This window comes from Catellatospora aurea (genome assembly GCF_042663325.1).
Classification (GTDB): Bacteria; Actinomycetota; Actinomycetes; order Mycobacteriales; family Micromonosporaceae; genus Catellatospora; species Catellatospora aurea.
Window position 1 is genome coordinate 1 of record NZ_JBHTAC010000023.1, and the last position, 109,727, is coordinate 109,727.

A 109,727-nucleotide genomic window follows, 5' to 3' on the forward strand; every position below is an offset into this window, starting at 1 on the left:
GGGGCGGGTGGTGGTGAAGGTGCGCTACGTCCCGTTCGGGACGGGGGCCGCTTCGCGCGCGCCGACCTTACTTGGTCAGCTCGCGGTAGTTCTTCTCGAGGTCGTCGAGGCCGCCGCACATGAAGAAGGCCTGCTCCGGGACGTGGTCGTAGTCGCCCTGGGAGATCTTCTTGAACGCCTCCACGGTCTCCTTCACCGGCACGGTCGAACCCTCGACACCGGTGAACTGCTTGGCCGCGTAGGTGTTCTGCGACAGGAACCGCTCGATCCGGCGGGCCCGGGCCACGGTGACCTTGTCCTCCTCGGACAGCTCGTCCATACCGAGGATCGCGATGATGTCCTGCAGGTCGTTGTACTTCTGCAGGATCCGCTTCACCTCGGAGGCGACGGCGTAGTGCTCCGCGCCGACGTACTCCGGGGCCAGGATTCGCGAGGACGAGGCCAGCGGGTCCACGGCGGGGTAGATGCCCTTGTCGGACACCTTGCGCTCGAGGTTCGTGGTCGCGTCCAGGTGGGCGAAGGTGGTCGCCGGCGCCGGGTCGGTGTAGTCGTCCGCGGGCACGTAGATGGCCTGCAGCGAGGTGATGGCCTGGCCACGCACCGAGGTGATGCGCTCCTGGAGCTCACCCATCTCGTCGGCGAGGGTCGGCTGGTAACCCACGGCGCTCGGCATACGGCCGAGCAGGGTGGACACCTCGGAACCGGCCTGCGTGAAGCGGAAGATGTTGTCGATGAAGAGCAGCACCTCCTGCTTCTGCACGTCGCGGAAGTACTCGGCCATGGTCAGCGCGGACAGCGCGACCCGCAGACGGGTGCCCGGGGGCTCGTCCATCTGGCCGAAGACCAGCGCGGTGTCGCCGAGCACGTTGGCGTCGGCCATCTCGTGGATGAGGTCGTTGCCCTCACGGGTGCGCTCACCCACGCCCGCGAACACCGACGTGCCACCGAAGTTACGGGCAACGCGGATGATCATCTCCTGGATGAGCACCGTCTTGCCCACGCCCGCGCCGCCGAACAGACCGATCTTGCCGCCCTTGACGTACGGGGCCAGCAGGTCGATCACCTTGACGCCGGTCTCCAGCATCTCGGTCTTCGGCTCCAGCTCGGAGAACGCCGGAGGCTTGCGGTGGATCGGCCAGCGCTCGGTGACCTCGAGCTTCTGCCCCTTCTCGAGGTTGAGGCAGTCACCGAGGACGTTGAACACCTTGCCCTTGGTCTCGTTGCCGACCGGCACGCTGATCGGCGAACCGGTGTCGCGCACCTCCGCACCGCGGACCATGCCGTCGGTGGGCTGCATCGAGATGGCCCGGACCACGTTGTCGCCGAGGTGGTTGGCCACCTCGAGGGTCAGCGTGCGGTCGCCCTCGCTCAGGGTCACCTCGACCTGGAGCGCGTTGAACAGAGCGGGCATCGCGTCGCGCGGGAACTCGACGTCGACGACCGGGCCGATGACCCGGACGACTCGACCGACGCCCGCCTTGGTGTCAGTAGCAGTGGTCATCATTCACTCCCCGCCGCCGCCAGCGCGTCCACGCCGCCGACGATCTCACTGATTTCCTGGGTGATCGCGGCCTGACGCGCGGAGTTCATCTCCCGCGTCAGCGACTTGATCATGGTTTCCGCATTGTCCGTCGCGCTCTTCATCGCCCGACGGCGGGAGGCCGACTCGCTGGCCGCCGAGTCCAGCAACGCCGCGTAGATCCGCGTGTTGATGTACTTCGGCAGCAGCGCGTCGAGCAGCTCCTCGGCGTTCGGCTCGAAGTCGTACGCCGGCAGCAGCTCGCCCTTGTTGCCCGCACGCTCTTCGACCTGCATCGGCGCGAAGATCTTCGTGCTGGCGTTCTGGGTCATGAGCGACTTGAACTCGGTGTAGACGATGTGCAGTTCGTCCACGCCCAGCACACCGTCGTCGCCCGCGCCGTCGAGGCTGTCGTCCGCGCCGTGCACGAACGCCTGGATCAGCGTCTCGCCGACCCGGCGCGCGTCCTCGAAGCGCGGCTGCTCGGAGAAGCCGCTCCAGCTCCCGGCGAGCTCGCGCCCGCGGAAGGTGTAGTAGCTGATCCCCTTGCGGCCGACGACGTACAGCGCGACCTGCTTGCCCTCGCTCTTCAGGCGAGCGATGAGCTGCTCGGCGAGCCGGATCGCGTTGGCGTTGTAACCGCCGCACAGGCCGCGGTCGCTCGTGACGAGCAGCACGCCGGCCCGGTGCTCCGGGTCCCGCGGCACCAGCAGCGGGTGCTGGGCGTTGGTGTTGGACGCCAGCGCGGTCAGCACACCGGTGATCGCGTTCGCGTACGGCAAGGACGCGTCGACCCGAGCCTGCGCCTTGGCGATGCGGCTGGTCGCGACCAGCTCCATCGCCTTGGTGATCTTCTTCGTCGAGCGGGTCGCCTTGATCCGCCGACGAAGCACTCGTACCGAACCGGCCATGACTACTTCTTCTCGTCCACGATGCGGGTGACCGTCTCGGTGACCTCGGGACCCTCGAGCGCGGTGGCCTCAGCCTCGTTGATCACGATGTTGTCCTCGGCGGGCAGGAAGCCGGCCTTGAACGAAGTGATCGCCTTGTCGAGGTTCGCCACGACATCGTCGTCCCAGGTGCCCGAGGCGATGGTCTTCAGCACGTCGCTGTGCGAGGCACGCAGGTGCTGCAGGAACTCGCCCTCGAAGCGGCGCACGTCCTTGACCGGGATGTCGTCGAGCTTGCCCTCGGTGCCGGTCCAGACCGAGACGACCTGCTCCTCGATCGGGTACGGCGAGTAGTTCTGCTGCTTGAGCAGCTCGACCAGGCGAGAGCCCTTCTCCAGCTGGGCGCGCGAGGCACGGTCCAGGTCGGAGGCGAAGGCGGCGAACGCCTCCAGCTCACGGAACTGGGCCAGGTCCAGGCGCAGACGGCCGGAGACCTTGCGCATCGGCTTGCCCTGCGCCGAGCCGCCGACCCGGGAGACCGAGGTGCCGACGTTGATGGCCGGACGCACACCCGAGTTGAACAGGTTCTCCTCGAGGAAGATCTGCCCGTCGGTGATGGAGATGACGTTGGTCGGGATGAACGCCGAGATGTCGCCGGCCTTCGTCTCGATGATCGGCAGACCGGTCATCGAGCCCGCGCCCAGCTCGTCGGACAGCTTCGCGCAGCGCTCCAGCAGGCGGGAGTGCAGGTAGAAGACGTCACCCGGGTAGGCCTCACGGCCCGGCGGACGGCGCAGCAGCAGCGACACGGCACGGTAGGCCTCGGCCTGCTTGCTCAGGTCGTCGAAGACGATCAGAACGTGCTTGCCGGCGTACATCCAGTGCTGGCCGATGGCCGAACCGGCGTACGGCGCCAGGTACTTGAAGCCGGCCGGGTCCGACGCCGGGGAGGCGACGATGGTGGTGTACTCCATCGCGCCCGCGGCCTCCAGCGTGCCCTTGACGGACGCGATGGTGGACGCCTTCTGACCGATGGCGACGTAGATGCAGCGGACCTGCTTCTTCGGGTCGCCGGTCTTCCAGTTGGCGCGCTGGTTGATGATCGCGTCCAGCGCGACCGAGGTCTTGCCGGTCTTGCGGTCACCGATGATCAGCTGGCGCTGGCCGCGGCCGATCGGGGTCATCGCGTCGATGGCCTTGATGCCGGTCTCGAGCGACTCGTGCACGCTCTTGCGGACCATCACGTTCGGAGCCTGCAGCTCCAGCTCGCGGAAGCCCTCGTTGTCGATCTCGCCCAGCCCGTCGATGGCGGCACCCAGCGGGTTCACCACGCGGCCCAGGAACTTGTCGCCGACCGGCACGGAGAGCACGCGGCCGGTGCGCTTGACCGGCTGCCCCTCCTCGATGCCCTCGAAGGCACCCAGGACGACGACACCGATCTCGCGGACGTCCAGGTTCAGCGCGACACCCAGGGTGCCGTCTTCGAACTCCAGCAGCTCGTTGGCCATGGTGGAGGGGAGACCCTCGACCTTGGCGATGCCGTCACCGGCCTCGGTGACGACGCCGACCTCCTCGCGGGAGATCTCGGGCGCGTACGAGGAGACGAAACGCTCAAGCGCTCCACGGATCTCCTCGGACGAGATGGTCAGCTCGGCCATCCTCAGCTTCCTATCGGTGTCGTGACTGTCAAGTCAGGTTCGGTATCGGTTCAGGGGAACCCGGCACCGGCGTGCCGCAGCAGCGGCGCACCGGGTCGGACCGGGTTCCGGGCGCTCGCTAGGCGAACGCGTTGCGGACTGCGGCCAGCCGCCGTGCGATGGTGCCGTCGTAGAGGTCGCTGCCGACCTGCACGCTCAGCCCACCCAGCACCGCGGGGTCGACGGTTACCTTCACCGAGACCTGACGGCCGTAGATGGCGGACAGCGCCGAGGCCAGGCGGGACTCCTCGGCCTCGGTCAGCGGCTGCGCGACCGTGACGTACGCGACCTGCGCCTCCCGGCGCTCGGCGGCCAGTTCGACCAGCCGGGTGATCGCGCCGCTGAACGTGCGGCCGCCGAAGCCCTGCACGGCCAGCTCGGCCAGGCTCACCGTCACCGGCTTCGCCTTACCCCGCAGCAGTCCTCCGACCAGCTCGGCCCGTCGCGCCACCGGCACGATGGTCTCCCCGATCGTGGCGGCCAGCTGCTGGTCGCCGTCGACGATCTGCCCGAAGCGGAACAGCTCGTCCTCGACCTCGCTGAGGTCGCCGGCCAGCTCGGCCGAGGCCAGCAGCGCGTCCGCGCCCAGGCGCTCGGTGCCGTCCAGCAGCTCCGACGCGGCCGACCAGCGGCCCGACGCCAGCACCTTGATCAGGTCAACGGTACCCTGGCCGACCTTGCCCGCCAGCAGGGTCGCGGCCAGCTCGGCCCGCTCCTGCCCGGAACGGGACGGGTCCGACAGCGCGCGGCGCAGCCGCGGCTCCCGGCGCAGCAGGTCCGCGAAGCCGAGCAGCTCCTCGGCGATCACCGCGGTGGCGGCGGCACCCGCCGCCCGGGCGCTGGTCTCCAGCGCTGCCCGGGCCGCGGTGTACGACTCACGGCTTGCCGCCTGCATCAACGGGCTCCGGCGGTCTCGAGCTCGGCGAGCGCGCGCTCGACCGTGCCACGGCGACGGGCCTCGTCCTCCAGCGACTCGCCAACGATCTTGCCGGCCAGGCTGACCGCCAGCGTGCCCATCTCGGCACGCAGCTCGCGGACGATGCTCGCCCGCTCGCCGGCCAGCTGCTCGCGACCGGCCGCGATGATGCGGTCGGACTCCTCGCGAGCCTTCGCCAGCACGTCGGTGCGGATGCCCTCGGCGTCGGCACGGGCCTCGTCACGGATGCGCGCGGCCTCCGTGCGAGCCTCGGCCAGCTGCGCCTTGTACTGCGACAGCAGGGCCGCGGCCTCGGCCTGAGCCTTCTCCGCCTTGACGAGCCCGCCCTCGATGGCCTCGACGCGCTGCTGGAACATGCTCTCCATACGCGGGAACACGAACTTGGTCAGCACGAACAGCAGGACGCCGAAAGCGATGAGGCCGACGATCACCTCAGCCAGCGGCACACCGAGCACGTTGTACGAACCGTGCTCCGCGGGCGCGTCTGGCGCAGTTTGTGCGATGTACATAGGTCACTCCCCTTCGGCGGTGACCGGCCGGCTAGGGCCGGTCACCGGATCGTCTCGGCGCTCGGGACCCGGCTTAGCTGAGGGCGAACGCGAGAACCAGGCCCAGCAGGGCCAGCGCCTCGACGACCGCGAAGCCCATGAACATGTAGGTGCGGGTCAGGCCGGCGCTCTCGGGCTGACGGGCGGTCGCCTGGATGTAGGCGGCGAAGACCAGACCCACGCCGATACCCGGGCCGAGGGCGGCGATGCCGTAGCCGATGACGTTAAGGCTGCCGGTCATGTTGGTTTCCTCCTGAGTTCGACGCGTGTCGGTCACGCGCACGTTTTTGTTTACAGGTATGAGCGATCTTCAGTTGTGGATCGAGAAGCCAGGGGTGTCGCGCCTGGCCGGCGCGAATACTCGGTTGCCGGGAACTCAGTGCTCTTCGGAGATCGAGCTCTGGAAGTAGGTCGCCGACAGCAGGGTGAAGACGTACGCCTGCAGGCTGAGGATGAACAGCTCGAACAGGGTCATGATGATCGCGAAGGCCCAGCTGCCCAGCGCGGCCGGCTTCAGCAGCAGCGGACCCGCGTTCCACAGCGCCACACCGCCGAGGGTGAACACCAGCAGGATCATGTGACCCGCGAACATGTTCGCGAAGAGACGGACGGCGAGCGTGATCGGCCGCAGCACCAGGTTCGAGATGAACTCGATCGGGATCAGGATCGGCTGGACCAGCCACGGCACACCCGGCTGCACACAGGCGTGCTTCAGGTAGCCGAAGAAGCCGTGCTTCTTGATGCCCAGGCCGATGTAGATGAACCAGGTCAGCACGGCGAGCACGGCCGGGAAGGCCAGGTGCGAGTTGGGGGAGATCTGCGCCAGCGGCACGATGCTCCACAGGTTCGTCACGAAGACGAAGCAGAAGATGGTCGCCAGGTACGGCGCGAAGCGCACGCCCTGCGGGCCGATGATGTCGGTGGCGATGTTGTTGCGCACGACGCCGTACACCGACTCGGCGAGCCACTGCTTCTTGCTCGGCACCAGCGTGGGGTTGCGGTACGTCACGAGGAAGAAGACGATGACGATGGCGACGGCGATCCAGACCAGCAGCGTCAGCTTCGTGAAGGCGTGCCCCCAGGGGCTGCCCTCGAGCGACGGGATGAGGGTCTTGTAGTCGAATACCTCCGGCCCGGGAGGGAACTCCGAGGCAAGGAAACCCGGCTGCGTAATCAACCTGTCATCCTCCGTCGATCGGGCACGGTCACCCGTCCAGTCTTTTCACGGTCAGATAGACCCCGGCGGCCGCGCCGCCGATCAAACCGATCAACAGCCCGACGTTGGGGAGTCCCAGCCACTTATCGATGAGCCACCCGACCCCTCCCCAGACCAGCATTCCGCCGAGGAGATACCCGATGGCCGCCCAACCCGCATCGGCGCCCTCTGCATGAGGGCGCTTCGGAGGCTGGTCATCGGCCATGACGGGGCGAACAATATCAGCCACCCCCTGCAGTGGCCGACGCACCCCCCGTACGCGAGCGATGTTCATCACCAGGTCGGCGCTGCGTCAACTTCCATCAGGATGAGATCGATGTTGATTTAACCGCGTCGAACCGCTGAGATGGAGACAACCCTTCCGTTCTCCCCCACGGCGGTGCGGCGATGCGCAAGCTCACGATACCTGTAGTTTTCGTGCTGCTCACAGCATTGAGCAGCGGTTGTGAGCCGCGCGGCAACGACGACACGGAATCGACCAAGCCGGTGCACTGCACGGTCATCGTCGATGGCCCGAAGGCCGACGAGGCGCGCGACAACTTCGCGGGCCGCGTCCGCTATCGATGCGCCACCCCCGGCGCCGAGAAGCTCACCCTGAAGATCAAAATCGAGCGCCGCGACGGTGACGCATGGCGCAGTGTGGCCTCCCGCACACACACCCTCAAGGGCAAGCAGACCTACGCCGCCGAGCTCAAATACCAGTCCAAGGACCTGAGCCTCAGCTGCCGCACCGGCACCTTCCGCACCGTGGTCGACTGGTCCCGCACCTCCCGCAAAGACACCGAAGGCGACAACCTCATCTCCGGCGCGGTAAAGGACCCCTGCCGCCCACCCATCTTCGGCTAGCGCGCGCCCCGGCGCGCACGCGCGTTGATCATGAACTTATGGCACGGCTGGACGGCGCGTCATGGCCACAAGCTCATGATCGATTACTTCTCGGGCTCGTCGATGTACGGGATCTTGGCGTGCCAGAGCCACCAGCCGTGGCCGATGGTCCACGCGATCGCGGCGATGCCGATGCCGATCGCCATGGGCTTGAGGCCGGACCAGCCCGACTTGGCGATCACGGCGAGCACCAGGAACAGCACGGTGAACTTGACGCCGTACATGAGCAGGCCGACCGACAGCACCATCTTCGGGTTGATCGAGTCCGCCCAGGCGATCACGAAACTGGACAGCAGGTAGCTGAGGCCGACCAGGACAACGCCCGCCAGCACTCCCACCGCGGCCGCCCCGCCGACCGCGAGGTACGCCACCAGCGGTGCCACCACGGCCACCGCCGCGGTCACACCGAGCATGAACGGCAGGAACTTCAGCCGCTTACCGAGCATCACGCCTCAAGGTCATCAGGTTGTTGTGCCAACGACACGCCGACCAACCGTGCCATAGGTTCATGATCAACCAGGTGGGGGCGTGGGGTGGGTCACGCGGGGGGTGGGAGGAGGACGGCGGTGAGGGGGTGGACGGTGGACTGGATCTCGTCGGCCACGCGGGCGAAGACCTGGTCGCCGCGGCCCCAGGGGTCGTCGAGGTCGTCCTTGGCCTGGGCGGGTTCGCCGTTGCGGGCGGTGGCGACGGCGACGACCAGGGCGACGCCGCGGGCGTACACCGCGTCGGGGGTGCGGTCGGCGGCGGGCAGTTGCGCGAGGTCGACCGATGGCAGGAGGCGGCCGAACTCGCCGAGCACGAAGGTGCGGTCGGCGGCGTCGGGGCGCAGCGCGACGACGTAGTCGTACTGGTCGGCGGTGGCGGTGAGGATCAGGTCGGCCGACTCGATGTGCTCGGCGCGCAGCTTGCGGGCGCTGAAATCGTCCGGCGAGCCGCCGCGCGAGCGCACCTGGCGGGCCGCGGGCGGGTTCATCTCCTCGCCCTCGTGCCAGCCGCCGGTGCCCGCCGAGTGGGAGAGCACCAGGTCGGCGCCGACCGGGCCGGCCTGCTCGGTGACCGCCAGCGCCAGCAGGCGCTCGGCCATCGGCGAGCGGCAGATGTTGCCCATGCACACGTGCAGGACGGTGAACGGCGGCATCACGACTCCTCCGGACCCTGGATGTCGGTGGCGACCTCGCGCAGCTGATCGAGGCTGATCGCCCCGGCGCGCAGCACCCGCGGGCGCTCGCCGGTGACGTCCACGATGGTCGACGGCACCGGGTTGGGGCACTCCCCCGCTTCCAGGTACACGCTGACCTTGTAGCTGAGCTGGTCGCGGGCCTGCTCGGCGGTGAGCGCCGCGGGCTGGCTGCTGAGGTTCGCCGAGGAGACGGCCATCGGGCCGGTCTTGCGCAGCACCTCCAGGGCCACCGGGTGCAGCGGCATGCGTACGGCGACCGTGCCGCCGGTCTCGCCGAGGTCCCACTGCAGGCTCGGGGCCTGCTCGACGACGATCGTCAGCGCGCCCGGCCAGAAGGCCTCGACCAGGTCCCGGGCCACCGACGGCAGCCGCATGACGAGCCCGTCCAGCGTGTGCCGGGAGCCGACCAGCACCGGCGGCGGCATGTGCCGGCCCCGCCCCTTGGCACTGAGCAGGTTGGTCACCGCCCACGGCTTGAAGGCGTCGGCACCGATGCCGTACACCGTGTCGGTCGGCAGGACCACAAGGTCGCCACTGGATACGGCGTCGATCGCGGCCTGGATCCCGCGGTCCCGTTCGACGACGTTGCGGCAGTCGTAGAGCCTCACGAGGAGCCAGTCTGTCATGTGCTGTTCGCATCCGGCACACACGGCTCCCACCCACCGGACAGCCGATCCGCAGGCGACCCCAAGATCGGCGGACTTGCCCGGCACATGGGCGAATACGGCCTCAAGATACGCACAGGTGCCGGGCAAATCGGGCGATCTTGCGGGCCGTCGCGCCGGACGGGACGTGTTACCTGCGGGCGGTGGTGAAGCGGGGGCGGCCGGCGAGGTCGGGGTGGGTGGTGACGTCGTGCCAGGTCGTCAGGAGCGAGGCCATGGCCGGGGTATGGGTGTCGTCGTGCTCGATGCCGAGGCGGCCGCCGACGCGGAGCACGTCCCAGGCCCGCTCGATGATCACCGGGATGAGGTCGAGGCCGTGCTCGCCGGAGAAGACCGCCTCGGCGGGGTCGTGGCCGACCTCCGGGGGCACCTCGACCGTGAGCGGCACGTAGGGCGGGTTGCACAGGATCAGGTCGGCGGGCGCCGGCAGCGGCACGTCGCGGACGTCGCCGGGCAGCACGCGCACCGACGTGTCCGCGGTGTTGCGGCGCAGCCACGGGAGGGCGTCGTCGCTGCGCTCGACCGCGTACACGGTCGCGTCGGGGCGGGCGTCGGCGACCGCGATCGCCAGCGCGCCGGAGCCGCTGCACAGGTCCAGGACCACCGGCTCGGTCACGCCGTGCAGGGCCTCGATCCCCCAGCGGGCCAGCAGCTCGGTCTCGGGACGCGGGATGAAGACGCCGGGACCGACCAGCAGCTCGCGGTCGAGGAACGGGGCGGTGCCGGTCAGGTGCTGCAGCGGGACCCGCTCGGCGCGGCGGCGCACCAGCTCGTCCAGCGCCGCCGCCTGCGGCTCGGTGACGGTGTCGATCAGCAGCAGCCGGCCGCGGGCCACCCCGAGCACGTACGCGGCGAGCAGTTCCGCCTCGACCCGGGGCGAGTCGATCCCGGCCGCGGCAAGCCGGGCCGCGGCGGCGCGGAGGTGGGCGGAGAGCACGGGCACCTGATCAACCTAGCGGCTGGGCCGGGTGAACCGGCCGAGCCCCCGCGTCCCCGGCCGCGCTGGTTCACGAGAAACCGGTTGACCCCTCGGGAGTGCGTTGAGATGGTCGGCGCATGTCGTTGGTGGAGGCCCGTGGCCTGACGAAGATCTTCCGTCGGCCGGAGAAGGATCCGGGTCTGCGCGGCTCGCTGAAACATCTGGTGCAACGCAGGTTCAAGGAGTTCCGGGCGGTGGACGGCATCGACCTGTCCATCGAGGCGGGCGAGTCCGTGGCGTACGTCGGGCCCAACGGGGCGGGCAAGTCCACGACGATCAAGCTGCTCACCGGCATCCTGGTGCCGACGGCGGGCACCGTGCGGGTGGCCGGGGCCGAGCCGCACACCGACCGGATGGTCAACGCCCGCAACATCGGCGTGCTGTTCGGCCAGCGCACCCAGCTGTGGTGGGACCTGCCGGTCCGCGAGTCGCTGGCCCTGCTGCGCGACATGTACGACCTCAGCCCCGCCTTCTACCGACAGCGCCTGGAGCGCCTCGACGACGTGCTCGGCCTGGCCGACCTGCTGCCCGTGGTGGCCCGCAAGCTCTCGCTCGGCCAGCGCATGCGCGCCGACCTGGCCGCGGCGCTGCTGCACCAGCCGAAGATCGTCTACCTGGACGAGCCGACCATCGGGCTGGACATCTCGGTCAAGGACCGGGTCCGGCAGTTCCTGCGGGAGCTTCGCCAGGACGGCACGACGCTCATGCTGACCACGCACGACCTGGGCGACATCGAGGACGTGTGCGAGCGGATCGTCATCATCGACGAAGGCCGCAAGATCTTCGACGGTCCCCTGGCGGAGATGAAGGACCGCTTCGCCCGGGTACGCCGCATGCACCTGCAGCTGGCCGAGCCGACCCCGGTCGAGAAGCTCGCCGAGCGGCTGCCCGACGTCGAGGTCGTCGCGGGTGACAGTCCGACCGAGGTCACGCTGACCTTCGACCGGTTCACCCATACCGCCGGGCAGCTCATCGCCGCTGTGCTGGAGATCGTCGAGGTCGGCGAGCTGCACCTGGACGAGCCCGCCATCGAGGACGTGGTGCGCAAGGTGTACGCCGGGGAGCTGCTGCGATGAGCGAGCACATCCTGGAACTCGGCGCCCGGCGGGCGCGACGCGGAGCGGGCGTCAAGCCCTATCTGGGCCTGCTGCGCATGTCGACGCGGCGCATCCTCACCTACCGGCTGAACTCGCTGATCCTGTGGATCGGCGGCGCGACGTTCCTGGCCGGCTCACTCGCGGTGTGGCACGCGCTGCTGTCCGAGGGCGCGATCGGCGGCTACGACTGGCACCAGATGAAGGCCTACCTGCTGGTGGGCTGGGCGACCGCGTCCATCGGCTCGGCGTACGGCGACTGGTGGATGGCCTCGCGGATCTTCGAGGGCCACGTGGCCACCGACCTGACCAAGCCGCTGGACTACCAGTGGGCCCGGTTCAGCGAGCACATGGGCGGCCTGGCCACGGAGTTCATCGCGATCGCCGTCGCGGCGACGGCCATCGTGGCCTTCACCGGCGACCTGATCGTGCCCGGCCCGGGGCAGGCGCTGCTGTTCGCGGTGAGCTTCCTGCTGGTCGCGCCGCTGAAGTTCACCATCGCGTACATCACGACGATGGCCTGCTTCTGGACGCAGAACTTCATGGGCGTCTCCTGGGCCAAGGACGCGATCGTCACCCTGTTCTCCGGCGCGCTGATCCCGCTGGCCTTGCTGCCGGCATGGCTGGCCGGCCCGGCCTCGGTGCTGCCGTTCGCCAGCATCACCGCCACCCCCGCCGCGCTCTACCTGGGCCAGGCCACCGGCTGGGAGGCCCTGCGGCTGCTGGCCGTGCAGGCCGCCTGGGTGCTGGCGCTGTGGTGGGGAGCCCGGCTCATCTGGCGGCGCGCGCTGCGCGCCCTCACCGTCCACGGAGGATGACGTGCGTCGCACGCTGCGGATCTACCGGCGCAGCCTCGGCGCGCACCTGCGCGCGGTGCTGGAGTACGAGGCCGACTTCTGGGTGCTCATCGTCGCCGGGCTGCTGTTCCAGGTGCTCAACCTGATCTTCCTGAGCGCCGTCTTCGCCCACGTGCCGGCCCTCAACGGCTGGTCGTACCCGGAGGCGGTGCTGCTCGCCGGGACGTACGGCCTCATCAACGGCCTCGGCCCGCTCTTCTTCGAGGGCACCTGGCGGCTCGCCGGGAAGATCAACCACGGCGAACTGGACTACCCGCTGGTCCGGCCGGCCCCGGTGCTCACGCAGGTGGTCAGCGCGGGCATCGGCCTGCACGGCATCGGCGACTTCATCGGCGGCGGCGCGATGATCGCCTGGGGCCTGGCCAACTCCGACATCGACTGGAGCGCCGGCCGCGTCGCCGGCGGGCTGCTGCTCTTCGCCTCCAGCGCCGCCATCCTGCTGTCACTGATCGTCGTGGGCAACGCGGCGTCGTTCTGGGTCGGCGGCAACCACCCCGTCTTCGCGATGACCCTGATCCGCACCGGCGACATGGCCAAGTACCCGCTCAGCATCTACGGCCTGGCAGTCCGGGCGACCTTCACCGTGCTGGTCCCGTACGCCTTCATCAGCTACTTCCCGGCGTCCTGGCTGCTGGGCAAGGAATCGGCCTGGATCGGCCTGCTCACCCCGCTGGTCGCCCTGTACTGCATCTTCCTGGCCCGCCTCATCTTCCGCCTGGGCCTGCGCCGCTACGACTCCGCCGGCCACTGACCGGCCATCCCCACCCGGCCCTCCGCTCGCCGCAAGCCAGGCGCGGGCAAGCCGGGCGCGGGCAAGCCGGGCGCGGAACGCACCAAGGTCGTTCGACTTGCCAGGCACCTGGGCGAAAGCGAGTTCAAGATACGCACAGGTGCCCGGCAAATCGAATGATCTTGCGGCGCGGCGCGGCGCTGCGCAGCACGGCGGTGGCGGTGCGGCGGTGGGCGGCGGAACGTCAGGCGCGGGAGAGTTCGGTTTCGCCGGCCAGGCGGGCGGCGCGGTCGGCGGTGGTGAGGGCTTCGAGGACGCCGTCCATGTCGCCGCCGATGGCGAGGTCCAGGTTGTAGGCGGTGTAGCCGATGCGGTGGTCGGTGATGCGGTTCTGCGGGTAGTTGTAGGTGCGGATGCGTTCCGAGCGGTCGACGGTGCGGATCTGGGCCTTGCGGGCGTCGGCTGCGGCGGCGAGGGCCTGTTCCTCGGCGAGCTGGGCGAGTCTGGCGCGCAGCATGCGCATCGCCCGGTCCTTGTTCTGCAGCTGGGAGCGCTCGTTCTGGCAGGTCACGACGGTGCCGGTCGGCAGGTGGGTGATGCGGACGGCCGAGTCGGTGGTGTTGACGGACTGGCCGCCGGCGCCCTGGGAACGGTAGACGTCGATCTTCAGGTCGCTGGCGTCGATCTCGACCTCGGTCTCCTCGGCCTCGGGCATGACCAGGACGCCCGCGGCGGAGGTGTGGATGCGGCCCTGGGACTCGGTGGCGGGGACGCGCTGCACGCGGTGCACGCCGCCCTCCCACTTGAGCCGGGACCAGACGCCGTAGCCGCCGTCGGGCACGCCGCGGGTCTTGATGGCGACCGAGACGTCCTTGACGCCGCCCAGGTCGGAGTCCTGGGAGTCGAGGACCTCGGTGATCCAGCCGCGGCGCTCGGCATAGCGCAGGTACATGCGCAGCAGGTCGCCCGCGAACAGCGCGGACTCCTCGCCGCCCTCACCGGACTTGATCTCCAGGATCACGTCCTTGGCGTCGTTGGGGTCCCGCGGGGCGAGCAGCTCGGCGAGCTTCTCCTCCAGGTCCGGCAGGCGCTGCTCCAGCGAGACCGCCTCGGCCGCGAAGTCGGGGTCGATCGAGGCCAGCTCGCGGGCGGCCTCCAGATCGGCGCGGGCCGACTCCAGCTCGTGCGCGGTCTTGTGGATCGGGGTCAGTTCGGCGAAGCGCCGCCCCACCTTGCGCGCCGCGGCCTGGTCGGCGTGGATCGACGGGTCCGCCAGCCGCGCCTCCAGCTCCGCGTACTCGGCCAGCAGCGCGGTGAGCCGTTCGTTACTCATGTCCGAATCCTCACTCCACAGCGGTATGACCTGCAACAGCACAACGCCCGCTCCGCGTGCACGGAGCGGGCGTCGTCACGACAGCTACTTGGCGTCCTTCTTCTGAACCTTGGCGTACTTGGCCTGGAACTTGGCCACCCGGCCCGCGGTGTCCAGCACGCGCTGCTTGCCCGTGTAGAACGGGTGGCAGGCGCTGCAGGTCTCAGCGTGGATCGAACCGCCCTTGGCGGTGCTGCGGGTGGTGAAGGTGTTGCCGCAGGAGCACGTGACGGTGGTCTCGTTGTACTGCGGGTGGATACCGGACTTCATAGCCTCGGTCCTTTCGTTTTCATGGGCGCTGGGTCGCTGTCATCACTGCCGGACGCCCGCCCGGACAGCTCGGGCGTGAACCAGTCCCGGTGGCCGACTGACCAGTATGCCATCCGTCCCGATCACGATCTTCAGCGGCTAACTCGGCTGCGTTTCGCGAGCGATTCTCGTAGCGTCTCCGGCCATGTCCCCCACCACAACAACGACCCTCGCCGCTGTCTTCCCGCCCGACGCCCTGGACCGCGCCATGGCCGAGGGGCTCGTCCGCGCGCAGACCCATCCGGAGCTGCCGCTGACGATCTACAACTACACGGAGAAGTGCACGTACGCGAACGCGTGGGACGAGGTGACACTGGCGTGCCGCGGGTTGATCTGTGATGCCGCCGGGACGGTGGTGGCGCGGCCCCTGGTCAAGTTCTTCAACCACGGGCAGCCGGGCGCGGCCGTGATCGGCCTGGACGAGCCGGTGGTGGTGACCGACAAGGCCGACGGCTCGCTGGGCATCGTCTACGTCACACCGGACGGCCCGGCCGTGGCCACCCGCGGCTCGTTCGCCTCCGATCAGGCACGGCACGCCACGGCGCTACTGCGCGAGCGCTACCCGCACTGGTCGCCGCCGACCGGGCTGACGGTGCTCGTGGAGATCATCTACCCGGGCAACCGGATCGTGGTCGACTACGGCGGCCTCAACGACCTGGTGCTGCTCGGCGCGGTGGAGATCGCCACCGGGCGCTCGCTGCCGCCCGGCGCGGTGGCGGGCTGGCCCGGCCCGGTGGTGGAGACGTTCGCGTACCCGACGTTCGAGCAGGCGCTGGCCGCCCCGGCGCGGCCCGGCCGCGAGGGCCTGGTCGTGCACGCGCTCGCCACGGACGCCCGCGTGAAGATCAAGTACACGGAGTACGTGCACCTGCACCGCATCGTCACCGGCCTCAGCGCCCGCGGCGTGTGGGCGGCGCTGGGCGAGGGGGCGACGGTCGCCGAGATCGCCGAGCCGCTGCCCGACGAGTTCCACGGCTGGGTCACCGAGCTGGCCACCCGCCTCACCGCCGGCCTCGCCGAGCTGGAGAAGCAGGTCGAGCAGGCGCACGACGAGATCATGGAAGGGCTGCCCGAGGGCTGGGCCCGCAAGGACTACGCCATGGTCGCCGGGCGGCACCCGCTGCGCGGGTACCTGTTCGCGCACCTGGACGGCAAGCCGTACCGCCGCCAGCTGTGGGAGGAACTCAAGCCCGACGGCGACGAGCGACCGCACGGCCGTACCTTCGACGACGAGTGACCACGACAGGAGCCGACGCGATGCCCACCCTTACCATCACCCGCGGCCTGCCCGGCTCGGGCAAGACCACCTGGGCCAAGGAGCAGCCCGGCGTCCGGGTCAACCGCGACGACCTTCGCCGCATGCTGCACGGCGGCAACCTCGGCGCGGGCTGGGCGGAGCGGCAGGTGACCGTGGCGCAGCGGGCCCAGGTCGAGGCGCTGCTGAAGGCGGGCGCGGACGTGATCTGCGACGACACCAACCTGCGCGCCCGGGTCGTCCGCGAGCTGGCCGAGCTGGCGATCGACTGCGGCGCGCAGGTGACCGTGCGCGACTTCACCGACGTGCCGCTGGCCGTCTGCCTGGAGCGCGACGCGGCCCGGCCCGCGGCCGAGCGGGTCGGGCCCGAGGTCATCGAGGGTATGCACGAGCGTTACCTCGCCGGCCGCCGCGAGCCGCTGGTGCTGCCGCAGCGCGGCCCGCGCCTGGTGTACGAGCCGAAGCCCGGCCTGCCCCGGGCGGTGCTGGTGGACCTGGACGGCACGGTCGCGCTGATGGGCGACCGCAGCCCGTACGACCACACCCGTGTCCACCTCGACCTCCCGCACCAGCCGGTGATCGACGCCGTCCGTGCCCTACACGCCGCTGGCCACACGATCGTCTACTGCTCCGGCCGCGTCGACGCCTGCCGCGACTCCACCGCCGCCTGGCTCGACAAGCACGTCGGTGTTCCGTACGCCGCCCTGCACATGCGCGAGACCGGGGACCCGCGCAAGGACTCCGTGGTCAAGCGCGAGATCTTCGACGAGCACATCCGCGACACCTGGTACGTCGTCGCCGTCCTCGACGACCGCAACCAGGTCGTCCGCATGTGGCGCGAACTGGGCCTCACCGTCTTCCAGGTCGCCGAGGGCGACTTCTGACCCGAAGGAAGGGCACCTTGCCATCGCTATTGGTTGTGGAAGGTGCCCTTCCTAACATGGATGGACAGACATAGGTCGAGAGGACGAGATGAGCAGGCCGTCGCCGAAGGTCGCCCAGGACGGGGCGCACATCACGCTGCCGGGCGCGGTGACGGTAACCCCTGACGAGTACGACGCCCTGCCCCCGGATCCCCGGATCGAGCTCGTGGACGGAGTGCTGCACGTCATGACGCCTCCCACAGCCCGGCACCAGATCGTCATGATGAGGCTCGTCACCAGCCTGCTCCGCCGGTGCCCGGAGCACCTGACCGCGCTGCACGAGCAGGAGATCCGCATCGCCGACGACCACCGGCGCAATCCCGACGTGCTGGTGGTGCGCCAGGACGCGGTGAACCTCGACTGGTTCAGCTTCCCGCCCAAGGCCGTGCTGCTCGCCGTCGAGATCGTCAGCCCCGGCACGCAGACCGCCGACCGCAAACACAAGCCCGCCGAGTACGCCGACGCCGGCATCCCCTGCTACTGGCGCATCGAGCCGCTGCCCGAGCTGGTCGTGCACACCTACCAGCTCGACGAGACCGACGTGTACGAGTCCACCGGCGTCTTCCACCCCGGCGACGTCATCACGGTCCCCCGCCTCGACTGGGCCACCATCCCCGTCACCGACCTCATCCCCTGACCGAGCCCCACCCCCGCCCGCCCCGCGCCCCCCGCCTGCCGGCGCGGCCCTCCCGCCTGGCGCAACTCTTAAAGACTCGCGGCCTCAGAGAGTCTCTGAGGCCGCGAGTCTTTAAGAGTTGCTGATCAGGGCCAGGCCCCGCCCGGCTGGGCGGGGTCCGGGCCGGCGGGTCAGGGGACGGTGATGGTGGTGGTGGTGGCGGTGACGGCGTTGACCGTCACGGTGAGGGTGGCGGCGCCCCGGCGCAGGGCGGTGAGCTGCCCGGTCGCCGGGTCGTACGCGGCGACCGCGTCACGCGGAGCCGTCCGCATCGGGCCGATGTGGACCGTGCCCGCCCAGTCCGCCGAGACCGGGTAGGCCACCGGGACAGCCCGGCCGGCCTGGGTGACCACGGCGGACACCGGCCCGGTGGCACCGACAGCCAGGGTCGCGGGCGCGGTCAGGTCCAGCGCGTCCACGTGCGGGCGGATCTCGGCGTGGAACCAGTCCGCCACTCCGGCCTGCGGGAACAGCCGGGGCACCAGCCACTCCAGCGGGCTGACCGGGTCGACGCCGACCATGGTCCAGCCGGTGAAGCCGCCCTCCGCGGGCGAGGTGGACGGGGCCTTGCCCGAGTTCCCGTTGATCAGGTACGCCACCCCGTCGACCTCGCTGGCCGCGAACGTGCCGACGTGGCTGTTCACCATGGCCGCGCCCTTGCCCGAGGACCACTGGAAGTCGGCCAGCCAGCGCTCCACGGTGGCCACCTCCTTCGCCTCGGCCAGCTCGCTCGCCTGGACCGGCGTGGGATCCCGGGGTGGGTGGTGGAAGAACACCGCGACCGAGCCGATCGCCGGGTCGTCGGCCGCCTCGTCCAGCGCCTGGCGCAGCATCAGCACCTGGTCGAACCCGCCGCCGCGCAGCGTGCCCCTGGCCGAGTCGAGCATGACCAGCCGGGTGCCCCGGTGGTCGACGACGCGGTGGGTCTCGCCGAACACGGCCCGCCAGTTGTCCAGGTTGCCCGGTCCCATGATCTCGTGGTTGCCGGGCACGTAGTAGTACGGCAGCGTGCCGCCGAGTTCCTCGTCGAGGATCTGCTTGGCCAGCGCGATGTCGGCGGGCGCGGCCTCGTCCACGAAGTCGCCGTTGATGACGAGGAAGTCCGGCGCGGCGGCCTTGATCTCGCGCAGCGTGCGGCGGGCGTTGCGGACCAGGTCGCTGTCCGGGTTGCGGGCCACGAACTGGGCGTCGGACATGACCGCGAAGCGCCACGGCTCGTCGGCCGCCGCGCCGTCGCGGATCACGAAATCGCGCTCGTACGCCGGGTCGGCCGGGACGTCGATGGTGGCCGGGAGCTTGACGGCGAGATCGTCGATGACGATCGCATTGGTGTAGGAGGCCTCCGGTTTGATCTCCGCGGGGTAGAACCAGCGGAACTTGAGCGGGTGCTGCAGCCCGGCCGGAACCGGGAACTCGATCTTCTGCCAGCCGGTGCCGGTCAGGTACGGCCCGCTGAACGCGGGGACGAGCGCGCCGGTGGCGTCGTACACCTGCAGCCGCGCCCACTCACCGCGCCCGGCCTCCGGGTTGACCCACATGCTGACCGCGAGCGGCTGCCCCGGCAGCTCGATGAGCGCCGGCGGGGTCGCGTACGAGGTGCGCGTGCCGGTGGACTGGGTGAAGTCGTACGACATGCGCAGGCCCAGCCCGTCACGGCCCGGCACGGCGGCCACCGCGCAGGTCGCCCGCGCGGTGGTGCACTTCCACGCGGCGGCGTCGTCGAAGTTCGCGACGACCACCTCGCGCGAACCGACGGTGACGCCGACCCGGGTCGTCCTGCCGTCGACGGTCAGCTCGACCACGGTGCCGCCGTCGGCCTTGCCGGTGACCCGGAAGCCGCCCGCCCCGTCCGGGGTGATGTCCACGATCGACGTGTCGTAGCTGAGCCGGACCTCGTCGGCCTCGATCGGTGCGCTCAGCGCGTCCCGGTCGAAGCCCAGCACGCCGAAGCTCCCGGTGCTGCCCGTCCCGGCCAGCGACAGCCGCCCGGTGGTCGGGCTGATCCGCTCCAGCCGGTTCAGCACGGTCATGGTGAGCTGCCCGGACGCCGATCCGCGGTACGCGGTGACGGTCGCCTCGCCCGGCAGCAGCCCGCGGAAGGAGCCGTCGACGACGCGGCCGGACAGCGCGGGGAACACCTTCCAGGACGGGGTGCCCGCCGCGGGGCCGTAGGTCTCGTCGTACCCGGCCGCGGTCAGCCGCCGGGAGTGCCCTGGGAAGACCCGGTCCGGCCGTCCCCCGCGTACGTCGTTGAGCGTCGGCGCGGTCATCGGGGCGGTCGCGGTCTCGACCCGGTAGCCGGTCAGCCGCCCGGTGCCGACCGGCGAGAGCACCGCCAGGCCGTTGGGCGTGGGCCGCTCGCTGCCGTCCGACGGCGCGTTCTCGATCTGCGGCGCGGCGGCGCCGGGCTCGCGGGCCAGCAGCGTCGACGAGCCGCCGCCGTCCAGGTTCAGGGCGTCGTGCGCGCCCAGGCGCTGCATCATCACCGCGAGGTCGCGCAGGGTGAGCCCGTGGCTGTCGGCCTGCCGGCCGTCCACGGTGAGCAGGTACATCTTGGTGCCGGTGGCGTCGAAGCCGACCGCGCTGCGCGGGTTGTCGCTGTCCACGACCGCCCCGTCGGCGAGCTGCCCGCCGCGCAGCAGCCAGGCGTTGCCGCCGATGGCGGTGGTCAGCTCACCGCCGTCGGAGGTGCGCGGGGAGTAGGCGACCGCGACCCGGGTGCCCGGGGTCAGCGCCGCCAGCGCGTCCGCGCCCGCCTCGCGGCCGAGCAGCACCTGGGTGCCCTCGGCGAGCGCTCCGCTGCCTGGCGTCGCCGAGACGGACTCGACCGAGCCGTCGCGCAGCACGACCTCGGTGACCCGGCTCGCCCCGGTCACCGGCCGGGCGCGGCTGAAGTCGCCCCACAGGCCGGTGTACACCCCGATCGCGTTCGCACCCAGGACGTGCGTGTTGAAGCCGCTCAGCGCGAGCGGCGCGCCGCCGTCGGGCGTGGCCGTGCCCTCGAAGTACACCTCGACCAGGCGGCCCACGTCACCGGCGGTGAAGCCGACGGCCTTGTGGTGGCCGGCGATCGGGGCCTGGATCAGCTCACCGCCCTGGATGCCGACGCCCTGCGCCGCACCGGAGTTGTTGATGTCGAAGAAGTCGCCGTTGACCGCGCCGACGACCCGCTTGTCGTCGCGGGCGGCCAGTTGCTGCGACAGCGGCTGGGTGGCGGCGACCGCGCCCGGGAACACGTAGTCGACGGTGGCGCTGCCGGACAGGTCCACGGTGAGCGCGTCGGCGCGCAGGAAACCGCGGGCGTCGTACCGGTCGAACGAGGTCAGGGTGACGCCGGGCGCGACGGGCCGGGTGCTGGTCGGGGTGTCCACGTAGTCGGGTCCGACCACGACGCCGCCATCCTGCCCCGATCCCGCCGGGGTGGGCAGCGCGGCCGCCGCGGGCTGCGACAGGGCCGTTCCGGCGGTCACGGTGAGCGCGGTCAGGGCTACGAGCAGGGGATGTATCCGCCTTCGCGAAGGCACGGTTCCTCCCGGGGGTGTGGGGTGCTGCCGCCAGTGCAGTCCCCTCCGGAGAGGCGCGCGCGGCAGTGCGGATGCCTGAAGGAAAACTTCAGCCAAACAATAAACCTCGAAAGGTACTTGCACATCCCCCGATTTTCACACCGCCGCCCGGCCCGTAAGATCGCCCGAGTTGCCTGGCAGATGTACGTATCTTGAGCGCGCTTTCGCCCACCTGCCAGGCAAGTTGAGTGATCTTGGTATGCGACGCACCCGTACTGAAGCGGGCACGCCGCGCCAGCCCTGGCGCACCGGGTCGGGCGGGGCCGGACCAGGCGGGGCCGGGAGCGGGGCCGCATACGACGAAGCGCCGGGAGCCGTGAGGCTGCCCGGCGCTTCGGCCGTGTTCGACGGGGCGTTACTCGCCCGGCGTCGTCTTCGCGATCTGCATCAGGAACTCGATGTTGGTCCGGGTCTGCTTGAGCTTGTCGAGCAGCAGGTCCAGGGCCGCCTGCGAGTCCAGCGAGTGCAGGACCTTGCGGAGCTTGTGCACGATGACCAGCTCCTCCGGCGCCAGCAGGATCTCCTCCTTGCGGGTGCCGGACGGGTCGATGTCGATGGCCGGGAAGATGCGCTTGTCGGCGATCTTCCGGTCGAGCTTGAGCTCGGCGTTACCCGTGCCCTTGAACTCCTCGAAGATGACCGTGTCCATCATGGAGCCCGTCTCCACCAGCGCCGTGGCGAGGATGGTGAGCGAGCCGCCGTTCTCGATGTTGCGGGCGGCGCCGAGGAAGCGCTTGGGCGGGTACAGCGCGGTCGAGTCGATACCACCGGACAGGATGCGGCCGGAGGCCGGCGCGGCCAGGTTGTAGGCCCGGCCCAGACGCGTGATCGAGTCCAGCAGCACCACCACGTCGTGACCCAGCTCGACCAGGCGCTTGGCCCGCTCGATCGCCAGCTCGGCGACGGTGGTGTGGTCCTGCGGCGGCCGGTCGAACGTCGAGGCGATGACCTCGCCCTTGACCGAGCGCTGCATGTCGGTGACCTCTTCAGGCCGCTCGTCGACCAGCACGACCATCAGGTGGCACTCGGGGTTGTTGTTCGTGATCGCGTTCGCCAGCGCCTGCAGGACCATGGTCTTGCCGGCCTTGGGCGGGGACACGATCAGCGCACGCTGGCCCTTGCCGATCGGCATGACCAGGTCGATGACCCGGGTGGTGAGGATGTGCGGCTCGGTCTCCAGGCGCAGGCGCTCCTGCGGGTACAGCGGAGTGAGCTTGTAGAACTCGCCACGGCGGCGGGCCTCCTCGGGCTCCATGCCGTTGACGGTGTCCAGGCGCACCAGCGGGTTGTACTTGTCCCGCCGCTGCTCGCCGTCGCGGCTGGCCTTGACGGCGCCGGTGATGGCGTCGCCGCGGCGCAGGCCGTACTTCTTCACCTGCGACATCGACACGTAGACGTCGTTGGGGCCGGAGAGGTAGCCGGTGGTGCGCACGAAGGCGTAGTTGTCCAGCACGTCCACGATGCCGGCGACCGGCACGAGCACGTCGTCCTCACCCACGTGCGGCTCGCCGCCGCCACCGCCCGCGCCGACGGTCTCGCCGCGCTCGCGGCCACGCCGGCGGTCACGGAACCGGCTGCGCCGGCCACGACGGCCGTCGCCGTCCTCGTCACCGTCGAAGCCGCCACGGTCGGGACCGCGGTCGTTGCCCCGGTCGCCGCCACGGTCGGCGGCGCGCTCGCCGCGCTCCTGGCGGTCGCCGCGCTCGGCACGCTCCCCGCGCTCGGGCCGGTCACCGCGCTCAGGACGCTCGCCCCGCTCGGCGCGCTCGCCGCGGTCGGCGTTGCGCTCCCCGCGCTCGGCACGGTCACCGCGCTCGGCACGGTCGCCCCGGTCGCCTCGCTCGGCGCGCTCACGGCGGGACTCGCGACGGTTCTCGCGGCCCTCCGCCGGCGCCTCCGCCTCACCACGGGGCTCCGGAGCGTTGCGGCGGCTACGGCGCTCGCCCCGCGGCTCGGTGCCCTCTGCTGCTGTCGGCGCGGACTCGCCCGCCGCCTCGCGGACCTCGGCCCGCACCTCCTCGCGAGCCGGTGCGGCGGCCGCGGCGACGTCAGCACGGGGGCGCGGTGCGCCACCGCCCTGGCTGGCCGTGATCGCGGCGATCAGCTCGCCCTTGCGCATGCGTGCGGTGCCCGTGATACCCAACCCCGCTGCCATGGTCTGCAACTCGGGCAGCAGCTTCGCGGAGAGACCGCTGCCGGCGGAGCGGCGGCGCCGGCCGGTGGAGGCGTCGTCAGCGACGTGGGAGACATCCGACGTCATGTCGGTGGTGTCGCTCAATGGATTCCTTCCCTCGATTGGCCGGGGCAGCCCGGGTCTTCTTACGACAGTTGGCGGCCGGGCGGCCTCGGAAACCCGTGGTGCTCATCCAGAGCGCTACGGGAGTTTTCGCGCAGTCACGACGGCGTTCCGCCGCCGTCCATATTCGACGGCGTGGACACGCCTGGAGCGTGCGATCAGTCTGCGGCAGGCATAGGACTGGGGGTGGACGGCCGTCTGGCTAACGTGTCCGTCTGAACCGAGCTCCGGTAACGCCGCCCCGCAAGATCGGGCGCTTCGCGGCTGTGCTGCCCTAGAGCGTAATCAACGACTGAGACCAGCGGCAACACCGGGCTACTCGGCGTGTCTGAAATGCTGCAAAAGACAGGTGATACGCCCCGGTTTCTAACCAGGGATCCTACCCGCCGACACACGGGCGCCACCAGCGAACACCGCGATAGTGTGTGCCAACCAACTGCCGCCCGCCTCGAAACCGGACGGCACGGGCGAAAGCGCCAGGACACTCGGCCCGGCCCCGCTGACCACGGCGGCCACACCGGCTTCCCGCAGCTGTGCAACCAGGGCGGCGGTCTCCGGCATTCCCGAGGCCCGGTAGCCCTGGTGGAGGCGGTCCTCGGTGGCCGGGAAGAGCAGGCTCGGGGCGCTGGTCAGGGCGTGGGTCAGCAGGGCCGCCCGGCCCGCGTTGAAGGCGGCGTCGGCGTGCGGCACGGTGGCGGGCAGCGCGGCCCGCGCGTGGGCGGTCAGGCCGCGTACGGCGGGCACGAACACCGTCGGCCGGATCTCCGCGGCCACCGGCAGCGCCACGGCCCGCGCCCCGCCCGCCTCGGTCCAGGCGATAGTGAAGCCGCCCAGCAGGCACGGGGCGATGTTGTCCGGGTGCCCCTCGATCCGGCCCGCGATGCGCACCTCGTCGGCCCGGGTCAGCCTGCCCCCGGCCAGCGCGTTGGCCAGGGTCACCCCGGCCGTGATCGCGGCGCTGGACGAGCCCATGCCGCGCGCCTGCGGGATCCGGTTGTAGCAGCTCAGCCCCAGGCCCGCCGGCTGGGCGCCCAGTTCGGCGAACGTCTCCCGCATGGCGCGTACGACCAGGTGGGTCTCGTCGGCGGGCAGCTCGCCCGCGCCCTCGCCGGTGACCTCGACGGTGGTCTTGCCGTCCTCGGCCACCCAGGCGGTGACCTCGTCGCATAGGTCCAGCGCCAGGCCCAGGGCGTCGAAGCCCGGTCCGAGGTTGGCGCTGGTGGCGGGCGCGTGGACGGTGTACGCCCCGGGCGCGAAGGAGATCGTCACGGTCGTCATGGTAGGGCCGCGCCGACCCCCGCCCGCCGATGCGGTGCCGGGCCCGCCCACTCCTCGGGAGGCCGCTCGCCGGGGCCGCCGGTGACCGGCACGCCCGTCGGCCTGCGTGGCGACGCATGGCCGACGCTCGATACGGTGTGCGGGTCGCCCACCCCTCGGGAGAAGCCGTGGAATCGTTCGACCTGTCCATGCTCGGTGCCCTGCTGCCGCAGACCGTCAACGCGATCGTGCTGATCGCCGCCGGAATCACCGCATACGCGCTGCGCGCCCGCCTCGGCTCGGCGGCCACCTGGCTCACCGTCGCGGCGACCGCGATCGGCGCGGTCGACTTCATGGCCAGCGCATGGTGGCAGCTGTGGGGCATCCGCTCGGTGATCGAGGGCGGGGGCGGCCCGCGCTACACGATGATCACCGTCGTCAGCCTCGTCTTCTGGTTCATCCACCTGGTCTGGACCAGCCTGCTGATCGCGGCGGTGTTCGTCGGCCGACGACGCCCGACCGCGTTGCCCGCCGTCGAGATCTCCTGAATCGCCGCCGCGGCAACGGACTCCACTGTGGAGGCCGGTTGTTCAGTCGCCGTCCTCGTCGCCGTCGGACACGGCCGCGGTGGGGCGGTCGACCGGCCGCCCCACCGATTTCAGCGCGGCCCGCAGGGCGTACTCGATCTGCGCGTTGACGCTGCGCAGATCGTCGGCCGCCCACCGGGCGATCGCGTCGTACACCGCGGGATCGAGCCGCAGCAGCAGTTTCTTGCGTTCAGGCACAAGATGTCCTCAGTAGAGGGTGCCCGCGTTGACGACCGGCTGCGCGTTGCGGTCACCGCAGAGCACCACCAGCAGGTTCGAGACCATCTGCGCCTTGCGCTCCTCGTCCAGCTCGACCACGCCCTGCTCGCTCAGCTGCTCCAGCGCGCTGGAGACCATGCCGACCGCGCCCTCCACGATGGTGGACCGCGCCGCGACGATGGCCTGCGCCTGCTGGCGGGCCAGCATCGCCTGCGCGATCTCCGCAGCATAGGCGAGATGGGTGATCCGCGACTCGACCACCTCGACGCCGGCCAGGATGACCCGCTCGCGCAGCTCGGCGGTGAGCTCGTCGCTGACCGACGCGCTGTCGCGCAGGCTGGCCCGGCCGCTGGCGTGCGCCTCGTACGGGTAGCTGGTGGCCAGGTGCCGCACCGCGGTCTCCGCCTGCACCTCGACGAAGTGCGCGAAGTCGTCCACCGCGAACTTGGCGGCGTAGGTGTCCACGACCCGCCACACCACGACGGCGGCGATCTCCACGGGGTTGCCGTCGGCGTCGGAGACCTTCAGCCGGTTGGACTCGAAGTTACGCACCCGCTTCGAGATCTTCGTCTTCTCGGTGAGCGGCCAGGTCCAGTGGAAGCCGGGCTCGCCGATCGTGCCGACGTACTTGCCGAAGAACTGGATGACCCGGGCGTCGTTGGGGCTGATCACGATGAACCCGGTGGCGATCAGCACGAGCAGCAGGGTGCCCACCGCGACGGCCACGCCGATGGCGGCGTCGTTGCTGCCGGACACGCCCACGTTCACGGCGACGACGGCGATCGTTGCGGCTGCCACCAGCAGCGCCACGAGGACCATGATGAACCCGGAGATCCGGAACGCCTTATGCTGCATGGCGACTCCTCATGTCGAAGTGATATCACCAAGCTAGCAGGACGTGTCAAGCCACTTCGCTTCCCGTCAAGATCGCCCGATTTGCCTGGCACCCGTGCGTATCTTGACCCGCTTTCGCCCACTTGCCCGGCAAGTCGAGCGGCGGCAGGCGTCAGTCGGCGAGCGCCGGCACCGGGGTCTGGGTGGGGATGCGGCGGGTGACCAGGAACCAGCCGATCGCGTACGACAGCGTGGTGACGCCGCAGCAGGCGACCAGCACCCGCCAGTCGACCGAGTCGACGAACGCGCCCACGACCAGCTGGGAGGCGGTCACCGCGAGCATGGCGATCATCGTGTCGGTGGCGTTGACCCGGCCGCGCAGCTCGTCGGGCACCTCCTGCGCGATGGCGTAGTTCGACATCACCCAGTTGCCGCCGCCGGCCGCGTGCGCCAGGAAGATGCCGGCCAGCACGAGCGGGAACCAGCCCGCCCCGGCCACGCCGACGTACACCAGGCCGTAGGTGGACATGGACAGCGCCAGCGCCGGGAACAGCCAGTGCGGCCGGGCCAGCGCCGCCCGGAACAGGAACGGGCCGACCACGCTGCCCAGGCCGCGCACCGCGAACATCAGGCCCAGCCCCCGCGCGCCCACCCCGAAGGTCGCCGCGATCAGCGGGAACGTGGCCAGCAGGCCGTTGCCGGTGCCCACCGCCGACTTCACGGTGACCAGGGCCAGCAGCCGCGGCTCGCGACGCAGGTAACCCAGCGCCTCGCGGATCGCCGCGAACGCCGGGCGGGACACCGTCGGCAGCAGGCCCTGGGTCGGCCGCTTGATCCGCGAGGTCAGCAGCGCCGAGGTCAACAGGCTGACCGCGACCAGGCCGAAGCAGGCGTACGGGGACAGCCACTCGGTGACCAGGCCGCCCAGCGACGAGGCGACCACGGTCATGGTGCCCCAGGCGGTGCCGTTGACGGCCATCGCCGGGCCCATGTCGGCCGGGTCCACCAGGTTGGGCACCGACGCGTTGGCAGCGGGGGTGTAGAACGCCTTCGCCGCAGCGAGCGCGCCCAGCGCGACGAGCGCGATCGGGCCCGCACCGGGGCCGCGCACCAGGAACAGGCCGCCGACGGCGACGAGCGCGGAGAGGTTCGAGGCGATCAGGATGTGCTTGCGGTTGAACCGGTCCGCGATGGTGCCCGCGTACGGCAGCAGCAGCGCGACGGTGCCGGTCTCCACGGCCAGCGCGAGGCCGCCCCAGAGTCCCTGGCCGGTCTCCCGGTTGAGCAGCACCAGCAGCGGGACCATGACGAACCAGTCGGCTCCGAAGACGATGACCTCGGCGAGGAACAGGCGGCGGAAGTCGGCGCTACGCGTAAGGACCCTGAGCACGTAGGCACCGTACACCTGAGAGCGATCTCACGGATCACGGGCACGCTGTGACGTGCACCCCGATCCACGGGGTGCACGTCATGGACGGGTCAGGCGAGGCCGAGTTCGCGGGCGGCGGCGAGCGGGTCGTTGCCGATGGTGGTCGGGGCGGGCGCGGTGGAGATGGCCCACTCCGGGTCCTTGAGCCCGTGGCCGGTCACCGTGCACACGATGCGCGAGCCGTGCGGCACCTTGCCGGCCGCCGACGCCTGCAGCAGGCCCGCGACACTGGCCGCCGAACCCAGCTCCACGAAGACGCCGACCTCCCGGGCGAGCAGCCGGTACGCCGACAGGATCTCCCGGTCGGTGACCGCGTCGATGAGACCGCCCGACGCGTCGCGCGCGTCCAGGGCCTTGGTCCACGAGGCCGGGTTGCCGATCCGGATCGCGGTGGCGATCGTGGACGGGTTCGGCACGACCGCGCCGTTGACGATCGGGGCGGAGCCGGCGGCCTGGAAGCCGTACAGCTTCGGGGTCTTCGTGGCGTTGCCTGCGGCGACGTCCTCCGTGTAACCCAGCCAGTACGCGCTGATGTTGCCGGCGTTGCCGACCGGCATGCAGTGGATGTCCGGCGCGTCGCCGAGCGCCTCGACGATCTCGAACGCGGCGGTCTTCTGCCCGTGCAGCCGGTCGATGTTCACCGAGTTGACCAGCGCCACCGGGTAGTCCTGGGACAGCTTGCCCGCCATCGCCAGGCAGTCGTCGAAGTTGCCGCTGACCTGCAGCAGCTTGGCTCCGTGCACGAGCGCCTGGGCGAGCTTGCCCAGCGCGATCTTGCCCTGCGGCACGAGCACGGCGCAGGTGATGCCGGCGCGGGCGGCGTACGCGGCGGCGCTGGCGGAGGTGTTGCCGGTCGAGGCGCAGATGATCGCCTTCGCGCCGTGCTCGACGGCGGTGGAGACGGCGACCGTCATGCCGCGGTCCTTGAAGGAGCCGGTCGGGTTCGCGCCCTCGACCTTCAGGTAGACGTCACACCCGGTGCGGTCGGACAGCACCGGCGCGGGCACCAGCGGCGTGTTGCCCTCGTGCAGCGTGATCACGGGCGTCTTGTCCGTCACCGGCAGCCGGTCCCGGTACTGCTCGATCAACCCACGCCACATGCTGGCCTCCTTACCGAGTGTCATCGAGTACCTTGCCGCCTCTCCGCCCGTAACTCCACTCGGGTTCCACGCAGCGAGACGCGCGCATCCTCCACCGTCGATCATGAACTTGTGCCACCGACACGCCGTCGACCCGTGCCATAAGTTCATGATCACCGCCTCGGGCCGTCCGGGCGGGCCTGGGCTAGAACTCGACGCGGAGGACGGAGGCTACGGCGCGGACGAAGTCGAGGGTGCGGAGTTCGGCGACGGTGGCGGCAAGGGCGCTGTCGGGGGCGGAGTGGGTGACGATGACCAGGACGGCCTCGTCGCCGCGGCCGGACTGGTTCACCGTGGCGATGGAGACGTCGTGGCGGGCGAAGACGCCGGCCACCGCGGCGAGCACGCCGGCGCGGTCGGCGACGTCGAGGGAGACGTGGTAGCGGGTGCGGACCTCGCCCATCGGGTGGACAGGGAGGTCGGCGTAGGCGGACTCGCTGGCGGCCCGCACCCCGGCCAGGCGGTTGCGGCCCACGGCGACCAGGTCACCGAGCACGGCGCTCGCGGTCGGAGCGCCGCCCGCGCCGCGGCCGTAGAACATCAGCTGACCGGCGGCCTCGGCCTCGACGAACACGGCGTTGAACGCCTCGCCGACCCCGGCCAGCGGGTGGGTGCGCGGGATCATCGCCGGGTGCACGCGGACGCTGACGCCGCCGTCGGCGGTGCGGCCCGCGATGCACAGCAGCTTGATCGTGCAGCCCATGGCCTTGGCGCTGGCCACGTCGGCCGCGCTGACCTCGGTGATGCCCTCGCGGTACACGTCGGCGGCCTTCACCCGGGTGTGGAAGGCGAGGCCGGCCAGGATCGCGGCCTTCGCGGCGGCGTCGAAGCCCTCGACGTCGGCGGTCGGGTCGGCCTCGGCGTAGCCCAGCGCGGTCGCCTCTTCGAGGGCCTCGGAGAAACCCGCGCCGGTGGCGTCCATCGCGGAGAGGATGAAGTTCGTGGTGCCGTTGACGATGCCGGTGACCTGGGTGATGCGGTCGCCGTGCAGGGACTCGCGCAGCGGGCGCAGCAGCGGGATCGCGCCCGCCACCGACGCCTCGTAGTACAGGTCCGCGCCACCCTCGGCGGCGGCGTCGTGCAGGCTGCCGCCGTCCTCGGCCAGCAGCGCCTTGTTGCCGGTGATCACGGACTTGCCCGCGCGCAGCGCCTCGACGAGCCAGGTGCGGGCGGGCTCGATGCCGCCCACCACCTCGATGACCACGTCCACGTCGTCGCGCTTGACCAGGCCGAGGGCGTCCGTGGTGAACAGGTTAGCGCTGACCGGCAGCTCGCCCCGGTCCCGACCCGCTCTGCGTACGGCGATGCCGACCAGCTCGACGGGGGCGCCGATACGCGCCGTCAGGTCGTCGGCCTGCTCGTGCAGCAGGCGTACGACCTCCGAGCCGACGGCGCCGCATCCCAGCAACGCCACCTTGACCGAGTCAGCCACTTCGTCTCCCGTAACGCTCAACCTGGCAGGGGCGAGATCGCGCCCTACCCCACGTCCAACGCCAGGAGATCGTCCTCGGTCTCCCTGCGCACGATCACCCGCGCCTGCCCGTCCCGCACCGCCACGACAGGCGGCCGCGGCACGTGGTTGTAATTGCTGGCCATGCTCCGGCAGTAGGCACCCGTGCCGGGCACCGCGATAAGATCTCCGGGCCGGACGTCGGCAGGCAGGAATTCATCCTTCACCACCACGTCCCCCGCCTCACAATGTTTTCCCACCACGCGGGCAAGAATCGGCTCCGCCTGTGACGCACGTGACGCCAGCGTCGCCGAGTACGACGCGTCGTACAGCGCGGTGCGGATGTTGTCGCTCATGCCGCCGTCCACGCTCACGTACGTGCGCAGGCCGTCCAGCGGCTTGACCGTGCCGACCTCGTACAGCGTGAAGGTGGACGGGCCGACGATCGCCCGGCCCGGCTCCACGGACAGGTGCGGCTGGGCCAGCTCCAGGCCGCGGCACTCGTCCGCCACGATCTTGAACATCCGCTCGGCCAGGTCGGCGGCCGGCGAGGGCGTGTCCTGGCTGGTGTACGCGATGCCGAAGCCGCCGCCCAGGTCCAGCTCGGGCAGCTCCGCGCCGAGTTCGGTGCGGATGCGCTCCTGCAGGGTCAGGATGCGCCGGGCGCTGACCTCGAAACCCGACGTGTCGAAGATCTGCGAGCCGATGTGCGAGTGCAGGCCGCGCAGCTCCAGCGTGTCCTGCTCCAGGATCAGCCGGGCCGCCTCGAACGCCTTGCCGCCCGCCAGCGAGAAGCCGAACTTCTGGTCCTCGTGCGCGGTCGCGATGAACTCATGGGTGTGCGCCTCGACGCCGACGGTCACCCGGATCATGACGCGCGGGCGGACCCCGCGCTCGCGGGCGATCGCCGACAGGCGCTCGATCTCGTCGAACGAGTCGACCACGATGCGGCCCACCCCGTTCTCGACGGCGCGGGTCAGCTCGCGTACCGACTTGTTGTTGCCGTGCAGCGCGATGCGGGCCGGGTCCATGCCCGCGGCCAGCGCGGTGCGCAGCTCGCCGCCGCTGCACACGTCGAGGTTCATCTCCTCCTCGACCAGGATGCGCACGATCGCCCGGCACAGGAACGCCTTGCCCGCGTAGTACACGTCCGCGCCCGCGAAGCCCTGCTTGAAGTCGCGGCAGCGGGCCCGGAAGTCCTCCTCGTCCAGCACGTACGCCGGCGTCCCGAACTCCTCGGCCAGGGAGGTCACGTCCCGGCCGCCGACCCGCAGCACACCCGCGTCGTCCTTGGTCGCGGTCCGCGGCCACAGCGGCGTCATCAGCTCGTTCACATCGGCGGGTGTACGCAGCCAGGAAGGTCCCTGGTGCCCGAAGTCTCCGTGCAGGGCACCGGCCTCATGTGCGCGCAAGGTCGTTCACATCCGTTCAGGGGCGGTCACGCCGAGCAGGCCGAGGCCGTTGGCGATGACGGTGCGAGTGGCGTCGTTGAGCCAGAGCCGGGCGACGTTGACGGGCTCGATCGGTGCGTCCCCCATGGGCAGCACCCGGCAGTTGTCGAAGAAGCGGTGATAGTCCCCAGCCAGGGTCTCCAGGTAGGTCGCCACTCGGTGCGGCTCCCGCAGCTCGGCCGCGCCGGCCACCACGGCCGGATAATCGCCGAGCGCCTTGAGCAGCTCCAGCTCCTTCGGGTGGGCCAGCAGCGCCGGGTCGAACTCGCCCACGTCCCTGGTCAGCCCCAGCTCGGCCGCGTTGCGGGCGACGCTGGCGGAGCGGGCGGCGACGTACTGCACGTAGTAGACCGGGTTGTCGCGGGTCGCCCGGGTCCACAGGTCGACGTCGATGTCGATCGGCGAGTGGATGCTGTACCGGGCCAGGGCGTAGCGGGAGGCGTCCACTCCGATCGCGTCGACCAGGTCCTCCATGGTCACCACGGTGCCCGCGCGCTTGCTCATGCGCATCGGCTGGCCGTCGCGTACCAGGTTGACCAGCTGCCCGATGAGGATCTCCAGGTTGACGTCCGGGTCGTCGCCGAAGCACGCCGCCATGGCGCGCATCCGCCCCACGTAGCCGTGGTGGTCGGCGCCCAGCATCATCACGATCTTCTCCGCGCCCCGCTCCCGCTTGTCCAGGTAGTAGGCGCAGTCGGCGGCGAAGTAGGTCCACTCGCCGTCGCTCTTGCGCAGCACCCGGTCCTTGTCGTCGCCGAAGTCGGTCGTCCGCAGCCAGGTCGCGCCGTCGGCCTCGTAGATGTGCCCCTGCGCCCGCAGCCGCTCCAGGGCCAGGTCCAGCTCGCCCTTGGTGTGCAGGTCCTTCTCGTTGAAGTACACGTCGAAGTGCGTGCCGAACTCGGCCAGCGACGACTTGATCTGCGCGAACATCAGCTCGACGCCCTCGACCCGGAACGTCTCCAGGTCGTCCGCGCCGGGATGCTTGGCCTTGACCGCCTCGGCGATCTCGGCGATGTACGCGCCGCCGTAGCCGTCCTCCGGCGTCGCCTCGCCGCGGGCCGCGGCCTGCAGCGACTTGGCGAACCGGTCGATCTGCGACCCGGCGTCGTTGAAGTAGTACTCGGTGGTGACGTCCGCGCCCGCCGCCTTGAGCAGCCGCGCGAGCGCGTCGCCGACCGCGGCCCAGCGCACTCCGCCCAGGTGGATCGGGCCGGTCGGGTTCGCCGACACGAACTCCAGGTTCAGCCGCAGCCCCGCCAGCGCCGTGCCGTGCCCGTACGCCGTGCCCTGGGTGACGACCAGGCGGGCCAGCTCCCCCGCCGCCGCCGCGTCCACCCGGATGTTGAGGAAGCCCGGCCCGGCGATCTCCACAGCAGCGATCCCTGTGAATTTGCTGAGTTCCCCGGCCAGGGCCGAGGCGAGGTCGCGCGGGTTCGCGCCGACCTTCTTGGCGACCTGAAGAGCCAGGTTGGTGGCGTAATCGCCGTGCTCCGGGTTGCGCGGACGCTCCACCGTCGCCGCCGCCGGCAGGGCCGCCAGGTCGAGGCCGCGGGCCGTGAAGACGGCTTTTGCGGCGGTCAGGACAGCATCGGCGATATTCGCGGGAGTCACCCGGCCATGCTAACCGGGTAGACTTCGGCCCTCTGCGTCCCACCGCACGGCGGGCGCGCCCACCCCTCGATGTGACGGACACCACGATGAGCATCAGCACGCAAGGCGGCGAGCAGCACCGCCCCAATGTTGTGAAGGTCGGCGGCAAGCCCGCGGCCGGCGCCAAGCCCGCCACCGGCGGCGGTGCCAAGACCCCGCCGAAGGGCGTCAAGGGCGGCCCCAAGAAGCCGATCACGCCTGTCAAGGTCAACCAGGGCCGCAACTGGGGTCCCATCGCCATGTTCGCCGCCGTCGGCCTGATCGCGGTCGGCATCATCGGCTGGGGCGCCTGGGCGGCGTTCCGGCCGGGCGGCGCGGGCTACGACTGGGAGACGCGCGCCAACGCCATCGACGGCATCACGCACGTGACGACGGAGCTCAAGAGCAACCACACGTACAACCCGGAGAAGTACGACCAGAACCCGCCGGTCGGCGGCACCCACAGCTACGTGTGGCAGCAGTGCATGGGCGACGTCTACGAGGCCCCGATCCCGAACGAGCACGCGGTGCACAGCCTGGAGCACGGCGCCGTGTGGGTCACGTACCGCAAGGACCTGCCCGCCGACCAGGTGGCCGCGTTGGCCGCCAAGGTCGAGGGCAAGGAGATGATGCTGATGAGCCCGGTCGAGAACCTGGACAAGCCGATCTCCCTGCAGGCCTGGGGCTACCAGCTCAAGGTCGACAACGCGAGCGACTCCCGGATCGACGACTTCATCGGCGCGCTGCGCGTCAACGCGACCCAGGAGCCGGGTGCGACGTGCCAGGGCGGCAACACCGCCACCGGCGACAAGCCGCTGAACGAGCAGCAGGTCGCCGCGCTCACCCAGCAGCAGCAGGGCTGACAGGAGCGACATGACGGACGTGGGGAACAGCCCTCGGTTCAGCACGCGAGGGCTGGCCCTCTCCGTGGCGCTCGCGGTGCTGGTCGGGCTCGCCATCGGTTTCGGCGTGACCCGGCTGGCCGCGCCTGCCACGCCGGCCGACGACTCGGCCGCCGCCGGCTTCGCCCGCGACATGTCGTCGCACCATGCCCAGGCCGTGGCCATGGCCATGATCGCCGCGAAGAAGGGCAACGCGCACGAGGTGCGCGTCCTCGGCGAGGACATCGCGCTCACCCAGCAGGCCCAGATCGGCATCATGGGCCAGTGGCTGCGCGACTGGAGCCTGAACATCAACTCCGACGCCAAGCCGATGGCCTGGATGCCCGACGGCGACAAGTCGCTGACCAACGGCAACCTGATGCCCGGCATGGCCACCTCGCAGGAGATGACCGCGCTGGAGAACGCCACCGGCAAGGACGTCGACCGCCTGTTCCTGGAGATGATGATCAAGCATCACCTGGGCGGCGTGCACATGGTCGACGCCGTGCTGACCCAGACCGACGATCCCGACGTGCTCTGGCTCGCCAAGGGCATGAAGGCCCGCCAGCAGCTGGAGATCTCCGAGATGCAGAAGCTGCAGACCACGCTCGCCAAGCGCTGATCGGATACGCAGAGCAAGGGCCCCGCCGGAGTTCCGGCGGGGCCCTTCTCATTCACCGCCGCGTGCTCAGACCTCGGTCGGCAGGTCCCGGCGGCGACGCACCAGGAAGATCGTGCCCGCCCCGCCCACGATCAGGGCCAGGCCCACCGAAGCGAAGACGGTCACGGCCGCGCCGGTCACCGGCAGGCCCGGCTCCGACGGCGACGGCGAGTCACCCGGAACGTCCGGCGTGCCACTCGTGCTCGGGGACTCGGACGAGTCCGGGGTCGGCGTGCCGGGCGTCGGCGTCCCCGGAGTGGGCGTGCCGCTCGGCGACTCCGACGGGAACGGCGACGGGGTGTTGCCGCCCTCGCCCGCGCAGGTGTGCGTGACCACGATCCGGTCCACGTTCTTGCTGCCGACGCTCTTGCCCTCGGCGTCCAGCAGCGTCCAGCCGGCCGGCACGACCACCCAGGCCAGGTGCTTGTTGGCGGCGTTGGCGAAGCCGTGCGGGTACGCGTCGGCGTCACCGTCCTTGATATAGGTGGTGACCTGGCCGCCGGGGGTGTCGAACTTCGCCCACATGCCGATCGTGGTGTCGAACTCGTCCGGCGCGATGTTGAACACCCAGCCGTCCTTGTCCGCGGCGGCCAGGTTGCCGATCTCCGTACAGCCGCGGGTGAAGATCTTCGCCTTGGTGTTGTGGTGTGCGTGGTGCAGCACCGCGTCGTAGGGGGCCGTCGGCGCGTTGTGCGCCTGCGCGGGCAGGGCGAACAACGTGGCGAGCCCAGCGCCCACGGCCGCCAGCGAGACGGTGGCCAGCGGCGCCAGCAGACGCTTGTTCATGGGTCCTCCGGAGGGTGGAAGTGGTGCAACGCCACATCGTGACCCGGAGTGAAGAGGGCTCGGATCGGATTAACCGTCCGTGGGCTGATGATCGACACGACACACCATCGGCCGAACGGAGGACCCGGATACCGATTCGATGCCACGAAGGGGACCTGCTACTCTTTGTCGGTCACTGAGCCCCCGTAGCTCAGGGGATAGAGCACCGCCCTCCGGAGGCGGGGGCGCAGGTTCGAATCCTGCCGGGGGCACCACTGATCACCAGCAAAAAGAAGCCGCTGACCTGGGGAAACCAGATCAGCGGCTTCAAACGTCTGTACGACTGTGTCCGGTGAAATCCGGCGCTCTACGGCTGTCCGCGCCAAATACGCGCCAAAGTTTTCCGGCCTCCTAGATGCCCAGTGACCCCTCCATTCGCTGTCTGATCACGTCCTCTCCCCCGTCCAGGCATTTCGCGTAGATCCTCAGCAGGATCTCCACAGAGTGGCCCGCGCGGTCGGCTACGTCGGTCGGGGGCACTCCCCCGTTGAGCCACGTCGAGAGAGCCGCGTGCCGGAGGTCGTACGGCGTCGCGGCCAGCGGCGAGGCTGCCAGCTCCGGGGCGAAGGCAGCCTGTCTGGCGAGTCTCCATACCTTGTTGATCGTGCCCTTTGGTAGCTCCTCGCCGTTGCGCTCACCCGTGAAAAGGCGTCCGTCCGGTGCTGTGCCGAACGTGTCGATGTGCCAGTTCAGCAGGGCGGTGAGCGGCGGCGGACATGGCGCTTCTCGCCCTTCGCCTATCGCCCGCTGTTTGAGCTGCCGCTTTTCGCGGTTCTTACCCGTGTCCGTCCAGTCCTTGCCAGCGTGCGGCTCGGCACCGACCAGGTAGATCCTTCCCCAGCCCTCCGCGGGCAGGGAGAGATTCGTCTTGTTCAGGGCGGCGGCTTCCTCGGGCCGCATAGCCGCGTAGTAGAGGCAGCCGTAGAACGCCACCAGGCGTGGACCGCTGCGCTTCTGCTCCTGGACGGCTTCCAGCAGAGATCGCACCTGCTCGGGATTGGCGACTGACCGCCGATCGATCGTGTGGACGGTTCGGGGAGCCTTCCACTTGAGTGCCGGCACAGGGTTGGACGGAAGCAAGCGCCGCTCTACGGCGTACTCCACGGCAGCATTGAGGATCTTTCTTCGGCGGCTCACCACGCTTGGCGCGGCGGGAGTGCCGTCGAGTCGCACGGTTAAGCCATCCAGCACGGATCGCAACACGTCAGGCTTTCGCAGGCTGACTACCGTACGGCAATGTCGGGCAACCCACCGGAGCGTTGCTTGCACCTCGGCGGGCGCATGGGCTCGTAGCTGGGTATTGAAGCCCCAGCGACAGAGCGCGTGGCGGATCTCCTGATCACCTGGCTTACCGGCCGTTCCTGTCAGCATCAGGACGGTCACGGCGGTAAGCGCCTCCGCGTGCGTGCGCCTGGTCGTTGCGGCCACGCGTGGCCACTTCATGTCCGCGTAGGAGCAGGCGAACTCATACCAGGTCGTCGCCTGGTCGGGCCGGGCGGCCGACGTGGGCCGCCCGGTCTCGATGTCGAACGCTTCGCCCTTGCGCGCGGCAGTCATCAGGTCCGAGCGGAAGCTCTCAGCCAGGGCTTTCACCTTGAACGGCTCTCGCCATGGCTTCCCCGCTACCGCCCATCGGACGTAGTAGCTCTTCCCGCGCTTACCCTCGTACGTCTCGATCTTCCATATGCGCACGTCATACGAGGTGTCCACTAGGCCAGTACCTCCCTCTGCGCGTTAAACCACTCGTCAAGCTCACTGCGGAGAATTCGCAGGTCACCGTTTGGCAGCTTGTGGCAGCGCGGGGCGCGGCCTTTGGCTCGCCAGTCGTAGAAGGTTGAGCGTGTGATCTTGAGTTCTGCCAGTACTTCCTGAAGCGTCAGCTTCTCTTCGCTGGCGCGCTGTCTCGGGATGGCTGCGGCGGTCACTGTGTCTCCTCCCCGGTGGAAACAGCTCTGAGAGCCACGCTGAGCCAAGATCTCAGCGTGGTTGATGTCTATACATGGGTGTTGCTCATGTCTTGCTCTGGTTTGCACTGAACTGTCGAGTGTGGAGCGTGCCCGCCCTCGGTCGGGGCGGGCACGCTCGATGTCACTGAGAGTGGACGAGACGCAAGGGGGAAGGGGTACCCGTCCCACCCGTCCCACCCGTCCCAAGGCTGCTCACCCCTGGGACGGGATCTTGAGTGGGACGGGTTGACCCGTCCCACTCGCCTTCTTCGTCACCGTCGGTGGTTTCGGGGCAGTAGCGCGACCATGCGTCGGTGAAGTCGGCGCGGCGGTAGCCCTTGGTCTGGCCGAGCGGGGCGGGGAAGCGGATGTTGCTGCTGCGGATGTCGTACTCGCGCAGCATCGCGGCGAGCCTGATCGGGCTGAGCCCGGTCTTATCCCAGGTCGCCCACGGCGCTTCGTCGTCGGCGCGCAGGCGGGCCAGCAGCCCGGCGGTCGGCAGGGCCTCTTCGGTGCCGAACGCGCTGCGGATGTCGGCCAGCAGCCGGCCGGAGTCGGAGCTGACCGCTACGCGGTCGGCTTCCTCGCTGAGCAGCACCGCAGCCGCCCGCGCACGCTCTGGCCAGTCGCCACCGGCGAAGTCGGCGATGACGATGAGCGGTTCCCAGGTGTCGGCGGCGCGGTCCTCCAGGGGCATGACCGGTTCGGCGTTCTCCAGCTCGGTCAGGTGAGGGGCGAGCCATTCGCGTAGCTCGGTGGCGAGCCCGGTGATGATGGGCCGGTCGCGGCGTAGCCGCCAGGGCTTGACGTGCTCTCCGGCGGCGCGGCGGCGCATCTTGACGATGACGGCCCGGTCCTCGATGGTCTCGGGCGCGAGCCCGATCCCGGCCATGGCGACCATGCAGAACGTCTCGATGTGCTCCACGCGCTGGGTGGCAGCGTCGTAGCGGCTGACCGGTCGCCCGCGCTGGTGACCGGCGTTGAGCAGCCCGCGCAGGTCTTCGTCTCCGGCGGCTTTCGCGCCGAAGATCGCGTCGAACTCGTCCAGCAGCAGCGTCATCGTGGAGCCTGCTCCGACCGTTCGGTAGATCGCGGCGGGGCTGGCGTTGACGCTCATCATCGGGTTGTGGCACGCGGCTTCGACCACGTCCAGCAGCCGGGATTTGCCGCAGCGGCGCAGCGGCGCGCGGATGATCAGCCGGGGCGCGTACGCCCACGCCTCCTGGGCGTGCGTGGCGGCGATCCACAGCGTTACCGCGTCGACGGCCTCCGGACACGGGAGCACGCAGTAGCGGGCGATCGTGGCGTGTACGCGGTTCAGGAGCGCCGCGCCATCGACGGTGGGGCGGGTTTTGGCTGGTGATCGGGTCACAATGTCACTCCTTCTGCGGCAAATCCGTCTCGGATGGCGTTGGGGGTGGACTTGGCCCAGGGCCAGCCTGCGGCGTCGCAGGCGGACACGAGGGCGTCGTAGGCATCCGTGCTGGTGAGGTGGCCTGCGGCAACGATGAGTGCGGCGCCGCGTGCGCAGCCATACAGGGTCACGCGCCGCCTGCCCTCCGGTGCTGCGCTGATACGGGCGACCAGCGCGGACATGAGCCGGTCGGGATGGGATATGGCCCCCCCGCTGCGCGGGGGCAGCGGGTTGCCGGCAGGACGCACGGGCGCGCGCCGCCGCACCTCGGCGACACAGGCAGCTACCAGCGCGGGGGCCATATCCCTGATCTGCGCCCCGTCGTCGGCCCACAGGTACGGACGGCCGGTGTCGGGATGGGGTGAGGGTGGCGCGAGGACGTAGCCGCCGTCTGCCTTGACGTCGATGCCGGAGCCGAGCCGCCTGCCTTCGTCGCACGGCACGGGGTGACCGGGGTGGCGGTAGTACAGGTGCAGCCCACCGGAGCCAGTGCGCACGTACCTGGTCGGTGGGGTCAGCCCGCGGTCCATGAGGGCGCGCAGCGAAGCAGCGCCGTCGTGGCGGGGGTCGACGTCGATGATGACCAGCCCGGAGGCAGCGCCGGTGCGGATGGCCAAGAGTCCGCGCGGTACGGCGGTCAGCATCGCGGCGATGCGGTGCGGGTCGGTGGTGGCCGCGTAGAAGCCATGGCAGGTCAGGCAGGGGCACGCCTGCGGGTCGTGCGGAGTCTTGGTCTTGCGTGCCGTCTCGCAGGGCGGGCAGAGCGCTACGGGCCGTTTGGACCGGCCGAGCATGAAGACTGGCCAGCCGTTGGCGGCGTAGCGCAGCGCAGCCGCCGACAAGGGGTGAGCCGCCGCAGGCGGCCTTTCTGCTCTTAGGGTTGTGCTGCTCATCTGCCCTCCGGTGAGGCGGCGGGGACCGGCCGACCGTGCGGGTCGGCCGGTCCTGGTGGCGGTCACTGGTAGGCGAGTGCGCGGGGCGCGTCGTGCTGGCAGAGGGCGCGCAGCTGCGTCGCGATGCTGATGGCCTGCTCGGGGGTCATCCGCATGAGTTCGAGGTCGGAGAACACGATCAGTTCGGGGTAGCGGGCGCGGATGGTCGGGCCGACGTCGGTGGTGACGTCGCGGGTGGTGGTCATCCAGGGCTTGCCGGTGACGGCTTCGTAGATGCGCGGGATCATGGCTGCTCCTCCGGAGGCAGGCGGGGCGGTCGGGTTCATCGCGTGGTGTCCTTGGCTCGCGTGGCGCGTGCGGCCTCGGTGTTGGCGTTGTGGAACGTGTTGTAGATCCGGCGTCCGATCCGCAGGCGCAGCCGAGCACCCTTGCAGCGGCGGCAGGTGGTCACTGTGCGTAGAAGAACGGTGCGTCGGACGCCGGTTCCGGAGCAGGCGCGGCAGCGTCCAAACGGCCGCACCCAGCAAGCCAGCGCATAGACTCCGGTCGCTGTGGTGAGGGTGGCGGTAACGATCACTTCGGGTGTCATGAGGGGCCTCCACGGGCTGTTCCGGGGCCTGTTTCGGGCATGGCGTTACCCGCTACCTGGCCGATGTCGTTGCTGGTAGCGGTGCGGTTGGACGGGTAACGGCAGGGGTAACGGCACCGTTACCCCTGCCCCTGCCGTTACCCCCGGGGTTACCGGCCTACGGCTGTGCCCGACCGGCGAGGATCTTGGTCAGGTCAGCGTGCCGGTAGCCCTTGAGGACCTTCCCCGCGATCTTCACTCCCAGTGACGGGACACCGAGAGCGCGCGCCATGTCCGACAGCGCCTCAGCCGTGATCGCCGGATACGCCGCAGGCCACCGCTCGGCCAGTGCCGGCGCGGCAACCGACCAGTGCTGGCCGTTGTCACCGCACACCGCGACCAGGTCAGCAAGCAGGTCACGCGCCTGCGGCAGGTCATTGCCGACCGGACGCACGCCGCCGCGCAGCGCAATCGCGCGGGCGATGATCGCGGCGGACTCCTGCGGAGTGGGGTACTGCGACCGGACCGACACCGGCGTTGGACCGCCGGTCATGACACCCCAGCCCGCGTCGACCACCGGCCGGTACACGGTGCCGGTGATCCCGCGCCTGTACGCCCCGGTGCCAAGGATCATGTCGTTCTCCTGCTGGCCCTGCACCGACAGGCACCAGCGGTTGGTGACACACCGGGTGATGTTGGGCGGCAGGCTGGTCTTGTCCGGGATCTGGGTGAGCAGGACCACGATGATGCCCAGCGCACGCGCCCGTTTGATCAGCCGTTCCGCGGCATCGGCGGCGTCCTTGTCCGCGGCGAACAGCTCGTGCACCTCGTCGAAAATGAGCACGATCGGGTGCAGCCCAGACCCGCGCTGGCGCGCGAGTTCCGGCGTGACCTTGCCCTCCGGGGCAAGCCCGGCCTTCTTCGCGGCCAGGATGCGCTTGCCGCGCCGCTCGGCCTCTGCCAGGGCCCACGCCAGGATCGCGCCGCCCTGCCGGATCGCCTCGTCGTCGACACCGACGACGTAGGTGGAGCACAGCGGCTCGAAGTCCAGGAAGTCGCCGGTCCCTTTGAACTCGGCAATCTTGAATTCCACCGTGGGATCGAGGGACCAGGCCAGCGCGAGGGACCGCCCGGCGTAGCTCTTACCCGATCCGGGCTGGCCACCGCCCAGGAACGAGCGGGCGAAACCGGTGGTCGTGACCGGCCGCTGGCGCTCGTCGCTGCCGAACTCCGTCTCCTCGAAGACGCTGGTGACGGCGTTGTCTGCCAGCAGCGACCAGCGGGGCGTGCCCATCTTCGACGCAGGCTGGTACCCGACCCACAGATCGAGCTGCCCGGCGTGCTCCGGACCAGCCGAAGGCCAGACCTGGTCAACCGGCAGCCGCAGCGCCGAGGACAGCGCGGCACGCTTCTCGATCGCTTTGACCGCCTCAATGCCCAGCGGCAGGTTCACCCTGGCCAGCCAGCCCGGACCATCACGGTGGATCGGAGACGGGAAGTCGACCTGCCCGGAATCGGTCAGCCCTGCCAGCCGCAGCGACACGAGGGCCCCGCGGACCTGCTCGGCGGTGAGCTTGGTGAACTTCGGCGTGTTGGTGACGCGGTCGGTGATCGGCTTGTCGACGGGCTTGCCCGCCTGCGCCGCCACCGCGACCGCAGCCGCAGCGGCGGCGTACCAGCCGATCAGCGGGATCGCCCCGGACAGTTCAAGGACCATCCCGCCCACACAGGTGGCCGTGCCGGCAGCGCCGAGCAGCATCCAGCGGGGCTTGGACTCCTTCGACCTGGTGCGGTTCAGGGACTGCCACGTGTAGGCGTCGTTGTGGTCGGCGGCGTGCTGGCGCAAGCCCCAGTTGCCCTCTTCGGCACTGGCCCACCGCAGCACACGGCGGGCCAGCCGGTACATCCCGCGCGGGGCGTAGATGAGCAGCTTGCCGCCGTACTTCGGGCCGCGCAGCGCGTGGAACGCCGCGTAATAGCCGACGTCGTTGGCCAGCGCGCGGATCGTGGCGCGGCGGGTGTGGGCCGACAGCATCCACGCCGGCACCAGTGGCACGCGCCGCGTGCGGCTGGTCACGTCCGCCCACGTCAGCTCCATGCCGATGTCGGCGGCGTCAACCGGCTCGCCCAGGTCGGGGCGGTACACGCTGTAGGACTCGGCGTCGACGGGCCCGGCCGGGCCGGGCAGCGTGACGCGGGTGGGTTCGTTGTCGTCGTTGAACACGACAGGGGTCAGTGCCATGGTGCTACCTCCGGTCAGCGTCGATAAGGGCAGTGATCAGGCGTTCGTGGAGCTGGGTGAGCAGGCGGCCGCGCGGCATGGTGGGCTGCTCGGCCTGCTCGCGCATCAGCAGCTCCGCGGCGGCTACCGCGCCGCGCAGCTCGGCCAGGCGCTGGGACAGCCACGTGCACCACTGCTGCAGGTGGACGATCAGGGTGCGCTGGCGGGCGATCTCGGCGTGCAGCATCGGGCACACACCGCACGGCTGCTGCTCGCTCATACGGCACCGCCGGGGTTGAGGGTGGTTGGGCTGGGCATACTGGGTTGGCTCCTTCCGCGAAGGGGTGAGCGGGACACGGCGTGTTTGAGGAAGCCGCCGTGTCCCGCGCCTTTCTCACTGCCCGGCGTCACCGGACGCGTCAGGCCCGGTCGCGTCGAGCAGGCGGGTGACGTCTTCTTTCTGCTGGTAGTAGCCGATCCGGGCCCCGAGGTGGGCGGCCACGAACAGCCCGGCCAGGCCCCCGGTGAGCCAGTACGGCGCGGCGAACAACCACGTCAGGACGGTCGCCACCAGCACGAACGCGGCGACCACGATCGTGGCGTGGTAGCGGGTGGCGCTTGCTTCGGCTCGCATCGCGAGCACCTCGGTCGGGGACAGGTCATCGACGTTGCGCACTGCTTTCCTCCCTCTGGCGTCACCCACCGCGGGCTGCCACCGCGCGCGCCGAACACTGCTGCTCGGCGCGCACGGTCACGGCCCGCAAGGTCAGAACGGAGGCTCATCGCCGCCGTTGTCGCTGGCCCACGGGTCGGCCTCACCGGACGGCACGGCCGTGCCGCCACCGGTGCGGGTCAGCTTCTTGACCTGCGCGGTCGCATACCGCAGCGATGGGCCGACCTCTTCGACGTCGAGCTGCATCGCCTGGCGGTTCTCGCCCTCCGGGGTCTTCCACCGGTTGAGCTTCAGGCGGCCGGTGACCACGACGCGTGAGCCCTTGTGCAGGGACTCGGCGATGTTCTCGGCCATCTCCCGCCACGCAGAGCAGTTCATGAACAGCGGGTCGCCGTCCTTCCACTCGCCGGTGGCCTTGTCGTAGTTGCGCGGGGTGGACGCCACGGTGAACTTGCACAGCGCCGCCCCGCCCGGGGTGAAGCGCAGTTCGGGGTCGGCGGTGAGGTTGCCGACCAGGGTCAGGGTGGTCTCGTTAGCCACGAGCAGGCTCCCTTCGGGACTGTCCGCCGGTCTGGCGGCCACCGCTGCGGGCCGGGCAGGTGAGCCCAGCCCGCACGGTGGCGGTCAGCGCCGTGGGAACCGCGGCAGCGGCACGCGCAAGCGCCCATTCGGCGAGAGGATCTGCTCGTCCGGCCGGCACGGCAGCAGCGTGATTCCGTGCTGCTGGGCGACCTGCCTGGCGCGGTAGTTCAGCCAGTCGAGGTAGTCCAGCGTCCGCTCCAGCGCCATCTGCCGGTTGGCGTGCTCGTCGCCCAGGCGGCCGTCGATCCATGCGATCAGCTCGTGGATCTGCTCGGTCAGGTCGGCATCGGGGTCGATGGCGGGGTGCGTGTCGTCGGGGTGGAAGCCGTCGGCGGTCACCGGGCGTCCTCCTCGTCGCCGTTGGCGACCAGGTGCGCCAGGGTCGCGGCCAAGCCGAGGACCACGACCGGCAGACACGCCACGGCGGTGGTGATCTGCCACGGCGCGGAAGCCATGTCAGCAGCCGACATCAGGTGGTAAGCGACCTGCCCGGCCATGCCGACCAGCAGCGCCACGATGGTGGACCAGCGGGCAAAGCTGCGCGCCCGGGCCGGGATGCCGGTGCTCATCCACACCTTCAGCGCGTACGCCGCGTAGGCCTCCATGCCCAGGGGCAGGGTGATCGCGGTGTTCAGGCTGAACCCGTCAGCGATGCCGGGCAGCGGGTGGACCACACCGAACCCGGTGAGCTTGCCCAGCTCCACCCACCCGGACCAGATCCCGACGAACGCGCCCAGCCCGATGATGAACACCGGCCACGACCGGATACGGCGCTTCGGGCGCACCGCCGCAGCCGGGGCCGCGACCGGCTCGGCGACGGCCGGGGCGATCTTCGTGTCCGGGTGTCCGTCAACCGCCGTCAGCGGCAACGTCTCCACCGTGATCGGCGCGGCGGCGGTCTCCGGACTCGGCGACGGGTCCGGGGCCGGGTGGGTGTCCGGACCGCCGGTGATCAGTTCCGGGGACGGCTGGGCGGGCAGGGTGCCCGCCGTGTCGGCGGCCAGCAGGCCGCGCAGCTCTCCGGCCTTCGGCGCGCCGATCCGGAACTCCGACATCAGCGAATTGCGCGACGGGATCTCACCCAGCCGCTGGGCCATCTGCCTCGCGAGGGGGAGCAGGTCGGATGCGGTACGGGGGTAGGTACTGGCGGGTGCGGTCATTTCAAGCCTCCTGAAAGCGGGTGGCGGCGCTCGGCGGTCGCGTACACGCGCACCACACCGGGCCGGGAAGTCGGGTACGGGTCGGACACGGCCGACAGCGCCGTCGTGTCGTCCAGGACGGTCAGCAGGCTTGCCACGTCAGCGGTGCGGCCGATGAGCCGCACCTGCACCGGCTCGGCCGGTGCGGCTGCGGTGTCGAGGGCGGCGCGGTAGAGCGCGTCACGCTGCCCGGAGCGGATACGCGCCGTCAGCGCCGCGGCCTGTTCGGAGGTGAGTTCGCCGCGGGCGGCGCGGCGGGCGATCTCGCCGATCGCGCGGCTTGCACGAGTGCGGGGCATCAGACCGCCACCTCCGTGTCCGTGGACTGGCGGTCGAGCTTGTGCAGCTCGCATAGGTGCTCCTTGCCGCCGGTGGTCTCGCGGGTGGAGGTGGCCCGGCGGCGCACCGGCACCGGCGTGCCGGCCGCGTGCGCGTCGGCTTGTGCCTGCCAGCAGTCGGCGCAGTCGCGCTGGCCGCCGAACGTGGCGTAGCGGACCTGCCCGCGCTCCAGCGGCGGCCTGACCGCCCGGCGCGCGGGTGGCGGCGTGGGGGGCGAGTTGGCGGCAGCGCCGGTGAACAGGTCGAGCTGGGCGGCGCTCACCGTGCGGTCCTCCGCCGGGCGGCGGCGCGGGAGCAGACGAACCGGTAGCCGCGGTTGCGGCGGTCGCGGACCTCGGCCAGGCGGCGCTTGACCTCGGCGCGCTCCAGCTCGGTCAGCTCCAGTTCCTCACCGCGCACAGCCCGCTCCACAGCGATCTCGTCGATGTAGGTCGGGTCGGCCTCAACGATCAGCGGCAGGTCGCACTCCAGCGCGATCAGCAGGTCATCGGTCAGGGCCTTGGCCCATGCCGACTCGCAGGCGATCCCGCCGAGTAGGTCGGCCGGGTCGTGGTGGACGTGGCCAGCGCAGTGGCGTGCCGCCACCGGCGCGAGCGGGTTGGCGTAGGTCAGCCAGGCAGCGCCCGGCTCGTCGGCAGGTGCCGACGCGATAGCCTGAACAGGCATCGCTCTCTTCCCTTCAGCAGGTGGAGTAGGTGCAAGGCCCCGGCAGGGCTGCAATCCCTGCCGGGGCCGTTTGCTGCGGTCATCGACCGCCAAGCCGCCACCCTGGCGGCCACCGCGCGAGCTGGGCGAGCCCAGCCCCACGGAAGCTGTCAGCGCGCCGAACGGCGCGCACGGGCGGAGCGGTGAGGGCAGCGGCCGTCATCGGCGGGCTGCGAGACCACACGGCCACAGCGGCACTCACGCCACGCAGCCGACGAACGGATCGAGACACGAACAGATGCAGCGAGCGTCATCACGACACCCCTCCCAGATCAGTGCGGAATCGGTAGACGCCACCCGGGGCGCGGCCAACGACCGCGCCCCGGGCAGCAGAAACACTCGGCCGACGAGCGGCCACATGATCTGTGCAGTCAGCGCGAGCCCAACCGCTCGTTCGCCCCGCTCGCCCGGGATCTACCGGGGTCGGCCACCGTGTGGCTCAAGGCAGGGATACTCGGAGCGGCCGAAGCCAGCGCCTTCTCCTGTCGCTGTGAAATTGATCAAGGAACATGCAGTCACCAGCAGGTAGCAGGAACGTACGGAACGCATTCCCGCAGCTACTGGGCCTTGATAGCCCCGTAATCGGTTCTGTTTACCGGGCTAAACACAGCTTGCGGGCGAGGGTCCTGTGATGTCAACCCCCCTAACCACACATGTTTATGGGGCCTACCGCGGCCGGGTATGGATACGGGGGTTGACCAGCTAGAATCAGTTAGCCCACTAGCGGATGGAGCCGAAGGTGCCGAAAGCGTCCGTCTCAGATCTGCGGACACAGCTCTTGCAGCGTGCGCAGTCGATCAATGAGAAAATCGACGATCATCAAACGGCAATCGCGGATCTGTCAGCCGAACGCCGGGAATGCCTTGAAGAGTTGATCTCGGAGGGCATGACGCAGATTCAGATCGCAAACGCCCTGGGCATGTCCCGCGGGCGTATCTCGCAGCTCATGAGCGCCGGAGTTCGCCCTGAGCGCGCGTTTTTCGGCACCGGCAAGGTCACGGTTGCGATTGGTGGAAAGCTGGAAACGGGCCGCGCGGACGGGAAGTCACTGGTGGTCGCATCAGGAGAGGCGTTCGGTGCCTACGAGCGGCTAGCAGACCTACTCCGCACCTTGGGACTGGAGTCAGAGTCCGAGATCGTGCCACCACCCGGCCTACTCCAGCTCAACAGGCCCAACCTGGTTGTGCTCACTAGCCCGCGGCTGCTGCCGTTCGTCGGCCAGGTGTTGGACTCTGATCCACATCTTGCCTTCACCTCGGACGACGCGGGTTGGTACCTGGTCGACAAGACCACCAACACGGAGTACCGGTCTCCCAGCGATGGCGGCGAGCCTGTGGACTACGCCTATCTCGGCAGGCTGCCGCGACCGGACGGGAAGGGCACCTTCCTCTACCTCGCCGGCATCCATGCGCCAGGAACTGCTGGAGCGGTACGTCATGTTGAGGCGCACTTGCCCGAGCTGTACCGCGACGTAAAGAACCGACGCTGGTCGATGATCGTCGCAACCAGGTTTGATCCAGCTACACGCAAGACCGTAGACACGTCAGCGGTCACCCCGATTTACCGGCACGACAATGCCTGAACTCACCTTCGAGGACATCCGCATGGCCACCGCGGCGGGTAGCTCCGATAAGCCATCCGAGGACTGGGCGCATGCGTCGTCAGGCCTCCTCGTCACACTCGATGGCGCTACAGCTCGGACAGACACCGGGTGCGTTCACGGCGTCCACTGGTACGCCGCACGCCTGGGAGCAGCACTGGTTGATTTCGGTGCGGATTCCGCGATGGATCTGACCGAGGTGCTGCGCAGGGCAATTATCCGAGTGGCCGCCGAACACCCTTCCTGCGATCTCACCCACCCGGGAACGCCTTCGGCAGGTGTAGCGCTACTTCGGGCGGATGGCCGTTACCTCGTGCTCGGAGACGTGACCATCGCGGGAACCGGTGGCGATGGGCCGATCGTCTTGGTCGATCCGCGGGTCGAGCAAACGGCTCGGCCGGAGCGCGATGAGGTTGACCGGCATCTAATCGGTACGCCAGAGAAAGCGGCAGCACTGATCCCGATGAAGCGCGCCGAACTGGCGGCGCGCAACGTTGCCGGCGGCTACTGGATCGCAGCGGCCGACCCCGCAGCCGCCGAGCATGCGCTTACAGGCCGTCTCGACGCGGACGTGTCGCCGGTCGCCGTCCTTACGGACGGCGCGGCCAGGGCCGTGACCTTAGGTCTAATGGGCTGGTCGCACCTTCTGCGCATAGCGTCAACGGACGGTCCCGACGAGCTGATCGAGATCGTTCGGCGGGCAGAGGCAAGCGACCCTCTCGGGGCGAAGTGGCCCCGCAACAAGACGAGCGACGACGCTACCGCGGTGGTCGCTCATCGCCGATGAGTGAGGTTCGCGATCCGATCAAGATCGAGGATCGGGGCGTTGATGTCCTGACCAAGTGGGACGGCTTAACCCGTCCCACTCAAGATCCCGTCCCAGGGCTGAGCTGCGTTGGGACGGGTGGGACGGCTGGGACGGGTGCCCCCTCCGTCGAGCGCTTTTTCGAGCCCTTCACGCGCCTGAGCTGCCCAAACTCTCGTTTATTGCCACACGCTCCAATGGCTTCGCGCGGGCCTCCGATCTCCTCCAGTTGGAGGGGGTCTGGTTCGGGCGCGCTGTGTAAGAATGTGACCGCACTCAGTAAGCGCCGTCATTGCCGGATGCGCCCCCGAGGAGTTGGCGTGAGCGAAGAAAGTGACGAGTTCGACTTAGGTGAGGATCATGCGAGCCTCCAAGAGGAATCGGATCTTACGGAGATTCTCCAGGAGGAGTCAGACTCCGCGAGCCCGTTCTTCGTCAACAAGAAAGCCGCAGCGGTACTGAAACACGGAATCCTCCGATCGTATGTCGTGCCCTTCGTAAGTAAGATTGGCAAGTATTCGACGGATTCCAGGGTAGTTTTCTTGGATGGCTACGCAGGGCCGGGACGCTATGCAGATGGAACGCCTGGCTCACCTGCTCTGATTCTGCAGTCCGCTCAAGCTGTGAGTGCATTCCGAAACTTGGAATGCTATTTCGTGGAGCGTAAACGCGAGGACTTTAACCGCCTACAGGCGCTCATAACAGAGGCTAACGCCAATGGCATTAAGGCGGAGGCCAGGAAGGGCCGGGTCGAGAAGCATCTTGATGATGTTCTTGCAAAGGCTGAGGGGGTGCCTCTCCTTGCGTTCCTGGACCCATTCGGGCTTGGTGTTAGCTTCACTGATCTTACCGAGAAAATTCTCGGGCCAGGTCGGCCACATCGCCCAGGCACCGGAACCGAGGTGCTGTTGAATTTCTCTGCGAATGCGGTCCGCCGCATTGGTGGTCTACTGAACAGCACAAAAGTAGCGAAGGGCAAAGACGCCACCCTCGCAGCCATGGACTCCGCGTGTGGAGGCGCTTGGTGGAGAGAAGTGTTTCTGAGCGCAAGAAACAATGCCGAGGCTGTTGAGAAAATTGCATATGGCTACGCTGACCTTGTGTCTAAGAAGGTTGGCGCACACGCCTGGGTTGTCGCAGTTCGCAACAGGGTACACCACCAGCAGCCCGTCTATCACCTAGTGTTTTTCACTCGGCACACCGACGGCCTTTGGCTGTTCGGGGAGGCCAATTCTCTAGCTCAAGAAGCTTGGCGAAAGGAGTGCGCCCCACCTCACGTCGTTGACGAGAACGCCCTATTCGACCTCGGCGATCCCTTCGAAAAAGAAGAGAAGCTTCGTAAAGAAGCATGGGTAGGCGAGATCTACAGCAATATAGAGCGGATATTGGCTACTGACGGGCCATTCTTCATCGCTCAGCGTCATGGAGATGTCTTGGGGGGCACGGTGGACGTTGCTCGCGCATTGCATATCAGGGCGGCGGTGACCCGCCTGTACGCGGATGGCAAAACCGCCTGTAACGGTAAGGGTGACGTTGCCAAGATGTACATCTCAGCTCCACCGGCAAAGTAAAGCGCCGCCACGGCGAATCGGCCGTGGCGACGCTTCACTGCGTCACACAAGGACTGGAACGCGGTCTTCGGCGGTAGCGATCTTTGGCATCTGATCCCAGATCTCTTCATCAAGAGTCCGACCGCCTGACTTGGCGGTGAACCCTCCCCACTGCTTGAAGAAGAACGGCACGTTCTTCTTCACACAGGCATCACGGAGAGAACAGACCCAGGCGTGCTCAACGGGACGGAATTGCGGCCCGCTTTCGCCTCCAGCGATCACCCAGTGGATACCGTCGAGGTTGATGTTTGGAATCGGCCCGAGAAGCGGTTCGCAGGATAGGAACCGCACGGCTGCCGGCACCTCTCGCAGGTGATCGATCCGATAGGAGACCTTTTCGTTCTCGACTGATACGCCCATCCAGACGTTAGGCGGCCAGTCGAGCGATTCAGCTAGACGCCGCAGTCGCAGGGTTCGTTTGGTAAGAACTTGGTAGGTGTGCTGAGGCGTCCGCCGCATCGTGGCGAACACCTCCTGAATGAACGACAAGGGCACACGCGCATGAAATAGATCGCTCATCGAGTTGACGAAAACCAATCGTGGTCGTCGCCACTTGTCGGGCAGGGTCAGCGTGTCATAGTGGAGAGTTACCCCAAAGCCCGGGCCTGAAGTTCGCGGATCACCATCCACTTGGTATCGATCCTGGCCCATCGATTTGAGCCTCTTCGCCAAAGTCAGCGCGTAACAATTGTCGCAGCCAGCGGACACCCGATCACAACCCGTCGACGGATTCCAGGTTGCCTCGGTCCACTCGATTCGGCTCCGGTCCCCCACGGTCTCATCCCTCCGTGTGACCTTGAGTAGCAGAAAGATTACGGACAGCCATGCTATTTGTACGTTGCGTTAGGTTACCGCACGTGCCACGGGAAGTCGAACACTCGTTCGATGTTGTCCGCACTTCGATGCTGGTGACCACCGTTCATTCGCAACTGAAAATCATGGGTGTGGTGACGGCCGCGACCTGAGGCCGACACGCGCAGAGTGCAAGATCAATTGCATGCCCGATCAAGGGTCAACTGACTACAACTGCCCCGAACGTGTTTTGACCAATGGCAGAACGCTTGGCGGGCTACGTTGCAGATCTGTGTCACCATCGCTCGCGTGACGCTGGTCCTAGCTCTTGCCGGTCTGGTTACAACTCTGCTGGGTGCGTTGGGTGCTCCCTGGGTTCAGGCGCGTGTAGCCGCGCGTCGAGAGCACGCAGCCCGCATGCGAGACCGCCGCATGAACCTGTACGAACGCGCGTTTGAACTGTCTGACCAGTATGAGGAGTGGATTCATTGGCTATGCCAGCCGCCGTGGTACATGAGCAGGCCGACCGTGGCAGGCGACGACGAACTGCAAAAGCTGACAGCAAGGATGCGCCTGGCGGCAGCCAAGGATGTCTGGGCCGCCTGGAGCCAGTTCCGGGAAGCAGCTCTGTCGTTAGACCTGGCTCTCCAACACGACCCCGCCTATGAAGACCTCGATGAGCACAATGAGGGACTGTCTGCGAGCGACCCATACATAGCGGCAGTTCAGGTTGCGATCGTGGACCTGCGAACCGCAGTTATGCAGGACGTCAGTTCTGCCGGCTGACCACCGGCGGGGGTTCCGCGGGACGAGGCTTCGTCGAACAGCACCGCGCAAGGCGAAGGGACTGGCAAGCTGATCCCACTTGGGACGTGGTTGCTACCTCCGGCAGACAAGATCAATTGACTGCTCGCCAAATACGCGCCAAAACTTGCCGTGCGCATGATGCTGCGTTGCCATTTATCCAGGTAGAGGCATGTTCGCGCTAGGCGAATATGCCGCCCTCCGGAGGCGGGGGCGCAGGTTCGAATCCTGCCGGGGGCACCTTTTGTACCAGTGGGCGTTTAATGTCCAATTTTCCGGACCATGCTTACTGCTTATCCGAGCTGCGGAAACATCGACAGCCAGCGGGTTGATCAGGGAGCAGGTTGCCGCCACGGCGTCGTCAAGTCGCTTGCTCGCCTGCGTGTCATGCCCTCAATATCCTGGCTCGTGGTCGACTGAGGCGTGAGCACGCCTGCTGAGCTGGAGTTCGATTACGAGATCACCCTCGTCGAAGGCGTGGGTGGACGGCACCTGGCAGCAGCTCAAGCAGAATCCATTCTGGAGGTTCTGGAACGGCTCGGGCGAACGCCGGAGTCACCGGTGGCCCCGATGTCTTCGGGCTCAAGTGGCCCTAGGCGGCAGGCTCGGATGCGGTCGCGGGTCCGCGGGTGAGGAGCTGGCAGGTGCCGGTGAGGTCCAAGACCCGGCGCACTGGGTGTTGAGGGCGGATGACCCGGAAGGCCGCACCTGCGTGCAGGACTGCGGTCCGGGCGCGCAGTAGTGCGTCCAAGCCTGTGGTGGCGAGCGACGAGACCCGTACGAGGTCGACGACGAGCTGTGTGACCTGGTGTGTGTTGAGGGTCGCGGTGATGGCGGCGGCGAGGTCGGCGCCGTCGTCGATGTCCCCGACGGGGCCGAGAATGGCGACGCCGCTCTCGTCGACGTCCGTCGTGATGTGCAGTGTCACTCGACCTGACCTTCCGTGCGCCGTGTCACGAACGCATAGGCTACGAGTGGCAGCGCAAAAAATCTAGCCTGGCGACGCTAGACATACTCTCCGGTCTTGGCTAGCCTTTCTCCTGTTATCAATGGAGCGACGTGACGCGAGTGACGGCCTTTCCTGTGGCCGCCGCCAGGCGTGAGGCAGAACCAGTTGCCACACCCCAGGGCAATACCCAGGACCCAGACCAAGATCCAGCACGGCAGGTAGGACGAAGCAGGTTCAGGTTTCCCGCCTGAGCACGCAAATTCGCCTTGAGTGCACGGGGCCACCGGCTGTCAGGGCGTCGCGGACGGATTGAAAAGCAAGTGGCAGAGAACGCAGAAGAAAGGGAGGGCCGTAACACCAGTGGATCGCCCGCGACGACCTGAATCCTGGTCGGGCGGCTACCGGAGCACAACTGTCGTGACAGAGGGTGTCCGGTCACGCTTATGCGATCCCCGCACCTATGAGCCGCTGACCGGCTGGTGCGTGACGACAAGCCGACGCGGTTCGTTGGCGCATGGTGTTCGAGCCGCAACCCTGGGCCCCGGCGCTTTCGCGCCGGGGCCCTCGTCGTGGAGGTGAGAATGGGCCAAAGCCCTGACGAAAGATTGGCAGACGAGCACTACCCTGCCTACACGATGGGCCGCGCCGCCGAGATGCTCGGCACGACGTGCGGTTTCCTGCGCAGCCTTGACCAGGTTAAGTTGATTAATCCGCAACGCTCCCATGCCGGACATCGGCGCTACACCCGCTACGAACTGCTCCTGGCTGCCCGCGCCCGCGCAAGCGCGTGTGTCGAAGTTGTTAGGTGTCGATGATCGATAAGAAGGTCTCCGGTAAAGGGTTCAGCGACCAAGCAGAACCTGAAATACCCGGCTGACCTTCGGCCCGCCGGGTTGGAGGTGGGCGTATTGCCGGACCAGTGGACGTCTGCGCCGTATTCCGGTGCCGGCGGTGCTGCTCGATCTCCACACAAAGTCCTCTAGTTGCGCGATGGTGGACTGCAGCGCGGCGATCTCTCGCCCGGCTCGGGTAGTGAGTTCCTCGAAGCGATCCAGGACGCCGTCGAACTCTCCGGGGCCGCTCGTCAACTGGCAGGATCACGATCGCCGCATCGGCCACGCCGCAGTCCTACCCCATGCGGACGGGCGCCAACCCACGCCTTGTGACGCTCGTTGGCGGCCAGGTCTGCCAGAGGCCGTCGACCGCGCGGCAAGCGGGCTTCCGAGGTCCTGGCCCTTGCAGCGGGGCGAGACCTCGTACGCAAGAACTGCGGATCACATCCACCGCAGTCGGGCTCGCGGCACCGGCCTCGACCGTCTGCCTTCAGCGTTAGCGACGTACTCGCCGAGGACGGAGCCTCGGCGCCAGCGGAACACGCGGAACCGAGCGTGGCGCACCAGTCGCACCGACCTCACGGAAGGCGACCAGAAAATATGTGATGGCCGCAGTAGACATCCGCAGACTCGTTCGTTAAAGTTCCTGGAGTCAATGAAGAACATAAAGACGCCGACGAAACATTGCCCGCCCATGCGGGCACTGGACCACGCGGAGCTGGCGCCGAGCACGTTCACCGCGCCGCCCGAGCAGTACAGAACGAGCAAGACTGGGTCGCGGTTCGGACCCAGGACGTAACCGGTGAGGCCAGGTTTTCGCGTCAGGGTTTCACCGGGGTAGGAGATGGGCCGTACGTGCGTGGGGCCACGAAGTCGAGTGGGGACCCGGCACCGGCGGAAGCAAGGAAGTGGCAGTACGGGTACAGCCCGGGTAGTAGCGCCGGGCGTCAGCAGGCGAGGCCAGGGAACTGTTTTAGGGCTTCGCCTGAGGTTTGACAGTCCGCCGTACGTGGTGGGGCCAAGAAGTGTTCGGGCTCCAGCGCCGGCGGATCGCACGACAGCAAGGTAAGTGGAAAGTAGAGGAAAGGGAGGGCAGGTACACCGTTGGATCGCCCGTCGCAGGCTGTTGTTCGAGTCTGCCCGGTCGCCGCTGTTTCCATCCGTACGAAAGGTGGTCTCGGTCACGCTTATGCGATCCTCGCGCCTGGCGCCGTTCACGGTGGCGGGGCGGATACGACAAACCAGCGCTGCTAGCTGGTGATGGTGTTTCTACCCGTAACCCTGGGCCCCGGCGCGCTTTCGCGCCGGGGCCCTCGTGATGAAGGTATGAATGAGTCAGAACCCACAGGACATGTTCGACGACGACGACTACCCCGCCTACACCATGGGCAGGGCCGCGGAGATGCTCGGCACCACACCGGGCTTCCTGCGCAGCCTGGATGAGGCGAAACTGATCACCCCGCAGCGCTCCGCCGGGGGGCATCGCCGCTACTCCCGCTACCAGCTGCGCCTGGCCGCCCGCGCCCGCGAGCTTGTCGATCAGGGCACCGCCCTCGACGCCGCATGCCGCATCATCATCCTCGAAGACCAGCTCGAAGAAGCGCTACGCCTCAACCGTGCCCAAGATCCCGGCGCCGGATGAGCACAGTGGCGCTCTGGCGGATACGGCGGTAGTCCTCCCCGTCCCACCGTCCTGGAGTCGAGGAGTACCGTCACCACATAGCGGATCATCATCGGCGTAGCAGCGAGCGGACGGCGTCGACGCTGGACTCGGCCGTGAGCCTGAGCTGAGGGCCGACGCATAGGCCGGCGGGGTGCGGGATTGTCGACGTCGCCGCCCGCTGGGGGTCGGACTACCAAGTCGACTGGTCCGGCTACACGCCCCACCCGGTGGGGCGTGTAGCAAACGAGGAACTCCGGCCGCGTTCAGCTGCACTCGATGCATTGAGGAGCTTCAGGCGGCATTGCCGCCCGATTGAAACTCAGGACCGGTGAGGCGTCGCAGAACGCCGGACTTTACTGGTGCGGCCGTGGCGAATCGCAGCGCGGCGGGCTGCGTCAATCCGGGGAGCTATGGTGATCGCGGGGGCGCGAGCTGCACGGTCCAAGTCCGGGCTGTCCCGACGACCGCCATTGCCCGGCAGAGCAGGTCGCAGCCTAGCTGCGGACTTCCTTCGGCGAAGCCGCGGTTGATGAAGCTGATCGCTCTCGGGTGGTCACCGGCTTCAAGAGCATTCTCCAGTCCGGTGGCCAATGCCGCGGCGAGCGAGGCGTGGAATCTGTCTGCTCCTCTTTCGCGGAGGGTCTTGGCGGGTTCGCGCGATAGTGGCGCAGAGAACGTGGGCGGGGCTAACGCCAATGTCTTGTCCTTCTTCTGTGGTGTCGGTGTGCCCGATCGAGACAGCCAGATCGGGGCCTTCCTGCGCAGCCGCGCGGCAACGGCATCGTCCTACCGTGCTGGGCGGATCGGCTGATTGTTCTCCGCAGGGTAGCGGCTGGTGACCCTGGCTTGATCTCTATCGAGACGCCACGTGTCGTTGTGCCTGGGCAGACGCTTCCTAAAGGCCCGGTGCAGAGCAGGACCCGCCGCTGGACGCCTGCCACGCCTCCGATCATGATCGTTTGCCGACAGCACGCCCTGTGGGCGCCGGCCCGCCAACGTGTTGACGAGCTGATCCGCCACCCACTCTACGCGCACGGAACGCAGCGCTGCCGCAATTAACTCATCAATATAATTCTGTCGATGGTATGGCCATCCTCTCGGCAAGGACTGACCCGCCCCTGTCTTCTGTCATTGCCGCACCTGCCGGATGTGGTCCATCTTCGCGCCTCGTGGGTGTCGGCGACCTGCGATCCACAGCAGCGGTCCCACGTTGGTACGTCTGGCTGCGCGAGTAGATCGAGTAGTCGCTACATCTCGACTGCCGTAGCGTCTACGACATGGCGACCACGGTGCTACGCGTAAGGCTGATCGGCGGCGACCGCGTGGATGTCACGTACGACAACCCGGACGTCTCCGACGTGGACGAGCTGGTGAAACACGTGGCATCGACACTGGCGCAAGATTCGGGAGTGCTGCTCACCAGACACGGTGATCGGCTCGTCGTGCTCTACGGCCGAGGCGTCGCAGCGATCGAAGTCGCGCCTCGCGGTGCGGTGCTGTGACGAAGGCAGCGCGATGGCGCTGGCGAACGAAGAATTTGTGTTATGGTAACCGAGTTGCAGTTTTGATTTCCGTAGACGTTTCGGCGCCTGGTGGTCTGACCAAGACCCATGCAGGCGCTTTTTTCGTTGGTGTCGTTTCCGACGCGGTTAATCAACGCGGCGGCGTGGGGCCGCGCAGTGCGGTCTCAACGGCCTGCGAAGGAGCAGACATGGCTACAGGCACCGTGAAATGGTTCAACGCCGACAAGGGCTTCGGCTTCATCAGCCAGGACGACGGCGGCGCCGACGTCTTCGCCCACTTCTCGGCGATCTCCTCGAACGGCTTCCGCAGCCTCGACGAGAACCAGCGCGTGGAGTTCGACATCACCCAGGGACCCAAGGGCCCCCAGGCGTCGGCCATCCGCTCGCTCTGATCCACGCTTCCCGAACGGCGGCCTGACTGGCTCAGCAGGCCGCCGTTCGGCGTTTCATCTATCATCCATCTGATCAGGTTCGTTCTTGCGATGTCCCGTGGCCTGCGGCCCGTGCCTTCTTTGCGACGTGCCGTTCGAAGAAGGCACACCATGACAGTGATCACCACGCCGCCGCGCCCGCGCGACGCCCAGCCATCGACCGTCCCCGGCGGGTTCAGCCATGACCGACACCCGGTTGCCGACGCTCCGCCTTCCCGGAGCATGACCCCTGCTTCAGCCTACGGTCGCATGGCACCGTTCCTTGCTCCGCCCACAACGGAAGAACAGCAGCCCGCACCTCGTGCATCCGACTGCGGCCAGGTGGCGATGCATCGTTTGCGCCACCCGTTCACTGTCGCAGCCGACACGACGCCACAGCAGGCGGAACATGGCCGCCCAGTTAGCGCGAGCTCATAGAGCAACCGCTGGCGATAGCTGCAGCAACGCAAACGCCGGACGCCATAGCGTTACGAGGCGCGCCGTCCGGGCCGAACTGGCCGAACTCGAAGGTGCGCTGGAGCCTGCGGACGAATCTGCTGGGCCGAGGCGGTGCGCCGCCCGTCGTTGGCGGTACTCCGCCGAGTGAGCAGCCCTGCGGCGACCATCTGCGCCACCTATGCCGCGACACCGAGCGCGACGCCTTCGGCCAGGACAATGCCGTCGCCGAGCAGGATCGACGCGATCGCCATCGCACCGTCGGTGATGCGTGAGCGCTGTGCGGCAACGGGCGCGCTGAGGCTTTCGACTTCGCACGGCATCGGCCTTCGTCAGTGCGGCGGTGCTGGTCTGCGCCCGGCGTACCGCGATCGGCGACCCCTGCCGCGTGGCCGGGATCTGCCGGGGTTCGCGGCGGTGGCTGGCGTGTGGTGGCCAGGCGATCTGGTGATCGCCTCCCGTCCGCCGCAGGCGTTCAGGGCCGCTCTCACCACGACCGATGGGTTGATGATGAAAAATCTGAGGCCATGTGTGCTGGCCTGGCGGCGGCAGGCCCGCACTGCGGCGACTCCGATGCGGTCGATGAATGTCACCGCTGACATGTCCAAAGTCAGTTCGGTAGCGTCCCTGGTTCTCATGACTGCGTCGGCGACTTTGACCAGCAGGTAGGCGTTGGAGGCCTCGACCTCGCCCGTGACGACCAGATGCAGGGACCCGGCCAGGGTGCGTAGCCGAATACTCAGACCGTCGGCCACGTGCCGCCTGAACTTCGAGTCGTTGAGGGGTGTCCGCCAAGCGGGTCTCGCACGGATGGGGCCGGAGGTGCCATGTCTACGGTTGCTCCTGCCTGCCCGGTAGCAGTGTGTCGCCGGGGCTGACCGCAAGCCTATGGCCGGCGTCGGCACGCCGCAACGGCTTAGGAGTCGCCGCTGGCGGTGGACCTGGGCGAGTCCGCTCCGGTTCAGAGGTTGCCCTGCGCCTCACCCGGTCACCCAGATCCGGGCCAGGACTGTCGGAGGCGCTCGCGCTCGACAACCACATCGACGTGAACCTGACCCAGCTGAGGTTCATAGACACCAGCGCCGCTGGCGTGATCGTCCAGACCGCGTCAGGACTCACCGACTGGCAGCGCATGACCGTCCGCATCCCGTTCGACGTGCTCGCCGCGCTGGGGCTGCAGGAACTGCCGAGGGCGACGATGACAGCGGCCCGACATGGCGATTGAACCCGAAAGCCAGTACCGACAGGCACCCCGGACGGCCTGCCCGCTGGCGCGGAACTGCTCGTCGACCTGCCGTTCGCAGAAGCGGAACTGGTCAGTCTGCGCCGTGCGGTGGCCGCCCACGCCAACGCGGCCGGTATGCCCGCAGACCGGGTCGACGCACTGGTCTCTGCTCCGACAAGAGCGCACCGCAAGTGTCGCCGGTGAACGCGTGGACGGTGTACCCAGACGCTCGCGCCGAACACAGACGGTGCCACCCGACCGTTCACCCCCACCCAAGGTCAGCCTCCACTGGCCGCGCGTCCCCACCTGTAAGAGCCGCGACCCCGGAACCCGTACACGCAGGTCAACGCCAGTTAGCATCACATCAGCCCACCGCCGATCGGCAGATCAGCTGCGATGGCCAACCGACCCGACGGGGAGCAGTTTTGGGATGTACCCCGCCGGGGGCACCACGATCCACCAACACGAAGAAGCCGCTGACCTGGGGAAACCAGATCAGCGGCTTCAAACGTCTGTACGGCTGTGTCCGGTGAGATCCGGCCCTCTACGGCTGCCCGCGCCAAATACGCGCCAGAGTTTCCTGGCCTCCTAGATGCCCAGTGACCCTTCCATTCGTTGCCTGATCACGTCCTCTCCCCTGTCCAAGCACTTCCGGCGGCTTTGACTGACCGGCTTTTCGACAAGCACCCAAGCCGCCCCTCCAACGGTCGCCTTCTGCGCGTGTATGAGATGTGCCAGTGATGACAGCCGGTCCTGCGGATTCGTTCCGGGAATACGTGCACGCGCGCCTGGGGGCGCTGGTGCGTGCGGCGTTCCTGCTGACCGGCGACTCGTATCTGGCGGAGGACCTGGTTCAGCAGACGCTGGCCAAGGTCGCCTCCCGCTGGGAACAGATCGTCGCGGACGGAAACCCGGACGCCTACGTGCGGCGCGTCCTGTACCACCAGCATGTCTCCTGGTGGAGAAGGTGGCGACGGGAGCCGCTACCGGTCGCCGCCGTGCCGGAGGTCGCCGGGGCGGACCCCCACGGGCCGACGACGACGGCGATCGCCATTCGCCAGGCGCTGGCCAAGCTGGCCCCCAGACAGCGGGCCGTGCTGGTGCTGCGCTACTTCGAGGACTTGACCGAAGCACAGACGGCACAGGTCCTGGGTGTGTCGACGGGCACCGTGAAGAGCCAGGCTCGTGATGCGCTGGCCCGTCTACGTGCCGTCGCCCCCGAACTGGCTGACCTGCAAGAGGTGTCGAAATGACTACAACGCTGCACCGAGTTCTGGTTGATCTCGCCGGCGAGGCTCCCAGCGTGCGCATGCCGGAGGACCTGTGGCGGCGCGGACGTCGCCTCCGCCGGCGGCGCCGGGCCGCAGGGATTCTTGCCTGCCTGCTGGTGAGTATGACCGCGATGTGGCTGCCGTCGCCGAATGCGACCGGGTCGCAGTTCGCAGGTACTGACGACCGTACGCTGCCAGCCTGGGCCGCCCAGCCCTACCTGTGGCAGCAGACGTTCAGTGAGGATCCGAACGGGCCGGCGAAGCTTGTGTTCGAGACAGGGCACAGTCTCGATCTGGATACGTCGCTGGTGGTCGTGGGCCGGGACGACTCCTTCCGGCTGGTCTACCTCGACCCCGGCGAGTTGATGGGCAGTTTGTCGCCAGACGGCCGCTACCTCCTGGGCGACAACCTTGTCGACCTGGTCACCGGGCAGTCTCGCAAGCTCAGTCCTGCCGTCTCGTCACATTGGCCGGCCGTGTGGTCGCCCGACAGCCAAAACGCCGTCGCCGTCATCGGGCAGGACGACGTAGTGCCAACCATCGGCCCGAACGGTGAGCGGATCAACGATTCGACGCGCTTGGACAACATCGTCATCGTCAGCGTGCCGGACGGCAGGCTACGGGTCGTCCACGTGGCTGAGGCAGACGTCTTCCGGGCGGCGTTCTCGCCTGACGGCACCCGGGTGGCCATCACCGTCGGCCGCGACGCACAAAACAAGGAGTTGCTCATCCTGGACGTCGCGACCGGCACCGTGCAACGTGCGGTGCCGCTCGGCGAGCGGCAGCAGATCGCGGGCAGCGCCGCCTGGTCGCCGGATGGCAACCAACTGATCCTCACCTTCATCGAGGGATGCCTTACGTCGCCGTCCTGCGACGGGCCCACCCCTGACCGGCCGGCCCGGCAGCGGTTCCACCTGCAACATCTCGATGTCGACACCGGAACGGTGACGGACGAGGCGGTCCGTGGCCGGCTAGATCGACCGAACCTCATCGCGTGGCGGCAAGGCGCTCCGGTCCTGTCGGTTACCAACGACGCGGACAACTCATGCGCCATCGTGCGTCTCCCGGCCGGCCAGAGCCCCGAGACTCTGCCCCTGCGGGCGGCTGGGTACGGGTGCCCGAGCTATCCCCGCAATGCGCTGGAGCAGTGGACCCTCGATGGCCCACAGCTGACGCCGTCGCCATGGCAAGCGCAGAACTGGGCCTACGTCGTGCTGGGGCTCATCGCACTGATCGGCGCGGCGCTCGTGGTGAAGCTGGGCCGACGGTGGAGACGGCGGTCGACGACACGACGCTCCAGGGTCGCCCCCGAGCCTCCGCGATAAGCCTGATCGTCGACAGTGAGGTGCAGCAGATGAACGCCGCCAGGGACGGGCAGGCGCCGATACTCCCCGAGCGGAGCTACCACCAGCTCAAGAAACGGCTGCGGGAATGCACCAGGGATCGACCGCGTCGGTAACGTGAGCTGCATGGACATCAAGGTCTCACATTGCTTTCTGATCGTCGACGATCACGACAAGGCCCTCGGCTTCTACCGTGACGTGCTCGGGTTCGAGGTCCGCACCGATGTCAGCTACGAGGGCATGCGCTGGGTGAGCGTGGTGCCGCCGAGCCAGCCGGATCTTGAGATCACCATCGAGACCCCCGAGTCCCACCCGGGCGCCTCCGCCGAGGACAAGCAGAAGCAGTACGACCTGCTCGCCAAGGGCCTGTTGCGTGGGCTCATCCTCACCACCGACGACGTCGACGCCGCGTTCGAGCACATCCGTGCCTCGGGTGCCGAGGTGCTCCAGGAGCCCGCCGACCAGGCGTACGGCGTACGCGACTGCGCGTTCCGCGACCCGGCCGGCAACATGATCCGGCTGAACCAGCCTGCCAGGAACCGCCGAGGGTGAGCGGGCGTCAGCCCTCGCGCTTCTCGTCCGTGTCAGGCTTCGGGGTGTCGGTGTAGCGGAACGCGTCGACGTCTCGGTACTGCGGCCTGACCTGGGACGCGCTGTCGGCCTGCGCCCGCTCGCGTGCCCGCGCCGCGCCCTCGGCCGGGCCGCCCGCGTGCCGCCACACCTCGTGCTCACGGAGGATCCAGCCGAAGGCCCCGGCCGCGCACATCACCACGAACAGCGCGAACGAGATGATGACCAGCCAATTCAGCGTGGGTGCCAGGTACGCGCCGTCGCGGTCGAGGTTGCCCAGGATGACGAGGCCGAGAATGCCCGTGAGCAGCGCGATCAGCGCGAGGACGGTGAGCCGCCCGGTCTGCGTCGGGTGAAGTGGGGTCATGGACTCCAGATGATGTCACGCATGTCGAGGTCACGAGGCCCCGTCCGGTGACCGCCGGTCGGCGTACGCCGCTCGATCGGTAGGCTCCTGCCCGTGACCATCACGTTTGCTGACCTGACCACGATGCGGGTCGGTGGCCCGGTAGCGCGGCTGGAAGTCGCCCGCAGCACCCCGCACGCGATCGAGCTGCTCCGCGACGCGGACGGGACCGACGAGCCACTGCTCGTGATGGGCGGCGGCTCGAACCTGGTCGTCGGCGACGTCGGCTGGGACGGCACGGTCCTCAAGATGGCGTCGGCCGAGTTCGACATCGACGGCGAGCTGGTCACCGCTGCCGCCGGGGTCGAATGGGACCACCTCGTCCGCACCGTGCTGGCCGAGGGGCTGGCCGGGGTCGAGGCGCTGTCCGGCATCCCCGGCTCGGTCGGCGGCACGCCCGTGCAGAACGTCGGCGCGTACGGCACGCTGACCTCGGACGTGCTGGAGTCGGTCACCGTGTACGACCGTACGACGGGCGATGTCGAGGTCTGGACGCCGGAACGCTGCGGGTTCGGCAGCCACCGCCAGTCGGTGTTCAAGCACAGCGACCGCTGGATCGTGCTGGACGTGACGTTCCGGCTGCGCCGCGGGCAGTCCGCCCCGATCACGTTCCCGGCGGTCGCCGAGCGGCTGGGGGTGGCGGTCGGCGGGACCGCAGACCCCGCCGACGTTCGCGAAGCCGTCCTGGCCCAGCGCCGCCAGCGCAAGATGGTCCTGGACGCCGACGACCACGACACCTGGAGCGTCGGGTCCTTCTTCCTCAACCCGGTGCTCGCCGAGGTGCCCGACCGGGCTCGCGAATGCCCCAGCCAGCCGGACGCCATGGGCACCAAGCTGCACGCCGCGTGGCTCATCCAGCACGCCGGATTCGGCCAGGGCTACGGAACCGAGTGGGGCAACGGCACCGTCTCGCTGTCGACCCGGCACACCCTCGCGCTGACCAACCGCGGCGGCGCGACCACAGCCGACGTCCTGAAGTTCGCCGCGCACATCCGCGACGGCGTGGAGGCCATGTTCGACGTCGCCCTGACCCCCGAATGCCACCTGGTCAACTGCTCCTTCTGAAGCCGGCTTGAAAGGAAGGGCACCTTCACATCGCTATGCGTTGTGCAAGGTGCCCTTCCCATCAGTGGCGACGGCTTCGAGCAGGTCGGCGCACCATTGCCGGAACGGCTCCGGATTGTCGCGGGAGGGGTGGACACGGTTGCTGAGGACCACCACTCCGTAGTCGCGCGCGGGCTCCAGCCAGATCCGGTTGCCGACGAAGCCTGAGCAGCCGAAGGAGCCCTCACCCGCGGCGGGTCCGCCGATCCCCCGGGTCGGTGGGAGCCACCAGCCGAGGCCGAAGCGCTCGTCGGCGGTATTCGACGCCCAGCAGCGGGTCGCGGCGCGGTGCAGGTGCGCGGGCAGCACCGTACCGGCCAGCCAGGCCTGCGCCGCAGCGGTGACCAGGGCAAGGGTGCCGAACGCACCGGCCTGGCCGGCGATCCCGCCCATGGCGTACGCGTTCTCGTCGTGCACCTCGCCGACGACGAGCCTGGCGCGCCAGCCGCACCGCTCGGTGGCGACGGCCGGACCGGGCACCGGCCCGAATCGCAGGCCGCTGCGCCGCTGCGCGAGTTCGGCCAGGCTCAGCCCGGTGTGGTCCTGGACCGCCTCGCCGAGCAGGAGGAACCCGAGATCGCTGTACTCCGCCCCGCTGCCGGGTTCCCGCACGAGCGGGGTCGCCACGGCCTGCGCGACGATCTCGTCCCGCGTGGCCGCCGTACGGAAGAACTGCCGGACCGCGGGCAGACCTGCCTGGTGCGAGAGCAGCTGGCCGACCGTCGCCCGGCCGACCGGAAACGGGCGCGCGGGCGACCACACGTCGGCGAGCGGGCGGTCGACGTCGAGGTGCGCCAGCACTTCGGGCAGCGTCACCAGGGTCTTGGTCACGCTGGCGAGGTCCCACCAGTCGTGCGGGCCGGCCGGCCTGCCCGTGGTGAGATCGGCCGTGCCCGTCACCGCGCTGAAGCGGGTCTCGGTGCGGTCGAAGACGCTGACCGCCACCGCGGGCATCGGCGCGGCGGCCATCAGGCGGCGGATCTGGTCGTTCATCGTGTCCTGATCTGCTTGCGCGCTCGGCTCGATCACGTCAGGCCTGACCCGTCCTCCGTGGCGGGCAGGCCGCGCCGGACCGGGTTGGCCAGCGTGCCGATCGCGCCGACCGTGATGCGCACGATGTCGCCGTCGCGCAGGCTGAACGGCGCGGGCGGGACCAGGCAGGTGCCGGTGGACAGGACCACGCCGTCCGGGTGCACGTCGCCGCGCATCAGGTAGCCGACCAGATCGCCGAGCCGCCGATGCAGCTGCGAGGTGCCCGCCGTGCCCTGCCAGGCGAAACCGCCGTCACGCGTGATCTCCAGCGCGATGTCCAGGTCGTACGGGTCGGCCACCGCCCAGACCGGCGTGATCCACGGCCCGAGGGCGCACGCTCCGAAGTAGATCTTCGCCTGGGGCAGGTAGAGCGGGTTCTCGCCCTCGATGGTGCGCGAGGACACGTCATTGCAGACCGTGTACCCGACGATCTCGCCGAACCGGTTGACCACCAGGGCCAGCTCGGGTTCGGGCACGTCCACTTCGGAGTCGGCGCGGACCCCGATGGCTTCACCGGGGCCGCGCACCCGCCAAGCCGCCGACTTGAAGAACAGCTCGGGCCGGGCCGCGTCGTAGACGAGCTGGTAGACGTCGGCGGCCCGCTCGCTCTCCTCGATCCGGGCCTCGCGGGACACGCGGTAGGTGACGCCGCTGGCCCACACCTCCGTGGTGCCGTCGACGGGTGCGAGCAGGCGCACCTGCGCCAGCGGCAGCGCCGGGCCGGTCGCGGGCCGGGTCAGCAGGTCGCGCAGTGCGGCCAGCGGCAGCCGCCACAACTGCGCCAGCGAGGCGACACCGGGCAGCTCGGTGACCTCGCCATCGGTGTGCAGCCCGACGCGGACCTCCGGCGCACCGGCCGCCTGGTATCTGATGATGTGCGCCGCGGGGTGTGGTGCCGACATGCCAGCAGACCCTAGTGTGCCGGTAGACGGAATCCCAGCGCGTCCGCCGCGGCACCGGTCCGGCCGATCGCCGAGCGTCCGCGCACGTGCCGGAGGTGGACATGGACGCGCAGGGCCCGCCGACGCGGCGCAGCCGGCACTGGTTCGGGGCCGAGGGGCGGTCCGGCATGGTCTACCGGTCGTGGATGCGCAACCAGGGCCACGGACCCGAGGTCTTCGACGGCCGGCCCGTGATCGGCATCGCCTCCACCTGGTCGGAGCTGGCGCCGTGCAACGCCCACCTGGACCGGGTGGCCGAGTCGGTCAAGCGCGGCGTCTGGCAGGCCGGCGGGTTCCCGCTGGTGTTCCCGGTGATGGCGACCGGCGAGACGCTGATGCGCCCCACCGCGATGCTGTACCGCAACCTGGTCGCGATGGTCGGCGAGGAGCTGATCCGGGCCAACCCGCTCGACGGGGTGGTGCTGCTGTCCGGCTGCGACAAGACCACCCCGGGCCTGCTGATGGCCGCGGCCAGCGTGGACCTGCCTGCCGTCATGGTCACCGGCGGCCCGATGCTGAACGGCAAGTACCAGGGCGGCGACGTCGGGTCGGGCACGCACGTCTGGAAGTTCGAGGCGGAGGTCAAGGCGGGCCGGATGACGGTCGACGAGTGCCACGTCGCCGAGGGCTGCATGGCCCGCTCCAACGGCCACTGCATGACGATGGGCACCGCCTCGACGATGGCCTGCCTGGCCGAGGCCCTCGGTATGCAGTTGCCCGGCTCGGCGAGCTGGCCTGCGGTCGACTCCCGCCGGTACGAGACGGCCCAGGCCGCCGGGCGGCGCATCGTCGCGATGGTCGAGGAGGACCTGCGGCCCAGCGCCGTGCTGACCCGGGCCGCCTTCGAGAACGCGATCCGGGCGAACGCGGCGATCGGCGGCTCCACCAACGCGGTGCTGCACCTGCTCGCGCTCGCCGGGCGGGTCGGGGTCGAGCTGGGCCTCGACGACTTCGACGCGTTGATCCGGCAGGTGCCGACCCTGGTCGACCTGATGCCGTCGGGGCGCTTCCTGATGGAGGACTTCTGCTACGCGGGCGGCCTGCCGGTGGTGCTGCGGCGGCTGGCCGAGGCCGGGCTGCTGCACGGCGACGCGGTCACCGTCACCGGCCGCGGGATCGGCACGGAGGTCGCCGACGCGGCTTGCTGGAACGACGAGGTGATCCGGCCCTGGGACTCCCCGCTGCAGGCGGCGGGCAGCGGCACGGCCGTGCTGGCCGGCAACCTGTGCCCGCGCGGCGCGGTGCTGAAGCAGTCGGCGGCCTCGCCGCACCTGCTGGTGCACGAGGGCCGGGCCGTGGTGTTCGACTCCCCCGAGGACTACCACGCCGTCTGTGACGACGAGGACTTCGACGTGGCGGCCGACGACGTGATCGTGGTCCGGGGCGCGGGGCCGAAGGGATACCCGGGGATGCCCGAGGTGGCCAACGTGCCGATCCCGACCCGGCTGCTGCGCCAGGGCGTGACCGACATGGTGCGGATCAGCGACGGCCGGATGAGCGGCACCGGCTTCGGCACCGTGGTCCTGCACGTTTCCCCGGAGGCGGCCGTCGGCGGCCCGCTCGCCCTGGTCCGCACCGGTGACCGGATCCGCCTTGACGTGCCCGCCCGCACCCTGGACCTGCTCGTGTCCGAAAACGAGCTGGCGGAGCGCGCCGCGGACTGGACCGAGCCGGCGCGCTCGGCCGCCGACCGGTCCGGCTACCGCTGGCTCTACCGCGCCCACGTCCAGCAGGCCGACCTGGGTGCCGACTTCGACTTCCTCACCGGGTCCCGCGGCTCCGAAGTGCCTCGCGACTCCCACTGACCCGCCGGGCAGGCCTGCAGTTTCGGGGAAACTGCACCCATCGCACGGCGTGAACCTGTACTTTCCCCGAAACTGCAGGCGAACGCCCTGCCCGACACGACACGGGCGTGAAGAAGGGCACCTTCTACATCGCGGAGCGATGTGAAGGTGCCCTTCCTTTCTCCTAGCGGAGGGGGAGGCGGTGGATGCCGCCGCGGAGGGTGCCGGCGAACAGCCAGTGGCCGTCGGGGCTCACCGCGAGGGTCGTGACGTCCAGGTTCTGCAGGCCGGACGAGATGTTGTGCCAGGTGCGGCCGCCGTCGACGCTGCGGAGCACACCCCGGCCGCCCTTGGCCAGGCCGTACGCGGACCACGTGGTGGTGGCCGCGTAGAGGGTGTCGCCCTTGGCGGCGAAGTCGGACACCATCAGGTCCAGGGAGCCGGTGTCGGCGGTGCGGAAGGTCCGTCCGCCGTCGGTGCTGGTCCGGATGGCCGGGCCGCCGACGACGAGTCGCTTGCCGTCCACCCGCAGCGCCGTGACCTGGCCGTCGGCGACCTTGGTCAGGGTGGTGCCGCCGTCGTCGGAGCGGTAGAGGCCGCTGTTCATGCCCAGCCACAGCCGCTTCGCGTTCACCGGGTCGCCGGCCAGCGCGTTGACCCGCTCGTCCAGGTACAGGTTCTTCCAGGTGCGGCCACCGTCGAGGGTGACGGTGAGGCCCTGGCCGGACAGCCGCTCGAAACCGGCGTACACCCGGTTCGGGTCGGCGGGGTGGATCAGCAGCGAGGTCGGCTTCTCGGTGCCGGTGTGCACCTCGGACCAGGTGCGGCCGCCGTCGTCGCTGCGGCCGAACATGAACTGGTCGCCCCAGGCGGCCCGGCGGATCTTCCAGACCGTGTTCGCGTCGGCCGGGGACACGGCGACGAACTCCGCGCCCGCGCCGATCCAGCCTTCACCCTCGGCCGCGCCCCAGTCCGGGCCCGCCGCGGGCGAGGCCGTGCGGTACAGGCCGTTCTCGGTGCCGGCGAGCAGGTCGCCGCCGACCACCGCGAGGTCGTACACGGTGGTGCCCTGCACGCCGAGCCGGCGGTAGCCGTCCTGCCCGGTCGCGTAGAGGCCGGCCGAGGTGGCCGTGGTGGCCGTGCCGTCGGCCCAGCGGTCGTAGTCGGTGACGAGTGCGTCGTGCGCCGGCAGCGCGACCGTGTCCCAGGTGCGGCCGTGGTCGCGGCCGACCAGGCCCTCGCCGGACAGGGTGGCGACGTACAGGTCGCCGCCCGAGGCGCGCATCGTGTGCAGGCCGAACTCGCGGCGCAACAGCGTGGACCAGTTCTTGCCGCCGTCGTGCGAGCCGACCACGCCCTCGCTCCACACCACCGCGGCGACCACGCCGTCGTCGGCGGTCAGCGAGGCGACGAACTTCGAGGCGCTGTCGTACACCTGCACGGCCGCGGCGGGTGTGCCGGAGACGACGCCGGACAGCTTCCACACGCCGTCGAAGTCGGCGAGGTAGAGGTCGTCGCCGCCGATCGCCGCGTGCTGGATCTCGCCGGGCAGCCCGGACTGCTGTGCCGTCCAGGTGTCGCCGCCGTCCACGCTGGTCCACAGCGCGCCGGAGATGACCGCCGCAAGTACGCGGGTCTGCGCGTCGGCGACCAGCTCGTCGACCCAGCCCGCCGGGGTGGGCAGCGTCTGCCAGGTGCGGCCCTTGTCGGTGGTGCGCAGGATCTTCCCGCCGGTCTGCGGGTCGTTGACCGCATACCACCAGCGCGCGGCGTTCTTCGCGTCGAGCACGGCCGTGCCGACGCCCGCGTTCCCGGCGACCGGAAGCCGGTTGAGCTGGCTCCAGCTCGTGCCGTGGTCGGTGGTGAGCCAGGGGCCCGCCTTGTAGTCGGTGCTCATGACGCCGACCGAGCCGTCGGCCGGGGTGAGGGCGAGCTGCCCGCCGGTGCCGTACGGCCCGACCGGCGCCCACTTGTTGCGCCGCACGTCCTCGGGCAGCACCTCGAAGCCGCTCGACCCGACCAGGCGCTGCCCGGAGGCGGCGGTGGCGCGCACGCTCACCCGGTACGCGCCCGCCTGCTCACCGGTGAGGTCGGCGGTGTAGACGTTGTCGTACCGGTGCGTCGCGGTCACGGTGAACGACCCGCCGCGCGGCCGGTCGACGGTGACGACGGGCGCGGCGGCCAGCCCGGTCGGCGAGCCGATCCACACCGTGCTGTGGCCGTCGCTCGGGTCGGGCGTCGCGGCGACGATCAGCGGCCGCACCACCAGCAGGTACGGCACCTGGGCGACCCGGCCCGCGCCGCCGTCGGCGGTGATCACGCCGGACAGCTCGGTGTCCCCGGCGGGCCGCTTGGCGCGCAGCGTGACGGTGACCTTCGCGGTCCGTCCGGCCGGGACGGTCACCCGGTCCGGCTTGACGGTGACCGTCTTGCTGTCGGCGCGCAGGCGCACGGTCATCGCGCGGCTGCCGGAGTTGCGCAGGGTTACGGTCTTGCTGCCGCCCACGGTCGAGCCGCCCAGGTCGGCGAGTCCGAACGAGACGGACGACGGGTCGGCGGTGAGCGTGGCGCGCGCGGCCGCGGCCACGTCGAGCCGGCCCGCGCCGTACGCGGTCGGCGGGCCGCCCACCGGCTTGGCCGTACCGGTCAGCGCGGCCAGCACCTGCGCGGGCTCCTGGCCCGGGTGGAGCTGGCGCAGCAGTGCCGCTGCGCCCGCGACGTGCGGGGCGGCCATCGAGGTGCCGGACATCAGGTACTGCCCCGGCCCGAACAGCGCGGTCGGCACCGTCGAGCGGATGCCGACGCCCGGCGCGACCAGGTCGGGCTTGAGGCCGAAGCGCAGCGACGGGCCGCGCGAGGAGAACGCGGCGATCCGGTCGGTGACGTCCTCGCCCTTCAGCGTGACGTCGACCGGCCCGGCGGCGAGCCGCGCGGTCAGCTCCGCGTGCTGGGTGCCGTCCATGCCGAGCACGACCAGGCGGTCCATCCGGTACAGGTCGCCGGAGGCCTGAATACCCGGCAGGTTCTTGGGCAGGCCCTTGACCGACGTGGACGGCGCGACCGGCACGGAGCCGTCGGCGGCGGCCACCACCGGGCCGGAGTCGTCCTGGCCCGAGATCACCGCGAGCGCCCCGCGGCGCTCCAGTTCCTTGGCCAGGTCGAGCTCCCACTGGGTCAGGTAGTCGAGCACGGGCGCGGCGAACCCCGTGATCCGCACGATCTTGCCGCGCAGGTCGCCGGCCGCGGCCAGCTCCTCGGGGCTGCCGTAGCCTGCGTCGACCAGCCGGCCGGTGACCGGCTTGGCGGCCGGGTTCGCCGACAGGACCCCGCGGTACGTCTGCAGCCGCGCCCCGCCGACGTACGCGGTGGGCAGCACCATGTTGCTGGTGGACGCGCCCACGGCGATGACGCCGTCGGCGACAGCCGGGGTGCCGACCGTGTCCCGGCCCGGCCCGCTGTTGCCCGCCGCGGCCACCACCACGACACCGGCCCGGGTGGCCGCGGTCGCGGCCAGGCCGAGCGGGTCGAGTCCGTCGCCGTAGCCGCCGAGGCTCATGTTGATGACGTCGGCACGGTGCGGGTTCGCCGGGTCGGCGGCCGCCTCGATGCTCGCGACGATGTCGGAGGTGTAACCCTCGCCCCACTCGTTCATCGCCTTGTACGCCAGCAGGTTCGCCTCCGGCGCGACGCCGGTGATGCCGCCCGGCGTGGCCGCCTTGCCCGCGATGATGCCCGCGACGTGGGTGCCGTGGCCGTTGTCGTCCATCGGGTCGGCGTCGCCGTTGACGAAGTCGTACCCGCCGACGACCTTGAAGCCCTCGCCGAGTCCGCCGCCGAGGTCGGGGTGGCTGTAGTCGACGCCGCTGTCGATGACGGCGACGGTCACGCCCTTGCCCTTGGCGGGGGTGCCGGTGGCGTCCTGGCGCTGCCAGACCTCGGTCGCGCCGATCAGCGGCACGCTCACGTCGGTGTACGCGCGCACCGGCTGGTCCGGCACGACCGCGAGCACGCCGGGCAGCGCGGACAGCCGCGCCACCTCGTCCGCCGGGACGGTCGCGGCGACCGCGTTGACCAGCAGGCCCAGCGGACGTTCGCGGGTCAGCCGCAGGCCCTTGCCGCGTGCGCCGTCGAGGAAGGCGCGCTGGCGGTCCTGCACCGCCTTGCGCGCGCCGGTGACCTGCGCCGCGCCCGCGGCGTCACGCAGCGAACCGGCCGGGGCGGACGCCACCGCCGCGTCCCCGGCCAGCAGCACGATGACGCGCCGCTGCGGTGCTGGGGTGGCCGCGTCGGCCGGGGACCATGCCGAGAGCGTCCCGGCTACGACCACGGCCGACAGCCCGGCCGCTAGGAAACGAGGGGGGAGTTTCATAGCTAAGCGGTCTACTGGCCTTCGGTCGATCGGCGCAATGATCTCCGCTGGCCCGTTGCTGCCGGTGGCACGTTTGGGCCAAGATCTGGGCCATGCCCTCCGACCTCACCCCCGCCGGCGTCGACCCCTTCGACGAGGCCGTATACCGCGCCATCCTCGTCCGCAGAACCGCCGCCCCGGCCGAACTCGCCGAGGAACTCGGCTGCTCGGTCGACCGGGCGGCCCGCGCCCTGGACCGGCTGCGCGAGCACGGTCTCGTCGGGCGGCTGGCCGGCGCCCGCCGCCGGTATGCCGCGATCGAGCCGCAGGCCGGGGTGTCCGCGCTGGTCCGGGCTCGCTCCGCGGAACTGGACCAGGTGCAGGCCGCCGCCGCGCAGCTGTCGTTGCTGTTCGCCGCGGCGCACACGGGCACCGGCGAGGAGATCGAGATCGTGACCGGCAGCGAGGCGCTGGGCCGGTGGTTCGTGCAGATCCAGCAGGAGGCCCGCGCGGAGGTCATCACCCTGGACCGGCCGCCGTACGCGCTGACCACGTCGAACCCGATCGAGCAGACCGGCATCGCGCGGGGCGTGACGTACCGGGCCGTGTACGCGCCCGAGGCTCTGGAGTGGCCCGGCGTCTTCGACGACATCCGCGAACTGATCAGCCACGGCGAGCAGGCCCGGGTGCTGCCCGGACTGCGCATCAAGCTGGCCATCGCGGACCGGCGCATCGCGCTGATGCCGCTGTCGCTGGACCTGTCCGACGTGCGGGCCGCCGTGATCAGGCCGTCGACGCTGCTGGACGGGCTGATCGACTACTGGGAGCTGTGCTGGCGGGCCGCCGTGCCGCTGCTCGCCCCCGTCGACGACCCGGTGTCCGAGGAGGACCGGGCGCTACTGAACCTGCTGGTCAGCGGCTTGAAGGACGAGGCGGTCGCCCGCCAGCTGGACTGGTCGGTGCGCACCATGCGCCGCCGCATGAGCCGCCTCTACGAACTCCTCGGCGCGGCGAACCGCTTCCAGGCGGGCGCCATTGCGGCCCGCCGCGGCTGGATCTGACCCGCCTCGCCGTTCGGCAGAGGCCGCTGTGCGGTTTCGGGGAAACTGGCCCTTCCGGGGGCCGGAAGACTGCGGTTTCCCCGAAACCGCGGTCAGGTCACGGGCGCGGGTTGTTCCGCACGAACTCGGCGACGTACGCGTCCAGCGCCACCTTCGGCTCCCAGCCCAGGTCGCGGACCTTCGAATTGTCGGCGCGGCCGTGGGTGCGCTCGCCGCGCTTGGCCGGGATCATCACGTGCTCGGTGCCGAACATCTTCGCGACCTCGGTCAGCTCCCACTCCCGGCCGTTGCCGAGCAGGTAGCCGTCGCCCTTGCCGCCCTCGGCGGAGACCAGGATGCCGGAGATGATGTCCGAGATGTGGGTGAAGTCGCGGGTCTGGGTGCCCGGGGACACCACGGTCAGCGGCTCGCCGGCCAGGTACTGCCGCTCGAAGATGCCGATCACGGTCGCGTAGGTGCCCGCGCTGATCTGGCCCGGCCCGTAGGCGTTGTAGAAGTACGTGATCACGTAGTCGAGGCCGTACCACTCGCCGTAGTTCTTGATCAGCTCGACGTTCTTCGCCTTGGTCCAGGCGTACGGGTTGAGGTGCTCGTCCTTGCCCTCGTTGCCGAACTTCGAGCTGGACGCCGAGTAGACCAGGCGCGCGCCGTGCTGTGCGGCGAAGCGGATGACCTCCTTGGTGCCGTGGGTGTTGTACTCCCAGGTGCGGTCGAACTCGTCGAACGACTGCACGATCCGGGCGTACTCCCCCAGGTGGAAGACCATCTTCGGGGACTCGAAACCGTGCTCGGCCCAGATCTTGAAGATGTCCACCGTCGAGCCGTCGAGGTACGTCACCCGCTCGTCGACGATCTCGTTGTCGTGCCGACCGGTGAAGTAGTTGTCGACGGACACGATCCGCGCGGTCGGACGGGTGTCCAGCAGCGCCCGGATGAGGTGTGTCCCCACGAAGCCGGCACCACCGGTGACCAGCAGCGTCTCGTTCGACATGATTCTCGGCTCCCGCAGTTCTCGACCGGCACTAGTCAGCTCCCGGCCGGCCACGAGCGTGCCCGCCGCTCGAACCCAGGGCCTGGCCAGGGCACTGCGCAGCATACAGGCTCGGACGCGGGCACGACCGGGCTGCGGGCGGCGCGGAAGGCGCATACATTCATGATGTTCGCGCCCGCCCCCTCGGAGACGGACCCCATGACCTCGTCACCGCTCGACCGTGTCCCGCTGCGCCGGGCACGGGTCGCCGTCTGCCTGCTCTTCGGACTCTACGGCGTGATCCTCGGCACCTGGACCGCCCGCATCCCGGCGATCAAGCAGGGCCTGCGGCTGACCGACGGCGCGCTCAGCCTGGGCCTGCTGGCCTTCGCCGCGGGAGCGATCATCGGCATGCAGGCGGCGGGCCGGCTGGTCGACCGGTACGGCACCGGCCGGCTGCTGCTGCCCGTCGTGCTCGCCGACGGCGTGCTGCTGGTGTCCCCCGCGTTCGCGCCTGACCTGGCGGTCCTGGCGGGCTGCCTGCTCGCCTTCGGCACCGCGCACGGACTGCTCAACATCACCATGAACACGGCCGCCGTCGAGGTGCAGCGGGCCTGGCAGGCCCCGATCATGTCCTCGTTCCACGCCGTGTACAGCGTCGGCGGCTTCCTCGGGGCGGCGGTGGGCGGGCTGTGCGCGTACGCGGGGCTGGCGGCCACGACCACGTTCCTGCTCGTCGCCGCCGTGGTCGCGGGCACCGGCCTGGTGGCCGCCCGCCGGCGGCTCGCCCCGCAGGCCGTCCCGGCGGCGGAGTCCGGGCCGGGAGCGGGTGGGCTGCCGGGCGTGACGTTCCTCGGGGTGCTGGTGTTCTGCTGCCTGGTCGGCGAGGGCGCGGCGGCCGACTGGAGCAGCGTCTACCTGCGCGACAGCCTGGGCAGCACGGCGGGCTTCGCCGCGGCCGCGTACGCCGCGTTCTCGATCATGATGATGGCCGGCCGCCTCGTCGGCGACCGCCTCACCGCCCGGCTGGGCGCGGTACGCCTGGTCCGCTACAGCGGCCTGCTCGCCGCGGCAGGCCTCGGCACCGCCCTGCTGATCGGCCACCCGCTTGCCGGGGTCGCCGGCTTCGGCCTGCTCGGCGCGGGCCTGGCCTGCATCGCGCCGCAGGTCTTCTCCGCCGCCGGCAGTCAGGACCCGGCGCGGGCCGGACAGGCCATCGCCCGCGTCGCGAGCCTCGGCTTCCTCGGCTTCGTCGTCGGCCCCCTGGTGATCGGCGCGCTGGCGGAGCTGGTGGGCCTGCCCGCGGCGCTGGCCGTGCCGGCCGTGCTGGCGCTGTTCGTCGCGGCGGCGGCACCGGCGCTACGTCTCCGCGCGGCGGCCCCGATCGCGCCCCGGTCCGCGACCACCTGACCCGCTCCCGCAGACCCCGCGCCAGTCGTCCGCACCCGCCGCTCACTCCCCCGCGCCGCTCCGCCGCAGGTCGCGGGACCGGACCGTTAACAAGGTGCCCCTCCACTACGCATACCGATGGGAAGGTGCCCTTCCTTATCGGCGGAGGGTGGAGGACTTGACGGTGGGGTTGCGGGCGCCGAGGAAGAAGATACCGAGGAAGCCCTGGGTCTCGAAGCCGTCGCTGGGGTTGCGCTGGAGGGTGGACGACTCGATGGTCATCGTGCCGGTGCGGTCGTTGCTGACGAAGAAGACCGCGCCGCCGCCCTCCTCGGCATGGTTGTCGGTGACGATCGAGCCGGCGATGCGCACCGTGAACAGGTTGCCGTCGGTGTAGATCGCCCCGCCGCTGCCGCCGCCGGGTTTGCCGGCGCGGGCCGGGTTCGCGCCGCTGCCGATCGCGCTGTTGTGGGTGAGCACGCTGTTGAGCACCACCCAGGAGACGCCGATGCTGCTCAGCGCGCCGCCATTGGAGCAGCGGCCGCCCAGGCCCTTGCCGCCGCCGAAGGTGCTGTTGACGATGTACACCGGCAGGCCCTTGGACTGGCTCAGCACTCGGATCGCCGCCCCGCCCAGGTCCGGCCCGGTGCTGTCGCAGCGGTTGCGGATGAAGCGCGAGTTGACCACCTTGAGCCGTCCGCCGCGGACGAATATCGCGCCGCCGCCCCCGCCCTCCGTCGTCTCGCCGGTCGAGTTGCCGTCGGCGAAGGTCAGGTTCTGCACCGTGAGCTGGGGGTGGTCCTGGTCCTGGCAGTGCGAGGTGGTCCAGCCCTGGGCCTTGTCACAGGTGTTCATGTAGAGGATGCGCCGCTTGCCGCCGCCGCTGAGGGTGATCTTCCCGCCGCCGTCGAGCACGATCTTCGGGCCGTTCGCGTTCCTGACCTTGGCGGTGGCCGCCATGGTGATGGTCAGCGGGTCCGGCCCGCAGTCGAAGGTGATGACGCCGCCCGCCGCGACCGCCGCGACGACCGCCTTCGAGGTGCAGCTCGCCGGGGTGCCGTCACCGATCACCCGGGTCGGCCGCGAGGTGTCCACGGCCTTCGCCTCGGCCGGCACGGACGCCCGGCCCTTGGGGTTGCCCACCACCACCGCGGCAGGCGCTGGCGACGAGGGCGCGGCGCTCGGAGCCGCCGACGACGGCGCGGCACTGGCCCCCGCCGCCACCCACTCGCCCCGCGGCTGCTCCGGAGCAGCCTCCGAACCGCACCCCGCCGGCAGCAGCGCGATCAACGCACCGGCAACGACCGCAACACTGGAACGCCAACGCACCGCAGGAGCCTAAGCCCTCACCCCGCATCCGGCACGCCGTGCCGACCGGCCCCGGCGACGCACTAAATGACAAAAAGCCCCATATCGTACGCAATAACGGCCGTCCGGTTGTCTTGTTCGCGGAGTTCGCCCAGGTATGTGGGGAGCGGGCGGACAATGGTCATCTTGGGTCGGCTCTCCCAGCCGGGCCCGCGGCCCCGATTGGAGGACGTCATGCGACGCCTCTCACGTGCAGCCTGCATCCTCTCCACCACGATCCTCGCCGCGCTCGGATTCAGCGCCGTGCCGGCCGCGGCGGAACCCACGCCGCAGGTCTGCACCAAGACCGCCAAGACCGTCGAGGACGGCCTCAGCCAGTTCGCGCGGGAGCTGACCAAGGTCACGCAGGCCGCCGACTCCGGCAACATGGCCGCCGCCGACCAGTCCGTCAAGGCCGCCGGCAGCGAGCTGGTCGACCTCGCCGCCAACCTGCGCACCGACGCGTCCACGGCGGACGCCGCCGACGTCAAGAGCACGCTGGGCCAGCTCGCCGACGAGTTCGAAGCCCAGGGCAAGAGCCTCACCGACATGAACTCGCTGCAGAAGCTCGACGTCACCCGCATCGACGCCCTGTCCGACCAGATGATCGCCATCTGCGGCGCCGCCTCCGGCACCCCGGCCACGCCTCGCTGACCAGCACCGGATCGAGAAGAGTTGTGGTCGCTCCAGCGACCACAACTCTTCTAGGTCTGCCCGGGCTGTGAGTCGCGCGGGAACTGTTCGGCCAGGCCTTCGGGGGTGACCAGGGGTGTGGTGAGCAGGTGGCGGATCGTACGGTCGCGGCGGGCGAGCGCGTCGCGCTGGGCGGCGGTGAGCGGGACCCACGGCGGTGGCGGGACGGGCAGGCTCGGCGGGAGCAGCCGCCCGGCCACGTACGTCGCCTCGTTGCGCAGCCGCATCGGCGCACTCCGGAGCTGGCCGTGCACGTCGGCGAGCGGGAAGCCGCCCTGCTCCACGGCGAATACGGCCAGGTCGGCGGGCGCGCCGACGGCGAGCGTGCCGGTCCCCGCGGGCAGCCCCAGCGCACGGGCCAACGCACCCGTCGCCGCCGCGACGACCTGTGCGAGCGGCAGGCCCACCGCGAGCAGCTTGGCCATCGTGGTCGGCAGGTCGAAGGCCGGGCCGTGCAGCGAGCGCGCATGCAGGTCGGTGGAGACGACGTGCGGCGGCATGCCCGCGGCGAGCTGGGCTTCCAGCACGTCGTACGCGAAGCCGCCCGAGCCGTGTCCGATGTCGAACAGCACGCCCGCGTCGTACGCGCGGCGCAGCGCCGGGTCCAGGCCGCCCCGGCCCAGGGCGATGCCACTGGCGCAGTGGGTGACGATGTCGCCCGCACCGAGCAGCGGCAGCAGTTCGGCGACGGTGGGCGGCGCGACTCCTACGTGCACCATGACGGGCAGTTCACAGGCCCGGGCGACGGTGATCGCCCGGCGCAGCGGCTCCAGCCCGTTCGCCCCGACGGTGTTGGCGTCGATGCGGGCCTTGACGCCGTACACCAGGTCGCGGTTGGCCGTGATGGTGGTGACCGCGAGGTCGGTGTCGCAGGCGGTGAGGTCGCGGGATTCGCCGGTGAGCCCGGTCAGGCCGACCGCGGAGATGTTGAGCAGCACGGGGACCCGCACCCGGTAGCCACGGATCGCGGCGCGCAGCGCTTCGAGCCCGTACGCCCCGGCGGAGCCCGCGTCGACCCAGGTGGTGACACCGGAGCACCAGGCAGCCGGGCCGGGGTCGATGCCCCAGTAGGTCGCGCCGGGGAAAACGTGCGTGTGCAGGTCGACCAGGCCCGGCGTGACCAGGCGTCCGGCCACGTCGACGACCTCGCGGGCCGCCGCGCGGGGCAGGTCCGCGCCGACCGCGGCGATCCGCCCGGCGGCCACCGCCACGTCGGCCGCGCCGTCGCGGCCGCCGTCCGGATCGATCACCCGGCCACCCACCAGTAGCAGGTCGTAGGCCATGCCAGCGCTCCTCCGGTTGGGAAGGGCACCTTCTACACGCGGAGCGTTAAGAAGGTGCCCTTCCTTGCTCTGTCGGTGCTGGTGGGTGAGTTTAGTGCGGGTCAGAGTGGGAAGACGGTCGACCAGTCATCGCGCATGGACACCACCGTCCAGCCCAGACGGTGGGCCGTGGCGGTGATCGGTTCGGTGTCGGCGAAGGTCACCGCGGCCGAGGCGTACGCGTACTCACGCTCGGCGTCGTCGTGGTCGATGAGCACGGCCAGGCTGGGCATGCCGGCGGCGCGGGCGTACTCCAGCATCTCCTTGTCGCCCGCACTGTTGCCGGCCGCGAAGATCGGACGGCGGCCCAGCTGGGTCTGGATGTGCTCGACCTTCGCCCAGCCCTCGTTGACCTCGCCCTGCGCCTGCGCGGTGCGCACCAGCGCGGGCCCGTCGCCGTGTTGCTCGTGGTGGTACTCGACCAGCGTGCCGACGACGTCGTCGGGGCGCACGCCGTAGAGCTCCCGGCTGATCGCGCGCACGAACTCGGTGCCGCCGCCGGTGACGATGAAGACGTCGAAGCCGTGCTGGCGCAGCACGTCCAGCAGCTCCAGCATCGGCTGGTAGACCAGCTTCGGGTAGGGCACGCCCCGGTCCGGGTGCTTCTCGGCCGCCATGAAGTCGCGCACCCGGGCGGCGAACTCGTCCGGCGTCCAGCCCGCGCACAGCTCCAGCAGCGCCATGGCGATGCGCTGCAGGCCCAGCTCGCCGAGCGCCGCGTGGTCGCTGTCGAGCAGCGCCCGGTACTCGGCGCGCTCGCCGAGGCCGGGGTCGTGCTCGACGGCGTCGTGCAGGGTGCGCACGAGGAAGCTGTACTGGATGTAGTCCGGCTTCTCGCACCACAGCGTGCCGTCGTTGTCGAGCACGGCCACCCGCTGCTCCGCGGGCAGCGCCAGCGACTCGTCCAGGAACGACGTGATCGCGTCGCGGGCGGGGCCCGGCCGCCAGGAGGGCAGGAACGCCATCAGTGACTCCCGATCCCTTCCAGCATCTTCTTCACCACCTGGTCGATGGTGAAACTCGCCGCCTCCTGCCGTGGAGGGAACTCCCGGAACGTGGCCAGGAAGTCGCCGGCCAGCTTCTGCGCGGCGAGCACCAGGTACGCCCGGTCGAGCAGCCAGTCGTAGTAGCTGTTGGAGGTGACGTCGGCGCGCTCGAACGGGTCGGTGCGCAGGTTGTAGATCTTCGGCACCCGCAGCACCGTGAAGGGCTCGGCCCAGACCCGCAGCGTGCCAGGGGCCCGCTGCTCCATGAAGACCAGCTTCCAGTTGTCGAAGCGGACCGCGGTCAGGTCGCCGTCGTCGGAGAAGTAGAAGAACCCCTCGCGCGGGCTGTGCGGCTCGTCGCCGGTGAGGAACGGCAGCAGGTTGAAGCCGTCCAGGTGCACCTTGAACGTCTTGCCCGCGGCCTCGTGCCCGGCCTTGAGCTCCTCGACGATGTCGGGATCACCCGCGGCGGCCAGCAGCGTCGGCAGCAGGTCCAGGTGGCTGACGATCTCGTTGGACACCCAGCCTGCCGGGATGCGGCCGGGCCAGCGCAGCAGCGCCGGCACCCGGTAGGCGCCCTCCCAGTTGGAGTTCTTCTCGTTGCGGAACGGCGTCATGCCGGCGTCGGGCCAGGTGTTCATGTGCGGGCCGTTGTCCGTGCTGTACATGACGATGGTGTCGTCGGCGATGCCGAGCTGGTCGAGCAGGTTGAGCAGCTCGCCGACGATCCGGTCGTGGTCGACCATCACGTCGTGGTAGTCGGACTGCCACGGCCCGGCCCACCCCTTGATCTCCGAGCGCGGGTGCGTCTTGAAGTGCATGTGCGTGGTGTTGAACCAGACGAAGAAGGGCGTGTCCGTGTCGGCCTGTCGCTGGATGAAGTCGGAGGCGTGCTCGAACACCTCGTCGTCGATGAGCTCCATGCGTTTGCGGGTCAGCGGGCCGGTGTCCTCGATCTTCTGGCCGCCGCCGGGCAGCGCCCAGCTGTGCAGCACCCCGCGCGGGCCGAAGTTCTTGCGGAAATCGGGGAAGCGCCGCGGGTCCGGGTAGTCCTCGTGCTCCGGTTCCTCCTCGGCGTTGAGGTGGTAGAGGTTGCCGAAGAACTCGTCGAAGCCGTGCGCCGTCGGCAGGAACTCGTCCCGGTCGCCCAGGTGGTTCTTGCCGAAGTGGCCGGTGGCGTACCCGTGCGGTTTGAGCAGCTCGGCGATGGTCGGATCGGCTGCCTGCAGGCCCAGGTCCGCGCCGGGCATGCCGACTTTCGACAAACCGGTGCGGAACACCGCCTGGCCGGTCAGGAACGCGGCTCGCCCCGCGGTGCAGCTCTGCTCGCCGTAGTAGTCGGTGAAGCGCACGCCCTCGTCGGCGATCCGGTCGATGTTGGGGGTCCGGTAGCCCATGAGCCCGTCGCTGTAGCAGCTCAGGTTGGTGATGCCGATGTCGTCGCCCCAGATGACCAGGATGTTGGGCTTGCGGCCCGCGCCCGCGCCGGCCGCCGCGGACCGTGGCGCGGACTTGCGCGCCGGGCCGCGGTCTGCCGCCGTGCGGGTGGTCGCGCGTGAGGGCGGCGCCTTCTTGGCGGGTACGGGCGCCGCGGCCTTCTTACCCGGCCCCGCCTTGCGAGCGGGCTGGCCGCCGGACGACGGGCCGGCGACCGCGGTCGTCCCGCGCGCCCGTTTCGCCGGTGCGGCCTTCGCCGTCGGCGCCGCCTTCGCCGTGGTGGCGGACTTGCGTGCGGGCGCCTTCGTGGCGGCCTTCTGCACCGGGGTGGCCCGCTTCGCCGTCGTCGTCTTCGCGGTCGCCCGCTTCGCCGCGGCCTTCTTCGCGGGGACCTTCTTCGCCGTCGGCTGCGTACGCGGCATGTCGCCTCCCAGAGACACGGATACCGCCGTCCAGTATTCCGGAGATGCGAACCATATTTCCGTTATCGACGTAATGCGTTGATACCGTCGGATGCAGACGATGGAGGTCCGATGGGCGTGCTGGCCGCGGCCGGGTGGGCGACGCTCGCAGCGTTCTCCCTGGTCATCGGGGCGTGGTTGGCATACCGGCCGACCCCGGTGCCGCCGTCGCGGGTCGGCATGGTGATGGGCTTCGGCTCCGGCGCGATGCTCGCGGCGATCGCGTACGAGCTGGTGCCCACCGGGTTCCACCAGGACGTGCTGCTGTTCTCCGCGTTCGGCCTGGGCGCGGTCGTCTTCTTCACGGCCGACGCGGTCGTCGCGGGCCGCCGCAGCATGGGCGCGGCCTCGGCCGAGCGCTCCCTGGTGATCGGCGCGCTGCTGGACGGCGTGCCGGAGTCGCTGGTGCTGGGCGTCGGCGTGGCCATGGGCGGCGAGGTCGCGGTGGCCTTCCTGATCGCGGTGTTCGTGTCCAACCTGCCCGAGGCCCTCGGCGCGACGGCGGCCATGCGCGCCCACGGCCACACCAAGGCCCAGGCGTACCGGGTGTGGTGGACCATCGTGGCCGTGTCGGCGCTCGCCGCGTCGCTCGGCTACCTGGCGTACCGGGTGGTGCCGCGGGCCGACGGCGGTTACGTCGAGGCGTTCGCGGCCGGGGCGGTGCTGACCATGCTGGCCGACTCGATGATCCCGGAGGCCTACCGGCAGGGCGGCAAGGCGACCGGCCTGCTCGCGGTGCTCGGCTTCGCGGTGGCCGGCGCGCTGTCGGCCCTGGACTAGCCGAATGTTCGGCACAAATTGCCGAATCACCTCATAACGCTATGAGACGGTGCATAGTCTGCAACCGGATGGCTCTTACTTCCGGCGGCGCGCATGAGCGAGCGCATCAGCAGGCTCGGACATGCCGCCGACGAACGCAGTGAGGAGAAGGCATGAGCACCGCAACGCCCAGCAGCCCCGGCACGGGTAAGCCGGGCCAGGCAGCCGCGGCCGGCGCCCACGCGGCGAAGGAGGGTGTGGCGACCGGCACGGCAGCGGCCGCCACCGGGGCCAGGCCCGGCCCCGTCCCGCCGGGCACCAAGGCGACCGGCGACATGTTCAGCGGCGCCACCCCGCTGCCCGCGTCCCGCGTGCCGTGGTGGCTGTTCCTCATCACCGGCGTCTGCTGGATCATCGTCAGCTGGTTCGTGCTGGCCTTCAACCAGTCGCCGGTACGCAGCATCGGCGTCGTCGCCACCCTGGCCGGCATCGTCGTGCTGGTGGCCGGCATCTTCGAGCTGTTCCAGGCGTTCACCGCGCCCGGCTGGCGCTGGCTGCACGCCATCCTCGGCGTGCTGTTCCTGATCACCGGCTTCATCTGCTGGATCAACCCCGGCGGCACGGTGTTCTGGCTCGCCGCGTTCATCGGCTGGTACCTGCTGTTCAAGGGCGCCGCCGACATCGTGCTGGCCTTCCTCACCAAGAAGGAGCACGACGGCTGGTGGCTCGGCCTGGTCGTCGGCATCATCGAGATCCTGCTCGGCTTCTGGGCCGCAGGACGGTTCACCCGCTCGTTCTTCCTGCTCATCGTGTTCGTCGGCGCGATCTGCCTGGCCCGCGGCATCACCGACTTCATCATGGCGTTCCGGATGCGCGACCTGAAGCACAAGGCCGAGCAGGGGCGGGTCGGCCCCGGCGGCACGGCGGTCACCGCGTGACGGAACCGATCACCCTGACCCGGCCCGGCCGGGACGGCGACGCCCCGGGCCCGCCGCCCCGGCCGGGCATGGTGTGGCTGCCCGGTGGCACGTTCCGGATGGGCTCCGACGCGCACTACCCGGAGGAGGCCCCCGCCCACCAGGCCCGGGTCGGCGGTTTCTGGATCGACCGGCACCAGGTCACCAACCGGCGGTTCGCCGAGTTCGTCCGGCAGACCGGCCACGTCACCGTCGCCGAGACCGCGCCCGACCCGGCCGACTACCCGGGAGCCGACCCGGCGCTGCTGGTCCCCGCCTCCGTCGTCTTCGTCCGGCCGCCCCGGCGGGTGGACCTGCGCGAGATACGGCACTGGTGGCAGCTGGCGCCCGGCGCGGACTGGCGTCACCCGTACGGCCCCGGGTCCAGCCTGCGCGGCCTCGACGACCATCCGGTCGTGCACGTGGCCTGGGCCGACGTCGCCGCGTACGCGGCCTGGGCGGGCGGCGAGCTGCCGACCGAGGCCGAGTGGGAGTACGCCGCGTCCGGCGGCGCGAGCGAGCCGGCCGAGTTCGCCTGGGGCGACGAGCTGACCCCGGGCGGCGAGCACCGGGCCAACCTGTGGCAGGGCGAGTTCCCGGTGCTCAACCTGGCCGCCGACGGCTACGAGACGACCTCGCCTGTCGGCTCCTTCCCGCCGAACGCCTTCGGGCTGTCCGACATGATCGGCAACGTGTGGGAGTGGACCGCCGACTGGTACGGCCCGCACGACCCCGCCGCGCCGCAGGCCTGCTGCGCCCCGGCACGCCCGCGCGGCAACACCGAACAGGCCAGCTACGACCCGGCCACGCCCGGGGTGCGCATCCCGCGCCGCGTGAGCAAGGGCGGCTCGTTCCTCTGCGCCCCGAACTACTGCCGCCGCTACCGCCCCGCCGCCCGCATGCCCCAGGCCGTCGACACCTCGACCTGCCACCTCGGCTTCCGCCTCGTGATCCGCCCCTGACCCGCCGTGACCGCGCCGGGCCGCGTCGCCGTCGCCGTCGCCGTCGCCGTCGCCCGCCATGATCGCCCGATTTGCCTGGCGCCTGTGGGTATTCGACCCCAAGATACGCACATCTGCCGGGCAAATCGGATGACCTTGGGTGACGGCGGCCGCCGGGCGGGGACCCGGGCTGCGGGCGGGGACGGGGTCCGGGGAGGATTCTGTCCATGTCCTCAGTGCCCGCCGCCGTCCTCACACCCGAGGCACCGGCGACGGCTCCCGGGGGCGCGCCGACATGGCGCGATCGGGGCCTGGCGTTGCTGCCGCCGGTGCTGGCATACCTGGTCGGGCACCTGATGTACATCGTGGCCGGGGCGCTGGTGGCCGAGCCGTTCCTGCCGATCAACGGCCGGGTCCGCGCCGACTCCGGGCTCTACGTCAAGATCGCCGAGCAGGGGTACGAGCTGTTCCTGTGCGACAGCGATCCGGTCCTGGCCCCGCAGTTCGCGCCCGGCGCGTGGTGCGGCACCGCGGGCTGGTTCCCGCTCTACCCCGGTCTCATCCGCCTGCTGACATCGACCGGCCTCGGCGCGTACCCGGCCGCGCTGATCATCACCGAGGTCAGCCTGCTGGTCTCGTTCGTGCTGCTGTGGCGGCTGCTGCGGAATACGCGCCGGCCGATCGCCGTGGCGGTGCTCGCGCTGGCGACACTGCTGCCGGCGGGCGTCTACCTGCACGCCGTGTTCCCGATGGCGCTGGCCGGGGCACTGCTGCTGGGCTGCGTCTCGCTCGTGGCGGCCCGCCGGTGGGTCCTGGCGGGAGCAGCGGGCGCGCTGGTCGCCGCGGCGTACCCGATGGGGGTCGCGGTCGCCGCGATCGGCTTCGGCGCGGTGGTGACCCTGCTGGGCCGCCGTGAGCTGCGATCCTGGACGGCGCTGCGGGCCGGGCTGGCCGTGGTGGGCCTGCCCCTGGCCGGGCTGGGCGCGGTGTTCGGCCTGCACCACCTGACGCTCGGGCACTGGAACGCGTACCTGCTGATCCAGGAGCACTACGGCAACGGCGTGCACAACCCGCTGCACTCGCTGGCCAAGCTGGCGATCGAGCCGTCCCCGATCGTCATCGCCGAGCCGCGGCAGGACCTGCTCTGGGTGCTGCACACGTTCACCGACGCCGAGTTGTGGTGGGCGCTGGCGCTGGCGCTGCTGGCAGTCGCCGCCGCGGTGATCGCGTCGGGCCGCGGGCGGCTGCGGCCGTACGACACCGGGCTCGCGCTGTACGCGGTGGCCATGTTCGTCGGCCCGCTGATCGCCGGACCCGGGGTGTCGCAGTACCGGTCGCACACGCTGCTGCTGCCCGCGCTGCTGGTGCTGCGGCACCTGCCCGCCCGCCTGCTGTGGCCGTACGCCGCCGTCGCGGGTGTCATTGCGCTGCCGATGGGCATGCTCTTCTCGACCTGGCTGCTTTTCTGAGCGATGATCCACCTGCCGGTACGCGGCGGCGCAGCCGCGCACCTGGCGAAACATTGTCTCGATAGGCTGCTCGCCCCCGCTGCGGCAGCTGCTTGGAGGACGGCGATGGCTCCCGAGTCCGTTGACCTGACCGTGCGCACGCTCGGCGACTGCCGCATCGAATCACCGCTGGCACCGCTGCTGGCCTCGACCGAGAGCACCGAGCACTACGTCGACGAGAACGACCGGGTGCTGTTCGACGACACCGTGAACATGGTCGCCGCGCGCAAGGCGAAGCTGGACGCGCTGCCCAGCTTCGAGCCCGGCGGACCCCGCCGCAAGATCTTCTTCCAGCCGTCGAAGACCCGCGTCGGCATCGTCACCTGCGGCGGCCTGTGCCCCGGGCTCAACGACGTCATCCGGGGCCTGGTGCTGGAGCTGACCTCGCACTACGGTGTGACGAAGATCTACGGCTTCCAGAACGGCTACCAGGGCTTCATCGCCAAGTACGGCCACCCGCCGATCGACCTCGACGCCGAGGCGGTCAGCGGCGTCAACGAGTACGGCGGCACCATCCTGGGCACCTCGCGGGGCAGCCAGGACCCGTACGAGATCGTCGACTGCCTGGAGTCGATGAGCATCAACGTGCTGTTCGTCATCGGCGGCGACGGCTCCATGCGCGGCGCGCTGACCATCGCCGACGTGGTCAAGGAGCGCGGCCTGAAGATCGCCGTGATCGGCGTGCCGAAGACCATCGACAACGACATCCCGTACATCGACCAGAGCTTCGGTTTCCAGACCGCCTTCTCCAAGGCGACCGAATCGCTGCGCAGCGCCCACGTCGAGGCCCGCGCGGTGCCCAACGGGGTCGGCCTCGTGCAGGTCATGGGCCGCCACTCCGGCTTCATCGCCTGCTACGCGGCGCTGGCCAACAACGACGCCGACTACGTGCTCATCCCCGAGGTGCCGTTCCAGCTCGACGGCGACGACGGCTTCCTGGCCCACCTGCGCCGCCGGGTCGCCCAGCGCGGGCACGCGGTGGTCGTCGCCGCCGAGGGCGCGGGCCAGGAGTACCTGGAGTCCGACGAGCCCGGCCAGGTCGACAAGTCCGGCAACCGCAAACTCAAGGACATCGGCCTCTATCTGCGCCGGCGTATCGCCGACGACTTCGCCGCGCACGGCATGGAGACCAGCCTCAAGTACATCGACCCCAGCTACGCCATCCGCAGCGTGCCCGCCAACCCGTACGACAGCGTCTACTGCATCCGCCTCGCCCACGCCGCCGTGCACGCCGCGATGGCCGGCCGCACCGCGATGGTCGTCGGCCGCTGGCGCGGCCGCTTCGTGCACGTCCCCATAGCCCTCGCCATCAGCAAGCGCAACCAGGTCGACCCGGCCGGCGACCTCTGGATGTCCGTCCTCGAAACCACCGGCCAACCCCGCCGCTTCGCGTGACGCGGTCATCCGGCTGGCCGAGCCCAGCCGCCGAGCCAGTCGGATGGCCCCGTTCGCTCAGCGGCCGTGAGCCCTCGAACCTGCGTCACGCAGTCTGCCGGCGAGATCGGCCATAGGGCGGTAAATAAACTTCTTGCCCGACCGCTGTCTCGCCAAGAGGTTGGCCTCTTCAAGCTCGATCAGATCCTTGCGGGCGGTCTCCATACCGATTCGATGCGCTCTCATGTGCGACTGCACCGAGTACGAGAATGCCGGGTTCCTGAGTGCATTCCGGATGATGGCGATCTGGCGGCCGTTGAAGTTCTCCTCCTCGCGGGCGAGCAGGTTCCTGACCTCACTCATCTCTTCCGCCTTGCGGGTCAGATATGAGTTCAGGTGATCTATGCAGCGATGGAGGATGCCCAGATGGTAGATGAAGAAGTAGGTCAGGTCGCCGTCGTCTGTCTCGGTATAGAGGAACGACCGCCCATATTGGACCTTGGCTGCGTTCAAGAGGCTGGAGACACTAATGAACTCAGTCAGCCAGTAACCTTGATTCAGCATCGACCAGTAAAAGAGAATACGGGCGGTGCGCCCATTGCCATCCTCAAACGGGTGGATATAGCCGACCATGAAGTGTATCGCCAGCGCACGCAGTACGCCGGGCAGGTAGTACTTCGAAGAGTCCTCGTTGGCGAACGCGCATAGCTGCGCCATGCGCGCATCGATCTCACCGGCCGGCGGCGGCTCGTGCAGAAGTTCTCCCTGGTCGTCGAAGACACCTACCCGCTCTTCGTTCGGCAATTGGAACCGCCCGGCGCAGTCGGGATTATCCAGCGTCCCTTCCGTCACTATCCGGTGCAGGTCACAGATCACCTCGACAGTCAGCGGCTTGTCGCGCAATTGCCCGACGCGTTCCATTGCGTAGTAGTTGTTCAAGATCATCCGCTCGCTGCGATCGCGCGGCTGCCGACCCGACTGGATCATTTCTTTCGCTACGCGCTTACTGGTCGAAGCACCTTCCAACTGGCTCGACGTGATCGCTTCCTCCATGAGCGAACCCACTAGATACTGCTCACGCGTCGCAGGGTTGGTGACCTGCTCGTTCACCGCGATCCGACCCCGAAGGTGCGTCGCACTGAAGTCGAGTTCTCGGAGCACCTCGTCCGGCAAGCTGTATCGAAACTTGCCACTACTTGCATCGTCGAGCGGGAGTTCTCGCATTCCCGATGAACGGGACAATTTCGTCAGGAACCACCATTCCTCTGCGCTTCTAATCTTATCGGGTGGCTGGCGGTGCCTGAGTTCATCCCAGTGACGGTATTGCTGGCTCTGGCGCAAGTCGGGGAATACCGACATCAAACGGGCAAGCGCACCTGATTGCGCGACATGGTCAGCAATGTCAGACCATGGCGGTGGTGCCATCGGACGGCGCATCGACCCTCCCCCCACACACGCTGCTCCCACACATACGGCTTCGTGGTAGTTGAAACTACCAGTTTGCTCCCACCAACTCCCAATCTTGGGAGTTGGTGGGAGCAAACTGGTAGTTGACAGTGGTGCAACGCCGGGTTTTCAGCGCCCGGGGCGGTTGCGGGTGAGGATCAGGTCGAGGACGAGGGCGGTCCAGCCGCACTGGTGGGTGGCGCCCAGGCCCATGCCGTTGTCGCCGTGGAAGAACTCCGGGAACGTCAGGTGGGCGGTCCAGTCGGGGTGGTCCCCCAGCATCGGGTGTTTCGGCAGGTACGGCCGGTTGCCGTCCTTGTCGGGCAGCCACAGCGCGATGAGCCGGTCGGACAGGTCGTCGGCGATCTGGTCCAGCGTCAGCTTCTGCCCCGACCGGGTCGGATACTCCACCAGCAGGTCGTCGTGGAAGAACCGGGCGTAGTGCCGGATGCCCTCGATGAGCAGGTAGTTCGTCGGGAACCAGATCGGCCCGCGCCAGTTGGAGTTGCCGCCGAACAGCCCGTTCGTCGATTCGGCCGGCTCGTACCCCACCGTGTAGTCGTGCCCGCCGAGCCGGATCGTGTACGGCTTGTCGAGGTGAGCCCGCGACAGCGTACGCAGCCCGTAGTCCGACAGGAACTCCTCGGTGTCGAGCATCCGGCTCAGTATGCGCCGCAGCTGCTCCGGCCCGACCACCGCGAGCAGCCGCTGCTGCTGACCCCCGTCGGAGATCCGGCGCGCCCCGACGACCTCGGTGAACTCGGGCCGGTTGGTCAGGAACCAGCGCAGCCGCGCCGCGATCTCCGGCAGCCGGACCAGCGTCACCGAGCTGAGCGTGGTCGTCGCGCACAGCGGCAGCAGCCCGACGACCGAGCGCACCTTCAGCGGCACCTCCCGCCCGTCGGTACGCCGCAGCAGGTCGTAGAAGAAGCCGTCCTCGTCGTCCCACAGCCCCTGGTGCGAGGCGGCGTTGGCGATGTACGCGAAGTGCTCCAGGAACTTGGTCGCGATGTCGGTCCACACCCGGTCGTGGGTGGCCAGGACCAGTGAGATCTCCAGCAGGTTGAGGGCGTACATCGCCATCCAGGCGGTGCCGTCGGACTGCTCCAGCACGCCCGGCACGGGCAGCGACGCCGAGCGGTCGAACGGGCCGACGTTGTCCAGGCCCAGGAAGCCGCCCTCGAACAGGTTGTTGCCGCCGGTGTCCTTGCGGTTGACCCACCAGGTGAAGTTGAGCAGCAGCTTGTGCATGACCCGGGCCAGGAACGCGTAGTCGCGCCCGCCGTCGATCTCGAACACCCGCAGCGCCGCCCAGGCGTGCACGGGCGGGTTGACGTCGCCGAACGCCCACTCGTACGCCGGGATCTGCCCGTTGGGGTGCAGGTACCAGTCGCGCAGCAGGAGCAGGATCTGCTCCTTGGCGAAGTGCGGGTCGACGCGGGCCAGCGCGACGCAGTGGAAGGCCAGGTCCCAGGCGGCGTACCAGGGGTACTCCCACGGGTCCGGCATGGAGATGACGTCGAAGCTGGTCATGTGCCGCCAGGCGCTGTTGCGTCCGAACCGGCGGCCCTCCGGCGGGGCGGGCGAGGCCGGGTCGCCGTCCAGCCAGCGCGCGACGTCGTAGTGGTAGAACTGCTTGCCCCACATCAGCCCGGCGACGGCCTCGCGCACCACCTGCGCCTGCGCGGGCGGGGTGCCCGGCGGGACCAGCCAGGCGAAGTACTGGTCGGCCTCGGCCTTGCGCGCGGCCATGACGTGGTCGAAATCGGCCCCCAGGGAGGGCAGCGGGCGCGCCTTGCCGCCCGGCGCGGCGATCTGCGTCAACCGCAGTCTGAGCTGCGCCGTCTCGCCCGGTGGCACGGTCAGCACGTAGTGCAGCGCGGCCTTGGTGCCGGTGCGCTGCGGGTTGACCGTCGGCAGCCCGTGCACCACGTGGTCGGCGATGCCGTCCTTCGGGTAGTCGGGCGTCTCCTCATATCCCCACAGCCGTGCCGCGTTGGTCTCGTTGTCGCAGGCCAGCGGCTCGGGAGTGCCGTCGCCCTGCAGCGTCAGCCGGCCCAGGATGCGGTGCTGGGCGCGCAGCTCGCCGCCGCCGACCGCCTCGGCGATGATCTCCGGTTTGTCGTCGCGGCCCGGCAGACCCCATGACCAGGTGTTACGGAACCAAAGGGTGGGCAGCACGTGCAGGGTCGCCGGGTCGGCGCCCCGGTTGGTCACCGAGACCAGCATGCACAGGTCCGTCGGGCTCGCCTTGGCGTAGTCGACGGTGACGACCCAGTAGCGGTCGTCGGCGAAGACCCCGGTGTCGGCCAGCTCGTACTCCGGCTCGGAGCGGTCCAGCTGCCGGTTGACCGCGACCAGTTCCGAGTACGGGAACTCGCGCTGCGGGTAGTGGTAGCGCCACGACATCCACGAGTGCGTCGGCGTGGAGTCGGTGTACCACCAGTACTCCTTGGCGTCCTCGCCGTGGTTGCCCTCGTTGCCGGTCAGCCCGAAGATGCGCTCCTTGAGGATCGGGTCGGCCCCGTTCCACAGGCCGAGGCCGAAGCAGAACGTCTGCCGCTCGTCGCAGATGCCGGCCAGCCCGTCCTCGTTCCACCGGAACGCGCGCGAGCGGGCATGGTCGTGCGGGAAGTACTCCCAGGCCGTGCCGTGCTCGCTGTAGTCCTCGCGCACGGTGCCCCAGGCCCGCTCGGAGAGGTAGGGCCCCCACATCCGCCAAGGCTCGGCCCCGGCATCCGCATCGGCCAACCGTCTACGTTCGGCATCCGTCACGCCTGTTCCCCGCTCTGCTCGCCCACCCCGTGATTGTCCCCTGCGTCTGTTACGGGTCTGCGTAACTTTGGCGGAGTCGCGCGATCACCATCCCGATTGCCCCGGTTTTTTGACAGAGTTGCTGCATGCGATTCGGGACCCAGGTATGTGGTGAGCCGGCCCTCGGCGCGGCGCGGGAGTGGTTGGTGGCCGACGGGCGCGGCGGCTACGCGATGGGCACGGTGAGCGGGCTGCGCACCCGCCGCTACCACGGGCTGCTGGTGGTCGCCGGGGACACGCCGGCGTCGCGGCATGTCGGCCTCGCCGCCCTGGATCCGGTGGTACGCCTGCCCGGGGACCGGATCGTGCGGCTGGGCGCCCACGAGTGGGCCGACGGCACGCTCGCCCCGCGCGGCGACCTGCTATTGGAAGAGTTCGCCCTGGTGGACGGGTTGCCCCGGTGGCGCTGGCGGATCGGCGCGACCGTCCTGGAACGCACCCTCGCGATGCGCCACGGCTCGTCCTGCGTGGCCGTGGTCGACCGGCTGGTCGGGGGCGGCCCGGTAGAGCTGTCGCTGGAGGCCCTGTGCACCTGGCGCGACCAGCACGGCGAGCGCCGCGCTGGTGACCTGCCGGTGCGCGAGGTCGCGGGCGGCGCGGTCGTCGCCGACGCGTACCGGCTGCGGGGACGCCTGGCGAGCGGCGGCCGGGCCGCGACGGCTCCCGCCGGGCCGCCCGACACCCGGCCGTGGAATGAGCGGCAGACCGAAGCGGTCTGGGCTCCGGACGGCACCTGGCTGCTGAATGTGCACCATCGTATGGAGGCCGCCCGCGGTTATGTCGCTGACGAGGACCTGCTGCTGGCGGGCCGGTTCACCGCGACGCTGGCCGAGCCGGGCGACGCGCTGGAGGTGACCGCGTGGGCCGGGGACCTGGCCGTCGAGCCGCCGCCCGCAGCGGTGATCGTGGACGCCGAGCGCGACCGCCGCCGCATCCTGACCGCGGGCGCGGTCGACGCGACCGCGGAACTGACGCTGGCCGCGGACGCGTTCGTGGTCACCACGGCGAACGGACCGGACGTCGTGGCGGGTTACCCGTGGTTCGGCGCCTGGTCCCGGGACACCATGACCTCATACGAAGGGCTGTTCCTGGTCACCGGGCGGGCCGCGCAGGGACGGGAGCTGCTGCGGGCGTACGCGGCGACGCTGTCGGAGGGCATGCTGGCCAACACGGCCGACGGCGGCGCGGTCGGGCACAACACCGCCGACGCGACGCTGTGGTTCCTGCACGCGATCGACCGGCACGTGCGCGCCACCGACGACGACGATCTCGCCGCGGAGCTGGTGCCCGCGCTGGACGAGGTGCTGGCGGCGCACCTGCGCGGCACCCGGTACGGCATCAAGGTCGACGAGAGCGACGGCCTGCTCGTGCAGGGTGCCGACGGGGAGGCGCTGACCTGGATGGACGCGCGGGTCGACGGGATGGGCGTGACTCAGCGGGCGGGCAAGGCCGTCGACATCAACGCGCTGTGGTGCAACGGGCTGGCGGCGCTGGCCGCGTTGCGCGAGCGGGCCGGGCGGCACAGCGACGACGTGCGGCGGCGGCACGCCGTGACCGAGGCGGCGTTCCGGCGGCGTTTCCCCGCACCGGCCGGGCATCTCTACGACGTGATCGACCCGGACGACGCCGCACTGCGGCCGAACCAGCTGCTGGCCTGGTCGCTGCCGTACGCCCCGATGGAACCCGACCCGGTGGCGCTGCGCCGGATCACCGACGCCCTGCTCACCCCGCTCGGGCCGCGCAGCCTGGACCCGGCCGACCCGGCATACCGGCGCAGGCACGGCGGCTCGCTGCGTGAGCGCGATCTCGCGTACCACCAGGGCACGGTGTGGCCGTGGCTGATCGGGCCGCTGGCCGACGCGCGGCGCAAGGCCGGGTTGCCGACCCGGGAGGTGCTGACGGGGCTGCTGGCGCACCTCGGTGATTTCGGTCTCGGTTCGGTCAGCGAGACCGCCGACGGCGATCCGCCGCACGGGGCGACGGGCTGCCCGTTCCAGGCGTGGAGCGTGGCCGAGACGTTGCGTGCTCACCTCACGTCTACTGAGTAGTAGCAGAGCGTAACAGACACGAAACACAAGGTCCCCAGCTCGAAATTGGTATCAGTCAGACTTTGTACAACCCCAATGGCGTACGGCACCGAGTGTCCGGTGCCTAGTTCCGTATGCCCGGGAGTCTGCGAGGGGGCCGCATGACCATGAACCTTCCCGTTCCATCGGGTCCGTCGACGGCAGCGAAGCCGCTCCGGATCATGATGCTTTCCTGGGAATACCCGCCGGTTGTGGTCGGCGGCCTCGGTCGGCATGTGCACGCGCTGGCCAATTCGCTGGTGCTGGCGGGGCACCACGTCACCGTGGTCACCCGGCACGCGCCCGGTGCCCCGCTGGAGGAGTACGCTCCCCCGCCCGCGCCCGGCTTCCAGGGTGTGCGCGTCGTGCGCGCGCCGGAGGACCCGCCGCTGTTCCCGCTGGCCACCCCGACGCTGCTGGCCTGGACGATGGCGTTCAACCACACCCTCACCCGGGCGGCGCTGCGGGCCGCCGAGTCCGACGACTACGACGTGATCCACGGCCACGACTGGCTGGTCACCCACACCGCGGTCACCCTGGCCGAGCACCTCGGCAAGCCGCTGGTCGCCACCATCCACGCCACCGAGGCCGGTCGGCACCAGGGCTGGCTGCCGGAGGACCTGAACAAGAGCATCCACTCCGTCGAGTGGTGGCTCGGCCACCGCGCCTGCCGGGTGCTGGTCTGCTCGGAGTACATGCGCTGGGAGGTCACCCGGCTGCTCAACCTGCCCATCAGCAAGGTCGACGTCATCCCCAACGGCGTCGACGGCCGGGTCTGGAAGGCCCCCGCGCAGGCGGTGCGCGAGGCGCGCTCGCGGTTCGCCGGGGACGGCCCGCTGGTCGGCTTCGCCGGGCGGCTGGTGTACGAGAAGGGCGTGCAGCACCTGGTCGGCGCCGTGCCGCAGCTCGCCGACGAGCACCCGGGCCTGCGGGTGGTCATCGCGGGCGACGGCCCCTATCGGGAGCAACTGGTCGAGGCCACGCACGAGCTGAAGATCGAGAAGCAGGTCAGCTTCATCGGCTTCCTGTCCGAGCGCGAGCTGCCCGCCGTGCTCGCGGCGACCGACGCCACCGTGGTGCCCTCCCTCTACGAGCCGTTCGGCATGGTCGCGCTGGAGGCGGCCGCGGCCGGCGCGCCGCTGGCCGTCGCCGACACCGGCGGCCTGGCCGAGATCGTGGAGCCCGGCGTGACCGGCATGACCTTCCCGCACAGCAACCCCGAGGCGCTGGCCGGCGCCGTGGGCACGCTGCTCGCCGAGCCGGTCAAGGCCAAGCAGATCGCCAAGCGCGCGCTGACCATGGTGTCCAAGCGGTACGGCTGGCAGACCATCGCCGCCAGCACCGTGCAGACCTACCGCGGCGCCATCGCGCAGGAACCCGCGTTCCAGGTCGAGCGCCTGGCCGAGCAGGCCGGCGGTGAGCGTCCCCAGATCATCGTCCCTGACGGAAACCTCCTCCGATGAGCGAGCAGAGCCCCACCCCTACCGCAAGCGAAGCGATGACCAGCGCAGACGGTACGGATACCACTTCGGCTCGTTGGTCAACGGGGCAACCGGAACGGCGAGGAGAAGCGATGAACCTGATCGGCGATCTTGATCTTTACCTCATCGGCGAGGGCAGGCACGAGCGGCTCTGGAAGGTGCTCGGGGCCAACCCGGAGCCCGACGGCCAGGGCTGGCGCTTCGCGGTGTGGGCGCCCAACGCCCGCGAGGTGCAGGTCATCGGCGACTTCTCGGGCTGGTGGCCGGGCGACGGCATCGCGATGAGCCCGCAGGGCGGCAGCGGGGTCTGGGCGGCAACGGTGCCGGACGCCGTGGCCGGCCAGCGCTACCGCTACCGGGTGCACGGCGCCGACGGGCGCTGGACCTACCGCGCCGACCCGCTGGCCGTCGCGGCGCAGTGCCCGCCGGAGAACGCGTCGGTGCTGTTCTCGTCCGACTACACCTGGAACGACGAGTCCTGGATGACCGGGCGGGCCAAGCGTGCCGACCACCACGCCCGGCCGATGTCCACCTACGAGGTGCACCTGGGCTCGTGGCGGCCGGGCCTGTCCTACAAGGAGCTGGCCGACGAGCTGGTCGCGTACGTCACCGACCTGGGCTTCACCCACGTGGAGTTCCTGCCGGTGATGGAGCACCCGTACGGCGGCTCGTGGGGCTACCAGATCACCGGGTTCTACGCGCCGACCGCCCGCTTCGGCGACCCGGACCAGTTCCGCCACCTCGTGGACCGGCTGCACCAGGCCGGCATCGGGGTGCTGCTGGACTGGGTGCCCGCCCACTTCCCCCGGGACGAGTGGGCCCTGGCCCGCTTCGACGGCACCCCGCTCTACGAGCACGAGGACCCGCAGCGCGGCGAGCACCCCGACTGGGGCACGCTGGTCTTCAACTACGGCCGGCGCGAGGTGCGCAACTTCCTCATCGCCAACGCCCGCTACTGGTGCGAGGAGTTCCACGTCGACGGCCTGCGCGTGGACGCGGTCGCGTCGATGCTCTACCTCGACTACTCGCGCCAGGCCGGGCAGTGGACGCCCAACGTGTTCGGCGGCAACACCTACCTGGAGGCGGTGGACTTCCTCCAGGAGCTCAACACCGCCGTGTACGCCGACCGGCCCGGCATCCTCACCATCGCCGAGGAGTCGACGGCCTGGCCGGGTGTCTCCCGCCCGGTCGAGTTCGGCGGCCTGGGCTTCGGCATGAAGTGGAACATGGGCTGGATGCACGACACGCTGGAGTACCTGAAGAAGGACCCGGCGCACCGCAGCTACCACCACGCGCAGCTGACCTGGCCAAGCTGCTACGCCTTCGACGAGCAGTGGGTGCTGCCGCTCAGCCACGACGAGGTGGTGCACGGCAAACGCTCGCTGATGGGCAAGCTGCCCGGTGACCGCTGGCAGCGGCTGGCGGGCCTGCGCGGGCTGCTCGCTTACATGTACGCCTTCCCCGGCAAGAAGCTGCTGTTCATGGGCGCGGAGCTGGCGCAGGAGTCGGAGTGGAGCGAGCAGTTCGGGCTGGACTGGGCGCACGCCGACTACCACGGTGACGTGCGCGGGCTGGTGCGTGACCTGAACCGGATCTACCGGGACAGCGCCGCGCTGTGGGCCCGCGACACCGAGCCCGGCGGGTTCAGCTGGATCGACCCGCACGACTCGGGCAGCAACACGGTCTCCTTCGTCCGCCACGGCAAGACCTCGAAGAAGCTGCTGGCCTGCGTGGCCAACTTCTCCGGCATCCCGCTGCACGACCACCGGATCAAGCTGCCGCGCACGGGGGCGTGGCTGGAGGTGCTCAACACCGACGCCGAGGTGTACGGCGGCTCCGGGGTCGGCAACATGGGCCGCATCCGCACCGACGCCGAGGGCAACGCCTCCGTCGCGGTCGGACCGTACGGCGCGGTCTGGTTCGCTCCGGCATAAAACGATCTACGTCAGCGCATGACCGGCACCGACATCGGTGCCGGTCATCGTGTTTTCAGCGTCCTACCTGGTGAACTGGCGACACCCGAAAGATGTGCCGGGGCCGTGAGATCAGTAGTATTTCCACGTTTCCCTCGCGTGGTCCCGCCCCCCGGTGCGCTTATGAGGTCGTTTATGCCCCGCCGCTTCTTCTCCCAGCAGAGCTGGTCGATCAGGTCACGGGTGATGCTGCTCCTGCTGGCCCCGCTGGTGCCGCTGATGGGCATGTGGCTGTTCAGCACGACCGTCACGGTCGGCCCGGCGGCGAACCTGCTCGACGTCAAGTCCGGCGTGGACATGTTCGGCACGCCCGCCTACGAACTCGTCAGCGAACTGCAGGCCGAACGAGCCCTGTCCATGCGCTTCCTCAGCGGCGGCCCGGCCGTGGCGACCGAGCTGGACACCCAGCGGGCCGAGACCGACCTGGCGCTGGCCGCGTTCCGCCGGCTGACCGGGAGCGACGACGCCGAGTCGGCGGCGAGCGACCTCACCCGGCAGCACCTGGCCGCGGTCGGTAAGGCGCTGGAGGAACTGCCGCTGGGCCGGGCCGTGGTGGACACCCAGCAGTACGACCGGGTGCAGATCATGCGGCTGTACAGCGGGATCATCGACAAGACCTTCGGCCTGTACGGCTCGGTCTCCGGCCTCGACGACCACGAGCTGAACCGGCAGGCGGGCACGGTCATCGCGCTCACCGAGGCGCGCGAACTCTACGCCCGCGAGAACGCGCTGATCAGCGCCGCCATCGCCGGCGGCGGCATGTCGGCGGCGGAACGCTCCGAGGCGGTGTCGCTCATCGGCCTGCAGCGGCGCGCACACGACACGGCGACGCGCTACCTGCACCCCGACGACGCGGTCCACTACACGGCCATCCTGGACAGCGCGGCCTACCTGCGGATGCGGGCCGTCGAGGACCGGCTCGCCGACCTCGGCCGCCCGGCTCCCGCGATCGACGCCAAGCAGTGGACCGCCGACTACGCCGCCGTCGACGGCAAGCTGTACGAGCTGGAGTCCGCCACCGCGTCGCGCACCATCGACGCGACCATGCCCGCGGCCACCGCGATCCTGGTCCGGCTCGGCCTGGCCGGCGGGGTCGGCCTGATCGCCATCGTGGTGCTGGCACTGGTCTCGTTCCGGGTGGCGCGCTCGATCATCCGCCGCATCAACAACCTGCGCACCCAGGCCCTGCACGTCGCCGAACACAGCCTGCCCGACGTGGTGGCGCGGCTGCGCGCGGGCACGGACGTGGACGTGGACGCCGAGGTGCCGCCGCCGGGCGCGGTCGACGACGAGCTCAACGAGCTGGAGAACGCGTTCGCCCAGGTGCAGCGCACCGCCGTGGCCTCGGCCGTGCAGGAGGCGACCCTGCGCAACGGGCTCAACCAGGTCTTCCTCAACATCGGGCGGCGCAGCCAGGTGCTGCTGCACCGCCAGCTCGCCCTGCTGGACGCCATGGAGCGGCGGACCACCGACCCCCAGGACCTCGAAGACCTGTACCGCGTCGACCATCTCGGCGCGCGGATGCGCCGCCACGCCGAGGACCTGGTGATCCTGGCCGGGGCGAAACCCGGCCGGGGCTGGCGGCACCCGGTGCCGCTGCACGACGTGATGCGCTCGGCGGTGTCCGAGGTGGAGGAGTTCACCCGGATCACGGTGGTCCCGCCGCAGGAGCTGGCGCTGCGCGGCCGGGCCGTCAGCGACGTCATCCACCTGCTGGCCGAGCTGCTGGAGAACGCCACCGCCTACTCCCCTCGCGACACCTACGTCACGGTCGCCGGGCAGCTGCTGCCCAACGGCTACGCGGTGGAGATCGAGGACCGCGGCGTCGGCATGCCCGCGTCCGCCGTGGAGGAGGCCAACCAGCGCCTGGCCGACCCGCCCGACTTCGATCCGGCGCACAGCTCCCGGCTGGGCCTGTTCGTGGTGGCGAAGCTGGCCGCCCGGCACGGCATCAAGGTCACCCTGCGCCCCTCCCCGTACGGCGGCCTCACCGCGGTGGTGCTGCTGCCGCGCGACCTGGTCGTCGACGGCGACACGAGCACCCCGCCGCAGGCCCCGGCCGCGCCGCCCGCCCTGGCCACCCCGATCGCGGCCCTGACCGCGGGCTCCCCGACGGCGCCGACCGCCGCGCCGGCACCCGCCGACGTGCTCGAAGGCGGCCCCACGACCGAGGCCGAGCTGCCGGTGCGCGCGCCGCAGACCCACCTCGCCGCGCCCCTGCGCGAGGAACCGGTGATCGTGCTCGACACCGAGCCCGGGGGCGCGTCGCGGGTGCGCCCCGCCGAGCGCACCCGCAGCATCCTGACGTCCCTGCTCGCGGGCGCGCACCGGGGCCGGTCCGCCGCCGCGGTGAGCACCGTCTCCGCCCCTCCCGCTGACACCCCGGCAGCGGCCGAACCGCCTGAGGAGTCGACATCATGAGCAATCCCGCGGGCCTGGACTGGCTGCTCGACGACTTCGTGGACCGCATACCCGCGGCGCTGCGGGCCGTCGTGTTCTCCGTGGACGGGCTGCTGCTCGGCGCGTCCCGTGACCTGTCCCAGGCCGACGCCGATCACATGGCCGCGATCGCGGCCGGTTTCGCCAGCCTGTCGCGCAGCGCCGGCCGGCACTTCAAGGCCGGGCCGGTGCGCCAGGCCGTGATCGAGATGGAGGAGGCCGTCCTGCTCGTCACCGACGCCGGCCAGGGCAGCTGCTTCGCGGTGCTGAGCGACGCCGAATCCGACATCGGCATGGTGGCGTACGAGATGGCGATGGTCGTCGAGCGCATCGGCCACAGCCTCGGCACGCAGCCGCGGCCCACTTCCACCCATGCGCGCTGACGACGAAGACGATGCGCACGAGTGGCTCGATGCCGACGCCGGGCCGCTGGTGCGGTCGTACGCGGTCACCGGTGGCCGGGCACGCCCCGGAGCGAGCACGTTCGACCTGCTCACCTATGTCGTGGCGACACCGGCCGGGCAACGCCGCCACGCCGTCCGCCTCCAACCCGAGCACCGGGCCGTCCTCGCCCTCGCTCAGGAACCCATCTCGGTCGCCGAGCTGTCCTCCCGTGCCGGGTTTGCCCTCGGCGTGGTCCGGGTACTCCTCGCCGACCTATTCGACGAGGGCGCCCTCACCCGTATGGCGCCCGCAGTGGCCCCCGGCCACATTCCGGACGACCACATCCTCCAGGCGGTGATCCTTGGCCTCCGTCATGCGTGACGAGCGTGCCCGGTCCATTCCCACGGCGATCAAGATACTGGTCGCCGGGGGTTTCGGCGCGGGCAAGACGACAATGGTGGGCAACGTCAGCGAGATCCTGCCCTTGCACACCGAGGAGGTGCTCACCTCCGCGAGCACCGACTCCGACGACCTGTCCGGGGTGGAGGGCAAGCGCACCACCACGGTCACCATGGACTTCGGCCGGATCACCATCGGCGACAGCGCGGTGCTCTACCTGTTCGGCACACCGGGCCAGGACCGGTTCTGGTTCCTGTGGGACGAGCTGGCGATCGGCGCGCTGGGCGCGGTCGTGCTGGCCGACACCCGGCGGCTGGCGGACAGTTTCCCGTCCATCGACTACTTCGAGCGCCGGGGCATCCCGTTCGTCGTCGCGGTGAACTGCTTCCACGGCCACCAGCCGTTCGGTGTGGACGCGGTGCGCGGGGCGCTGTCGCTCGATCCGGACGTGCCCGTGGTGATGTGCGACGTGCGGGACCGCCGCTCGGGGCGGGAGGTGCTGGTGACCCTGATCGAGCACGTGCGCGCGATCACGCTCGGCCCCGCGCACACCGCCGTGGCCGGCACGAGCTGACCTGTCGCGCCGTGCCGACTTTTCGGGTGACGTCTCAGCCATAGGCGTGACAGGCGTGTCGCCGGTACGCTGCGCCGGTGCCGAACGCCGACCGCCTCGCCAGCCGGAGCCTGCCGGCCATCCTGCGCGACGCCGCCGACCTCGCCCTGAGGCAGTGGCGCGGCCTGCTGGTGGTGGCCGCGGCCACGCTCGTGCCGGCGCTGCTGGCCCGGCAGGTCATCGGCTTGTTCGCGCTCAACACCAACGCCACGGTGGTGGATGGGACGTTCACCCCGGCGCCCGCAGCGGCCGCCGGCGGGGCGGGACTGGTCGCGCTCGGGCTCGGCTGGGTCGTGGCGCTGGTCGCGGGCATCGCGGTGGCGTCCGGCGGCCTGCGCGGCATCCCGGTCGATCCACGTGCCGCGCTGCTGCTGGCCCTGCGGCGGCTGCCTGCGCTGGTGCCGGCCCTGCTGCTGATCGCCGTCGCCGCGGTCGGGCTGCAGGTCCTGACCCTGGTCGCGGTCGCCTTCTTCGACATCGCCCTGCCACAGGACGTCGCCACGGCCGCCGTCTTCGGTCTTTTCGTGCTGACACTGGTCGTGCTGGCCAGCCGATTGCTGTCGGTGCCCGCGATCGTGCTGGGCGACGGCACGGTCCCCTGGCTGCTGCACGCGCACGCGCTCGCCGCGGGCCGGATGCTGACGACCGGTGGCGCGCTGGCGACCGGCGTGGTGGTGGCCCCGGCGCTGGTGGGCATGGGCGCGGCCGCGCTGACGCAGGCACAACCGGCGTTCGCCCTGCTGTTCGCCGCGCTGGCCGGGGTCATCGTGCCCGCCGTCCAGGCCGCCGTGCTGGTCACCGTCTACCTGCAGCGCCGCCCGGCAGGCAGCCGGGGTGCCGAGGCTGACCTCGATCGCGTCGACCAGACGCTGTCGGCACTGTCCCCCGCGACCGTGCCCTCCCCCACTCCTGTGGTGCGGGCCACCGGGCCACGACACGGCGCGGTGGCGCGCGCAGGACGCTTCGCCCTGCCTGATCCGCTGCTCGCCGCACTCCGCCGGTTCGCCGCGCTGCTCCGCCGGTCCTACGCCGCGCTCGGCCGGCCCTGGACCGGTCGGCCGGCGCTCGTCGCGGCGCTGGTATCACTGCTGCTGCCGGCGCTGCTGGGGCTGGGCTTCGCGGCGACCGACCCGTGGGACAGCCCGCACGCGAGCCGACACAGCGTCTCATGGAGCGGCGAGGTGCTGGCCACGGCCTGGCCTAAGGGCCGCCACCCGGTCGTGGTCACCGACTACGGCCCGCACTGGTGCCTCGACGACGGGTGCCACTCCGTGCGATCGCGCAGCTCCGAACCGCTGATGCTGGGCGCGCCGATGCCCGCGACCGCGATCACCGCCGACGGCGACGTGGTCTCAGCGGGTATCCGCGGCCGGGAGAGCCCGGCAGTCAAGACCGACGGCGACGACGCGGTGCAGATGCAGCGCTGCACGGCGCCCTGGGGTCCGGCCACCGCCCGGCCGAAACCGGGCAGCTGCGAGGACGGCATCACCCGCTGGCACAGCGGCGGCAACGAAGGCCAGGCACACCTGGCCGTGGCGGCCGGGCCCGACGGTTCGGTCGTGGTCGCCACGGCCCGCCCGCTCCAGGTGCGCAGCGGAGCCCGGCCGAAGGTCCAGCTGGCGGTCACCCGGTGCAACACGGTGCACTGCAACCGCCGCTCGCTGGACGTGCTCGGCACGGTCGAGGTCGAGCTGAGCGCCTGGCTGCCCGAGGGCATGGTGGCCGCGCCCGCGTACGCCCCGCTGCTCCAGCTCACCCTCGACGCGTCGGACCGGCCGACGGTGCTGCTGCGCGACCCCGCCGGGCGCCGGGCCTGGCTCGCGACCTGCCCGACGGCCGCGTGCGACACCGCCCGGCTCACCGAGATCAACGCCCCGGAACGCGCCACCGACCAGGCCGTACTGCTGCCGGGCAGCACACCGCGCCTGGTCGCGGGCGGCGACGCGGTCACCTTCCACGCGCCGGTGGCGATCGGCGCGGGCGGCCCCGGCCTGTACGTGCTGGGCACGGAGTCCGATCTGGCCGCCCCGGTGCCGCTGGCCCCCGCCGAGTACGGCACCGGCCGGCTGGTGCTCTGGCACTGCCCGCCCGGCTCGGCCGACCGGGCCCGCCGGGTGGCGCTGCCGCTGCTGACCGGCGACCTGTTCCACGTCGCCCTGGTGACCAGCGGCGACGGCAAGGTGCTGGTGACGTACTCCGACAGTGGCCGACGGTACGCCGTGCTGGTGACCGGGCCGCCCAACCCGGGCAAAGGCCCCTACTGCGCGGGGTTCGACGGCTAGGTTCGGCTCATGGGGGCCGGACACAGTCACGAGCCTGGTGAGACGCTGCCACCTGCCCCGCCCGACCTGCGCCGCATCGTCACGATGATCATCGTGCCGCTGGTCGTGGCGACCTTGATCGGGCTGATCGTGCTGTGGCCCCGCGGGCCGAGCCCGCAGCAGGCCTCGGACACCACACAGCGGCTGCACGGCGAGATCGTGTCGGCGACGCCCACCTGCCCGCGCGAGGTCCCGGCCCAGCCCGGCGGCGACTGCGGCACCGCCCAGGTGCGCATCGGCGAGCAGGTCGTCGACGCCGTGGTGCCGACCGGGCCGAGCGCGCCCGTGGTCGGCGTCGGCGACGACGTCGTGCTGATCGCCTCGGTCGACGCCGAGGGCGGGCAGCGGTACGCGGTGGTCGACCACGACCGGTGGGGCTGGCTGCTGGCGCTGGTCGCGCTGTTCGCGGCCGCGGTGATCGCGTTCGCCCGCTGGCGCGGGGTGGCGAGCCTGGTCGGCCTCGTCGTGAGCTTCGCGGTGCTGCTGGTCTTCATCCTGCCTGCGATCGTGCGCGGGGAGCCGCCGCTGGCGGTGGCGATCGTCGGCTCGGCCGCGATCATGTTCGCGGTGATCTACCTGACGCACGGGGTCAGCGTGGGCACCTCCATGGCGCTGCTCGGCACGCTCGCCGCGCTGGTGCTGACCGGGCTGCTCGGCCTGCTCACCACGAACCTGCTGCACCTGACCGGCTCGGGTAGCGACGAGGCCGCGATCCTCGCCAACGTGCTGGCCGGGGTGGACCTGCGCGGGCTGCTGCTGGCCGGCATCATCATCGGCACGCTGGGCGTGCTGGACGACGTCGCGATCACCCAGACGGCCCTCGTCGGCGAGCTGTCCCTGGCCGACCCGACGCTGAGCGCGCGGCAGCTGTACCGGTCCGCGATCAGGGTGGGCCGGTCCCACGTCGCCTCCGTGGTCAACACCATCATCCTGGCGTACGCCGGCGCGTCGCTGCCGCTGATGCTGCTGCTGGTCACGGCGGGCACCGGCACCCGCGACGTGCTCTCCACGCAGGTGATGGCGGCCGAGATCGTCCGCGGCGTGGTCGGCACGATCGGCCTCATCACCGCGGTTCCGATCACGACCGCGCTGGCCGCCTGGGCGGTCGCCCGCTCACACCGGCACCGGGCCGACCACCCGCACCGCCATCCCGAACCGGACGCCGCCTGAGCTGTTTCCGGCGTTCGCCCTGATCAGGGAAGCATTCGGCGTTAACGTGAAGGTGCTTCGTCCGTTTCGCACGAAGGTGGGTGCTATGTCGACCGTGGCGAAAGCGACCGAGCGCATCGGCTCGGGCTGGCTGTCCTTCGCCGGCCTGCTCATTCTGCTCCTGGGGGTGTTCAACGTGGTGGAGGGCATCTTCGCGATCGCCAACGACCGGTACGCCGCGTACGCCACATCCACCCAGGGTGAGCTGTACGTGTTCAACCTGCACACCTGGGGCTGGCTGCACGTCCTGCTCGGCGTGGTGCTGATCGCGGTCGGCGCGGGGATCTGGTCCGGCAAGGAGTGGGCCCGTGGCGCGGGCATCGGCCTGGCCGGCGCGACCGCCCTGCTCCAGATGCTCTACCTGCCGGTGTACCCGTTCTGGTCCCTCATCAACATCGGCCTCTGCATCCTGGTCATCTACGCCCTCGTCGTCCCACCCCGCGGCAGCACCGCCGACTGACCAGCCCGCCGACCGGCCCGCCGCCCCACCCGAAAGGCGCAACTCTTAAAGAGTCGCGCCTTTCGGGCCGCGGGGAGGCCGCGACTCTTCAAGAGTTGCGACACGGAGGGGCGGGCCGGCGGGCGACGGTCAGCGGGTGGGGAGGTCGAGCCAGGACTGGCCGGAGAAGAGGACGGAGCCGAGCCAACCGTTCTCGTCCAGGTAGAGGCCGTCATGGCCGTCGATCACCAGGGCGAGGCGGTGGCCGGCGGGCAGGTCCCAGCTGGTCGCGGGTAGCGGGATGTCGGCCGTTCGGGCGGTGTTCGCGGTGGCGTTGAGCCACGACACGGGGGCGTGGGTGATCAGCTTTCCGGTGCCGAGGGCGTCGACGTCGTAGAGGTACGCCACGATGGTGCCGCTGCGCTCGGTGGGGGTGAAGCGGGCATGCACGGTGGCGCTGCCGCGGATGCGTACCGTGGCGGCGGCCGCGTCGCCGATCCAGACCCCGGCGTTGTCCCGGTCCACCGCGGGCAGCCAGGCCGTCGGCGGGATGCCGGTCAGCGCCTGGAGTCCGTTGGACAGCAGCACCAGGCCGCCGGCGGCGATCGTGTCGTCGTTGAACCAGGTGCGCCGGGACCAGCCGGTGGTGGCCGTGCCGCCGAGCCTGCCGGTGCCGGTGAGCCAGTTGACCTCGCCTAGTCCGTACCGGCTGGTCGTGGTGCTGGTCGCGGCCCAGTTCGGGTAGGACTCGACCGGACCGCCGGTCAGCGAGCGCAGCACCACCGGCGGCTCGGTGTCGATGCCGTTGGCGATGCCGGACAGGTGCCGGTCGAACCAGCGCCGCACCGACGTCCACACGTGGTTGTCCAGGCCGATGAGGCCGGTCAGCTCGGGGATGGCGTGGTCGCCGGGGGCCAACTCCAGCCGCTTCGGGCCCACCAGCGCGCCGTAGAAGCCGATCAGCTGGTTCGGCGGGAAGATGCTGTCGCCGTACCCGTTGGCCAGCAGCACCGCCGGGCGGTTGGCGTTGATGCCGGCCAGGTACGTGCCTGCCGACCGGAGCCGGGCGAACTCCTTGACCCCGGCGATGTTCCGGTTGGCGTAGAAGTCGTCGATGATCGCGTCGAACTCGTCGCTGGTGTCGCCGAGCAGCGCCGCCGAGCCGACCAGCAGCGCCGAGGACTGCAGCCGCCGGGTGTCCCCGCCGTACAGCGAGGCGACCAGGTCGCTCCAGCCGGACAGCGCCGCCACGGCCCGCACCCGGCTGTCGTGGCCGGACGCGATCAGGCTGATGCCGGCGCCGTACGAGACCCCGGCCATGCCGATGCGGGCCGGGTCGGCGGTGGTGTTCGCGACGAGCCAGTCGAGCACCCGGGACACGTCGGCGATGTCCTTCGGGCCGGCGGTGTCGATCTCGCCGCCCGAGGCCCACCAGCCGCGTGGGGTGTACGACAGGACCGTGTAACCGCCCTGGGCCAGCGCGTTCGCCTGGGCGATGTACTCCAGGTCGTTGAGCGACCAGCTGGCCGGGAGGACGACGGCCGGGTGGCGGCCCGGGGTGGTGGGCTCGATGACGTTGGCCTTGAGCACCGTCCCGTCGGGGACGGTGATGTCGATGAAGCGGAAGCCGGTGGTCGGGGCGGCGGCTTGGGCGGGAGCGGCCCAGGTGACGAGCGCCAGCACGACCACCGTCAGGAGGGAGGGGAGCTTCCTCACGGCGGACCTCACGGGGGTGTCGGCCTTGCTTCGAAAAAGTTACCGAGAGGTAACCATGCCGTGAGCTAGATCACAATACCCATGAGTAGCTTTTAATGGACGGTGGCCTATCTCATCGAATTCGATCTACGAATAGTCGACGAGATAGGCCACCGTCTACGTGAAACAAGGGGTCAGCCGCGCGGGCCGCCCGCGACGTAGATGACCTGGCCGGTGACGAAGCCGGCACCCTCGCTCACCAGGTACGAGATGGCGTGGGCGACGTCGGCGGGGGTGCCGACCCGGCGCACCGGGGTCTCCGCCGCCCGCGCGGCCTGGAACGCTTCGAAGTCGACGCCGACGCGCGCCGCGGTGGCGGCGGTCATCTCGGTGACGATGAAGCCCGGCGCGACCGCGTTCGCGGTGATGCCGAACTGGCCCAGCTCGATGGCGAGGGTCTTGGTGAAGCCCTGCAACCCGGCCTTCGCGGCGGCGTAGTTGGCCTGGCCCCGGTTGCCGAGCGCCGAGGTGCTGGACAGCGACACGATGCGGCCGTAATTCTGCTCGACCATGTGCTTCTGCACGGCCCGGCTGCACAGGAACGCCCCGCGCAGGTGCACCGACATGACAGTGTCCCAGTCGCTGTCGCTCATCTTGAACAGCAGGTTGTCGCGCAGCACACCCGCGTTGTTGACCAGCACGGACGGCGCGCCCAGGGTGGCGGCGACGTGCGCGACGGCGGTGTCCACGGCGGCGGAGTCGGACACGTCCGCGCCGACCGCGATGGCCCGGCCGCCGTCCGCGGTGATCGCGGCGACGGTGTCCGCGCAGTTGTCCTCGGTCAGGTCGACGGCGGCGACGGCGAACCCGTCGGCGGCCAGCCGCCGGGCGGTGGCCGCGCCGATGCCCCGGGCCGCACCGGTGACGATCGCTACTCTCTGGCTGTCAGTCATGCGCCGCACTTTAACGACAGTTCAGCGCCCCACGGAACCGCCCCACACCACCGGGCGCGCCGCGCCGAAGCGAGCTACGGTCGGCGGGAGCGTGCGCTCCGGCAGGCCGGAAAGCGCATCCCGGAGTCGACGCAACGGATCGTTGGTCGACAGGGTGAACTACGCAAGAAACCAAGGTCATAAGCATGGCCGAATGATGGTTATGCTGCGATCTTCCCCTCTAGCGTTAGTGCCATGCAGAAGCGCTTTCTGATGTGCCGGCCCACCCACTTCGCCGTCACCTACAAGATCAACCCCTGGATGGACCCGGCCGCGCCGTACGACACCACCCTGGCGATCAGCCAGTGGGAGAGCCTCAAGGCCACGTACGAGAACCTGGGACATCAGATCGAGCTCATCGACCCCATCCCCGGCCTGCCCGACATGGTCTTCGCCGCCAACGGCGGCACGGTGATCGACGGCCGGATGTTCACCGCGCAGTTCCGGCACGCCGAGCGCGCCGACGAGGGCCCCGCCTACCGCGACTGGGCCGAGCGCGCCGGGTACGAGGTGCACGACGCCAAGCACGTCAACGAGGGCGAGGGCGACATCCTGCTGGCCGGCGAGTACGTGCTGGCGGGCACCGGTTTCCGCACCGCGCACGCCTCGCACGCCGAGGTCCAGGAGATCTTCGGCCGCCCCGTGATCACCCTGCAGCTGGTGGACCCGCGCTTCTACCACCTCGACACCGCGCTCGCCGTGCTGTCGACCGGCGCCGACGGCAAGCCGGCCAACATCGCGTACCTGCCGGAGGCGTTCTCGCCGGGCAGCCAGAATGTGCTGCGTCAGCTGTTCCCGAACGCCGTCATCGCTAACATCGAGGATGCGGAGGTGCTGGGACTCAACGCGGTCAGCGACGGCGAGAACGTCGTGCTGCCGGTCCAGGCCACCCACCTCGCGGAGGAGTTGCGCAAGGCCGGCTACGAGCCGATCGGAGTCGACGTCTCCGAGCTGCGACTGGCGGGTGGTGGCCCCAAGTGCTGCACCCTGGAGCTGCGGTCATGAACTCGATCGTCGACAGCCGTACGCCGTCCGCGGTGGACGCGGCGGAGCGGTACACGGCGCACAACTACCATCCGCTGCCTGTCGTGATCACCGAGGCCGACGGCTGCTGGGTCACCGACGTGGACGGACGGCGCTACCTGGACTTCCTGTCCGGATACTCGGCGCTGAACTTCGGCCACCGGCACCCGGCGCTGATCGCCGCCGCGCACGCCCAGCTGGACCGGCTCACGCTGACCAGCCGCGCGTTCATCCACGACCAGTTCGCCGAGTTCTGCCAGCGGCTGGCCGCGCTGACCGGACAGGACCTGGTGCTGCCGATGAACACCGGCGCGGAGGCCGTGGAGACCGCGATCAAGGTGGCCCGCAAGTGGGGCTACCAGGTCAAGGGGGTTCCGGACGGCCAGGCGAAGATCATCGTGGCGGCGGACAACTTCCACGGCCGCACCACGACGATCATCAGCTTCTCGACCGACGAGGACGCGCGGGCCGACTTCGGGCCGTACACCCCGGGCTTCGAGATCGTGGCGTACGGCGACCTGGAGGCGCTGGCCGAGGCGATCGACGACTACACCGTCGCCGTGCTGCTGGAGCCGATCCAGGGCGAGGCCGGCGTGCTGGTCCCGCCGGACGGCTACCTGTCCGGCGTACGCGCCCTGTGCAGCAGCCGCAACGTGCTGTTCCTGGCCGACGAGATCCAGAGCGGCCTGGCCCGCACCGGGCGTACGTTCGCCGTGGACCACGAGGACGTCAAGCCGGACATGCACATCATGGGCAAGGCGCTGGGCGGCGGCATCGTGCCCGTCTCCGCCGTCGCCGCCAGCCGTGAGGTGCTCGGCGTGCTCAAGCCCGGCCAGCACGGCTCGACCTTCGGCGGCAACCCGCTGTCCTGCGCGGTCGGCATCGAGGTCATCAAGCTGCTGGAGACCGGCGAGTACCAGCAGCGCTCGGCGCAGCTCGGCGCGATGATGCACGAGCAGCTGCGGGCGCTCATCGGCCGGGGCGTCACCGCGGTGCGCGGCCGCGGCCTGTGGGCCGGTGTCGACATCGACCCGGGCGTGATGACCGGACGCCAGGCGTCGGAGAAGCTGATGGGCCGCGGCATGCTCGCCAAGGACACCCACGGCACCACGATCCGCCTGGCCCCGCCCCTGGTCATCGAGGAAGACGAGATCACCTGGGCGGTACGCCAGCTCGCCGAGGTCATCGGCGCCGCCTGACCCACCCCCCACCCCGCCGCGTGCGCCGGGCGCGCCCGCCCTCCTGCCGCAACTCTTAAAGACTT

The 109,727-nt window shown here is 70.1% G+C and carries 100 protein-coding genes, 1 tRNA gene and 1 pseudogene; 45 read left to right on the forward strand and 57 right to left on the reverse strand.

The window, feature by feature from the left end:
- Positions 1-67: 67 nt before the first annotated feature.
- The 8 genes from atpD to ACFQO7_RS21820 form a co-directional block, all read right to left on the reverse strand.
- Positions 68-1,501, reverse strand: a complete 1,434-nt coding sequence (gene atpD, locus ACFQO7_RS21785) for a F0F1 ATP synthase subunit beta (protein WP_360520897.1) — start codon at positions 1,499-1,501, stop codon at positions 68-70.
- Positions 1,501-2,430, reverse strand: coding sequence for a F0F1 ATP synthase subunit gamma (locus tag ACFQO7_RS21790; RefSeq protein ID WP_203696943.1), 930 nt, complete (start codon positions 2,428-2,430; stop codon positions 1,501-1,503). The genes atpD and ACFQO7_RS21790 overlap by 1 nt, the downstream gene beginning before the upstream one ends.
- 2 nt (positions 2,431-2,432) lie before the next feature.
- Complete coding sequence (gene atpA / locus ACFQO7_RS21795) at positions 2,433-4,067, reverse strand: F0F1 ATP synthase subunit alpha (protein ID WP_360520901.1); 1,635 nt, start codon at positions 4,065-4,067, stop codon at positions 2,433-2,435.
- A 118-nt stretch (positions 4,068-4,185) separates the two neighbouring features.
- Complete coding sequence (locus ACFQO7_RS21800; protein ID WP_376808077.1) at positions 4,186-5,001, reverse strand: F0F1 ATP synthase subunit delta; 816 nt, start codon at positions 4,999-5,001, stop codon at positions 4,186-4,188.
- Positions 5,001-5,552, reverse strand: coding sequence for a F0F1 ATP synthase subunit B (locus ACFQO7_RS21805; RefSeq protein ID WP_376808078.1), 552 nt, complete (start codon positions 5,550-5,552; stop codon positions 5,001-5,003). Before ACFQO7_RS21805 ends, ACFQO7_RS21800 begins: the two co-directional genes overlap by 1 nt.
- A 73-nt stretch (positions 5,553-5,625) precedes the next feature.
- On the reverse strand, positions 5,626-5,832 hold the full coding sequence (gene atpE, locus ACFQO7_RS21810) for an ATP synthase F0 subunit C (RefSeq protein WP_155371925.1): 207 nt from the start codon (positions 5,830-5,832) through the stop codon (positions 5,626-5,628).
- Between the two features lie 135 nt (positions 5,833-5,967).
- Entirely contained in the window at positions 5,968-6,768 is an 801-nt protein-coding gene (gene atpB / locus ACFQO7_RS21815) for a F0F1 ATP synthase subunit A (RefSeq protein WP_376808079.1), read from the reverse strand.
- A gap of 28 nt (positions 6,769-6,796) precedes the next feature.
- Positions 6,797-7,012, reverse strand: a complete 216-nt coding sequence (locus ACFQO7_RS21820; RefSeq protein ID WP_203696950.1) for an AtpZ/AtpI family protein — start codon at positions 7,010-7,012, stop codon at positions 6,797-6,799.
- A 182-nt stretch (positions 7,013-7,194) separates the two neighbouring features.
- Between ACFQO7_RS21820 and ACFQO7_RS21825 the strand changes: the two genes are divergently transcribed.
- Positions 7,195-7,653: a hypothetical protein gene (locus ACFQO7_RS21825; RefSeq protein WP_376808080.1), complete on the forward strand. Its 459-nt coding sequence runs from the start codon at positions 7,195-7,197 to the stop codon at positions 7,651-7,653.
- Positions 7,654-7,736: 83 nt separating this feature from the next.
- Here the strand turns inward: ACFQO7_RS21825 and ACFQO7_RS21830 are convergent, their stop codons facing one another.
- From ACFQO7_RS21830 to prmC, 4 genes are all read right to left on the reverse strand, one after another.
- Complete coding sequence (locus ACFQO7_RS21830) at positions 7,737-8,141, reverse strand: hypothetical protein (protein WP_376808081.1); 405 nt, start codon at positions 8,139-8,141, stop codon at positions 7,737-7,739.
- A gap of 89 nt (positions 8,142-8,230) precedes the next feature.
- On the reverse strand, positions 8,231-8,833 hold the full coding sequence (locus ACFQO7_RS21835) for an arsenate reductase/protein-tyrosine-phosphatase family protein (protein ID WP_376808082.1): 603 nt from the start codon (positions 8,831-8,833) through the stop codon (positions 8,231-8,233).
- Positions 8,833-9,501 (reverse strand): L-threonylcarbamoyladenylate synthase, encoded by a 669-nt coding sequence (locus ACFQO7_RS21840; RefSeq protein WP_360520924.1) that lies wholly within the window; start codon positions 9,499-9,501, stop codon positions 8,833-8,835. Before ACFQO7_RS21840 ends, ACFQO7_RS21835 begins: the two co-directional genes overlap by 1 nt.
- Before the next feature lie 169 nt (positions 9,502-9,670).
- Positions 9,671-10,483 carry a peptide chain release factor N(5)-glutamine methyltransferase gene (gene prmC, locus ACFQO7_RS21845; protein WP_376808083.1) on the reverse strand — a complete coding sequence of 271 codons (813 nt, stop codon included), beginning with the start codon at positions 10,481-10,483 and terminating at the stop codon, positions 9,671-9,673.
- A gap of 113 nt (positions 10,484-10,596) precedes the next feature.
- On the opposite strand from prmC, the gene ACFQO7_RS21850 reads away from it, so the two are divergent.
- Genes ACFQO7_RS21850 through ACFQO7_RS21860 form a run of 3 tightly spaced genes read left to right on the forward strand, consistent with a single transcriptional unit; the run spans position 10,597 to position 13,221 of the window.
- The gene (locus ACFQO7_RS21850; RefSeq protein ID WP_376808084.1) at positions 10,597-11,595 is read left to right on the forward strand and encodes an ABC transporter ATP-binding protein; all 999 of its coding nucleotides are present in this window, start codon (positions 10,597-10,599) and stop codon (positions 11,593-11,595) included.
- Positions 11,592-12,431, forward strand: a complete 840-nt coding sequence (locus tag ACFQO7_RS21855; RefSeq protein WP_376808085.1) for an ABC transporter permease — start codon at positions 11,592-11,594, stop codon at positions 12,429-12,431. Before ACFQO7_RS21850 ends, ACFQO7_RS21855 begins: the two co-directional genes overlap by 4 nt.
- 1 nt (position 12,432) lies before the next feature.
- Entirely contained in the window at positions 12,433-13,221 is a 789-nt protein-coding gene (locus ACFQO7_RS21860) for an ABC transporter permease (RefSeq protein WP_376808086.1), read from the forward strand.
- 223 nt (positions 13,222-13,444) lie between these two features.
- On the opposite strand, the gene prfA is transcribed toward ACFQO7_RS21860, so the two are convergent.
- Both prfA and rpmE read right to left on the reverse strand, forming a co-directional pair.
- Positions 13,445-14,533 carry a peptide chain release factor 1 gene (prfA, locus tag ACFQO7_RS21865; RefSeq protein ID WP_376808087.1) on the reverse strand — a complete coding sequence of 363 codons (1,089 nt, stop codon included), beginning with the start codon at positions 14,531-14,533 and terminating at the stop codon, positions 13,445-13,447.
- 84 nt (positions 14,534-14,617) lie between these two features.
- Complete coding sequence (rpmE, locus tag ACFQO7_RS21870) at positions 14,618-14,842, reverse strand: 50S ribosomal protein L31 (protein WP_360520943.1); 225 nt, start codon at positions 14,840-14,842, stop codon at positions 14,618-14,620.
- 184 nt (positions 14,843-15,026) lie between these two features.
- On the opposite strand from rpmE, the gene ACFQO7_RS21875 reads away from it, so the two are divergent.
- The 3 genes from ACFQO7_RS21875 (at position 15,027) to ACFQO7_RS21885 (ending at position 17,696) form a co-directional block, all read left to right on the forward strand.
- Positions 15,027-16,118: an RNA ligase gene (locus ACFQO7_RS21875; protein WP_376808088.1), complete on the forward strand. Its 1,092-nt coding sequence runs from the start codon at positions 15,027-15,029 to the stop codon at positions 16,116-16,118.
- A 20-nt stretch (positions 16,119-16,138) separates the two neighbouring features.
- On the forward strand, positions 16,139-17,020 hold the full coding sequence (locus tag ACFQO7_RS21880) for a phosphatase domain-containing protein (protein WP_361043304.1): 882 nt from the start codon (positions 16,139-16,141) through the stop codon (positions 17,018-17,020).
- 88 nt (positions 17,021-17,108) lie between these two features.
- Complete coding sequence (locus ACFQO7_RS21885) at positions 17,109-17,696, forward strand: Uma2 family endonuclease (protein WP_376808089.1); 588 nt, start codon at positions 17,109-17,111, stop codon at positions 17,694-17,696.
- A 170-nt stretch (positions 17,697-17,866) separates the two neighbouring features.
- Here the strand turns inward: ACFQO7_RS21885 and ACFQO7_RS21890 are convergent, their stop codons facing one another.
- From ACFQO7_RS21890 to thrB, 3 genes are all read right to left on the reverse strand, one after another.
- On the reverse strand, positions 17,867-21,259 hold the full coding sequence (locus ACFQO7_RS21890) for a phosphodiester glycosidase family protein (RefSeq protein ID WP_376808090.1): 3,393 nt from the start codon (positions 21,257-21,259) through the stop codon (positions 17,867-17,869).
- Between the two features lie 394 nt (positions 21,260-21,653).
- Positions 21,654-23,576: a transcription termination factor Rho gene (gene rho, locus ACFQO7_RS21895; RefSeq protein WP_376808091.1), complete on the reverse strand. Its 1,923-nt coding sequence runs from the start codon at positions 23,574-23,576 to the stop codon at positions 21,654-21,656.
- Positions 23,577-23,960: 384 nt separating this feature from the next.
- Positions 23,961-24,863, reverse strand: coding sequence for a homoserine kinase (gene thrB, locus ACFQO7_RS21900; RefSeq protein WP_376808092.1), 903 nt, complete (start codon positions 24,861-24,863; stop codon positions 23,961-23,963).
- Between the two features lie 176 nt (positions 24,864-25,039).
- On the opposite strand from thrB, the gene ACFQO7_RS21905 reads away from it, so the two are divergent.
- On the forward strand, positions 25,040-25,399 hold the full coding sequence (locus ACFQO7_RS21905; RefSeq protein WP_376808093.1) for a hypothetical protein: 360 nt from the start codon (positions 25,040-25,042) through the stop codon (positions 25,397-25,399).
- A gap of 42 nt (positions 25,400-25,441) precedes the next feature.
- On the opposite strand, the gene ACFQO7_RS21910 is transcribed toward ACFQO7_RS21905, so the two are convergent.
- The 7 genes from ACFQO7_RS21910 to argS form a co-directional block, all read right to left on the reverse strand.
- On the reverse strand, positions 25,442-25,636 hold the full coding sequence (locus ACFQO7_RS21910; protein WP_376808094.1) for a type II toxin-antitoxin system antitoxin: 195 nt from the start codon (positions 25,634-25,636) through the stop codon (positions 25,442-25,444).
- Positions 25,637-25,645: 9 nt separating this feature from the next.
- Positions 25,646-26,512, reverse strand: coding sequence for an SPFH domain-containing protein (locus ACFQO7_RS21915; RefSeq protein ID WP_376808095.1), 867 nt, complete (start codon positions 26,510-26,512; stop codon positions 25,646-25,648).
- A 151-nt stretch (positions 26,513-26,663) separates the two neighbouring features.
- A complete protein-coding gene (locus ACFQO7_RS21920) occupies positions 26,664-27,881 on the reverse strand; it encodes an MFS transporter (protein WP_376808096.1) in 1,218 nt (405 codons plus the stop codon).
- 89 nt (positions 27,882-27,970) lie between these two features.
- A complete protein-coding gene (gene thrC, locus ACFQO7_RS21925) occupies positions 27,971-29,020 on the reverse strand; it encodes a threonine synthase (RefSeq protein ID WP_376808097.1) in 1,050 nt (349 codons plus the stop codon).
- Positions 29,021-29,204: 184 nt separating this feature from the next.
- A complete protein-coding gene (locus ACFQO7_RS21930; protein ID WP_376808098.1) occupies positions 29,205-30,491 on the reverse strand; it encodes a homoserine dehydrogenase in 1,287 nt (428 codons plus the stop codon).
- Positions 30,492-30,535: 44 nt separating this feature from the next.
- Positions 30,536-31,921, reverse strand: a complete 1,386-nt coding sequence (gene lysA / locus ACFQO7_RS21935; protein ID WP_376808099.1) for a diaminopimelate decarboxylase — start codon at positions 31,919-31,921, stop codon at positions 30,536-30,538.
- A 6-nt stretch (positions 31,922-31,927) separates the two neighbouring features.
- Entirely contained in the window at positions 31,928-33,571 is a 1,644-nt protein-coding gene (gene argS / locus ACFQO7_RS21940; protein WP_376808100.1) for an arginine--tRNA ligase, read from the reverse strand.
- An 86-nt stretch (positions 33,572-33,657) separates the two neighbouring features.
- Here argS and ACFQO7_RS21945 point away from each other — a divergent pair, with 86 nt between their 5' ends.
- On the forward strand, positions 33,658-34,452 hold the full coding sequence (locus tag ACFQO7_RS21945; RefSeq protein ID WP_376808101.1) for a DUF3105 domain-containing protein: 795 nt from the start codon (positions 33,658-33,660) through the stop codon (positions 34,450-34,452).
- A 10-nt stretch (positions 34,453-34,462) separates the two neighbouring features.
- Positions 34,463-35,092 (forward strand): DUF305 domain-containing protein, encoded by a 630-nt coding sequence (locus ACFQO7_RS21950; protein ID WP_360520994.1) that lies wholly within the window; start codon positions 34,463-34,465, stop codon positions 35,090-35,092.
- A gap of 66 nt (positions 35,093-35,158) precedes the next feature.
- Here the strand turns inward: ACFQO7_RS21950 and ACFQO7_RS21955 are convergent, their stop codons facing one another.
- Complete coding sequence (locus ACFQO7_RS21955; protein WP_376808102.1) at positions 35,159-35,917, reverse strand: LPXTG cell wall anchor domain-containing protein; 759 nt, start codon at positions 35,915-35,917, stop codon at positions 35,159-35,161.
- A 179-nt stretch (positions 35,918-36,096) separates the two neighbouring features.
- Between ACFQO7_RS21955 and ACFQO7_RS21960 the strand changes: the two genes are divergently transcribed.
- A tRNA-Arg gene (locus tag ACFQO7_RS21960) sits at positions 36,097-36,171 on the forward strand.
- 136 nt (positions 36,172-36,307) lie between these two features.
- Here ACFQO7_RS21960 and ACFQO7_RS21965 read toward each other — a convergent pair.
- The 15 genes from ACFQO7_RS21965 to ACFQO7_RS22035 all read right to left on the reverse strand — a co-directional run bounded on the left by ACFQO7_RS21965 (position 36,308) and on the right by ACFQO7_RS22035 (position 46,457).
- On the reverse strand, positions 36,308-37,666 hold the full coding sequence (locus tag ACFQO7_RS21965) for a tyrosine-type recombinase/integrase (protein ID WP_376808103.1): 1,359 nt from the start codon (positions 37,664-37,666) through the stop codon (positions 36,308-36,310).
- Positions 37,666-37,881, reverse strand: coding sequence for a helix-turn-helix transcriptional regulator (locus ACFQO7_RS21970; RefSeq protein ID WP_376808104.1), 216 nt, complete (start codon positions 37,879-37,881; stop codon positions 37,666-37,668). The genes ACFQO7_RS21965 and ACFQO7_RS21970 overlap by 1 nt, the downstream gene beginning before the upstream one ends.
- 163 nt (positions 37,882-38,044) lie before the next feature.
- The gene (locus ACFQO7_RS21975) at positions 38,045-39,274 is read right to left on the reverse strand and encodes a DUF3631 domain-containing protein (RefSeq protein WP_376808105.1); all 1,230 of its coding nucleotides are present in this window, start codon (positions 39,272-39,274) and stop codon (positions 38,045-38,047) included.
- Positions 39,271-40,209, reverse strand: coding sequence for a bifunctional DNA primase/polymerase (locus ACFQO7_RS21980; protein ID WP_376808106.1), 939 nt, complete (start codon positions 40,207-40,209; stop codon positions 39,271-39,273). Before ACFQO7_RS21980 ends, ACFQO7_RS21975 begins: the two co-directional genes overlap by 4 nt.
- Before the next feature lie 62 nt (positions 40,210-40,271).
- Complete coding sequence (locus tag ACFQO7_RS21985; RefSeq protein WP_376808107.1) at positions 40,272-40,496, reverse strand: hypothetical protein; 225 nt, start codon at positions 40,494-40,496, stop codon at positions 40,272-40,274.
- A 35-nt stretch (positions 40,497-40,531) separates the two neighbouring features.
- On the reverse strand, positions 40,532-40,798 hold the full coding sequence (locus tag ACFQO7_RS21990) for a hypothetical protein (protein WP_376808108.1): 267 nt from the start codon (positions 40,796-40,798) through the stop codon (positions 40,532-40,534).
- 157 nt (positions 40,799-40,955) lie between these two features.
- Positions 40,956-43,019, reverse strand: coding sequence for a cell division protein FtsK (locus ACFQO7_RS21995; protein ID WP_376808109.1), 2,064 nt, complete (start codon positions 43,017-43,019; stop codon positions 40,956-40,958).
- Positions 43,020-43,023: 4 nt separating this feature from the next.
- The gene (locus tag ACFQO7_RS22000; protein ID WP_376808110.1) at positions 43,024-43,278 is read right to left on the reverse strand and encodes a hypothetical protein; all 255 of its coding nucleotides are present in this window, start codon (positions 43,276-43,278) and stop codon (positions 43,024-43,026) included.
- Between the two features lie 114 nt (positions 43,279-43,392).
- Entirely contained in the window at positions 43,393-43,674 is a 282-nt protein-coding gene (locus ACFQO7_RS22005; RefSeq protein WP_376808111.1) for a hypothetical protein, read from the reverse strand.
- Positions 43,675-43,764: 90 nt separating this feature from the next.
- Entirely contained in the window at positions 43,765-44,211 is a 447-nt protein-coding gene (locus ACFQO7_RS22010) for a single-stranded DNA-binding protein (protein ID WP_376808112.1), read from the reverse strand.
- Positions 44,212-44,295: 84 nt separating this feature from the next.
- A complete protein-coding gene (locus ACFQO7_RS22015) occupies positions 44,296-44,592 on the reverse strand; it encodes a hypothetical protein (protein ID WP_376808113.1) in 297 nt (98 codons plus the stop codon).
- Positions 44,589-45,413: an ABC transporter permease gene (locus ACFQO7_RS22020; protein WP_376808114.1), complete on the reverse strand. Its 825-nt coding sequence runs from the start codon at positions 45,411-45,413 to the stop codon at positions 44,589-44,591. Before ACFQO7_RS22020 ends, ACFQO7_RS22015 begins: the two co-directional genes overlap by 4 nt.
- The gene (locus tag ACFQO7_RS22025) at positions 45,410-45,751 is read right to left on the reverse strand and encodes a hypothetical protein (RefSeq protein WP_376808115.1); all 342 of its coding nucleotides are present in this window, start codon (positions 45,749-45,751) and stop codon (positions 45,410-45,412) included. Before ACFQO7_RS22025 ends, ACFQO7_RS22020 begins: the two co-directional genes overlap by 4 nt.
- The gene (locus tag ACFQO7_RS22030) at positions 45,751-46,053 is read right to left on the reverse strand and encodes a hypothetical protein (RefSeq protein ID WP_376808116.1); all 303 of its coding nucleotides are present in this window, start codon (positions 46,051-46,053) and stop codon (positions 45,751-45,753) included. Before ACFQO7_RS22030 ends, ACFQO7_RS22025 begins: the two co-directional genes overlap by 1 nt.
- Entirely contained in the window at positions 46,050-46,457 is a 408-nt protein-coding gene (locus tag ACFQO7_RS22035; RefSeq protein ID WP_376808117.1) for a hypothetical protein, read from the reverse strand. The genes ACFQO7_RS22030 and ACFQO7_RS22035 overlap by 4 nt, the downstream gene beginning before the upstream one ends.
- 766 nt (positions 46,458-47,223) lie before the next feature.
- On the opposite strand from ACFQO7_RS22035, the gene ACFQO7_RS22040 reads away from it, so the two are divergent.
- From ACFQO7_RS22040 to tcmP, 3 genes are all read left to right on the forward strand, one after another.
- Complete coding sequence (locus tag ACFQO7_RS22040) at positions 47,224-48,078, forward strand: sigma factor-like helix-turn-helix DNA-binding protein (protein ID WP_376808118.1); 855 nt, start codon at positions 47,224-47,226, stop codon at positions 48,076-48,078.
- Positions 48,071-48,883 (forward strand): hypothetical protein, encoded by an 813-nt coding sequence (locus tag ACFQO7_RS22045; protein ID WP_376808119.1) that lies wholly within the window; start codon positions 48,071-48,073, stop codon positions 48,881-48,883. The genes ACFQO7_RS22040 and ACFQO7_RS22045 overlap by 8 nt, the downstream gene beginning before the upstream one ends.
- A gap of 338 nt (positions 48,884-49,221) precedes the next feature.
- Positions 49,222-50,472 carry a three-Cys-motif partner protein TcmP gene (gene tcmP / locus ACFQO7_RS22050; protein WP_376808120.1) on the forward strand — a complete coding sequence of 417 codons (1,251 nt, stop codon included), beginning with the start codon at positions 49,222-49,224 and terminating at the stop codon, positions 50,470-50,472.
- A gap of 42 nt (positions 50,473-50,514) precedes the next feature.
- On the opposite strand, the gene ACFQO7_RS22055 is transcribed toward tcmP, so the two are convergent.
- Positions 50,515-51,285, reverse strand: a complete 771-nt coding sequence (locus ACFQO7_RS22055) for a DUF5131 family protein (RefSeq protein WP_376808121.1) — start codon at positions 51,283-51,285, stop codon at positions 50,515-50,517.
- A gap of 327 nt (positions 51,286-51,612) precedes the next feature.
- Between ACFQO7_RS22055 and ACFQO7_RS22060 the strand changes: the two genes are divergently transcribed.
- Positions 51,613-52,089, forward strand: coding sequence for a hypothetical protein (locus tag ACFQO7_RS22060; RefSeq protein WP_376808122.1), 477 nt, complete (start codon positions 51,613-51,615; stop codon positions 52,087-52,089).
- 610 nt (positions 52,090-52,699) lie between these two features.
- Here ACFQO7_RS22060 and ACFQO7_RS22065 read toward each other — a convergent pair.
- Positions 52,700-53,035 carry an STAS domain-containing protein gene (locus ACFQO7_RS22065; protein WP_376808123.1) on the reverse strand — a complete coding sequence of 112 codons (336 nt, stop codon included), beginning with the start codon at positions 53,033-53,035 and terminating at the stop codon, positions 52,700-52,702.
- A gap of 602 nt (positions 53,036-53,637) precedes the next feature.
- Here ACFQO7_RS22065 and ACFQO7_RS22070 point away from each other — a divergent pair.
- The 4 genes and pseudogenes from ACFQO7_RS22070 to ACFQO7_RS22085 all read left to right on the forward strand — a co-directional run.
- Positions 53,638-53,835 (forward strand): annotated as a pseudogene (locus ACFQO7_RS22070) (MerR family transcriptional regulator); the annotation flags it as partial.
- Positions 53,836-55,219: 1,384 nt separating this feature from the next.
- Positions 55,220-55,531: a helix-turn-helix domain-containing protein gene (locus tag ACFQO7_RS22075; protein ID WP_376808124.1), complete on the forward strand. Its 312-nt coding sequence runs from the start codon at positions 55,220-55,222 to the stop codon at positions 55,529-55,531.
- 1,298 nt (positions 55,532-56,829) lie between these two features.
- A complete protein-coding gene (locus ACFQO7_RS22080; RefSeq protein ID WP_376808125.1) occupies positions 56,830-57,054 on the forward strand; it encodes a hypothetical protein in 225 nt (74 codons plus the stop codon).
- Between the two features lie 209 nt (positions 57,055-57,263).
- A complete protein-coding gene (locus ACFQO7_RS22085; RefSeq protein ID WP_217395932.1) occupies positions 57,264-57,467 on the forward strand; it encodes a cold-shock protein in 204 nt (67 codons plus the stop codon).
- Between the two features lie 653 nt (positions 57,468-58,120).
- Here the strand turns inward: ACFQO7_RS22085 and ACFQO7_RS22090 are convergent.
- Both ACFQO7_RS22090 and ACFQO7_RS22095 read right to left on the reverse strand, forming a co-directional pair.
- Complete coding sequence (locus ACFQO7_RS22090) at positions 58,121-58,264, reverse strand: hypothetical protein (RefSeq protein ID WP_376808126.1); 144 nt, start codon at positions 58,262-58,264, stop codon at positions 58,121-58,123.
- Between the two features lie 9 nt (positions 58,265-58,273).
- Positions 58,274-58,846, reverse strand: coding sequence for an STAS domain-containing protein (locus ACFQO7_RS22095; protein WP_376808127.1), 573 nt, complete (start codon positions 58,844-58,846; stop codon positions 58,274-58,276).
- A gap of 140 nt (positions 58,847-58,986) precedes the next feature.
- Here ACFQO7_RS22095 and ACFQO7_RS22100 point away from each other — a divergent pair, with 140 nt between their 5' ends.
- From ACFQO7_RS22100 to ACFQO7_RS22115, 4 genes are all read left to right on the forward strand, one after another.
- On the forward strand, positions 58,987-59,166 hold the full coding sequence (locus ACFQO7_RS22100; protein ID WP_376808128.1) for a hypothetical protein: 180 nt from the start codon (positions 58,987-58,989) through the stop codon (positions 59,164-59,166).
- Positions 59,167-59,906: 740 nt separating this feature from the next.
- Positions 59,907-60,419, forward strand: a complete 513-nt coding sequence (locus tag ACFQO7_RS22105; RefSeq protein ID WP_376808129.1) for a SigE family RNA polymerase sigma factor — start codon at positions 59,907-59,909, stop codon at positions 60,417-60,419.
- A complete protein-coding gene (locus tag ACFQO7_RS22110) occupies positions 60,416-61,762 on the forward strand; it encodes a WD40 repeat domain-containing protein (protein WP_376808130.1) in 1,347 nt (448 codons plus the stop codon). Before ACFQO7_RS22105 ends, ACFQO7_RS22110 begins: the two co-directional genes overlap by 4 nt.
- 144 nt (positions 61,763-61,906) lie before the next feature.
- Positions 61,907-62,332, forward strand: coding sequence for a VOC family protein (locus tag ACFQO7_RS22115; protein WP_376808131.1), 426 nt, complete (start codon positions 61,907-61,909; stop codon positions 62,330-62,332).
- 7 nt (positions 62,333-62,339) lie between these two features.
- Here the strand turns inward: ACFQO7_RS22115 and ACFQO7_RS22120 are convergent, their stop codons facing one another.
- The gene (locus ACFQO7_RS22120; RefSeq protein WP_376808132.1) at positions 62,340-62,717 is read right to left on the reverse strand and encodes a hypothetical protein; all 378 of its coding nucleotides are present in this window, start codon (positions 62,715-62,717) and stop codon (positions 62,340-62,342) included.
- A gap of 93 nt (positions 62,718-62,810) precedes the next feature.
- Here ACFQO7_RS22120 and ACFQO7_RS22125 point away from each other — a divergent pair, with 93 nt between their 5' ends.
- Positions 62,811-63,821 carry a UDP-N-acetylmuramate dehydrogenase gene (locus ACFQO7_RS22125; RefSeq protein ID WP_376808133.1) on the forward strand — a complete coding sequence of 337 codons (1,011 nt, stop codon included), beginning with the start codon at positions 62,811-62,813 and terminating at the stop codon, positions 63,819-63,821.
- A 33-nt stretch (positions 63,822-63,854) separates the two neighbouring features.
- Here ACFQO7_RS22125 and ACFQO7_RS22130 read toward each other — a convergent pair whose 3' ends face one another.
- Both ACFQO7_RS22130 and ACFQO7_RS22135 read right to left on the reverse strand, forming a co-directional pair.
- The gene (locus ACFQO7_RS22130; protein ID WP_376808134.1) at positions 63,855-64,853 is read right to left on the reverse strand and encodes a serine hydrolase domain-containing protein; all 999 of its coding nucleotides are present in this window, start codon (positions 64,851-64,853) and stop codon (positions 63,855-63,857) included.
- Positions 64,854-64,885: 32 nt separating this feature from the next.
- On the reverse strand, positions 64,886-65,794 hold the full coding sequence (locus ACFQO7_RS22135; RefSeq protein WP_376808135.1) for a fumarylacetoacetate hydrolase family protein: 909 nt from the start codon (positions 65,792-65,794) through the stop codon (positions 64,886-64,888).
- 101 nt (positions 65,795-65,895) lie between these two features.
- On the opposite strand from ACFQO7_RS22135, the gene ACFQO7_RS22140 reads away from it, so the two are divergent.
- Positions 65,896-67,638: an IlvD/Edd family dehydratase gene (locus ACFQO7_RS22140; protein WP_376808136.1), complete on the forward strand. Its 1,743-nt coding sequence runs from the start codon at positions 65,896-65,898 to the stop codon at positions 67,636-67,638.
- 163 nt (positions 67,639-67,801) lie between these two features.
- Here the strand turns inward: ACFQO7_RS22140 and ACFQO7_RS22145 are convergent, their stop codons facing one another.
- Positions 67,802-71,986, reverse strand: a complete 4,185-nt coding sequence (locus tag ACFQO7_RS22145; RefSeq protein ID WP_376808137.1) for a S8 family serine peptidase — start codon at positions 71,984-71,986, stop codon at positions 67,802-67,804.
- 92 nt (positions 71,987-72,078) lie between these two features.
- Between ACFQO7_RS22145 and ACFQO7_RS22150 the strand changes: the two genes are divergently transcribed.
- The gene (locus ACFQO7_RS22150) at positions 72,079-73,026 is read left to right on the forward strand and encodes a helix-turn-helix domain-containing protein (RefSeq protein WP_376808138.1); all 948 of its coding nucleotides are present in this window, start codon (positions 72,079-72,081) and stop codon (positions 73,024-73,026) included.
- Positions 73,027-73,123: 97 nt separating this feature from the next.
- Here ACFQO7_RS22150 and ACFQO7_RS22155 read toward each other — a convergent pair whose 3' ends face one another.
- A complete protein-coding gene (locus ACFQO7_RS22155) occupies positions 73,124-74,017 on the reverse strand; it encodes an NAD-dependent epimerase/dehydratase family protein (protein ID WP_376808139.1) in 894 nt (297 codons plus the stop codon).
- A gap of 198 nt (positions 74,018-74,215) precedes the next feature.
- On the opposite strand from ACFQO7_RS22155, the gene ACFQO7_RS22160 reads away from it, so the two are divergent.
- The gene (locus ACFQO7_RS22160; RefSeq protein ID WP_376808140.1) at positions 74,216-75,406 is read left to right on the forward strand and encodes an MFS transporter; all 1,191 of its coding nucleotides are present in this window, start codon (positions 74,216-74,218) and stop codon (positions 75,404-75,406) included.
- A gap of 135 nt (positions 75,407-75,541) precedes the next feature.
- Here the strand turns inward: ACFQO7_RS22160 and ACFQO7_RS22165 are convergent, their stop codons facing one another.
- Positions 75,542-76,714 carry a hypothetical protein gene (locus ACFQO7_RS22165; RefSeq protein ID WP_376808141.1) on the reverse strand — a complete coding sequence of 391 codons (1,173 nt, stop codon included), beginning with the start codon at positions 76,712-76,714 and terminating at the stop codon, positions 75,542-75,544.
- A gap of 213 nt (positions 76,715-76,927) precedes the next feature.
- On the opposite strand from ACFQO7_RS22165, the gene ACFQO7_RS22170 reads away from it, so the two are divergent.
- The gene (locus tag ACFQO7_RS22170; protein ID WP_376808142.1) at positions 76,928-77,386 is read left to right on the forward strand and encodes a hypothetical protein; all 459 of its coding nucleotides are present in this window, start codon (positions 76,928-76,930) and stop codon (positions 77,384-77,386) included.
- A 50-nt stretch (positions 77,387-77,436) separates the two neighbouring features.
- Here ACFQO7_RS22170 and ACFQO7_RS22175 read toward each other — a convergent pair whose 3' ends face one another.
- The 3 genes from ACFQO7_RS22175 to ACFQO7_RS22185 all read right to left on the reverse strand — a co-directional run bounded on the left by ACFQO7_RS22175 (position 77,437) and on the right by ACFQO7_RS22185 (position 81,592).
- The gene (locus ACFQO7_RS22175) at positions 77,437-78,708 is read right to left on the reverse strand and encodes an amidohydrolase/deacetylase family metallohydrolase (RefSeq protein WP_376808143.1); all 1,272 of its coding nucleotides are present in this window, start codon (positions 78,706-78,708) and stop codon (positions 77,437-77,439) included.
- 101 nt (positions 78,709-78,809) lie between these two features.
- Positions 78,810-79,712, reverse strand: a complete 903-nt coding sequence (locus ACFQO7_RS22180; protein ID WP_376808144.1) for an HAD family hydrolase — start codon at positions 79,710-79,712, stop codon at positions 78,810-78,812.
- The gene (locus ACFQO7_RS22185; protein ID WP_376808145.1) at positions 79,712-81,592 is read right to left on the reverse strand and encodes an arylsulfatase; all 1,881 of its coding nucleotides are present in this window, start codon (positions 81,590-81,592) and stop codon (positions 79,712-79,714) included. Before ACFQO7_RS22185 ends, ACFQO7_RS22180 begins: the two co-directional genes overlap by 1 nt.
- Positions 81,593-81,703: 111 nt before the next feature.
- On the opposite strand from ACFQO7_RS22185, the gene ACFQO7_RS22190 reads away from it, so the two are divergent.
- The 5 genes from ACFQO7_RS22190 to ACFQO7_RS22210 all read left to right on the forward strand — a co-directional run bounded on the left by ACFQO7_RS22190 (position 81,704) and on the right by ACFQO7_RS22210 (position 87,190).
- Positions 81,704-82,411 (forward strand): ZIP family metal transporter, encoded by a 708-nt coding sequence (locus tag ACFQO7_RS22190; RefSeq protein WP_376808146.1) that lies wholly within the window; start codon positions 81,704-81,706, stop codon positions 82,409-82,411.
- Positions 82,412-82,563: 152 nt separating this feature from the next.
- On the forward strand, positions 82,564-83,328 hold the full coding sequence (locus ACFQO7_RS22195) for an HdeD family acid-resistance protein (RefSeq protein WP_376808147.1): 765 nt from the start codon (positions 82,564-82,566) through the stop codon (positions 83,326-83,328).
- 68 nt (positions 83,329-83,396) lie between these two features.
- Positions 83,397-84,308 (forward strand): formylglycine-generating enzyme family protein, encoded by a 912-nt coding sequence (locus ACFQO7_RS22200; protein ID WP_376808160.1) that lies wholly within the window; start codon positions 83,397-83,399, stop codon positions 84,306-84,308.
- Between the two features lie 206 nt (positions 84,309-84,514).
- Complete coding sequence (locus ACFQO7_RS22205) at positions 84,515-85,756, forward strand: hypothetical protein (RefSeq protein ID WP_376808148.1); 1,242 nt, start codon at positions 84,515-84,517, stop codon at positions 85,754-85,756.
- A gap of 105 nt (positions 85,757-85,861) precedes the next feature.
- Positions 85,862-87,190, forward strand: coding sequence for an ATP-dependent 6-phosphofructokinase (locus ACFQO7_RS22210; RefSeq protein ID WP_376808149.1), 1,329 nt, complete (start codon positions 85,862-85,864; stop codon positions 87,188-87,190).
- 57 nt (positions 87,191-87,247) lie between these two features.
- Here the strand turns inward: ACFQO7_RS22210 and ACFQO7_RS22215 are convergent, their stop codons facing one another.
- Entirely contained in the window at positions 87,248-88,606 is a 1,359-nt protein-coding gene (locus ACFQO7_RS22215; RefSeq protein ID WP_376808150.1) for a Fic family protein, read from the reverse strand.
- 138 nt (positions 88,607-88,744) lie between these two features.
- Positions 88,745-91,330 carry an MGH1-like glycoside hydrolase domain-containing protein gene (locus ACFQO7_RS22220; RefSeq protein WP_376808151.1) on the reverse strand — a complete coding sequence of 862 codons (2,586 nt, stop codon included), beginning with the start codon at positions 91,328-91,330 and terminating at the stop codon, positions 88,745-88,747.
- A 185-nt stretch (positions 91,331-91,515) separates the two neighbouring features.
- Here ACFQO7_RS22220 and ACFQO7_RS22225 point away from each other — a divergent pair, with 185 nt between their 5' ends.
- The 10 genes from ACFQO7_RS22225 to ACFQO7_RS22270 all read left to right on the forward strand — a co-directional run bounded on the left by ACFQO7_RS22225 (position 91,516) and on the right by ACFQO7_RS22270 (position 104,774).
- Entirely contained in the window at positions 91,516-93,477 is a 1,962-nt protein-coding gene (locus ACFQO7_RS22225) for an amylo-alpha-1,6-glucosidase (RefSeq protein WP_376808152.1), read from the forward strand.
- A 146-nt stretch (positions 93,478-93,623) separates the two neighbouring features.
- Positions 93,624-94,958, forward strand: coding sequence for a glycosyltransferase family 4 protein (locus ACFQO7_RS22230; protein ID WP_360521738.1), 1,335 nt, complete (start codon positions 93,624-93,626; stop codon positions 94,956-94,958).
- A 110-nt stretch (positions 94,959-95,068) separates the two neighbouring features.
- On the forward strand, positions 95,069-96,910 hold the full coding sequence (gene glgB / locus ACFQO7_RS22235) for a 1,4-alpha-glucan branching protein GlgB (protein WP_376808153.1): 1,842 nt from the start codon (positions 95,069-95,071) through the stop codon (positions 96,908-96,910).
- A gap of 174 nt (positions 96,911-97,084) precedes the next feature.
- Positions 97,085-99,370 (forward strand): sensor histidine kinase, encoded by a 2,286-nt coding sequence (locus ACFQO7_RS22240; protein WP_376808154.1) that lies wholly within the window; start codon positions 97,085-97,087, stop codon positions 99,368-99,370.
- Positions 99,367-99,771: a roadblock/LC7 domain-containing protein gene (locus ACFQO7_RS22245; protein ID WP_203695464.1), complete on the forward strand. Its 405-nt coding sequence runs from the start codon at positions 99,367-99,369 to the stop codon at positions 99,769-99,771. The genes ACFQO7_RS22240 and ACFQO7_RS22245 overlap by 4 nt, the downstream gene beginning before the upstream one ends.
- Positions 99,761-100,153, forward strand: a complete 393-nt coding sequence (locus ACFQO7_RS22250; protein WP_376808155.1) for a DUF742 domain-containing protein — start codon at positions 99,761-99,763, stop codon at positions 100,151-100,153. The genes ACFQO7_RS22245 and ACFQO7_RS22250 overlap by 11 nt, the downstream gene beginning before the upstream one ends.
- Positions 100,146-100,745 carry a GTP-binding protein gene (locus ACFQO7_RS22255; RefSeq protein ID WP_360521080.1) on the forward strand — a complete coding sequence of 200 codons (600 nt, stop codon included), beginning with the start codon at positions 100,146-100,148 and terminating at the stop codon, positions 100,743-100,745. Before ACFQO7_RS22250 ends, ACFQO7_RS22255 begins: the two co-directional genes overlap by 8 nt.
- Positions 100,746-100,822: 77 nt before the next feature.
- Positions 100,823-103,066, forward strand: a complete 2,244-nt coding sequence (locus ACFQO7_RS22260; RefSeq protein WP_376808156.1) for a hypothetical protein — start codon at positions 100,823-100,825, stop codon at positions 103,064-103,066.
- Positions 103,067-103,075: 9 nt separating this feature from the next.
- Entirely contained in the window at positions 103,076-104,275 is a 1,200-nt protein-coding gene (locus ACFQO7_RS22265; protein ID WP_376808157.1) for a YibE/F family protein, read from the forward strand.
- A gap of 85 nt (positions 104,276-104,360) precedes the next feature.
- Complete coding sequence (locus ACFQO7_RS22270) at positions 104,361-104,774, forward strand: DUF7144 family membrane protein (RefSeq protein ID WP_376808158.1); 414 nt, start codon at positions 104,361-104,363, stop codon at positions 104,772-104,774.
- A 129-nt stretch (positions 104,775-104,903) separates the two neighbouring features.
- Here ACFQO7_RS22270 and ACFQO7_RS22275 read toward each other — a convergent pair whose 3' ends face one another.
- Both ACFQO7_RS22275 and ACFQO7_RS22280 read right to left on the reverse strand, forming a co-directional pair.
- Positions 104,904-106,469, reverse strand: a complete 1,566-nt coding sequence (locus ACFQO7_RS22275; protein ID WP_376808159.1) for a CocE/NonD family hydrolase — start codon at positions 106,467-106,469, stop codon at positions 104,904-104,906.
- 173 nt (positions 106,470-106,642) lie between these two features.
- Positions 106,643-107,401 (reverse strand): SDR family oxidoreductase, encoded by a 759-nt coding sequence (locus tag ACFQO7_RS22280; RefSeq protein WP_360521094.1) that lies wholly within the window; start codon positions 107,399-107,401, stop codon positions 106,643-106,645.
- A 234-nt stretch (positions 107,402-107,635) separates the two neighbouring features.
- On the opposite strand from ACFQO7_RS22280, the gene ddaH reads away from it, so the two are divergent.
- Together ddaH and rocD are read left to right on the forward strand one after the other, a co-directional pair.
- Entirely contained in the window at positions 107,636-108,445 is an 810-nt protein-coding gene (ddaH, locus tag ACFQO7_RS22285; protein ID WP_360521097.1) for a dimethylargininase, read from the forward strand.
- On the forward strand, positions 108,442-109,662 hold the full coding sequence (gene rocD, locus ACFQO7_RS22290; protein ID WP_360521100.1) for an ornithine--oxo-acid transaminase: 1,221 nt from the start codon (positions 108,442-108,444) through the stop codon (positions 109,660-109,662). Before ddaH ends, rocD begins: the two co-directional genes overlap by 4 nt.
- The last annotated feature ends 65 nt before the right edge of the window (positions 109,663-109,727 follow it).

Excerpts from the sequence above, each read along its gene's own strand:
- atpD (WP_360520897.1), bottom strand. The coding sequence starts at position 1,501 with ATGACCACTGCTACTGACACCAAGGCGGGCGTCGGTCGAGTCGTCCGG.
- ACFQO7_RS21790 (WP_203696943.1), bottom strand. The coding sequence starts at position 2,430 with ATGGCCGGTTCGGTACGAGTGCTTCGTCGGCGGATCAAGGCGACCCGC.
- atpA (WP_360520901.1), bottom strand. The coding sequence starts at position 4,067 with ATGGCCGAGCTGACCATCTCGTCCGAGGAGATCCGTGGAGCGCTTGAG.
- ACFQO7_RS21800 (WP_376808077.1), bottom strand. The coding sequence starts at position 5,001 with ATGCAGGCGGCAAGCCGTGAGTCGTACACCGCGGCCCGGGCAGCGCTG.
- ACFQO7_RS21805 (WP_376808078.1), bottom strand. The coding sequence starts at position 5,552 with ATGTACATCGCACAAACTGCGCCAGACGCGCCCGCGGAGCACGGTTCG.
- atpE (WP_155371925.1), bottom strand. The coding sequence starts at position 5,832 with ATGACCGGCAGCCTTAACGTCATCGGCTACGGCATCGCCGCCCTCGGC.
- ACFQO7_RS21820 (WP_203696950.1), bottom strand. The coding sequence starts at position 7,012 with ATGGCCGATGACCAGCCTCCGAAGCGCCCTCATGCAGAGGGCGCCGAT.
- ACFQO7_RS21825 (WP_376808080.1), top strand. The coding sequence starts at position 7,195 with ATGCGCAAGCTCACGATACCTGTAGTTTTCGTGCTGCTCACAGCATTG.
- ACFQO7_RS21835 (WP_376808082.1), bottom strand. The coding sequence starts at position 8,833 with ATGCCGCCGTTCACCGTCCTGCACGTGTGCATGGGCAACATCTGCCGC.
- ACFQO7_RS21840 (WP_360520924.1), bottom strand. The coding sequence starts at position 9,501 with ATGACAGACTGGCTCCTCGTGAGGCTCTACGACTGCCGCAACGTCGTC.
- ACFQO7_RS21850 (WP_376808084.1), top strand. The coding sequence starts at position 10,597 with ATGTCGTTGGTGGAGGCCCGTGGCCTGACGAAGATCTTCCGTCGGCCG.
- ACFQO7_RS21855 (WP_376808085.1), top strand. The coding sequence starts at position 11,592 with ATGAGCGAGCACATCCTGGAACTCGGCGCCCGGCGGGCGCGACGCGGA.
- prfA (WP_376808087.1), bottom strand. The coding sequence starts at position 14,533 with ATGAGTAACGAACGGCTCACCGCGCTGCTGGCCGAGTACGCGGAGCTG.
- rpmE (WP_360520943.1), bottom strand. The coding sequence starts at position 14,842 with ATGAAGTCCGGTATCCACCCGCAGTACAACGAGACCACCGTCACGTGC.
- ACFQO7_RS21875 (WP_376808088.1), top strand. The coding sequence starts at position 15,027 with ATGTCCCCCACCACAACAACGACCCTCGCCGCTGTCTTCCCGCCCGAC.
- ACFQO7_RS21880 (WP_361043304.1), top strand. The coding sequence starts at position 16,139 with ATGCCCACCCTTACCATCACCCGCGGCCTGCCCGGCTCGGGCAAGACC.
- ACFQO7_RS21885 (WP_376808089.1), top strand. The coding sequence starts at position 17,109 with ATGAGCAGGCCGTCGCCGAAGGTCGCCCAGGACGGGGCGCACATCACG.
- ACFQO7_RS21915 (WP_376808095.1), bottom strand. The coding sequence starts at position 26,512 with ATGCAGCATAAGGCGTTCCGGATCTCCGGGTTCATCATGGTCCTCGTG.
- thrC (WP_376808097.1), bottom strand. The coding sequence starts at position 29,020 with ATGTGGCGTGGGTTGATCGAGCAGTACCGGGACCGGCTGCCGGTGACG.
- ACFQO7_RS21945 (WP_376808101.1), top strand. The coding sequence starts at position 33,658 with ATGAGCATCAGCACGCAAGGCGGCGAGCAGCACCGCCCCAATGTTGTG.
- ACFQO7_RS21950 (WP_360520994.1), top strand. The coding sequence starts at position 34,463 with ATGACGGACGTGGGGAACAGCCCTCGGTTCAGCACGCGAGGGCTGGCC.
- ACFQO7_RS21955 (WP_376808102.1), bottom strand. The coding sequence starts at position 35,917 with ATGAACAAGCGTCTGCTGGCGCCGCTGGCCACCGTCTCGCTGGCGGCC.
- ACFQO7_RS21980 (WP_376808106.1), bottom strand. The coding sequence starts at position 40,209 with ATGAGCAGCACAACCCTAAGAGCAGAAAGGCCGCCTGCGGCGGCTCAC.
- ACFQO7_RS21985 (WP_376808107.1), bottom strand. The coding sequence starts at position 40,496 with ATGATCCCGCGCATCTACGAAGCCGTCACCGGCAAGCCCTGGATGACC.
- ACFQO7_RS21990 (WP_376808108.1), bottom strand. The coding sequence starts at position 40,798 with ATGACACCCGAAGTGATCGTTACCGCCACCCTCACCACAGCGACCGGA.
- ACFQO7_RS21995 (WP_376808109.1), bottom strand. The coding sequence starts at position 43,019 with ATGGCACTGACCCCTGTCGTGTTCAACGACGACAACGAACCCACCCGC.
- ACFQO7_RS22000 (WP_376808110.1), bottom strand. The coding sequence starts at position 43,278 with ATGAGCGAGCAGCAGCCGTGCGGTGTGTGCCCGATGCTGCACGCCGAG.
- ACFQO7_RS22020 (WP_376808114.1), bottom strand. The coding sequence starts at position 45,413 with ATGACCGCACCCGCCAGTACCTACCCCCGTACCGCATCCGACCTGCTC.
- ACFQO7_RS22025 (WP_376808115.1), bottom strand. The coding sequence starts at position 45,751 with ATGCCCCGCACTCGTGCAAGCCGCGCGATCGGCGAGATCGCCCGCCGC.
- ACFQO7_RS22035 (WP_376808117.1), bottom strand. The coding sequence starts at position 46,457 with ATGCCTGTTCAGGCTATCGCGTCGGCACCTGCCGACGAGCCGGGCGCT.
- ACFQO7_RS22040 (WP_376808118.1), top strand. The coding sequence starts at position 47,224 with ATGGAGCCGAAGGTGCCGAAAGCGTCCGTCTCAGATCTGCGGACACAG.
- ACFQO7_RS22045 (WP_376808119.1), top strand. The coding sequence starts at position 48,071 with ATGCCTGAACTCACCTTCGAGGACATCCGCATGGCCACCGCGGCGGGT.
- ACFQO7_RS22075 (WP_376808124.1), top strand. The coding sequence starts at position 55,220 with ATGAGTCAGAACCCACAGGACATGTTCGACGACGACGACTACCCCGCC.
- ACFQO7_RS22080 (WP_376808125.1), top strand. The coding sequence starts at position 56,830 with ATGGCGACCACGGTGCTACGCGTAAGGCTGATCGGCGGCGACCGCGTG.
- ACFQO7_RS22085 (WP_217395932.1), top strand. The coding sequence starts at position 57,264 with ATGGCTACAGGCACCGTGAAATGGTTCAACGCCGACAAGGGCTTCGGC.
- ACFQO7_RS22090 (WP_376808126.1), bottom strand. The coding sequence starts at position 58,264 with ATGCCGTGCGAAGTCGAAAGCCTCAGCGCGCCCGTTGCCGCACAGCGC.
- ACFQO7_RS22105 (WP_376808129.1), top strand. The coding sequence starts at position 59,907 with ATGACAGCCGGTCCTGCGGATTCGTTCCGGGAATACGTGCACGCGCGC.
- ACFQO7_RS22110 (WP_376808130.1), top strand. The coding sequence starts at position 60,416 with ATGACTACAACGCTGCACCGAGTTCTGGTTGATCTCGCCGGCGAGGCT.
- ACFQO7_RS22115 (WP_376808131.1), top strand. The coding sequence starts at position 61,907 with ATGGACATCAAGGTCTCACATTGCTTTCTGATCGTCGACGATCACGAC.
- ACFQO7_RS22120 (WP_376808132.1), bottom strand. The coding sequence starts at position 62,717 with ATGACCCCACTTCACCCGACGCAGACCGGGCGGCTCACCGTCCTCGCG.
- ACFQO7_RS22130 (WP_376808134.1), bottom strand. The coding sequence starts at position 64,853 with ATGAACGACCAGATCCGCCGCCTGATGGCCGCCGCGCCGATGCCCGCG.
- ACFQO7_RS22135 (WP_376808135.1), bottom strand. The coding sequence starts at position 65,794 with ATGTCGGCACCACACCCCGCGGCGCACATCATCAGATACCAGGCGGCC.
- ACFQO7_RS22140 (WP_376808136.1), top strand. The coding sequence starts at position 65,896 with ATGGACGCGCAGGGCCCGCCGACGCGGCGCAGCCGGCACTGGTTCGGG.
- ACFQO7_RS22145 (WP_376808137.1), bottom strand. The coding sequence starts at position 71,986 with ATGAAACTCCCCCCTCGTTTCCTAGCGGCCGGGCTGTCGGCCGTGGTC.
- ACFQO7_RS22150 (WP_376808138.1), top strand. The coding sequence starts at position 72,079 with ATGCCCTCCGACCTCACCCCCGCCGGCGTCGACCCCTTCGACGAGGCC.
- ACFQO7_RS22155 (WP_376808139.1), bottom strand. The coding sequence starts at position 74,017 with ATGTCGAACGAGACGCTGCTGGTCACCGGTGGTGCCGGCTTCGTGGGG.
- ACFQO7_RS22160 (WP_376808140.1), top strand. The coding sequence starts at position 74,216 with ATGACCTCGTCACCGCTCGACCGTGTCCCGCTGCGCCGGGCACGGGTC.
- ACFQO7_RS22170 (WP_376808142.1), top strand. The coding sequence starts at position 76,928 with ATGCGACGCCTCTCACGTGCAGCCTGCATCCTCTCCACCACGATCCTC.
- ACFQO7_RS22175 (WP_376808143.1), bottom strand. The coding sequence starts at position 78,708 with ATGGCCTACGACCTGCTACTGGTGGGTGGCCGGGTGATCGATCCGGAC.
- ACFQO7_RS22180 (WP_376808144.1), bottom strand. The coding sequence starts at position 79,712 with ATGGCGTTCCTGCCCTCCTGGCGGCCGGGCCCCGCCCGCGACGCGATC.
- ACFQO7_RS22185 (WP_376808145.1), bottom strand. The coding sequence starts at position 81,592 with ATGCCGCGTACGCAGCCGACGGCGAAGAAGGTCCCCGCGAAGAAGGCC.
- ACFQO7_RS22190 (WP_376808146.1), top strand. The coding sequence starts at position 81,704 with ATGGGCGTGCTGGCCGCGGCCGGGTGGGCGACGCTCGCAGCGTTCTCC.
- ACFQO7_RS22195 (WP_376808147.1), top strand. The coding sequence starts at position 82,564 with ATGAGCACCGCAACGCCCAGCAGCCCCGGCACGGGTAAGCCGGGCCAG.
- ACFQO7_RS22200 (WP_376808160.1), top strand. The coding sequence starts at position 83,397 with ATGGTGTGGCTGCCCGGTGGCACGTTCCGGATGGGCTCCGACGCGCAC.
- ACFQO7_RS22205 (WP_376808148.1), top strand. The coding sequence starts at position 84,515 with ATGTCCTCAGTGCCCGCCGCCGTCCTCACACCCGAGGCACCGGCGACG.
- ACFQO7_RS22210 (WP_376808149.1), top strand. The coding sequence starts at position 85,862 with ATGGCTCCCGAGTCCGTTGACCTGACCGTGCGCACGCTCGGCGACTGC.
- ACFQO7_RS22215 (WP_376808150.1), bottom strand. The coding sequence starts at position 88,606 with ATGCGCCGTCCGATGGCACCACCGCCATGGTCTGACATTGCTGACCAT.
- ACFQO7_RS22220 (WP_376808151.1), bottom strand. The coding sequence starts at position 91,330 with ATGTGGGGGCCCTACCTCTCCGAGCGGGCCTGGGGCACCGTGCGCGAG.
- ACFQO7_RS22225 (WP_376808152.1), top strand. The coding sequence starts at position 91,516 with ATGCGATTCGGGACCCAGGTATGTGGTGAGCCGGCCCTCGGCGCGGCG.
- ACFQO7_RS22230 (WP_360521738.1), top strand. The coding sequence starts at position 93,624 with ATGAACCTTCCCGTTCCATCGGGTCCGTCGACGGCAGCGAAGCCGCTC.
- glgB (WP_376808153.1), top strand. The coding sequence starts at position 95,069 with ATGAACCTGATCGGCGATCTTGATCTTTACCTCATCGGCGAGGGCAGG.
- ACFQO7_RS22240 (WP_376808154.1), top strand. The coding sequence starts at position 97,085 with ATGCCCCGCCGCTTCTTCTCCCAGCAGAGCTGGTCGATCAGGTCACGG.
- ACFQO7_RS22245 (WP_203695464.1), top strand. The coding sequence starts at position 99,367 with ATGAGCAATCCCGCGGGCCTGGACTGGCTGCTCGACGACTTCGTGGAC.
- ACFQO7_RS22250 (WP_376808155.1), top strand. The coding sequence starts at position 99,761 with ATGCGCGCTGACGACGAAGACGATGCGCACGAGTGGCTCGATGCCGAC.
- ACFQO7_RS22255 (WP_360521080.1), top strand. The coding sequence starts at position 100,146 with ATGCGTGACGAGCGTGCCCGGTCCATTCCCACGGCGATCAAGATACTG.
- ACFQO7_RS22265 (WP_376808157.1), top strand. The coding sequence starts at position 103,076 with ATGGGGGCCGGACACAGTCACGAGCCTGGTGAGACGCTGCCACCTGCC.
- ACFQO7_RS22270 (WP_376808158.1), top strand. The coding sequence starts at position 104,361 with ATGTCGACCGTGGCGAAAGCGACCGAGCGCATCGGCTCGGGCTGGCTG.
- ACFQO7_RS22280 (WP_360521094.1), bottom strand. The coding sequence starts at position 107,401 with ATGACTGACAGCCAGAGAGTAGCGATCGTCACCGGTGCGGCCCGGGGC.
- ddaH (WP_360521097.1), top strand. The coding sequence starts at position 107,636 with ATGCAGAAGCGCTTTCTGATGTGCCGGCCCACCCACTTCGCCGTCACC.
- rocD (WP_360521100.1), top strand. The coding sequence starts at position 108,442 with ATGAACTCGATCGTCGACAGCCGTACGCCGTCCGCGGTGGACGCGGCG.